Here is a 115,343-nt window from a genome sequence, read left to right as displayed (position 1 = left end):
AGCCTTTTCCCAACGCCCGTTTTCGTGCATAAATCCCTCCGCGACATTTCTTGAACTACCTTTTAAACGCTTGTTCGGGACTCTGGTTCGGAAATTGCTACTTTCATAGGGTCCTACGCTGTCCAGTAACAATAATTCTGCGCCACAAGCGCTCATATTGGTTTTTAGGGATTGAAGAATGAAAAAAGCATTGCTGACCCTTTCTGCACTGGCGTTGTGCATGGCAGCTGGCTCCACGCTGGCCAAGGAATACAAGGAATTGCGTTTTGGCGTTGACCCGTCTTATGCGCCGTTTGAATCGAAAGCGGCCGACGGCAACCTGGTGGGCTTCGACATTGATCTGGGGAACGCGATCTGCGCCGAGGTGAAGGTCAAGTGCAAATGGGTCGAAAGCGATTTCGACGGCATGATTCCGGGCCTGAAGGCCAATAAGTTCGACGGTGTGATCTCGTCGATGACCGTCACCCCGGCTCGCGAAAAAGTCATCGACTTCTCCGAGGAGCTGTTCTCCGGCCCAACCGCTTATGTGTTCAAGAAAGGTTCCGGCCTGAGCGAGGATGTCGCGTCGCTGAAGGGCAAGACCATCGGCTATGAGCAAGGCACTATCCAGGAAGCCTATGCCAAGGCGGTGCTGGACAAGGCCGGGGTCAAAACCCAGGCCTATCAGAACCAGGACCAGGTCTATTCCGACCTGATGTCCGGCCGCCTCGACGGGGCGATCCAGGACATGCTGCAAGCCGAACTGGGCTTTCTTAAGTCGCCAAAAGGCGTCGATTACGAAGTCAGCAAACCGGTCGACAGCGAACTGCTGCCCGCCAAAACTGCGATCGGTATCTCTAAAGGTAACAAAGACCTGAAGGCACTTTTGGATAAAGGTATCAAAGCGTTACACGACGATGGCACCTATGCCACCATTCAGAAGAAACACTTCGGCGATCTGAATCTGCACAGCGGCAAATAATGCCCGGCGCCCATTTCGCGATGGGCGCTTTTTTCATCCGATCAGGTTGCTGATTTATGTTCGAAAACCTACTACAAAACCTGGGGCTTTCAGCCTTCAGCCTCAAGGGCTTTGGTCCGTTGCTGATGGAAGGCACCTGGATGACCATCAAGTTATCGGTGTTGTCGCTGTTGGTGGCCGTGTTGCTGGGCTTGCTCGGTGCCAGTGCCAAGCTGTCAAAAGTCAAACTGGTGCGGATCCCGGCCCAGCTCTATACCACGCTGATTCGCGGCGTGCCGGACCTGGTGCTGATGCTGTTGATCTTCTACAGCCTGCAAACCTGGTTGACGACCTTTACCGACTTCATGGAATGGGAATACATCGAGATCAACCCGTTCAGCGCCGGGGTCATCACCCTGGGCTTCATTTATGGGGCGTATTTCACCGAAACCTTCCGTGGCGCGATTCTCGCGGTCCCACGAGGCCAGGTCGAAGCCGCCACCGCCTATGGCCTCAAACGCGGCCAGCGTTTCCGAATCGTGGTGTTCCCGCAAATGATGCGCTTCGCCCTGCCCGGTATCGGTAACAACTGGATGGTGATGCTCAAGGCGACCGCCCTGGTCTCGATCATCGGCCTGGCCGACCTGGTCAAGGCGGCCCAGGACGCCGGCAAAAGCACTTATCAACTGTTTTATTTCCTGGTGCTTGCCGCGCTGATTTACCTGCTGATCACCAGCGCCTCCAATTTCGTCCTGCGCTGGCTCGAACGCCGTTACGCCGCCGGTACCCGGGAGGCGGTGCGATGATCGAACTCTTGCAGGAATACTGGAGACCCTTTCTTTATACCGACGGCTACAACATCACCGGCCTGGCCATGACCATGTGGCTGCTCAGCGCCTCGATCTTCATCGGTTTCCTGGTGTCGATCCCGCTGTCCATCGCCCGGGTTTCACGCCGCGCCTACATTCGGTTGCCGGTGCAGTTCTACACCTACCTGTTCCGCGGCACGCCGCTGTATATCCAGCTGCTGATCTGCTACACCGGTATCTACAGTCTGGCGGCCGTGCGCGCCCAACCCGTGCTCGATGCGTTCTTTCGCGATGCCATGAACTGCACGATCCTGGCGTTCGCCCTGAACACCTGCGCCTACACCACGGAGATTTTTGCCGGGGCGATCCGCAGCATGGCCCATGGCGAGGTCGAAGCGGCCAAGGCCTACGGGCTGACAGGCTGGAAGCTGTATGCCTACGTGATCATGCCGTCGGCCCTGCGTCGCTCGTTGCCTTATTACAGCAACGAAGTGATTCTGATGCTGCACTCGACCACCGTGGCGTTCACCGCAACCATCCCGGATATCCTGAAAGTCGCGCGGGACGCCAACTCGGCGACCTTCCTGACCTTCCAGTCGTTCGGCATCGCCGCGCTGATCTACCTGACCGTCACCTTTGCGCTGGTCGGCCTGTTCCGCCTCGCCGAACGCCGATGGCTGGCCTTCCTCGGGCCATCCCACTAGGACTTTTCTGCTTCAGGAAACACAGAATGCGCCACCAGATTCATGACCTGCTGGCCCCGCTGCCGGGGACCGCACGACAGATTCACAGCTTCCACTTCGGCCCGCCGTCGGCCAAGGGCAAGATCTACATCCAGTCATCCCTGCACGCCGACGAAATGCCCGGCATGCTGGTGGCCTGGCACCTCAAGCAGCGCCTGGCAGAACTCGAGGCCGACGGCCGCCTGCGCAGCGAAATCGTGCTGGTGCCGGTGGCCAATCCGGTCGGCCTGGAACAGGTCCTGATGGATGTACCCTTGGGCCGCTACGAACTGGAGAGCGGGCAGAACTTCAACCGCTGGTTCGTCGATTTGAGCGAGGAGGTCGGCAATGCAATCGAAGGCCAACTCGGCGACGATCCGCAGCGCAACCTCGACCTGATCCGCGCCAGCCTGCGTGACGCGCTGGGCCGTCAGAGCGCTGCCACCCAACTGCAATCCCAGCGCCTGGTCCTGCAACGGCTGGCCTGCGATGCCGACATGGTGCTGGACCTGCATTGCGATTTCGAAGCGGTCGCCCATCTCTACACCACGCCTGAAGCCTGGCCGCAGGTCGAGCCGCTGGCCCGTTACATCGGTGCCGAAGCCAGCCTGCTGGCCACCGATTCCGGCGGCCAGTCGTTCGATGAGTGCTTCACCCTGCTCTGGTGGCAGCTCCAGGAACGCTTCGGCGAACACTTCGACATACCGCCGGGAAGCTTTTCGGTCACCGTCGAACTGCGCGGCCAGGGCGACGTCAATCACCCGCTGGCCAGCCTCGACTGCCAGGCACTGATCGACTACCTGACGCACTACGGCGCCATCATCGGCGAACCGGCGCCGCTGCCCGCGCTGCCCTACCCGGCCACGCCCCTGGCGGGTGTGGAACCGGTGGCAACCGCCGTCGGCGGATTGCTGGTATTCCTGGCGTTGCCGGGGCAATACCTGGAAGCCGGGCAACTGATCGCCGAAATCATCGACCCGATCAATGATCGCGTCACCCCCGTTCATTGCACCGCCGCCGGGCTGATGTACGCCCGCTCGCTGCGACGCATGGCCACTGCCGGGATGGTGATCGCGCATGTCGCGGGCATCGAAGCCTACCGCAGCGGCTACCTACTTTCGCCTTGAGGATGCATGCCCCATGTACAAACTGACCATCGAAGGCCTGCATAAAAGCTACGGCGATCATGAAGTCCTCAAAGGCGTTTCGCTCAAGGCCAATACCGGTGACGTCATCAGCCTGATCGGCGCCAGTGGCTCGGGCAAAAGCACCTTCCTGCGCTGCATCAACTTTCTCGAACAACCCAACGACGGCACCATGAGCCTCGATGGCCAGAATATCCGCATGATCAAGGACCGCCACGGCATCCATGTCGCCGATGCCGATGAACTGCAGCGGATCCGCACCCGCCTGGCCATGGTGTTCCAGCATTTCAACCTGTGGAGCCACATGACGGTGCTGGAGAACATCACCATGGCGCCGCGCCGGGTGTTGGGTTGTGACAAGAAAGAAGCCGAGGACCGCGCCCGACGCTACCTGGACAAGGTCGGCCTGGCGGCGCGGGTGGCTGATCAGTACCCGGCGTTCCTGTCCGGCGGGCAGCAGCAGCGGGTCGCCATCGCCCGCGCACTGGCCATGGAACCGGAAGTCATGCTGTTCGACGAACCGACCTCGGCGCTCGATCCGGAACTGGTCGGTGAAGTGCTCAAGGTGATCCAGGGCCTGGCCGAAGAAGGCCGGACCATGATCATGGTCACCCACGAAATGAGCTTCGCCCGCAAGGTATCGAGCCAGGTGCTGTTTCTGCACCAGGGGTTGGTCGAGGAGGAAGGCGCGCCGGACGCCGTGCTGGGCAATCCGAGAAGTGAACGCCTGAAGCAGTTCCTCAGCGGTAACTTGAAGTAGCGAGCTTGCTCGCGATGGTCGTTAGCGACAACGCGTGTTTACTGATTAAACGCGGCGCTTTTGGATCCATCGCGAGCAAGCTCGCTCCTACAATTTCCTTATCTGACTGGCATTACGGCAAGCCGGGCTCCTACAGGACCGCGTTGTGTCATTAAACCTTTCGCATGCCGGCGTGGTCACTGAAAGAAGACTTTCAGAGCGCACACCGCCGGCATGGGAACCTCCCCCGACTTCGCCAGACACTGGTTCACCGCGCGCGGCTGGAAGCCGTTCGTCTTTCAGAAACAGGTATGGGCAGCGATAAAAAAAGGCCAGTCCGGGTTGCTGCACGCCAGCACCGGCGCCGGTAAAACCTATGCCGTGTGGTTGGGGGCGCTCGATCGCTTCGCCCGTGCCACCCCTCCCGACGATAAACCGCGCAAACGCAAACCGGTCGCCGAGCCCTTGACGGTGCTGTGGATAACCCCCATGCGCGCCCTGGCCGCCGATACCGCCCGCGCGCTGGAAGCGCCGTTGCACGACTTGCAGATCCCCTGGAGCGTTGGCCTGCGCACCGGCGATACCAGCAGCAGCGAACGCGCACGGCAAAGTCGGCGCCTGCCCTCCGCACTGATCACCACCCCCGAAAGCCTGACCCTGATGCTGGCCCGCGCCGATGCGTTCACAGCACTGTCGACCTTGCGCATGGTGGTGGTCGACGAATGGCACGAATTGCTCGGCAACAAGCGTGGCGTGCAACTGCAACTGGCCCTCGCCCGGTTGCGCCGCTGGCATCCGGAGCTGATCGTCTGGGGCGTTTCCGCAACCCTGGGTAATCAGGCCCACGCCGAGCAGGTATTAATCCCACAGGGCGGTGGTATCAACGTTCAGGGGCAAACATCCAAGGCACTGCAGGTCGACACGTTGCTCCCGCCTGCCCTCGAGCGCTTTCCGTGGGCCGGGCACATTGGCTTGAAAATGTTGCCGGCGGTCGTGGCCGAGCTCGAATCCAGCCCCAGCAGCCTGGTGTTCACCAACACCCGTGCGCAATCGGAAATCTGGTTCCTGGCGCTGCTCGAGGCTCGCCCGGACTGGGCCGGCCTGATCGCCCTGCATCACGGCTCGCTGTCCCGGGACACCCGCGACTGGGTCGAACGAGCGCTCAAGGAAGGTCAGCTCAAAGCCGTGGTCTGCACCTCGAGCCTGGACCTGGGCGTGGACTTCCTGCCGGTCGAACGGGTCCTGCAAATCGGCTCGGCCAAAGGCGTGGCGCGGCTGATGCAGCGTGCGGGGCGTTCCGGCCACGCGCCGGGCCGGGTTTCGCGGGTGACGCTGGTGCCGACGCACAGCCTGGAATTGATCGAAGCCGCCGCGGCACAGGACGCGGTGGCGCAACGCCGGATCGAACCCCGCGAGTCGCCGCACAAGCCGCTGGATGTGCTGGTTCAACACCTGGTGAGCATGGCATTGGGCGGCGGGTTCCTGCCCGATGAGTTGTACGAAGAAGTGCGCGGCGCCTGGGCTTATCGTGATCTCACTCCGCAGGATTGGACCTGGGCCCTGGCGTTCGTACGCCACGGCGGGCTTTCTCTGACAGCCTATCCGGACTATCGCCGGGTCGAACCGGATGAGGACGGCGTCTGGCGCGTGCCGGATGCGCGCTTGGCCCGACGGCATCGCATGAGCATCGGCACCATCGTCAGCGACGCGAGCATCCAGCTGAAGTTCTGGAGCAAAGGCGGCGGTGGCAAACAGCTGGGCAGTGTCGAAGAAGGCTTTATCGCCAGGCTCAAGCCGGGTGACGGTTTTCTGTTTGCCGGACGCTTGCTGGAGCTGGTCCGGGTGGAAAACATGACGGCCTATGTCAAACGCAGTGCCACGAAAAAAGCCGCAGTGCCGCGCTGGAATGGAGGGCGCATGCCATTGTCCAGCGAGTTGGCGCACGCCGTGGTAGCGCGTTTCAGTGCAGCCGACCAGGGCACTTTCATCGGCCCGGAAATGCAGGCCCTGCGCCCGTTATTAGCGGTACAGAAACGCTGGTCCGGGCTGCCCACCGAGACGAGCCTGCTGGCCGAGGTGCTGAAATCCCGCGAAGGCTGGCACCTGTTCCTCTACCCGTTTGCCGGACGCCAGGTGCATTTGGGCCTGGCGAGCCTGCTGGCATGGCGGGTCAGTCAACGGCAGGCCGTCACCTTTTCGATTGCGGTCAACGACTACGGCCTGGAACTGCTCAGCGCCACTCGCGTCGATTGGTCGACGCAGCTGGATCCGCAACTGTTGAGCCCTGACTATCTGTTGAAGGACATTCTCGCCAGCCTGAATGCCGGTGAACTGGCGTTGCGCCGCTTTCGGGAAATCGCGCGCATCGCCGGGCTGGTGTTCGCCGGCTACCCCGGCGCGCCGAAAAGCACGCGCCAGGTTCAGGCGTCGAGCGGCTTGTTCTTTGAAGTGTTTAAACAGTACGACGCCGGGAATCTGCTGCTGGCTCAGGCCGGGGAAGAAGTCCTGCGGGAGGAACTGGATATTCGTCGCCTGGAACAGACCCTGGAGCGGCTCAATCGCCTGCAATTGGACCTGCATCCTGTCAAACGCCCTACTCCCCTCGGGTTTCCGCTGCTGGTGGAGCGGATGCGCGAAAGCATGAGCTCGGAAAAACTTGCCGACCGCATCAGACGCATGGTCAGCGATCTCGAGAAAACCGCCGAAACCGGGAAAGCCTGATGAGTACACCCTATCCGGTCCGCCTGGCCGGTGAAGACCTCTGGTTGCTGCCAGAAAAGGCTGTCTATTGGCCAGCCCAACAGGCGTTGTTGATCGCCGATGTGCATTTCGGCAAGGCCGCCGCTTATCGCAGCCTCGGCCAACCGGTGCCGCAGGGCACCACCGCCAGCAATATTGCGGTGTTGAACGGGTTACTGGCAGCCCTGCCCTGTCGACAGCTGATTTTTCTCGGGGATTTCCTGCACGGGCCCGGCTCCCACGCGAAAGCCACGCTAAGCGCTTTAGCCGAGTGGCGAGCGCAGCACAGCAACCTGCCCATGACGCTGATCCGCGGCAACCATGACAAGCGCGCCGGCGACCCGCCCGTTTCGCTGAATATTCGAGTGGTGCCCGAGCCTTTGCTGCTGGGACCGTTTGCCTTGCAGCACGAACCGACCCCGCATGGGAGTCGGCACGTGCTGGCCGGGCATGTACACCCCGTCTACCGATTGCACGGTCGAGGTCGACAAAGCTTGCGCCTGGCCTGTTTCAGGCTCGGTGACGAGATCAGCCTGTTACCTGCCTTCGGCGCGTTTACCGGGGGTTATCAGGTACAGCAGGATGACAGTGGCAGGATATTCGTCATCGGCGATAACGAAATCTGGCCCATCGGCCTGTAGGAGCGAGCTTGCTCGCGAAAAACCTGAGACCACCGCGGGGTGTCAGGCTTATCGAGTCATCGTTGACGACCATCGCGAGCAAGCTCGCTCCTACAGGGGGACGGGGTGTAATCAGGCAACTGGCGCGGGTGGCGGCTCATCCGGCAGGGTGGGCTCTCCCGGTTCCGTCGGTTGTTCGTTGGGGGTATCGGGATCGGGCTGACCGGGGATGCCCCCCGCCATGATTGGCGGGTGCGCCAACAAGGACCAGGCCAAGACGCCAACCTGATTGGGTTCAAGCCTTGCCAGTTCGGCACTTATTCGCGGATCGATCTTCATGGGACACTCCTGAGCAATGGCCTCGTCCGCTGTGCGCGAACCGGGCAGTACACCCAATAGAGTGTCTACCCGCCCAAGAATTCCCGCCAGCCGCCCGATGAAATGGATCAGGTGCGTGGCAAAGTGACGCCGCGCTGCCCCTGATACTTGCCGCCACGGTCCTTGTAGGAGACTTCGCACTCTTCGTCGGATTCGAAAAACAGCATCTGCGCCACGCCTTCATTGGCGTAGATTTTTGCCGGCAGCGTGGTGGTGTTGGAGAATTCCAGGGTTACATGGCCTTCCCACTCCGGCTCGAGCGGCGTCACGTTGACGATAATGCCGCAACGGGCGTAGGTGCTTTTACCCAGGCAGATGGTCAGCACGTTGCGGGGAATGCGGAAGAATTCCACGGTGCGCGCCAGGGCGAAGGAGTTCGGCGGGATGATGCACACGTCGCTCTTGACGTCGACGAAGCTCTTCTCATCGAAGTTCTTCGGATCGACGGTCGCCGAATTGATGTTGGTGAACACCTTGAATTCATCGGCGCAACGCACGTCGTAGCCGTAGCTCGACACACCGTAGGAAATCACTCGCTCGGCGCCTTCGCCACGCACCTGGCGCTCGACGAAAGGTTCGATCATGCCGTGCTCTTGCGCCATGCGGCGAATCCACTTGTCCGATTTGATGCTCATGGCGGGTGTCCTGAATAGCGAGGTGGAAAAATTCTGTCCGGCATCTTACCGGGCGCGCCGCCGGGTTCAAAGTCCGAGGTACGATTCTCGGCGCCAACCCCTTAATTTGCGGACCTTCGGCACAGAACAATGCACCGTCAGTCACGAAAACAAAGAAACCTTCGCAAGAAACATTGGCACGTTCCGGAAAAAGGGTTAAGGTGGCGCCACTGTGCTGCTTGTGTCACTGAGAATCTCTACACGATATGTTGAATTTCGATCCAACCATCTACAAGAATTTTTCCTGCTCTTTGCACTCAGTCTCGGCCAGGGTTCTTCCTGCGTCGCAGTTATCTTTGTTCAAGGAGTTACACCATGTCTAATCGCCAAACCGGTACCGTTAAGTGGTTCAACGATGAAAAAGGCTTCGGCTTCATCACTCCACAATCCGGTGACGACCTGTTCGTTCACTTCAAAGCTATCCAATCCGACGGCTTCAAAAGCCTGAAAGAAGGCCAACAGGTTTCTTTCATCGCTACCCGCGGTCAGAAAGGCATGCAAGCTGAAGAAGTTCAAGTTATCTAACTTGTACTTGCTTTAGTAAAAGGCCCCGCCCTCAAAAGCGGGGCTTTTTTGTGCCCGTATGTTTTTTGCCGGCACCAAAAAAGATCGCAGCTGCGGCAGCTCCTACAGGATATCCATCAATCCAACGTAGGAGCTGCCGCAGGCTGCGATCTTTTGACCTTCAGCGGTTACCAGGTAACGCCAAAACCAGCCGTATAACGCGTCTTGCTCAGGTCAGCCTCATCGCTACCCTTGATGATGTCCCTCTCGGCCTTCAGGTTCAGTGACGCCCAATCCGTCACCTTGTAACGCAACCCGACCTCGGCATCCAGCGCATAATCCGCCACGCTGCCCAGCGGCTTGCCCACCTCGCCATTGGTGAAGAACTCCACCTTCTTTGCGACCAGATAGCGGTTGTAGTCCCACTTCATGGCGACCGAGTAGAAGTTGTCCTTGCCGCCGTCGCTGTATTCGTAATCTGTGCGGTTGAGCAGCGAGCCCAGGGAGAATGCACCCAGCTCGTCATCCCAGAACTGATAACCGGGACCGGTACCGACAGTGCGCTGACGGGCAAGGTCTTCGACCTTGTCACGCTTGTACACCAGGCGGCCCTGCCAGAACCATTTGTCGGTCAGGAAGCGGTCGAGGGAGTACTCGCCGCGCCAGTTGTCCGTGGTGACCACGTCATCCTGGAATTCGCGGTTGTACTCGCCTTCTGCGGTGTGACGCCATCTGCCATGACGGGCACTGGTCTTGAAGTCGACGTCGTAGTCATCGGTATCGTTTTCTGCGCGCTGATAGTCCAGCGCCACATCGATATTGCCCTTCCACACCAGATCTTCGACCACCGGCTTGGGCTTGAGCATCTGCTGAATGCTGGCCAGCTCCACGGTCTTGGGACCGTCGCCGTTGGCAAGGGTCACCTTGCCGTCTTCCGCCGCATGCAGCGCCTTGGCCTTTTCGCCGGTGTAGGCATCCTGCTTGACCAGCAATTGCTGATCGCTTTCCAAAGTTTTGACTTGCTTCCAGTCGATCGGGACCGCACCGGCATACTCGGTCTGGATCAGCAGCTTGCCACCGTCGAACAAGGTGATCTTGCCGCTCAGTTTGTCACCGTTCTTCAACCAGACGGTGTCGGCAAGCAGGGGCGTGGAAGCCGTGAAGACAGCGAGGCACAGCAGGGTTCTGGACACCATAAGCAAAGACAGGCTCAAGATTGCGAAAAAAAGTCGGCATTATCCATAGGAATAAGACCCCAGCAAGCACTGACCCGACTATTTCTATTGAGTTCATTTCTCAATTGCAGATCCAGGCATTACTCTACAGACGGTAATGCGAATCCCCCCAGGAACTGCGGACGTGACCGACTCAACCGCTGAACATCAAAGCCCGGCGCAAATCCGACGCACGGCTCTCTACCTGACCTTGGCGCAAGTGCCCGCGGGCAAAGTGGTGAGTTACGGTCAACTCGCCGAACTGGCCGGACTGGGTCGCGCCGCCCGCTGGGTCGGCCGGACACTGAGCCAACTGCCCCCTGACAGCAAATTACCCTGGCACCGCGTGCTCGGTGCCGGCGGGCGCATCAGCCTGCCGGTGGGCAGTGTTTCAGGGGATGAACAGCGAGCGCGTTTGCGCATGGAAGGCATCAGTGTCCAGAACAATCGTGTTGATATTCAGCGCCATGGCTGGCGCCCGGTAGAGCACAGCGGTTAGAGTGCGCGCTTTGTTTCCGTAATTCTTGAGGCAGACTCCAGCCCATGCCCCGTAAAACCTGGCGCGCCGCGCTCGCCGCCTATGCCAGCCCTTCAACGCTTGTGCTGTTGTTGCTTGGTTTCGCCGCCGGCCTACCCTACATGCTGGTGTTTTCGACACTTTCAGTCTGGCTGCGTGAAGCCGGCGTGGCTCGCGAAACCATCGGCTATGCAAGCCTGATCGGTCTGGCCTACGCCTTTAAATGGGTCTGGTCGCCGTTGCTCGATCAATGGCGCCTGCCACTGCTCGGCAAGCTCGGTCGCCGTCGCTCCTGGCTGGTGCTCTCCCAGGCACTGGTGATCCTCGGCCTGATCGGGATGGGTTTCTGCGACCCGCAAAAACATTTGTCCTGGCTGATCGCTATCGCCGTGGTCGTCGCCTTCGCCTCCGCGACGCAAGACATCGCGGTTGACGCCTATCGCCTGGAAATCGCCGAAGACAGCCGCCAGGCAGCGCTGGCCGCCAGTTACATGTCCGGTTACCGGATCGCCGCGTTGCTGGCCACCGCTGGCGCGCTGTTCTTCGCCGAAGGCTTCGGCTCCACCGGCTTCAATTACCAGCATTCGGCCTGGGCCGGCACCTACATCCTGTTCGGCGCACTGATGATCCCGGCGCTGCTGACGTCCTTTTTCATGCGCGAACCGCCGGTGCCGCTGCGCACGCAACTGCAGGCCGGTCGCTACAGCTTTGTGCATCAACTGGCGTCGGTCTTCGTACTGATCGTGCTGCTGGTCTCCGTCCCGGCCTTGTTCACCCAGCTCTACAACACCGACTTCGCCAGCGTGCTGTTCCAGGACGAAAGCCTGCTCGACCTGCTGCTCGAAGACCGCGCATTCCTGCGGGCCATCCTCTACACCACCTTGACCGTGCTGTGCCTGTCGTCCGTGGGCCGCCGCGGCCTGGCGCCGGTGCTGACGCCGGTCAACGATTTCATTCTGCGGTACCGCTGGCAGGCGCTGCTGCTGCTCGGACTGATCGCCACCTACCGGATGTCCGATACGGTCATGGGCGTGATGGCCAACGTGTTCTACATCGACCAGGGTTTCACCAAGGATCAGATTGCCAGCGTCAGCAAAATCTTCGGCCTGATCATGACCCTGGTCGGCGCCGGCATGGGCGGCTTGCTGATCGTGCGCTTCGGCATCCTGCCGATCCTGTTCATCGGCGGGATCACGTCGGCCGGCACCAACCTGCTGTTCCTGATGCTCGCCGACATGGGCGCCAACCTGAACATGCTGATCGGCACCATCTCCCTCGACAACTTCAGCTCGGGCCTGGCAACTTCGGCCTTCGTCGCCTACCTGTCGAGCCTCACCAACCTCAAGTTCTCCGCCACCCAGTACGCGCTGCTCAGCTCGATCATGCTGTTGCTGCCACGCTTGATCGGCGGCTACTCAGGGGTGATGGTGGAGAAATACGGCTACCACGACTTCTTCCTGATTACCGCGCTCCTGGGTGTTCCGACGCTGGTGTTGATCGCCGTGCACTGGTACCAGGAGAACCGCCGCGCCGGTCCGACCCCGACACCGGAGCCGGTGCCGACCCAGGTCGCGGAAGAATCCTAGGCGCTTTACGTAGGAAGTTTCGCAAAGGGCGGGTCGATTCCCGCCCTTTGCCACCCCGCCGACCGCACGCCTGTACGCCAGAAGATCTCGCCCGTACAATGCTCCGTCATTTCTAGTCATCAGCAACCGACAACGGCCAACCATGCGCACCAGTCAATTTTTGCTCGCCACACAGAAAGAAACGCCTTCCGATGCGGTCGTGATCAGCCATCAGCTGATGCTGCGCGCCGGCATGATCCGCAAACTCGCCTCGGGCCTGTACACCTGGCTGCCGATGGGCTTGCGAGTGATGCGCAAGGTCGAAGCCATCGTTCGCGAAGAAATGAACGCCGCGGGCTCTCTTGAAGTGTTGATGCCGAGCACGCAACCGGCCGAGCTGTGGCAGGAATCCGGTCGCTGGGAAGAATACGGCCCGGAATTGCTGCGCTTCAAGGATCGCCACGGCCGCGACTTCTGCGCCGGCCCGACCCACGAAGAAGTCATCACCGACCTGATGCGCAACGAGTTGAGCAGCTACAAGCAGCTGCCGATCAACCTGTATCAGATCCAGACCAAATTCCGTGACGAAATCCGCCCACGCTTCGGTTTGATGCGCGGCCGCGAATTCATCATGAAGGACGCCTATTCCTTCCATGCCGACCAGCCTTCGCTGCAGGTCACTTACGACCGCATGTACCAGGCGTACTGCAACGTGTTCACCCGTCTGGGCCTGAAGTTCCGTGCGGTTGAAGCCGACAACGGCTCCATCGGCGGCGCCGGCTCCCACGAGTTCCACGTGCTGGCCGAATCCGGCGAAGACGATATCGTCTTCAGCAACGGTTCCGACTACGCGGCCAACATCGAGAAAGCCGAAGCCGTGCCCCGGGAAACGTCCCGTGCAGCCGCGACGCAAGAGCTGCGCCTGGTCGACACGCCGAACGCCAAGACCATCGCGCAACTGGTCGAAGGCTTCAACCTGCCAATCGAGAAGACTATCAAGACCCTGGTGGTTCACGCCGAAGAGCCAGGCAAGCTGATTGCCCTGATCATCCGCGGCGACCACGAGCTGAACGAAATCAAGGCCGCCAACCAGCCAGGCGTTGCCAGCCCGCTGGTGATGGCGTCCGAAGCCGAACTGCGCGACGCCATTGGCGCCGGTGCCGGCTCCCTCGGCCCGCTGAACCTGCCGCTGCCGATCATCATCGACCGTTCCGTCGAGCTGATGAGCGACTTCGGCATCGGCGCCAACATCGACGACAAGCACTACTTCGGCGTGAACTGGGAGCGTGATCTGCCGGTACCGACCGTGGCCGACCTGCGTAACGTCGTGGCCGGTGACCCAAGCGCGGATGGCAAGGGCACCCTGGAAATCAAGCGCGGCATCGAGGTCGGGCACATTTTCCAGCTGGGCAACAAATACAGCAAAGCGATGAAGTGCGAAGTGCTGGGCGAGAACGGCAAGCCGGTGACCCTGGAAATGGGCTGCTATGGCATTGGCGTGTCCCGCGTGGTGGCTGCGGCCATCGAACAGAACAACGATGCAAACGGCATTATCTGGAGCGACACCCTGGCCCCCTTCCAGGTCGCCCTGGTACCGCTGCGCTACGAAACCGAACAGGTTCGCGAAGCCACCGACAAGCTGTATGCAGAACTGACTGCCGCCGGCTTCGAAGTGCTGCTGGACGATCGCGACAAGAAAACCAGCCCGGGCATCAAGTTCGCGGACATGGAGCTGATCGGCATTCCGCACCGGATCGTGGTCAGTGACCGCGGCCTCGCCGATGGCAATCTGGAATACAAGAGCCGCACCGAGCCCGAGGCGCAAGCGCTGCCGGTCGCTGACGTGCTGTCTTTCCTCCAGGCCCGTATCCGCCGCTGACACCAGATAGAGAAGTCATGTTCAAGCGAAACACCTTAGGCCTCGGTGGTGCCGCCTTGTGCGGCACCCTGCTGGTCAGCGGCTGTGCCAATCACATGTCGCAACGCAGCGAGCACGAGGAACGTGTCGAGCGCAAATTGCTCGATCACAGCCTGCAGATCGATGTCGGCGAGCCCAAGGTGCTTGAGCTGCCGCAACGGCGGGTGAAAATCCACGAGCAGAAGACCTTCGAAGTCACCGAATTCGAAGTCACGCGCCACTATGATCGCTACACGCCGTACCAACCCTGGCGGGAGGTCTATGAGATTCCGCTGGGCGCGGTGGCGGTGGTGGGCGGTGTCGGCGCCAATGTGCTCAACGTGTTCGCCCTCGGCAACCTTCCGGACAGTGTGACCCGGGACTGGTTCAGCTACGGTTTCGCCGGGCTCAACCCGTTCATGAACGCGCAGTCCAATGGTCGTGCGCAGCAGAACCTGGCCGGCATCGACGAAGTCCAGCTGGACAAGCGCACCGAGTACTCGAGCCTGCCGTGGAGCGAGCGCCCGGTCGAGGTCAAGGCCGGCAAGGAAACCTTCCAGCTCAATACCGACAAAAACGGCATTTTGCGCGTGAACCTGCTGGACAGCCCGTTCGCCGAACATGACATCAACCATCTGAGCCGACTGCTGATCACTGTCGCGGACGCCCAGGACGACGTGCACTCCGACTCGTCCCTGGCGGTCAGCAGTGGCTTGCGCGGCAAACTGCTCGAAGCGCACGGGCTGATTTACGACGACCTCGAAGACGACGAAGTGAGCCAGTGGGTACACCGGGTCAAGCGTCTGTCGGAACTGGGCCTGGAAGAAGAAGCCACGGAGCTGGAGCAAAGCCTGATCGAACTGACCCGCAACGATCCGGAGCTGCAGACCGAATTCCTCAAGTCATTGACCCGGGATGCCGGGCGATTGGTGGCGGATCCGGGACCGAATTAAAAGCAAAAGCAAAAAGCTTCGCGAGCAAGCCCGCTCCCACAAGGGATTTGAGGCGGTCACAAATCATGTGTCTGCAGCAAATCCCTTGTGGGAGCGGGCTTGCTCCGGGCGGCGTTCCGAGGAAGGCGGCCTCACATTCATCACCCCATCAAAACTCTGCCACTACCGCTCAAACAACTCCATCTGCTCAAACCCACCGCGCAAATCCTCCAGCCTGACCCCAATCCCCAACAACCGCACCGGCTTCCCGCCGCGATTGAACGCCTGGGTCAGCAACAGCTGATAACTTCCCAGATCCCGACCTGCCCCGGCCTGCTCCAGCGTGGTCTGGGTAAAGTCATGGAATTTCACTTTGACGAACGGCTTGCCCGGCCGATAACTGCTGTCGATTCGCGCCATCCGTCCGGCCAGAGTCTCCAGCAGCTCGGGTAATTTATCCAGGCAGCTCACCAGATCTGGCAAATCCACGTCGTAGGTGTTTTCCACGCTGATCGACTGGCGACGACTGTCGTTGTGCACCAGACGGTCATCGATCCCACGGGCCAGGCTCCAGAGCCGCTCACCAAAGCTGCCGAATTCGCGCACCAGTGCCAACTTGTCCCATTCGCGCAAATGCGAGCAGTCGACGATACCCAGCCGGCCCAGCTTGTCGGCAGTGACCTTGCCCACCCCGTGCAACTTACTGACCGGCAGACCGCTGACAAAGTCCTCCACCTGATCCGGTGTAATGACGAACAAGCCGTTGGGTTTCTTCCAGTCGCTGGCGATCTTGGCAAGAAACTTGTTCGGTGCGACGCCGGCCGAGACGGTGATGTGCAACTGATTGGACACCCGTCGCCGGATGTCCTGGGCAATGCGTGTGGCGCTACCACCGAAATGCGCACTGTCCGACACATCGAGGTACGCCTCATCGAGGGAGAGCGGCTCGATCAAGTCGGTGTAATCGCGAAAGATCGAGTGAATTTCCTTGGACGCTTCTCTATAGGCGTCCATGCGCGGCTTGACGATGGTCAGGTCCGGGCACAGCTTCAAGGCATGCCCCGACGACATGGCCGAACGCACGCCGTACGCCCGCGCTTCATAATTGCAGGTAGCGATCACTCCCCGCCGATCGGCCGCCCCACCCACCGCCAGCGGTTTACCGGCCAGGCGCAGGTCGTCACGCATCTCGATGGCGGCGTAGAAACAGTCACAATCGACGTGAATGATTTTTCGCTGGGTCATATAAAAGCGGTATTCATGGGCTGGAAATGCGGTCAGGCCGTGTCGGACAGGCAGTATCTCACCGGCACCTGTATATAGCACCAGTACTCGGAATGTTCTTTTTCATACGTAGGAAAAGTATCGGATGAATTTAATGACTCAATCGAACCATTTCACCCAATAGAGCCGCAGGCCTTGCCACACCTGCCTCACAGACGTTAAGACCCACCCCCTTGGAGAGCTAAGCGATTGAACAGGAACAGGTTTTTTCAGGATTAGGCTTGACACCCGCGCCATCCTCTGTAGAATCCGACACACAGACGCGGGATGGAGCAGTCTGGTAGCTCGTCGGGCTCATAACCCGAAGGTCGTCGGTTCAAATCCGGCTCCCGCAACCAAACATCAAGAAAGGCTACTCGAAAGAGTGGCCTTTTTTGTGCGCGCCTGTTTTGTATGAGTGCAGCGCTTACCCATCGCCAGCCCAGGAAGATAAATCGTTCTGATTCCTGAACTTAGGTCTCCCCTGCGACGATTTGCGACTGATTTGCGCTTATTCGACCCGTTTCAGGATTAAAGGTTGACTCTGCGCCGTGCGCCTGTAAAGTGCCGCCACACAGACGCGGGATGGAGCAGTCTGGTAGCTCGTCGGGCTCATAACCCGAAGGTCGTCGGTTCAAATCCGGCTCCCGCAACCAAACACCAAGAAAGGCTACTCGAAAGAGTGGCCTTTTTTGTGCGCGCCTGTTTTGTACGGGGGCAGGCGCTTACCCATCGCAGTGCGGAAAGAGAAATCGTTCTGATTCCTGAACTTAGGTCTCCCCTGTCGCGGCTTGCCATTCATTTGCTCTTATTTGACCAGGTTCAGGATTAACGGTTGACACTCCGCCGTTCGCCTGTAGAATGCCGCCACACAGACGCGGGATGGAGCAGTCTGGTAGCTCGTCGGGCTCATAACCCGAAGGTCGTCGGTTCAAATCCGGCTCCCGCAACCAAACATCAAAAAAGGCTACTCGAAAGAGTGGCCTTTTTTGTATCTGTTGAAAAAATCCTTTCGCAACAATGACCTGCCATCAGCGAATGAGGCCCACTGTAGGCGCGAGCTTGCTCGCGATGGGCGTTAACGAACGGTGCTTACCGGTTAAAAACGGCGCTCTCGAGTCCATCGCGAGCAAGCTCGCTCCTACAATTTCCTGCGACCGCAGACAAAAACCTCTATGACTGACGATGTGCCGTCGCCGGATCCCGGTGAGAGGCATTAATATTTGTAATTATTTTTTCTACAGGGATTGGTAACTTGGCTGGATACCCCCATCCTGTCGCGCACAATCCAAGAGGTGATTGATGCGCGCCAACTCGTCTGATCCACAAGACACCGTCACAGCGACACAACCGATCAAGGCCGAGCGTCTGCGCTTGCTGGACCTGATCAGCAAATACCGCCAACCCCTGGGCCTGGCCGTCACTCTGCTGTTGTTCGCTATCGCGCTGATCGCCTGTCGCCACCTGCTGAGCGAACTCGATCTGTACGCGCTGCACGACTCGATTCTCGAAGTACCGCAACCGGCGCTGCTCGGCGCACTGGCTGCGACCTTGGTCGGCTTCATCATTTTGCTCGGCTACGAATGGTCCGCCAGCCGGTATGCCGGCGTGACACTGGCGCCGCGCATCCTCGCCCTGGGCGGGTTCACCGCATTCGCCATCGGCAATGCCATCGGTCTTTCGATGCTCTCGGGAGGCTCGGTCCGCTACCGTTTATATGCGCGTCATGGCCTGGGGGCTTCGGAAGTCGCCCACATGACGCTCTTTGCCAGCCTCTCGCTCGGGTGCGCCCTGCCCCCGCTCGCGCGCTCGCCACCCTCAGCGACCTGCCGGCCGCTTCCGTCGCCCTGGGCCTGTCCGAGCTAGTGCTGGGGGCGATCGCCGTCGCCGTACTGCTGCTTTTTACGGTGCTGGCGATCGGCATCTACCGCCGTCGCCTGCCGGAACAGCCTTACCCGGATAATCTGCTGGTCAAGGTCGGTCGCCGCACCTTGCGCCTGCCAGGGCGTCGCCTGACGTTCCTGCAATTGGTCATCACTGCCCTGGACGTGGCCGCCGCCGCGACGTGCTGTATCTATTGCTGCCCGAAGCCCCGCCCTTTGGCGCCTTCTTGCTGGTGTACCTGCTGGCCCTGGCGGCCGGGGTGCTCAGCCACGTGCCCGGCGGTGTCGGGGTGTTCGAGGCCATCCTGCTGGCCGCCTTCGCCGACAAGCTCGGTGCCGCGCCACTGGCTGCCGCGCTGCTGCTCTATCGCCTGATCTATGTGGTGCTGCCGTTGCTGGTGGCCTGTCTGCTGCTGCTGATCAACGAAGGCCAGCGTCTGTTTCAGACCCGCCAGACACTGCGCGCCGCATCCGGCCTGGCCGCACCGATCCTGGCGGTGCTGGTGTTTCTATCCGGCGTGGTGCTGCTGTTCTCCGGCGTGACCCCGGAAATCGATACGCGCCTGGAACACATCGGTTTTCTGATTCCGCATCGACTGGTCGACGCCTCGCACTTCGGCGCCAGCCTGGTCGGCGTGCTGTGCCTGCTGCTGGCCCAAGGTCTGCGCCGGCGCCTGTCGGCCGCGTGGATGCTGACCACCATTCTGTTGCTGGTGGGTGCCCTGCTCTCGCTGCTCAAGGGCTTCGACTGGGAGGAAGCCTGCCTGATGACCCTGACCGCGAGCCTGCTGGGGGTTTTCCGGCGCTCGTTCTATCGCCCCAGCCGCCTGACCGAACTGCCCTTTTCGCCACTGTATCTGGTGTCCAGCCTGTGCGTGCTCGGCGCGTCGATCTGGCTGCTGCTGTTCGCCTATCAGGACGTTCCCTACAGCCATCAACTCTGGTGGCAGTTCACCCTCGACGCCGATGCCCCCCGTGGCTTGCGTTCGCTGCTGGGTGCCGCCGTCCTGCTGCTGGTGGTGTCCCTGACCTGGCTGCTGCGCACCGCGCGCCCGGTGATCCATCTACCCACGCCCGATGAGCTGGATCGCGCGACCAAAATCCTCATGGCTTCCGCCCAACCGGATGGCGGCCTGGCCCTGACCGGTGACAAGGCGCTGCTGTTCCACCCTGACGACCAGGCGTTCCTGATGTACGCACGCCGTGGTCGCAGCCTGGTGGCCTTGTATGACCCGATCGGCCCGGCCCAGCAACGGGCCGAGATGATCTGGCAGTTCCGCGACCTGTGTGACCTTCACCACGCCCGCCCGGTGTTCTATCAGGTGCGCGCCGAGAACCTGCCGTACTACATGGACATCGGCCTGACGGCGATCAAGCTCGGCGAAGAAGCCCGGGTCGATCTGCAGCGCTTCGACCTCGAAGCCAAGGGCAAAGAGATGAAGGACCTGCGCTACACCTGGAACCGTGGCACCCGCGACGGCCTGTCGCTGGAGATCCATGAGCCGGGGCAAGCGCCGATGGATGAGCTCAAGGTGATCTCCGATGCCTGGCTGACCGGCAAGAACGTGCGCGAGAAGGGTTTCTCCCTCGGCCGTTTCAGCGATGCCTACCTCAAGCATTTCCGCATCGCGGTGATTCGGTTCGAAGGTCGCCCGGTGGCGTTCGCCAACCTGCTGGAGACCTTCGGCCATGACCTGGCCAGCCTCGACCTGATGCGCGCGCACCCGGAGGCCCCCAAGCTGACCATGGAGTTCATGATGGTCGGCCTGATCCAGCATTATAAAAATCATGGCTACGCGCGTTTCAGCCTGGGCATGGTGCCGTTGTCGGGGTTGCAACCCCGTCGCGGCGCACCGCTGACCCAGCGCCTGGGCTCGATGGTGTTCCGCCGTGGCGAGCAGCTCTACAACTTCCAAGGCTTGCGCCGCTTCAAAGACAAGTTCCAGCCTGACTGGGAACCCCGTTATATGGCCGTGCCCGCCGGACTCGATCCGCTGGTAGCCCTGGCCGACACTGCCGCCCTGATTGCGGGCGGCTTGACTGGATTGGTGAAACGCTGATGATTCAACGCTCCCTGCGGTACGTACTGAGCACACTGGTAGTGCTGGCCCTGGTCCTTGGCGGCGGTTATTGGTACCTCAAACGTCCGGCACCCGAACCCACCCTCGAACAGCTGGCACCCGCCGACGGTGCGGCGATGACTCGAGTCATCCCCGGCAACACACCGCGCGCCCAGGTGCTGGTGGCGGTCAACGCAGACCAGAAGCTCAGCGACAAACAACTGCTGACCCTCAGCCGCAGCGGCTCGGCGCAGATCGTCCAGGTGATCCTGCCCAAAGATTGCCTGCTGCAAAGTCGTGCCCTGCAATCCGGCCTGAGAGAACTCAAAGGCCCGGCGACGCTGGTCAGCGGCATCGGCCCAGGCGCCGTGCTCGCCTGGCGCTGGCTGTCCGAACAGAAGAACGACAAGGCCCAGGCCGTGTCGGTGGACCTGGCCCTGGAAAAACCCGGTTGCACGCATCTGCTGCCGAAAAGCGCCTCCCACGGTCACTGGCTGGTGGCCTGGAACGACAATCCGGATGACACCAGCGCCGGCTTCGTGCGCGATCAGCCGAACGCCGAAACCAGCATCAGCGACTACGACATCAACCTGCCGCAAGTGCTGAACAACGAACTGCGCAAGTTCCTGGTCGGTGGCGACAAAGCCGCTGGCGGCCTGCAGATCCCGGTGGTCGAAGTGCCGGCCGGCCAAGCCCGGGACACGGTCACCCTGTTCCTGTCCGGCGACGGCGGCTGGCGCGACCTGGACCGCGACGTGGCGGGCGAGATGGCCAAGATCGGCTATCCGGTGGTCGGCATCGATACCCTGCGCTACTACTGGCAGCACAAGAGCCCTGAGCAAAGCGCGCTGGACCTGGCCGAACTGATGCAGCATTACCGGCAGAAATGGGGCACCAAACGCTTCATCCTCACGGGTTACTCGTTCGGCGCCGACGTCCTCCCGGCGATCTACAACCGCCTGGAGCCCGCGGAGCAACAACGGGTCGACGCCATTATCCTGCTGGCCTTCGCCCGTACCGGCAGCTTCGAAATCGAAGTCGAAGGCTGGCTCGGCAACGCTGGCAAGGAAGCCGCCACCGGCCCGGAAATGGCCAAGCTGCCGGCGGAGAAAGTGGTGTGCATCTACGGGGAAGAAGAAGTCGACGAGAGCGGCTGTACCGACAAGACGGCCGTGGGTGAGGCGATGAAGCTGCCTGGCGGGCATCACTTTGATGAGAACTACCCGGCTTTGGCCCAGCGGTTGGTGGATGTGATCGAGAAGCGCCAGGCGAAGGAAACGGCGCTGTAGGAGCAAGCTTGCTCGCGATGGACGTCAACGATAGCGCATTCATCCTGGATGAACGTGTTGCTTTCGAGTCCTTCGCGAGCAAGCTCGCTCCTATAGGTGATCAGGCGCCCCGCCCACAAAAAAGCCCCCGCTGCCTTCACGGCAACGGGGGCTTTTTGATGGGGCTTACATTTCCACCTGGGTACCCAACTCAATCACCCGGTTCAATGGCAGATTGAAGAACCGCAAATTCCCGTTGGCATTCTGCAACATGAAGGCGAACAGCGCCTCGCGCCAGCGGGCCATGCCTTCGAGCTTGGAGGCGATGACCGTCTCTCGGCTGAGGAAGTAGGTGGTGCGCATCGGGCTGAAGTCCAGGTCATCGAGATGACACAGTTTCAGCGCCTGCGGCACGTCCGGCTCATCGATGAAACCAAAGTGCAGGATCACCCGGAAGAAGCCTTCGCCGTGGGATTCGACCTCGAAGCGCCGCGTCGGCGGTACCCGCGGAATGTCTTCGTAGACCACCGTCAGCAGCACCACTTGCTCGTGCAACACCTGGTTATGCAGCAGGTTGTGCAGCAACGCGTGGGGCACGGCGTCCGGGCGGGCGGTGAGGAACACCGCAGTGCCCTGGACGCGATGCGGTGGTTGGACGGCGATGCTGCTGATGAAGATCGGCAGCGGCAATCCGCCCTCGTCGATTCGGTCGACCAGCAGTTGCTTGCCGCGCTTCCAGGTGGTCATCAGCACGAACAGCACGATACCGGCGATCACCGGGAACGCCCCGCCCTGCACGATTTTCGGCACGTTGGCGGCGAAGTACAGACCGTCCACCAACAGGAAGCCGAGCAACACCGGGACGGCGAGGACCGGTGGCCATTTCCACAGCAACAGCATCACTGCCGAGACCAGGATAGTGGTCATCAGCATGGTGCCGGTCACCGCCACCCCGTAGGCCGAGGCCAGGGCGCCGGAGGATTCGAAACCCAGCACCAACAGGATTACGCCGACCATCAGCGACCAGTTCACCGCGCCGATGTAGATCTGGCCCTGTTCGGCACTGGAGGTGTGCTGAATGTGCATGCGCGGAATGTAGCCGAGCTGGATCGCCTGGCGGGTCAGGGAGAACGCCCCGGAGATCACTGCCTGGGAAGCGATGACCGTCGCCATGGTCGACAGGCCGACCAGCGGAATCAAGGCCCAGCTTGGCGCCAGCAGGTAGAACGGATTGCGCGCGGCTTCCGGATCACCGAGCAGCAGCGCGCCCTGGCCGAAGTAGTTCAGAACCAGCGCCGGCAACACCAGGATGAACCACGCCCGCGCAATCGGCTTGCGACCGAAGTGGCCCATGTCGGCGTACAGCGCTTCGGCACCGGTCAACGCCAGCACCACCGCGCCAAGGATCGCCACGCCCATGCCGGGATGCACGATGAAGAAACGCACGCCCCACACCGGGTTCATCGCCCACAACACTTCCGGGTGCTGCAGGATGCCGTAGACGCCCAGCGCCCCGAGCACGACAAACCAGGTGACCATGATCGGCCCGAACAGAATGCCGATCCGCGCGGTGCCGTGACGCTGAATCAGGAACAGCGCCACCAGCACGATCAACGACAGCGGCACCACCCAATGATCGATCCCCTCGAACGCCAGTCCCAGCCCTTCAATGGCCGAGAGCACGGAAATCGCCGGCGTGATCATGCTGTCGCCATAAAACAGCGCAGCACCGATCAGCCCGCACACCACCAGCAGGGTACGCAACCTGGGATGCCCGGCCGCCGCCCGCCGGGCCAGGGCGGTAAGGGCCATGATCCCGCCTTCGCCCTGGTTATCGGCGCGCAGGACAAACATCATGTACTTGATCGAGACGACCCAGATCAGCGACCAGAAGATCAGCGCCAGAATCCCCAGCACCCCGTCATGGTTGACGGGCACGCCATAGCCACCGGAAAACACTTCTTTAAGGGTGTACAGCGGGCTTGTGCCGATATCGCCATACACCACCCCGACCGCCGCGACCAGCATGCCGATCGGCTTGGCCGCCGAATGCTCGGAACCCGCCGCCTGACTACTTGCCTGACCCATCCACCACTCCTACACCCAGATCCGGACTTCTTTGAAAGAAGCACTATGCTTTGCCGTGCAGCATGCGCTGTTTTACTTGTTGTTACAGACGTTTTATTGACTGTAGAAATCGGTAAAGCGTAACGGCGCGAAGCATAGCGCAGCACTCGTCGTATTTCCCCGTATAAAGCTGGTCAAGTGCGCCTCTCATCGCTAGAATTGCGCACTTTTTGATCAGAGACGCGATAAAGCGTCCGTCTGTCGCCTTGCCGATCACGGCTGGAGGCGTCACAAATACCGAGGTTAGACATGTCCACCACTCCTGCGCCGGCCAATCCAAAGGTTGGCTTCGTATCCCTGGGTTGCCCCAAAGCACTGGTCGATTCCGAGCGCATCCTTACCCAGCTGCGCATGGAAGGCTATGACGTCGTGTCCACCTATCAGGACGCCGACGTCGTGGTGGTCAACACCTGCGGCTTCATCGATTCGGCCAAGGCCGAGTCCCTGGAAGTGATCGGCGAAGCCATCAAGGAAAACGGCAAGGTCATCGTGACCGGCTGCATGGGCGTCGAAGAAGGCAACATTCGCAAGGTGCATCCGAGCGTGCTGGCCGTGACCGGCCCGCAACAGTACGAGCAAGTGGTCAACGCCGTGCACGACGCCGTGCCGCCGCGCCAGGATCACAACCCGCTGATCGACCTGGTGCCGCCGCAGGGGATCAAGCTGACCCCGCGTCACTACGCCTACCTGAAGATTTCCGAAGGCTGCAACCACAGCTGCAGCTTCTGCATCATCCCGTCGATGCGCGGCAAACTGGTCAGCCGTCCGGTCGGTGACGTGCTCGACGAAGCCCAGCGCCTGGTCAAGGCCGGGGTCAAGGAGCTGTTGGTGATCTCGCAAGACACCAGCGCCTACGGCGTCGACGTGAAGTACCGCACCGGGTTCTGGAACGGCGCGCCGGTGAAAACCCGCATGACCGAACTCTGCGAAGCCCTGAGCAGCCTCGGTGTCTGGGTGCGCCTGCACTACGTTTACCCGTACCCGCACGTCGACGAGCTGATCCCGCTGATGGCCGCCGGCAAGATCCTGCCGTACCTGGACATCCCGTTCCAGCACGCCAGCCCGAAAGTCCTGAAAGCCATGAAACGCCCGGCCTTCGAAGACAAGACCCTGGCCCGCATCAAGAACTGGCGCGTGATCTGCCCGGACCTGATCATCCGGTCGACCTTCATCGTCGGCTTCCCTGGCGAAACCGAAGAAGATTTCCAGTACCTGCTGAACTGGCTGACCGAAGCCCAACTCGACCGTGTCGGCTGCTTCCAGTACTCGCCGGTCGAAGGCGCACCGGCCAACCTGCTGGACGCGGCCATCGTGCCGGACGACGTCAAGCAAGACCGCTGGGACCGCTTCATGGCGCACCAGCAGGCCATCAGTTCGGCGCGCCTGCAAATGCGCGTCGGCCGTGAAATCGAGGTGCTGGTCGATGAAGTCGACGAGCAAGGCGCGGTCGGCCGCTGCTTCTTCGACGCCCCGGAAATCGACGGTAACGTGTTCATCGACAACGGCAGCAACCTGAAACCAGGCGATAAAGTCTGGTGCAAAGTGACTGACGCCGACGAATACGACCTGTGGGCTGAACAGATCTAAACGCAATAAATACGAAAAGCCCTGCTCTCTTGACGAGATGCGGGGCTTTTTTACGTCTATCGTTTTGTGGGAGAAAGGACTCGCACGATCAACTGCCAAAAGGGGCATTCGGCCATGCGCCAACATTCGGTCGTCCAAACGCCGAAACAGAGCGACTACAAAGAACTGACGCAGGTGTGGGAAGCCTCGGTGCGCGCCACCCACGACTTTCTGCCCGACAGTTACATCGAACTGCTGAAGAACCTGGTGCTGACCCGCTACCTCGATGCGGTCATGCTCATCTGCACCAAAGACTCACGCCAGCGCATCACCGGGTTTGCCGGGGTCGCGGCGGGCAAGATCGAAATGCTCTTCATCGACCCGGCGCACCGCGGCCAGGGGCTGGGCAAGCAGTTGTTGCGGTATGCCCTGGAGCACCTGAATGCCAACGAACTGGATGTCAACGAACAGAACCCGCAAGCCCTGGGGTTCTATTTCAAACAGGGCTTCGAGGTGATCGGCCGTTCGGAAGTCGATGGCATGGGCCAGCCGTATCCGCTGTTGCATATGCGCCTGCGTCAGGCACAGCAATTGAAACGCAATGCCTGACACAACACAAAACCCTGTAGGAGCTGGCTTGCCAGCGAAGGCGGCCTCAAGCCATACAGCGCTTATGAGGACGCCTTCGCCGGCAAGCCGGCTCCTACAAGGTCCCTTCGCTGCGGTGCGGTGATCCGCCAAGCCACACACAAAAAGCTGTACGGTGCAAATCGAGCCGGGCTTAACCGGCGCCAGGCAGGTACAATGCCCACCCCTTTTTTGTTACGGCCCTGTCATGACTGACCCGATTCGACTCTCCAAACGCCTCATCGAACTCGTCGGCTGTTCCCGTCGGGAGGCTGAGCTGTTCATCGAGGGCGGCTGGGTCACCGTGGACGGTGAAGTCATCGACGAGCCGCAGTTCAAGGTCGACACCCAGAAAGTCGAGCTCGATCCAGAAGCGAAAGCCACTGCGCCCGAGCCGGTGACCATCCTGTTCAACGTTCCGGCGGGCATGGATGCGGACACGGCCCTGGCGACCATCAGCGCCGAGACCCTGAGCGAAGAACACCGCTTCAGCAAACGCCCGCTCAAGGGCCACTTCCTGCGCCTGACCGCCAGTACCGACCTGCAGGCCAACGCCAGCGGTTTGCTGGTGTTCACCCAGGACTGGAAGATCCTGCGCAAGCTCACCGCCGACTCCGCCAAGATCGAGCAAGAGTATGTGGTCGAGGTTGAAGGCGACATGGTGGCGCACGGCCTCAATCGCCTGAACCACGGCCTGACTTACAAGGGCAAGGAATTGCCGCCGGTCAAAGCCAGCTGGCAGAACGAAAACCGCCTGCGTTTTGCGATGAAGAACCCACAACCGGGGGTGATCGCCCTGTTCTGCCAGGCCGTCGGCCTGAAGGTCGTCGCCATCCGCCGCATCCGCATTGGCGGTGTATCCATTGGCAAAGTACCCTTGGGGCAATGGCGCTACCTGACCGGCAAAGAGAAGTTCTGAGACTGCTCACGCCGCCACACATTCTGGCGCCGCTGCTTATGCGGCGCCCACTGCCGATTATCAGGATTGCACACCATGATTCATAACGACGTACTGCGCAGCGTGCGCTACATGCTCGACATCAGCGACAAGAAAGTCATCGAGATCATCAAGCTCGGCGGCATGGACGTGACCCTGCCAGACCTGCTGACGTACCTCGACAAGAAAGAAGAAGACGAAGAAGGCTTCGTCCGCTGCCCGGACGACGTCATGGCGCATTTTCTCGATGGCCTGGTGATCTTCAAGCGCGGCAAGGACGAAAGCCGTCCGCCGCAGCCGATCGAAACGCCGGTGACCAACAACATCATCCTGAAGAAACTGCGCGTAGCCTTCGAACTGAAGGAAGACGACATGCACGCGATCCTCAAGGCCTCCGAATTCCCGGTGTCCAAGCCGGAGCTGAGCGCGCTGTTCCGCAAGTTCGGCCACACCAACTACCGTGCGTGCGGCGACCAATTGCTGCGCAACTTCCTCAAGGGCCTGACCCTGCGCGTGCGCGTGTAGGAACCGGCTTGCTGGCGATGGCGATCACACCATCGCCACCGACCCAGCGGTGGCTCGGGTTATCATGCCCACCCTCATTCCCCTTCGACCCCAACCCATGACCTACAGCGTTTCCCCCATCGGCTTCGTGCGCTCCTGTTTCAAGGAGAAGTTCGCCATTCCGCGCCAGCCGCAACTGGCCCCCGCCGCTCGCGGCGTGCTGGAACTGGTGGCACCGTTCGATCAGGGTGACGCGGTGCAGGGCCTGGAGCAGGTCAGCCACGTCTGGCTATTGTTCCTGTTTCATCAGGCCCTGGAAGAAAAGCCCCGCCTGAAAGTCCGCCCGCCTCGCCTCGGCGGCAACAAGTCCATGGGGGTATTTGCCACCCGTGCGACCCATCGGCCCAATGGCATCGGGCAATCCGTGGTGAAGCTGGACAAGGTCGAAGCCGGTCGCCTGTGGATATCCGGCATCGACTTGCTCGACGGCACGCCGATCCTCGACATCAAACCTTACGTGCCGTACGCCGATATCATCGATACGGCGTCCAACAGCATCGCCAGCGCTGCGCCGCAGATGATTCCCGTGCAGTGGACGGCTTCAGCATTGCAACAGGCGCACGGGCACGCTCAGCGCCTTGGCGAGCCCTTGGTGGAGCTGATCGAGCAATGCCTGGCGCAGGATCCGCGCCCGGCTTACCAGACGCCTGCGCCAGAGCGGGAATATGGGGCGCAGTTGTGGGATGTGGACGTGCGGTGGCATTACCCCGAGGCGGGCCTGATCCGCGTCCTTGAAGTCATTCCCGTGCGTCGGCCATAAAAAAGCCCGCATGACCTTCTCAGGTCATGCGGGCTTTCTGTAGGAGCTGGCTTGCCAGCGAAGGTCTTGAATGCGCCGCGTTTACCCGGTAAACACGCGTTATCGTTAACGACCTTCGCTGGCAAGCCAGCTCCTACTCAAGTGACCTGCGGTCACTTTTCGACGAAGGCACGCTCGATCAGGTAGTCACCCGGCTCGCGCATCCGCGGCGAGACTTTCAGGCCGAAGCTGTTCAACACTTCGCTGGTCTCGTCGAGCATGCTCGGGCTGCCGCACAACATGGCGCGATCGTCCTGCGGGTTGATCGGTGGCAGGCCGATATCGCTGAACAGCTTGCCGCTGCGCATCAGGTCGGTCAGGCGACCTTCGTTCTCGAACGGCTCACGGGTCACGGTCGGGTAGTAGATCAACTTGTCACGCAGGGCGTCGCCGAAGAACTCGTTCTGCGGCAGGTGCTCGGTGATGAATTCGCGATAGGCGACTTCGTTGACGTAACGCACGCCGTGGCACAGGATCACTTTTTCGAAACGCTCGTAGGTTTCCGGGTCCTGGATGACGCTCATGAACGGCGCCAGGCCGGTACCGGTGCTGAGCAGGTACAAATGTTTGCCAGGCTTCAAGTCGTCCAGCACCAGCGTGCCGGTAGGCTTCTTGCTGATGATGATCTCGTCGCCTTCCTTCAGGTGCTGCAACTGGGAAGTCAGCGGGCCATCAGGCACCTTGATGCTGAAGAACTCCAGATGCTCTTCCCAGTTCGGGCTGGCAATCGAGTAAGCACGCATAAGCGGGCGGCCGTTGGGCTGTTGCAGGCCGATCATCACGAACTGACCGTTCTCGAAGCGCAGGCCCGGATCGCGGGTGCACTTGAAGCTGAACAGAGTGTCGTTCCAGTGGTGAACACTGAGGACACGCTCGTGGTTCATGTTGCTCATGTACGTGGGACTCCTGGAGATTTGTCTGCGCGCGCTCTGCGCCTGCTCTGAAAAAAAGAGCTGCTGTGCGCAATTGCATCGCATTCTAATGGCAGCCACAATATCTGTTAACTGGATTATTAAGATAAGGGTTATCGGTTATATCGATATGCGATTTACTCTCCGTCAACTTCAAGTATTCGTCGCCGTCGCCCAGCAGGAAAGCGTATCCCGCGCGGCGGGTCTGCTCAACCTCTCGCAATCGGCGGCGAGCACCTCGATCACCGAGCTCGAGCGCCAATGCAGCTGCCAGCTGTTCGACCGCGCAGGCAAACGGCTGGCCCTCAACGCCCTCGGCAAACAGCTGTTGCCGCAAGCGGTGGCACTGCTCGATCAGGCCAAGGAAATCGAAGACCTGCTCAACGGCAAGTCCGGTTTTGGCTCCCTGGCGGTCGGCGCGACCCTCACCATCGGCAATTACCTGGCCACCCTGCTGATCGGCAGCTTCATGCAGCGTCATCCGGAAAGCCAGGTGAAGCTGCATGTGCAGAACACCGCCAACATTGTGCAGCAGGTTGCCCACTATGAAATTGATCTGGGTCTGATCGAAGGCGACTGCAGTCATCCGGACATCGAAGTGCAGAGCTGGGTCGAGGATGAGCTGGTGGTGTTCTGCGCGCCCCAGCATCCACTGGCCAAGCGGGGCACGGCGACCATGGATGAGCTGAGCCACGAGGCCTGGATCCTGCGGGAGCAAGGCTCGGGCACACGGCTGACGTTTGACCAGGCCATGCGTCACCACCGTAGCGGACTGAATATTCGCCTGGAACTGGAACACACCGAAGCGATCAAGCGCGCAGTGGAATCAGGGTTGGGGATTGGCTGCATTTCGCGGCTGGCACTGCGCGATGCCTTCCGCCGCGGCAGCCTGGTACCGGTGGAAACCCCGGACCTGGACCTGGCGCGGCAGTTCTATTTCATCTGGCACAAACAGAAATACCAGACCTCGGCGATGCGCGAATTCCTCGACCTGTGCCGCGCATTCACCGCAGGGGTTCAGCGCAGCGACGAGATCGTGCTGCCCACCATCGCTTAAAGCAGGATCACCGCCCACACCAAGGCGATCATGGTCAACGCCACCAACTGCGCGGCGCTGCCCATGTCTTTGGCATTCTTCGACAGCGGATGCAGCTCAAGGGAAATGCGGTCAATGGCCGCCTCCACTGCCGAATTGAGCAATTCGACAATCAAAGCCAACAGACAGACGGCAATGAGCAGCGCCTGCTCGACACGGCTGACGTTCAGGAAGAACGAAATCGGGATCAGGATGACATTGAGCAGAACCAGTTGCCGAAAGGCCGCTTCACCGGTGAAGGCTGCGCGCAGGCCATCGAACGAGTAACCGGAGGCGTTGAGGATACGTTTGAGGCCGGTCTGGCCTTTGAAAGGTGACATAGAGTAGGCAACTGACTGAAAAGAAGTGGGAAAGCTAGACCAAGCCCGGTCAAAAAAGCGTGAACGGTCAGGCTTTAGTGGCTCGAAATTGACTCGAGTTGTTGCAGAAGCAATGCCGCCTGGGTCCGGGTCCGCACATTCAGCTTACGGAAAATCGCCGTGACGTGGGCCTTGATCGTCGCTTCCGAGACGCTCAGCTCGTAGGCGATCTGCTTGTTCAGCAAACCTTCGCAGACCATGGTCAACACCCGAAACTGCTGCGGTGTCAGACTGGCAAGTCCGGCGCTGGCAGCCTTGGCTTCAGCGGAAACGCTCACGTCTTCGAACGCCTGGGGTGGCCAGAAGACGTCGCCATCGAGTACCGCTCGCACCGCTTTTTGAATGACGCTCAGGTCGCTCGACTTGGGAATGAAACCGCTGGCCCCGAATTCACGGGACTTCACCATGATCGATGCTTCTTCCTGGGCGGAGACCATGACCACCGGAATCTGCGGATACTGACCCCGCAATAGCACCAGCCCGGAAAATCCGTAGGCCCCCGGCATATTCAGGTCCAGCAGCACCAGATCCCAATCGGCCTTTTCGTCCAGACGGGTTTCAAGTTCGGCAATGCTCGCCACTTCCACCAGCCGGACCTCCGGACCGAGGCCGAGGGTCAACGCTTGATGCAGGGCGCTACGGAAAAGAGGATGGTCATCGGCAATCAGGATTTCGTATGTGGCCATTTTTAAAATGATCCTGTTTTTCAAACGAGGTGCAGCCACGGAGCTGCATCGACAGGGCACGTTCAACGCCAATTACATAGCTGTTCACGCAGCTATTCGCGCAAAGAAAAACGGCGTATCAAACCTGGCCGCGCCCTGATCGGCGCCAAGCATGCCCAGCGAAGCCGGGGTGGTCAAGCGACGTAGCCCGTCCAGTCGCTTGCAGTATGGACGACGCTCAGCACGTCACCGCAGCCGCGTTCTGCACGAAGGGCATCAGCTCGACGTGTGCCGGTGTCGCAACGTTCATCTCCAGCTGATGTTTCGCATCGAGGTAATGCTGACTGAACACATCGAAATAAGCGTCCAGTGCCGACGCAGCCTCGACATCGCCCGCCAGATCGAGACACAGCGCCGCCACTTCCGCCGTGCACAGGTGCTCGCTGCGGGTCGAGCGTCGCAGCCGGTACCGGGAGAGTTTTTCGGGTAGCAGGCTCAGGATCGGAAGCGCATCGAAATAGGGGCTTTTGCGGAAAATCTTCCGGGCTTCGGTCCAGGTTGCATCCAGCAGGATGAACAACGGCCGCCGGCTGCTATCAGCCTTGACACCATGGGTCACTCGCTCAGGCTCGACGTACTCGCCCGGGAACACCAGATAGGGTTGCCATTGCGGATCGGACAGCAGCTGCAACAGTTGCTGGTCGACTTCGGTCCGTGACCAAATGAACGCATGGTTGTCCCGCACCACATCGGCGATCAGCCACCCGGTATTACTGGGCTTGAACACTTCCTTGCCGGTCATGATCAGGCACACCCCGGAGCGAGTCTCGACCTGCGGACGCCAGGCACACAGGCAGTGGCTCTCGATCACACGGCAGGCACGGCAACGCGGGGCTCGCCAGCCACGAGCCTGGATCGGCCTGATGCCTTCATCTTCGCGCTGGTCGCGCAGGCGCGCGACAGCATTCAACGCAAAAGGCTTGAGTGCATGGCTCATCGCAGGCAACACCGGAAGGGGTAGGAAATCGACACGAAAATACTCGGCAAGACAGGAAGTGCCCGCAGTTTATCAGACCGGCCGGCGCAAGCCTGTACCGTCCAGGCCACCTCCCCTATAATTCGCCGCCACTGAACGCACAGTCATGTGGCTGGTCGAACCACCAGTCACTGAACCAGGAGAGTTTCATGCTGCGCCTTATCGTTCCTACCGCCGCCATTTTGCTGGCGTCGTCCTTCAACGCTCAGGCTGCTTCCTTGAAAGACATGGAACTGAGCAAAATGCTGCAAAACGTTGCCGCTCAAAGCAGCGTCGGCACTCCACGAGCGATCAACGAAGACATTCTCGATCAGGGCTATACCGTTGAAGGTAAAGAGTTGATCAACCACCTCAGCGTCCAGAGCAGCCACGCCGACAAAATGCGCGCCGACCCGAAAGCGGTGTATTTCCAGCTCGGCTCCACCGTCTGCAACAACCCGGGCTTTCGCAAGCTGATGGCCAAGGGCGCAATCATGCGTTACGAGTTCACCGAGGTGAAGACCAACCGTCCGGTCGCGAGCGAGCGCTTCCAGGAATCGGATTGCCCGAAAGCTGCACCCGCGAAGAAAAAGTAATCATTGGGAATTGGCGCGCCGCTGCTCATCCTCGGCGCGCAGTTCTGCCAACAGCGCCTGCAAGTAGCAAGAGCGTCGCTCGGCAGCCTCAAGACGCCGGCAACACTCCTCCTCGAGACTCAAATGGTGATTCTCGGCCGATGACTTCAGCAATCGATACAGTTGCGTATCGATTTCGATTTCCAGAATGACTCTCGTCATTGCTTCCGGCTCCCTGCGCCTCGCCCTGCGTGAGCGATAAAATCCTTCAACCGCTTGTGTCGTGCGTCCAGCCATTGACGCAAAGTTGTCATGTCACACCTGTCTCTTAGTAAATCAGAGTGATGCACAGTCAGCTTTGCGTTCAGACGAGCGGTGAAATCACCTTGCAAACCGTCAATAAGCGGTTGCCAGGAAAGACTTTGCGGCGCAATGATCAAGTCAGCGCAAATCCTCGCGAGGGTCTAGAGTCATAGTGTGCAGAAGGAGAAGCTGAATGCCTTACCAACCGAATGACCTCCTGAGCCGTCATTTTGAAGAAAGCGGCCACGACCTCACCAGCAAGGTCGAAGAACAACTCAACCTGGTTTCACCCAACAGCCCGAACATCCCCATTTACCGCGACATGATCCTGACCGTGCTACGCATGGCCCAGGAAGATCACAACCGCTGGAATGCCAAGATTACCCTGCAAGCCTTGCGCGAACTGGAACATGCCTTCCGGGTGCTGGAACAGTTCAAGGGACGACGCAAAGTCACGGTTTTCGGCTCGGCCCGAACGCCGATAGAACATCCGCTGTATGGCTTGGCCCGAGAGCTCGGCGCGGCGCTGGCGCGCTCGGACCTGATGGTCATCACCGGCGCCGGTGGCGGCATCATGGCGGCGGCCCACGAAGGTGCCGGCCTGGAACATAGCCTGGGGTTCAACATCACCCTGCCCTTCGAGCAGCATGCCAACCCCACCGTCAATGGCACGACCAATCTGCTGCCCTTCCACTTCTTCTTCACCCGCAAACTGTTCTTCGTCAAGGAAGCCGATGCGCTGGTCCTGTGCCCCGGCGGTTTCGGTACGCTGGATGAAGCGCTGGAAGTACTGACCCTGATCCAGACCGGCAAGAGCCCGCTGGTACCGGTGGTGCTGCTGGATGCGCCGGGCGGCAAGTTCTGGCAAGGCGCACTGGACTTCATTCACCAGCAACTGGAGGAGAATCGCTACATCCTGCCCACCGACATGAAGCTGTTGAGCCTGGTCTATAGCGCCGAAGAGGCGGTGGAGCAGATCAATCAGTTCTACCGCAACTTCCACTCAAGCCGCTGGCTCAAACATCAGTTCGTGATCCGCATGAACCACAAGCTCAGCGACGACGCGCTCGAACACATGCAAGGCGCATTCGCCGACCTGTGCCTGAGCGATCACTTCCACCAGCATGCCTACAGCGGCGAGGAGCACGACGAACCGCAGTTCAGCCACCTGGCGCGACTGGCCTTCACGTTCAATGCCCGTGATCATGGACGCCTGCGGGAACTGGTGGACTACATCAACCTGCCGGAAAACTGGGCGCAGTCAAAACCCCAGGCGCAACAGCGCACGCGGGAACCATCAAAAGTTACGTGAGCCAAAAAAAACGGCCCGCTATCGAAATAGCGAGCCGTTTTATTCAATCGTCCATCCCTCGGCCGCTGAACAAGCGGCTGATCATCTCCATGGAATATCCCCGATAACTCAGGAACCGGCCTTGTTTGGCGCGCTCCCTGGCGTCTATGGGTAAATGTCCGGAGAATTTGCGCCGCCAGGTATCTTCCAGTTGTTCCTGCCAGTTGATACCGCTCTCGCGTAACGCAAGTTCGATGTCAGTACGTTGCAGTCCGCGCTGGCTCAACTCTTCGCGAATACGCAAAGGGCCATAACCGGAACGGGAACGGTAGGAAACGAAACTTTCCAGGTAACGGGATTCGGACAACAGGCCCTCTTCCGTCAAGCGGTCGAGTGCGGTGTCGATCATTTCAGGAAGAGCGCCGCGCTGACGCAGTTTACGCGTCAGCTCGACTCGACCATGCTCGCGTCGCGCGAGCAGGTCCATTGCGGTTCGCCGCACTGCGACGAGTGTATCGAGTACAGCAGTCATCGGATCAATCAGACGTCCACTTCTACCAGGTCATCCGCTTTCTCTTTGGCCGGCGAAGCTTTGACGTCCGGTGCTGGAGACAGCAATTTGTCGCGCAATTGCTTCTCGAGGGTCGCGGCGATGTCCGGGTTTTCTGCCAGGTACTTGGCCGAGTTGGCTTTACCCTGACCGATCTTGGTGCCGTTGTACGCATACCAGGCACCGGACTTCTCGACGAAACCGTGCAGCACACCCAGGTCGATCATCTCACCGTTGAGGTAGATGCCCTTGCCATAGAGAATCTGGAACTCGGCCTGACGGAACGGCGAAGCCACCTTGTTCTTCACGACCTTGACGCGGGTCTCGCTACCAACGACTTCATCACCTTCTTTCACCGCGCCAGTGCGACGGATGTCCAGACGAACCGAGGCGTAGAACTTCAGCGCGTTACCACCGGTAGTGGTTTCCGGGCTGCCGAACATCACACCGATTTTCATGCGGATCTGGTTGATGAAGATAACCAGGCAGTTGGCGTTCTTGATGTTACCGGTGATTTTACGCAGAGCCTGGGACATCAGACGGGCTTGCAGGCCCACGTGCATGTCACCCATTTCGCCTTCGATTTCAGCCTTTGGCACCAATGCCGCCACGGAGTCGACGATGATCACGTCAACCGCGTTGGAACGCACCAGCATGTCGGTGATTTCCAGGGCCTGCTCGCCGGTGTCCGGCTGGGAAACCAGCAGGTCGTCGACGTTGACGCCCAGCTTGCCGGCATATTCAGGGTCGAGGGCGTGTTCGGCGTCGACGAATGCGCAGGTCGCGCCGGCTTTTTGAGCCTGGGCGATCACCGACAGTGTCAGCGTGGTTTTACCCGAGGATTCAGGGCCGTAGATTTCAACGATACGGCCTTTTGGCAGACCGCCAATGCCGAGCGCGATGTCCAGCCCCAGAGAGCCAGTGGAGATAGCCGGGATCGCCTGACGGTCCTGATCGCCCATACGCATTACGGCACCCTTGCCGAATTGACGTTCGATCTGACCCAGGGCCGCAGCCAAGGCTTTCTTCTTGTTGTCGTCCATTAAAGTCCTCACGTAATCAATAAGGCCTGACGGCCAACACCTGTATAAGTAGCCAGTATTATTCCACAGCGCTTGAGGATCGCCTACCCCTGATTTGAGATTTCTCCAGCTGCATGGCGCAGTAGCCCCTCTAGCGCGGCCTTCACCGTTTGTCGGCGAACTTCGTCGCGGTTGCCGGGGAAGTGCTGCACCTCGCTGAATACCCGCTCGCCGACGCCCCAGGCCAGCCACACCGTGCCCACCGGCTTGCTGGGCGACCCGCCATCGGGCCCGGCGACGCCACTGACCGCCACGGCAAAATACGCGCGGCTTTTTTCCTGCGCGCCCCGCACCATCGCCTCGACCACCTCGCGACTGACCGCCCCAACCGTCGCAAACAACTGCGCAGGGACATTCAATTGCTCGATTTTCTGGCGGTTGGAGTAAGTGACATAACCCGCCTCGAACCACGCCGAGCTGCCGGGAATGCGGGTAATGGCCTCGCAAATCCCGCCACCGGTACAGGACTCGGCGGCCGTGACGTGGGTATTGAGAACCTGCAGGCGCCTGCCAAGTTCAGCGGCCAGTTGGGTGATTTCTTTCACGGTCCTCTCCTGAAAGGCTGAATGGGACTACCGTACACGAGCGGATCGCGCTTGCAAGGCACGGCATCGATCAAGATGTTAACGGCCAAAGATGACGCCGGCTCGCTCTCGGCCATCCATTGGCGGGGCTTAATGATCTGGGCGCTATTTTTGTCGGGCTTTCATGCCTGCGTCGGGTGGACCGCCCATGTTAACCTTGCGCCCATCGCGGAAAAGCCGGGCCGACGCCCCTCCTTTGCCCTACACCTTTCAACGAATTTGCCTGATTATCCGATGAATAAAGCGCTCTCCGATCTGTCCTCCCACACGCCAATGATGCAGCAGTACTGGCGCCTGAAAAACCAGCACCCCGACCAGCTGATGTTCTACCGCATGGGCGACTTCTACGAGATCTTCTATGAAGACGCGAAGAAGGCCGCCAAATTGCTGGACATTACCCTGACCGCCCGTGGGCAGTCGGCCGGTCAGGCGATTCCGATGTGTGGGATTCCTTACCACGCCGCGGAAGGTTATCTGGCGAAACTGGTTAAGCTCGGCGAGTCGGTGGTGATTTGCGAGCAGGTCGGCGACCCGGCTACCAGTAAAGGACCGGTGGATCGCCAGGTGGTGCGGATCATCACCCCGGGCACCGTGAGTGACGAGGCGCTGCTGGATGAGCGTCGGGACAACCTGATCGCTGCGGTGCTGGGTGACGAGCGCCTGTTCGGTCTGGCCGTGCTGGATATCACCAGCGGCAATTTCACGGTGCTGGAAATCAAGGGTTGGGAAAACCTGCTCGCCGAACTGGAGCGGGTCAATCCGGTGGAGCTGATGATCCCGGATGACTGGCCGAAAGATTTGCCTGCGGAGAAACGTCGCGGGGTTCGTCGCCGTGCGCCGTGGGATTTCGAGCGTGACTCGGCGCTGAAAAGCCTCTGCCAACAATTCTCGACCCAGGACCTGAAAGGTTTCGGCTGCGAAAACCTGACGCTGGCCATCGGCGCTGCCGGCTGCTTGCTCAGCTATGCCAAGGAAACCCAGCGCACCGCCCTGCCCCACTTGCGCAGCCTGCGTCATGAGCGCCTGGACGACACCGTCGTGCTGGACGGCGCGAGCCGGCGCAACCTGGAACTGGACACCAACCTGGCCGGCGGTCGCGATAACACCCTGCAATCGGTAGTCGACCGTTGCCAGACCGCGATGGGCAGCCGCTTGCTGACCCGCTGGCTGAACCGCCCGCTGCGCGATCTGACGGTATTGCTGGCGCGCCAGACGTCGATCACCTGCCTGCTCGACGGCTACCGCTTCGAGAAACTGCAACCGCAGCTCAAGGAAATCGGGGACATCGAGCGGATCCTGGCGCGGATCGGTCTGCGCAATGCCCGTCCTCGCGACCTGGCTCGCCTGCGCGACGCACTCGGTGCACTGCCAGCACTGCAAATGGCGATGAGCGAACTTGAAGCGCCACACATCATTCAACTGGCCGGGACCACCAGCACCTATCCGGAACTGGCGGCCCTGCTGGCAAAAGCCATCGTCGACAACCCGCCCGCGGTCATTCGAGACGGCGGCGTGTTGAAAACCGGCTACGACAGCGAACTCGACGACCTGCAATCGCTCAGCGAAAACGCCGGGCAGTTCCTGATCGATCTCGAAGCGCGCGAGAAGGCCCGCACCGGCCTGTCGCACCTGAAGGTCGGCTACAACCGTGTCCACGGTTACTTCATCGAATTGCCGAGCAAACAGGCCGAATCGGCGCCCGCGGATTACATCCGCCGTCAGACGCTCAAAGGTGCCGAGCGCTTCATCACGCCGGAACTGAAGGCGTTCGAAGACAAGGCGCTGTCGGCCAAGAGCCGCGCCCTGGCCCGCGAGAAGATGCTCTACGAAGCACTGCTCGAAGACCTGATCGCCCAACTGCCGCCTCTGCAAGACACCGCCGCCGCCCTGGCCGAGCTGGACGTGCTGAGCAACCTGGCCGAGCGTGCACTGAACCTGGACCTGAACTGCCCGCGTTTCGTCGACGAGCCCTGCATGCGCATCAGCCAGGGTCGTCACCCGGTGGTCGAGCAAGTGTTGACCACGCCGTTCGTGGCCAACGACCTGAGCCTCGACGACAATACGCGCATGCTGGTGATCACCGGCCCGAACATGGGCGGTAAATCGACCTACATGCGGCAGACCGCCTTGATTGTGCTGCTGGCGCACATTGGCAGCTTCGTGCCGGCAGCCAGCTGCGAATTGTCGCTGGTGGACCGGATCTTTACCCGGATCGGTTCCAGCGATGACCTGGCGGGCGGCCGTTCGACCTTCATGGTCGAGATGAGCGAAACCGCCAACATCCTGCACAATGCCACCGAGCGCAGCCTGGTGCTGATGGACGAAGTCGGTCGCGGCACCAGCACCTTCGACGGCCTGTCCCTGGCCTGGGCCGCCGCCGAACGCCTGGCGCACCTGCGTGCCTACACGCTGTTCGCCACCCACTATTTCGAGCTGACAGTGTTGCCGGACGCCCAGCCGCTGGTGGCCAACGTGCACCTCAATGCCACCGAGCACAACGAGCGAATCGTGTTCCTGCATCACGTGCTGCCGGGGCCTGCCAGCCAAAGCTACGGCCTGGCGGTTGCGCAATTGGCCGGTGTGCCGAGCGAAGTGATCGTGCGGGCTCGCGAGCATCTGGGCCGACTGGAGGCCACTGCCCTGCCTCATGAAACGCCGAAGCCCGCCAAGGGCAAACCGGCCGTGCCGCAGCAGAGCGACATGTTCGCCAGCCTGCCGCATCCGGTGCTGGACGAACTGGCCAAACTCGACCTGGATGACATGACCCCGCGTCGTGCACTCGAAATGCTCTATGCACTAAAGACACGGGTCTAACGCACTTGCCTGCAAGCTGTTAGAATCTCGCGCGGTTTGGGATGCTGCTGGCTAATAGCCTGGCCAGCAGACTATCGCTCCCGAACCTGGCGACCCCAACGTGAAGGGGCTCCGCTGCCGCCGCCTGAGGAGAAATCTAGAAATGACCTTCGTCGTCACCGACAACTGCATCAAGTGCAAGTACACCGACTGCGTAGAAGTCTGTCCGGTGGACTGCTTTTACGAAGGCCCGAACTTCCTGGTGATTCACCCGGATGAGTGCATCGACTGCGCACTGTGCGAACCTGAATGCCCTGCCGTGGCCATCTTCTCCGAAGATGAAGTCCCGGAAGATATGCAGCAGTTCATTCAGCTGAACGTTGAGCTGGCCGAAATCTGGCCCAACATCACCGAGAAGAAAGAATCGATGCCCGACGCCGAAGAGTGGGATGGCGTCAAAGGCAAGATCAAAGACCTCGAACGCTGATTGCTCCCGCGTTCTCGAAAAGGCCCCTTGCGGGCCTTTTTGCTTTTCTGCAGGCAAAAAAAGGGGCGGTTTGACCCGCCCACATTTTTTTCCCTAGTCCCTGTATTCCTTTTCATCGTCCTGATGAATCGCGTCCTGCGATGTCCTTTCCCCTCATCCTTGAAGGGCGTGTCTGTCCGTTGACACAACCTGAATACTAGAGCGTTCCCGGCCGGGAGCAAGCGGTCACAAACGCCAGAATGCGCTGTCATATGCTCGTAACTTAATAAAATAAGTCTATGAATCAACCGGATAAGAAATCCGTGGGCGGAGAACGGAAGACTGCCACACTGTAAAAATAACGAACACTTACAACAGGGTAAGCAAAGACTTACAGCACGAGACTACAAAGCTGAGGTGATGTCGCAGACCAGGCAAAACCCGTCTGGTAGATAACAAAAAGCCCCGAACCAGTCGGGGCTTTTGTTGCATGCCTGGCAACTACTTATTATTGGAACAGCGACTCGCTCGACAGGCCATTCTTCTCGAGAATCTCTCGAAGACGTTTCAGGCCTTCAACCTGAATCTGTCTGACCCGCTCCCGGGTCAGGCCAATTTCCAGACCTACATCTTCAAGCGTACTGCTCTCGTGCCCGCGCAGGCCGAAGCGGCGGATGACCACCTCGCGTTGCTTGTCGGTCAGTTCCGAGAGCCATTGATCGATGCTCTGGGACAGGTCGTCATCCTGCAACAGTTCGCATGGATCGGTTGGGCGGTCATCGGTAAGGGTGTCCAGCAGGGTTTTGTCCGAATCCGGGCCCAGCGAGACGTCGACCGAAGATACCCGCTCGTTGAGGCCGAGCATGCGCTTGACCTCTGCCACTGGTTTTTCCAGCAGGTTGGCGATTTCTTCGGGTGAGGGTTCATGATCGAGCTTTTGCGTCAGTTCCCGTGCAGCCCGCAGGTAGACGTTAAGCTCCTTGACCACATGGATCGGCAACCGGATGGTCCGGGTCTGATTCATGATTGCGCGCTCGATGGTCTGACGAATCCACCAGGTTGCGTAGGTCGAAAAGCGGAAGCCACGTTCAGGGTCGAACTTCTCTACCGCCCGGATCAGTCCGAGGTTGCCCTCTTCGATCAAGTCCAGCAGCGACAGGCCACGATTGACGTAACGCCGGGCGATTTTCACCACCAGCCTCAGGTTACTTTCAATCATGCGTTTGCGACCGGCAGGATCTCCACTTTGCGACAATCGCGCAAAATGAACTTCTTCTTCGGGAGATAACAGAGGGGAAAAACCAATCTCATTGAGATACAACTGCGTGGCATCGAGCGCACGCGTGTAATCAATGTACTTGTGTTGCTTTAACGAGGCGGAGTGTTTGGATTTGGCACGAACGGAAGGTAGAGCAGCCCCTTCATCATTCGACATCGAATCCGTGTCGATGCCGGTCTCCATAAGGAGAACCTCATCGTCGATGTCAAACTCCGGCACTTCTTTACTGAGAGCCATTGTTATAGTCCTTTGGTGAGTTCGACCCCAAGCTCTAGCGGCGCCTTTATCCTTGGCAACGCTGAAGCCTGTCCCCTCTACGTGACGGAACAGGCTGGATAGCGATCAACGCCGCGGCAGGAATTGCAGCGGATCTACAGGTTTACCTTGTCGGCGAATCTCAAAGTGCAGTTTCACCCGGTCTGTACCCGTTGACCCCATTTCGGCAATTGTCTGTCCGACCTTGACCTGCTGCCCCTCCTGAACCAACAGCCTGCGGTTATGTCCGTAGGCACTGACGTAGGTATCGCTGTGTTTGATGATGACTAATTCGCCGTAGCCCCTTAAGCCACTCCCGGCGTACACCACCGTCCCATCAGACGCAGCTAAAACAGGCTGTCCCAAATCCCCGGCGATATCAATTCCTTTATTCAAACTCCCGTTTGAAGAGAATTTACCAATAAGAATGCCATTAGATGGCCACCCCCAGCCGGTCGGGGCGGGACCCGCCGCGGGCATCGGAGCGGCTGCAGGTTTGTTCGCGACGGACGGTACAACCACCGCTGTACTGGTAGTCGCACCGTTGGCAGGACGTCGGAAGACCGTGGTTCTACTCGACGACGAAGGCGTTGAACTGGCCGAACTGACCACGGTGGTCGGCGTTGAACCGGTGCGACCATCGAAGCGAATCGTCTGCCCCGGATGGATCGTATAAGGCGCAGGAATGTTATTGCGTGCAGCCAGCGCCTTGTAGTCCCAACCGTAGCGAAAGGCGATGGAGAACAGAGTGTCCTTGGGGCGGACGACGTATTGACCCGTCGTCACTGCCGGACGCTGCGCGACGGAATTGTTGCGATCGATGACGCGCACGTCGCTCGACTTGTTGCTGGAACAACCAACCAGCAAGGTGCTCAAGACGAGGCCAGTCACCAGGCGCTGAAAGCTCGTTATACCCATTCGGTGCGCAATGACTGTGAGACTCACCCGCCGCTCCCTTTGTGGTGGCTGAAAATGTGGATTGCCGTGTTACGGCACGAAATGTCGCAAGTATAACGGGCCGTGCAGGCTTTACCTTTAATGACGCAGGCACACGTTTGCTACCTGACGATAAATCCCGTTAATGGATCGTTGCCGCTGTAAGACAGGGGCAATCGAAGAGAATTCAGCGCGCCGAAACAAATGCTCAGGCCAGAGGCCCGTTGAGCAATGGAACGAAGCGCACAGAGCCGAGAACGCGTCTGGAAAAACCCTGTTCTTCGCGAATGATCAACATCAATTGTTGAACCTCACCGGACCCGACCGGGATCACCAATCGCCCCCCCGGCGCCAACTGATCGAGCAACGCCTGAGGCACTTCGGTCGCCACTGCGGTAACAATAATACCGTTGTACGGCGCCAGCGCCGGCCAGCCCTCCCAGCCATCGCCCCAGCGAAACACCACGTTGCGCAAGTTGAGCTCGACCAGACGCTCCTTGGCCCGGTCCTGCAGCACCTTGATGCGCTCGACCGAAAACACCCGTTCAACCAGTTGCGACAGGATCGCGGTCTGATAACCCGACCCCGTGCCTATCTCCATGACCTTGTCCAGAGGACCTGCCTCCAGCAGCAGCTCGCTCATGCGCGCGACCATGTAAGGCTGGGAGATGGTCTGGTTGTTCCCGATCGGCAACGCCGTGTCTTCATAGGCACGGTGGGCCAGCGCCTCGTCGACGAACAGGTGACGCGGTGTACGGCGAATCACCTCCAGCACCTTGGCGTTGGAGATGCCTTCTTCATACAAACGCTGAATCAGGCGTTCACGGGTGCGTTGCGAGGTCATCCCGATGCCGCGATGCATAGGGTCTTGTTCACGAGCCATCAGCGCAGCCCCTCCAGCCAGCCATCCAGACTTCTGAAGGCATCATTGAAGGTGCGATCCAGTTGCAGTGGAGTGATTGAAACATAGCCTTGCATGACCGCATGGAAGTCGGTGCCCGGGCCGCCATCTTCGGCGTCCCCCGCCGCGGCGATCCAGTAACCGGATTTGCCCCGCGGATCGACCACCTTCAACGGTGCTGCAGCGCGTGCGCGATGGCCGAGGCGAGTCAGTTGGATTCCGCGGATGTGGTCCAGCGGCAAATTTGGAATGTTCACGTTCAGCACCGTGCGCGGTGGCAGTTCGAGGTCCGCGTGAGCCTCTACCAGTTTGCGCGCAAAATAAGCGGCGGTGGAAAGGTTCTCCACTTGCCGTGAGACCAACGAAAAGGCGAACGAAGGACGTTCCAGGAAGCGTCCTTCCAGGGCTGCGGCTACGGTGCCGGAATACAGCACGTCGTCCCCCAGATTGGCGCCCAGGTTGATCCCGGAAACCACCATGTCCGGGGCTTGCTCCAGCAAACCGTTGAGCCCCAGGTGTACGCAATCGGTGGGCGTGCCGTTAAGGCTGATAAAGCCGTTGGCCAGGGTTTGCGGGTGCAACGGACGGTCGAGCGTCAGCGAACTGCTGGCGCCGCTCTTGTCCTGGTCCGGGGCGATAACCACGCATTCGGTGTAATCCGCCAGCGCAGCATAAAGCGCGGCGAGACCGGGTGCGGCTACCCCATCGTCGTTAGAAATCAGAATACGCATGGGCTGTCCGTCTGCCCCACCGGCACCAGATCGACGAGTTCGCGCACCAATACGGTGGCGAAGCATCCGGCCGGCAGGATGAATTCCAGTTGCAGAATGTCAGGCTCGGGATAATGCCACGTCAACCCACCAATGGGCAGCCGCAGGATGCGACGTTCGTGGCTCATTCCGGCGTTAATCAACCAATCGCGAAGATCCGCCTCGCGTGCGGCGATTGCCTGCTCCAGTTCATGGACAGCGCCCGAGGCCGGCGAGTCACCTTCGCCCCACTGCGGACCGGTCGGGTGCAGGTCGAGAATCGCCAGGCGCGGGTCGCTGCACTCGGCAACGCCTGCGGGAAAGAAGCTGCGGCTGTCGGTGAACGCCAGCAAATCGCCGACCTGGGCGCGCTGCCAGGTGCCATCGGCGACACGCGCCGCCAACACTTGGTTAAACAAAAAACTACGGGCCGTCGAAAGCAGGCGCGAACGCACGTTGCGCTGCTCCGGCAACGCCTTGCGCGCGGCCCAGGCGCGGGCATCGACCACGTTGCCGCCGTCAAACCCGAAGCGCTGGGCGCCGAAATAATTGGGAATACCTTGTTTGGCGATCAGCTGCAGACGCTCTTCGATCGCCGCCTTGTCGCCCGTGAACTGCGTCAGGCGCAAGGTGAAGCCGTTGGCCGAGTGGGCACCGCGTTGCAGCTTGCGTTTGTGCCGGCCGGTCTTGAGGATTTTCAACGTGTCGTTTTCTGCCAGCGACAAATCCGGATCGGCCTTGCCCGGCAGCTGTACGCTGAACCACTGACGCGTCAGCGCCTGACGATCCTTGAGGCCCGCATAGCTGACGGTGCGCAAGGGCACACCCGCTGCCTTGGCGATCCGCCGTGCCGCTTCCTCGGTATTCAGCCCGCGCTTCTCGACCCAGATCCACAGGTGCTCGCCGTCGCCACTGAGGGGGATATCGAGGACTTCATCGACCTGAAAATCTTCCGCCGTCGCTTTCAGTACGGCGCTGCCGAGGGCTTCACCGTAGGCCCGCGGACCGAGCAATTGCAGGTCGTTCATGCGCGCATCAACAAGGCAACGGAATGCACGGCGATGCCTTCTTCGCGACCGACGAAGCCGAGCTTTTCGGTGGTGGTGGCTTTTACGTTCACTTGATCCAACTCAACTTGAAGATCCGCGGCAATCAGCGCGCGCATCGATTCGATATGCGGGGCCATTTTCGGCGCCTGGGCGACGATGGTGTTATCGACGTTCCCGACTTTCCAGCCCTTGGCGTGGATCAGTGCAACGACATGGCGCAACAGCACGCGGCTGTCGGCGCCCTTGAATGTCGGGTCGGTGTCCGGGAAATGCTTGCCGATGTCGCCCAACGCGGCAGCGCCCAGCAAGGCATCGCTCAAGGCGTGCAGCAGGACGTCACCGTCGGAATGAGCGAGCAGCCCGAAGCCGTGTGCAATCCGCACGCCGCCCAGAGTAATGAAATCGCCTTCAGCGAAACGGTGCACATCATAGCCGTGGCCAATACGCATAAAAAAACGCCCCGATTTTTGTCAGGGCGTGATTCTACCTGCATTAGCAGCTTAGAGCGCGCGCGTGATGTTGCAGATGGTCGTCGATGAAGCTGGCGATGAAGAAATAACTATGGTCGTAGCCCGGCTGCAGTCGCAGCGTCAGCGGATGACCCGCCAGTTTGGTGGCCTGTTGCAGGGCTTCCGGCTTGAGCTGGGTGGCGAGGAAATCGTCGCGATCACCTTGGTCGACCAGCAGCGGCAATTTCTCATCAGCCTCGGCGATCAATGCACAGGCATCCCATTCGCGCCATTTCGAGCGGTCTTCGCCCAGGTAACGAGAGAAGGCCTTTTGCCCCCAAGGACAATCCATCGGATTGTTGATCGGCGAGAACGCCGACACCGACTGATAACGTCCCGGATTGCGCAAGGCGCAGACCAGCGCGCCGTGGCCGCCCATGGAGTGCCCGCTGATGCCGCGCTTGTCCGATGCAGGGAAATGGGCTTCGACCAATGCGGGCAATTCCTGCACGACATAGTCATGCATCCGATAGTGCCGCGACCAGGGTTCCTGGGTGGCATTCAGATAGAACCCGGCGCCGAGACCGAAGTCCCAGGCGCCCTCCGGATCACCCGGAACATCAGGGCCGCGAGGACTGGTGTCCGGTGCCACGATGATCAGCCCCAGCTCGGCGGCCATGCGCATGGCGCCGGCCTTGTGCATGAAGTTTTCGTCGGTGCACGTCAGGCCGGACAACCAGTACAGCACCGGCAGTTTGCCGCCCTGCTCCGCTTGCGGCGGCAGGTACACGGCAAACACCATGTCGCAGCCGAGCACCTCGGAGCGGTGTTTATAGCGTTTGTGCCAGCCGCCGAAGCTTTTCTGGCAGGAGATATTTTCCAGGTTCATGTCCGACCTCAGAAATGGATGACGGAACGGATGCTCTTGCCTTCGTGCATCAGGTCAAACGCCTTGTTGATATCTTCCAGGCCCATGGTGTGGGTGATGAACGTATCCAGCGGAATTTCGCCGGTCTCGGCCATTTCGACGTAGCTCGGCAATTCGGTACGGCCGCGCACTCCGCCGAATGCCGAACCGCGCCAGACGCGGCCGGTGACCAGCTGGAATGGACGAGTGGAGATTTCCTGGCCGGCACCGGCCACGCCGATGATCCACCGACTCGCCCCAACCCTTGTGGCAGCACTCGAGTGCCGCGCGCATCAATTGCACATTGCCGATGCACTCGAAGGAAAAGTCGACGCCGCCATCGGTCATGTCGACGATGACTTCCTGGATCGGCCGGTCGAAGTCTTTCGGGTTCACGCAATCGGTTGCACCCAGCTGTTTGGCGATCTCGAATTTGGCCGGGTTGATGTCGATCGCGATGATGCGCGCGGCCTTGGCTTTGACCGCGCCGATGATCGCCGACAGACCGATGCCGCCGAGACCGAAAATGGCGACGGTGTCACCAGGTTTTACTTTGGCCGTATTGAGGACTGCGCCGATGCCGGTGGTGACACCGCAGCCCAGCAGGCAGACTTTTTCCAGTGGCGCTTCTTTAGGAATCCTGGCGACAGAGATTTCCGGCAGCACGGTGTACTCGGAGAAGGTCGAGGTACCCATGTAGTGGAAAATTGGCTGGCCCTTGTAGGAAAAGCGCGAGGTGCCATCCGGCATCAGGCCTTTGCCTTGGGTGGCGCGAATGGCCTGGCAGAGGTTGGTCTTGCCCGACAGGCAGAATTTGCACTGGCGGCATTCCGGGGTGTACAGCGGGATCACGTGATCGCCGACCGCCACGGAGGTCACGCCCTCGCCGATCGCTTCAACCACCGCGCCACCTTCGTGACCGAGGATCGACGGGAAGATGCCTTCCGGGTCAGCGCCGGACAGCGTGTAGGCATCGGTATGGCAGACACCGGAAGCCACCACGCGCAGCAAGACTTCACCGGCCTTGGGCATGGCGACATCGACTTCGACGATCTCGAGGGGTTTCTTCGCCTCGAAGGCTACGGCTGCGCGCGACTTGATCATGTGCATTCTCCAGTGAATAAAAACAAGACAGTGAGTGTAATACAGCGCTCCACGGTGAATAATCCGGACAAAAGCAAAACATTATTGCCATACAGGGATAATCCTTGATGTCCGAAAACCGCTGGGAAGGGATCGACGAGTTTGTAGCGGTCGCCGAGTGCGGCCAATTCACCGCTGCTGCCGAACGTCTCGGGGTTTCGTCCTCCCATGTCAGTCGACAAATCGTACGCCTCGAAGAGCGCCTTCAGACGCGGCTGCTTTATCGCAGCACCCGTCGCGTCACCCTGACTGAAGCCGGGCAGACGTTTCTACAACATTGCCAACGATTACAGGATGGCCGGGAAGAAGCCTTGCGAGCGGTCGGCGACCTGACCAGCGAACCCAAAGGCATGCTGCGCATGACGTGCGCCGTGGCTTATGGCGAACGCTTCATCGTGCCGCTGGTGACCCGCTTCATGGGGCTCTATCCGCAGCTGCGGATCGACATCGAACTGAGCAACCGCCAACTGGACCTGGTGCACGAGGGCCTGGACCTGGCGATCCGTCTTGGCCGCTTGCAGGACTCACGGCTGGTGGCGGCACGCCTGGCACCACGGCGCATGTACTTGTGCGCATCACCGTCCTACCTGGAACGCTATGGTCGCCCGCACAGTCTGTCGGAACTGAGCCGGCATAATTGCCTCATCGGCAGTTCGGACATTTGGCAACTGGAACAGAACGGACGGGAATTTTCCCAGCGGGTACAGGGAAACTGGCGCTGCAACAGTGGGCAAGCGGTGCTGGATGCGGCGTTACAAGGTGTCGGGTTGTGTCAGTTGCCGGATTATTACGTGTTGGAGCATTTGAACAGCGGTGCGTTGATTTCGTTGCTGGAAGCGCATCAGCCGCCGAATACCGCGGTGTGGGCGCTTTATCCACAGCAGCGACATCTGTCGCCGAAGGTGCGCAAGTTGGTGGACTTTTTGAAGGAGGGGTTGGCCGAGCGGCCGGAGTATCGCAGCTAGCGAATCCATTGCTGTGTCACCAAGATCCTGATTGCTTGGGCCACCGCATTCGCGAGCAAGCCCGCTCCAACAGTTGACCGAGTTCTATCAGAAGAATGCGATCGAGTGTGGGAGCGGCGGTGCGACGATTCGACTTGCTCGCGAAAGCGGTCTGACAGACACCACAGCAGTCAGCGGCGGTTAGCCCATCGCTGGCGCAACCATTCAAGGTCTTCGGGCCGAGTGACTTTCAGGTTGTCGGACCGACCTTCTATCAAACGTGGCGCCAGGCCTGCCCACTCCATCGCCGAAGCCTCATCGGTGACGACCGCATCCGCCACCAGACTGTCGGCCAATGCCCGATGCAATGCCCCCAGGCGAAACATCTGTGGCGTATAAGCCTGCCAGATCACACTGCGGTCCACGGTTTCGACAACACGGCCCTGCTTGTCGACCCGCTTGAGGGTATCGCGTGCTGGCACCGCCAGCAGACCGCCCACCGGGTCGTCCGCCAACTCGCTGAGCAACTTGTCCAGATCATCACGGCTCAGATTCGGTCGCGCGGCATCGTGGACCAGCACCCAATCTTCATCGTCAGCGCCCTGGGCATGCAAATGCAGCAGCGCATTGAGTACCGACCCGGAACGCTCGGCACCGCCCTCAACCCGCTGAATACGCGAATCGCCAGCACACGCCAGGTTCGGCCAATAAGGATCATCGACAGCAAGACTGACCACCAGGCCCTTCAGGCAAGGATGATCAAGGAAACAGCCAAGGCTGTGTTCGAGAATAGTGCGCCCGCCCAGTTGCAAATATTGCTTGGGACGGTCCGCGGCCATACGGGCACCGACGCCCGCGGCAGGAATCACGGCCCAGAAGGCCGGTAACGAAGGGTTCATTGAGCCAGCTGGTAAAGGGTTTCACCATCCTTGACCATGCCCAGCTCATGACGAGCCCGCTCTTCAACGGTCTCCATGCCCTTTTTCAACTCACTGACTTCAGCGTCCATCACCCGATTGCGCTCAAGCAGGCCCTCGTTCTCAGCGTGTTGATCTGCGATCTGCTGAGTCAGTTCGGCCACTTGCGCCAGGCTGCCATTACCCACCCACAGGCGGTATTGCAGGCCAGCCAGCAGCAGGAGCAAGACGAGGAACAACCAATTGGGACTGCGCATCGAATATCAGGTATCCAGTGAAAAAAGACAGCCATGCCAACACTTTGAAGCTGCTGATAGCACGAAGCCTGGAAGAACCAGGCTTGTGCTGTTAAGGCATCAGATTAGTGGCAAAAACGTCGCTGTAGCGATTTTTCCGACACAATCCGGTGTCTTTTTACCAGTTAACGATTAACCGCGGAATTCGCTGCGACCGTTGTACTTGGCTTTGCCATTCAACTGCTCTTCGATACGCAGCAGTTGGTTGTACTTGGAAACACGGTCGGAACGGCACAGGGAACCGGTCTTGATCTGGCCAGCCGAGGTGCCCACGGCCAGGTCGGCGATGGTCGAATCTTCGGTTTCGCCGGAGCGGTGCGAGATCACGGCGGTGTAACCAGCGGCCTTGGCCATCTGGATGGCTTCCAGGGTTTCGGTCAGGGTGCCGATCTGGTTGAACTTGATCAGGATCGAGTTGGCGATGTTTTTATCGATGCCTTCTTTCAGGATCTTGGTGTTGGTCACGAACAGGTCGTCGCCTACCAGTTGGACTTTCTCGCCGATCTTGTCGGTGAGGATTTTCCAGCCAGCCCAGTCGGACTCGTCCAGGCCATCTTCGATCGAGATGATCGGATAACGCTCGGTCAGGCCTTTGAGGTAGTCGGCGAAACCTTCAGCGGTGAACACCTGGCCTTCGCCGGACAGGTTGTACTTGCCGTCTTCGTAGAATTCGCTGGCCGCGCAGTCCAGGGCCAGGGTCACGTCGGTGCCCAGTTTGTAACCGGCGTTGGCCACGGCTTCGGAGATCACTTTCAAAGCGTCTTCGTTGGAAGCCAGGTTCGGTGCGAAACCACCTTCGTCACCCACGGCAGTGCTCAGGCCACGGGCCTTCAGTACGGCTTTGAGGTGATGGAAAATCTCGGTGCCCATGCGCAGGCCTTCCGAGAAAGACTTGGCGCCAACCGGCTGAACCATGAATTCCTGGATGTCGACGTTGTTGTCGGCGTGCTCGCCACCGTTGATGATGTTCATCATCGGAACCGGCATCGAGTAGACACCCGGGGTGCCGTTCAGGTTGGCAATGTGAGCGTACAGCGGCAGGTCCTGATCCTGTGCTGCTGCCTTGGCCGCAGCCAGGGAAACGGCGAGGATCGCGTTGGCGCCCAGGGAACCTTTGTTTTCAGTACCGTCGAGCTTGATCATCGCGTGATCCAGCGCTTTCTGGTCGCTTGGGTCTGTGCCTTTCAACAGGTCGCGGATCGGACCGTTGATGTTGGCGACGGCTTTGAGTACGCCCTTGCCCAGGTAACGGCTCTTGTCGCCATCACGCAGCTCGAGCGCTTCACGCGAGCCAGTGGAAGCACCGGACGGCGCGCAAGCACTGCCGATGATGCCGTTATCGAGAAGCACGTCCGCTTCCACGGTGGGGTTGCCACGGGAGTCGAGAACTTCACGACCTTTGATGTCGACGATTTTTGCCATTGTTGTAAACACTCCAAAGTTGACGAAAACGCTCTGTACCGCTCGATTTATAACGTGTGGCTCACTTTGTAGGAGCCGGCTTGCTGGCGAAGGCGGTCTCGAAATTCCCGCAAGGCTTGAGGGCCTCTTCGCTGGCAAGCCAGCTCCTACAAGTTCGGGTTTGCCGATATTACGCGGTTTCTACGACAGGAAAACTCTTCACCAGGTCGTCCAACGCTTTGAGCTGGGCCAGGAATGGCTCCAGTTTGTCCAGACGCAAGGCGCAAGGGCCGTCGCATTTGGCGTTGTCCGGATCAGGGTGGGCTTCGAGGAACAAACCGGCCAGCGACTGGCTGATCCCGGCTTTCGCCAGATCGAGCACCTGGGCGCGGCGACCACCGGCAGAATCGGAGCGAGCACCCGGCATCTGCAACGCGTGGGTCACGTCGAAGAACACCGGGTATTCGAACTGCTTCATGATGCCGAAGCCGAGCATGTCGACGACCAGGTTGTTGTAGCCGAAGCTCGAACCGCGTTCGCAGAGGATCAACTGATCGTTACCCGCTTCCACGCATTTGCTCAGGATGTGTTTCATTTCCTGAGGCGCGAGGAACTGGGCTTTCTTGATGTTGATCACCGCACCGGTCTTGGCCATCGCGACCACCAGGTCGGTCTGGCGCGACAAAAAGGCCGGCAGCTGGATGATGTCGCAGACTTCAGCAACGACCGCGGCCTGTTCGGGCTCGTGGACGTCGGTGATGATCGGCACGCCGAAGGCTTGCTTGATGTCCTGGAAAATCCGCATGCCCTCTTCCAGGCCAGGGCCACGGTAAGAGGTCACGGAGGAACGGTTGGCCTTGTCGAAGCTGGCCTTGAACACGTAAGGGATACCGAGTTTTTCGGTGACCTTCACGTATTCTTCGCAGACCTGCATCGCCATGTCGCGGCTTTCCAGCACGTTCATGCCACCGAAAAGCACCATTGGCTTGTCGTTGGCAATCTCGATATCGCCTACACGGATGATCTTCTGCGCCATTGGATTTACGCCTTCTTCTGGTGTTGAACCAAAGCTGCTTTAACGAAACCGCTGAACAACGGGTGACCGTCGCGTGGCGTCGAAGTGAACTCCGGGTGGAACTGGCAAGCGACGAACCACGGATGATCCGGGGCTTCGACCACTTCAACCAACGCGCCATCACCGGAACGACCGGAGATTTTCAGGCCGGCTTCGATCAGTTGCGGCAGCAGGTTGTTGTTCACTTCATAGCGATGACGGTGACGCTCGACGATCACGTCCTTGGCATAGCAGTCGTGTACCAGGGAGCCGGTTTCGAGCAGGCAATCCTGGGCGCCGAGACGCATGGTGCCGCCCAGGTCGGACGCTTCGGTGCGGACTTCAACAGCGCCGGTGGCATCTTCCCACTCGGTGATCAATCCCACGACCGGATGGCCGCTGGCACGATCGAACTCGGTGGAGTTCGCGTCTTTCCAGCCCAGCACGTTACGCGCGAACTCGATGACGGCCACTTGCATGCCCAGGCAGATGCCCAGGTACGGCACCTTGTTTTCGCGAGCGAATTGAACGGCAGTGATCTTGCCTTCCACGCCACGCAGACCGAAACCACCCGGTACGAGGATCGCGTCGACACCTTCCAGCAGCGCAGTGCCCTGGTTTTCGATGTCTTCGGAGTCGATGTAGCGCAGGTTGACCTTGGTGCGGTTGCTGATGCCGGCGTGACTCATCGCTTCGATCAGCGACTTGTAGGCGTCCAGCAGCTCCATGTACTTGCCGACCATGGCGATGGTGACTTCGTGCTCGGGGTTGAGCTTGGCGTCGACCACGGCTTCCCACTCGGACAGATCGGCGCCGCCACATTGCAGGCCGAAACGCTCGACGACGAAATCATCCAGGCCCTGGGCGTGCAGGATGCCCGGGATCTTGTAGATGGTGTCGGCGTCTTCCAGCGCGATCACCGCACGTTCTTCAACGTTGGTGAACTGCGCGATCTTGCGGCGCGAGGACAGGTCGATCGGGTGATCGGAACGGCACACCAGCACGTCTGGCTGCAGGCCGATGGAACGCAGTTCCTTGACCGAGTGCTGGGTTGGCTTGGTTTTGGTCTCGCCGGCGGTGGCGATGTACGGCACCAGCGTCAGGTGCATCAGCATCGCGCGCTTGGCGCCGACTTCGAAACGCAATTGACGGATCGCTTCGAGGAACGGTTGCGATTCGATGTCACCCACGGTGCCACCGATCTCGACCATGGCCACGTCGGCATCGCCGGCGCCCTTGATGATCCGGCGCTTGATTTCGTCGGTGATGTGCGGGATCACCTGGATGGTGGCGCCCAGGTAATCACCACGGCGCTCTTTGCGCAGGACGTGTTCGTAGACACGGCCGGTGGTGAAGTTGTTGTTCTGGGTCATGGTCGTGCGGATGAACCGCTCGTAGTGGCCCAGGTCCAGGTCGGTCTCGGCGCCGTCGTGGGTGACGAACACTTCACCGTGCTGGAACGGGCTCATGGTGCCCGGGTCAACGTTGATGTACGGGTCCAGCTTCAGCATGGTGACCTTAAGTCCCCGCGCCTCCAGGATGGCCGCCAATGAAGCCGATGCAATGCCTTTCCCCAATGAAGAAACAACACCGCCCGTGACGAATATGTAGCGCGTCATGAAAAACCCTAGAAGTCTGCGTTAAAGCGGTCCGAGCCGCCGGGGAAAGCGAAGGAAGGCCGAAGCCCCCGATCACCTGCATCAATCACAGTGCATCTTTCAAAAAAACCGCCGCGTTGGGACAGACCGGAAGGTGGAACACCGGTACGTTGCTCGCTACACATTTTTTGGAATCGCCCAGCAAAGACTGCTTGGTAATCGGCAACTCCTGCAATTCAGGCGAATCCACAGAAGTTGTATCAAGAAGGGAGCGTAGTCTACCGGAAAGCCCCTTTCAGCTCAAACCTTGATCGCAGGTGGCGGCTGCCAATGTAAATTCCAGCCATCCTGCGCGCTGCCGTTCAAGCCCCGCAGGTTCGCCACCGCCAGCAATTGCTCGCCCTGGTACAGCAGCGGCAATCTGCCACGGGCGAAGTTCGGGACCCCGCGTTCATTGAGCAAACGCTTCAGATCACGGTGCCCGCGACCCGGCAGATTCATCACTTCACCGCCTTCACGATAGCGGATATGCAGCGGGCCAGCGGGGATTTGACCGGCGAGTGTCAGTACGCCATTGCCCGGCAACGCCAGTGATCGCGAGGCATCAGGCCATTCTTCAGCGGCGGAAGAAGTGCGCAACCAGTGGCCGGACAACCACCATATCCGCCCACCTGCCCGATGGAGTTCGCCGTCCGCCAATCGCCAGCTCGGACGCGCATCGCCGGAAGCATCGCGCAAATCCTCCCAACCCGACCAATGGTCGCTGTCCGGCAGCCGCGTCAGCGCCGCGAGCCAGTGACTCAGTGCATTTCGCTGGCGAGCAGCGGAGAGTGTTGCCAGCGACGCCAGCTCCAGAGACGGCAAACCCAGCCAGTCGAACTCACTGACCGTGCTCGCGCCGGCCAGATCGATTTGCGCCAGCTCATCGAGCAATGCCTGCGCTTCACTCAGATGCGCGGCGCTGCGGGCCATGGTCGCCACCGCTTGCGGCCAGCGCTCGGTCAATACCGGGAACACCTGATGACGCAGGTAATTGCGCGAGAATTGCCGGTCCTGATTCGAGGGGTCTTCAATCCAGCCGAGCGCGTGCGCGGTCGCATAGGCTTCCAAATCCGCACGCGTGACATCGAGCAGGGGCCGCAACAGATGCCCTTTACCCAGCGGTCGCTGGCGCGGCATCGCCGAAAGCCCCCTCACTCCGGCTCCCCGCATTAGCCGAAACAACAGGGTTTCCGCTTGATCGTCACGGTGCTGGCCAGTCAGCAGCACTTCATTGGCCTGAGTCGCCTCGATGAACGCACCGTACCGCGCCTCCCGGGCGGCTCGCTCCAGGCTGGCGCCGGGTTGAACCTGGACGCGAATCACCGCCAGCGGCACTCCCAGCGCATCACAGACCGCCTGACAATGCGCCGGCCACGCATCGGCCGCAGCCTGAAGGCCGTGATGGACATGGATAGCGCTTAGCGCGGGCAGGGATTCGGTTTTTGCGAGGTGGGCAAGCAGGTGCAGCAGGACGGTGGAATCGAGGCCACCGGAGAAGGCGATGCGCCAGGTGGTGGCGTTGCGCCAGGGCTTGAGGTTCAGCAGGAGCCTGGCTGGCAGATCAATCATGGGCTGGCTCATATCGATCACTTTGCACAAATCAAATGTGGGAGCGGGCTTGCTCGCGAAAGCGGTGCAACATTCAACACATCGGTTGACTGTTACACCGCTTTCGCGAGCAAGCCCGCTCCCACAGTGGTTTTGCGTCGCTGGAAGAGACCAGGTCAGATCAGAGACCGTAGCTCATCAGGCGCTCGTAACGGCGGGCCAGCAGCGCTTCGTTATCGAACTTCTTCAGCATCGACAGTTGCGAGCTCAGCTCGGCACGGATCGAGGCTGCCGCCTTGGCTGGATCACGGTGTGCGCCACCCAACGGCTCGCCGATCACCTTGTCGACGATGCCCAGGCCCTTGAGGCGATCGGCGGTGATGCCCATGGCTTCAGCGGCATCCGGGGCTTTTTCCGCGGTTTTCCACAGAATCGAGGCGCAACCTTCCGGCGAAATCACCGCGTAGGTCGAGTACTGCAGCATGTTCAACTGATCGCACACGCCAATCGCCAGCGCGCCACCGGAACCACCCTCACCGATCACGGTGGCGATGATTGGGGTTTTCAGGCGCGCCATGACGCGCAGGTTCCAGGCGATCGCTTCGCTCTGGTTGCGCTCTTCGGCGTCGATGCCCGGGTAGGCGCCCGGCGTATCGATGAAGGTCAGGATCGGCATTTTGAAGCGTTCGGCCATTTCCATCAGGCGGCACGCCTTGCGGTAGCCTTCGGGGCGCGGCATGCCGAAGTTGCGGCGAACTTTCTCGCGCACTTCCCGGCCTTTCTGGTGGCCTATGATCATCACCGGCTGGTCGTCCAGACGGGCAATGCCACCCACGATCGCCGCGTCGTCGGAGAAGTGACGGTCGCCGTGCAGTTCGTCGAACTCGGTGAAGATGTGTTCGATGTAGTCCAGGGTATACGGACGTTTCGGGTGACGCGCCAGGCGTGCGATCTGCCAGCTGGTCAGCTTGGCGAAGATGTCTTCGGTCAGCGTGCTGCTCTTGTCCTGCAGGCGGGAGATCTCATCGCCGATATTCAGCGAATTGTCATTACCGACCAAGCGCAACTCTTCGATCTTGGCTTGCAGGTCGGCGATCGGCTGTTCGAAATCTAGAAAATTCGGGTTCATAGGCGTCCGTCTTGGGTCGACCTCCAAGGGAACTTGGGCCGGCCGGTTGTCTATTCGCGCCCTACCTTAAGGGACAGGCGCGTTCAGGTCGAGATTAAAAAATTCGGTCGAGATCAGGCCACGCTCTTGATGGAGAAGAATGAGGCCTGACCGTCAACGGTATTGGAGGAAGACGTTGTCTCGCCCGAACTGGTCACGCAGGGCTTGAATCAAGGCGTCCGCCGGGTCGATCCGCCAGGTCTCGCCGAACTGCAGCAAGGCCTTCGCATCGGGACTGGTGTATTCCATGGTGATCGGGCACGCACCGCGGTGACGCTTGAACAGCTCCCCCAGCCAGCGCAGCTGATCGCCCTTGAGGTCCTTGGTCTGCAGCTTCAGGCGCAGGCTTTCGGCCAGGTTGGTGCGCGCATCTTCCATGCTCATCACCCGCTTGACCCGCAGGCGCAGGCCACCGGAAAAGTCGTCGTTGCTCACTTCGCCTTCGACCACCACCATCGCGTCGGTCTGCAACAGCGACTGTGCGGAATGGAACGCGTCGGCAAACAACGAGGCTTCGATCCGGCCAGAGCGGTCGTCAAGGGTAATGAACCCCATCTTGTCGCCCTTTTTGTTCTTCATCACGCGCAGGGCGATGATCATGCCCGCGACCGTCTGGGTATCCCGGGCCGGTTTCAGGTCGATGATGCGCTGACGGGCGAAACGGCGGATCTCGCCTTCGTACTCGTCGATCGGGTGACCGGTCAGGTACAGGCCCAAGGTATCTTTCTCGCCTTTGAGGCGTTCCTTGAGGGTCAATTCCTTGGCCTTGCGGTGATTGACGTAGACATCGGCGTCTTCTTCGACGAACAGGCCGCCAAACAGATCGACGTGACCGCTGTCTTTGGTACGCGCGGTTTGTTCGGCCGCCTTGATCGCCCCTTCCATGGCGTTCAGCAAGACCGCCCGGTTACGGTCGATATTGGCCTGATAGGCTTTCTGCTCGTCATGGAAGTAAGGACCGAGACGATCCAGCGCACCGCTGCGGATCAACCCGTCCAAGGTGCGTTTGTTGATGCGCTTGAGATCGACACGGGCGCAGAAGTCGAACAGGTCCTTGAACGGACCCGCCTGGCGCGCCTCGGTGATCGCTTCCACCGGACCTTCACCCACCCCCTTGATCGCGCCGAGGCCGTAGATAATCCGGCCTTCGTCGTTCACCGTGAACTTGAACTCCGAGGTATTCACATCCGGCGCGTCGAGGCGCAGCTTCATGGTGCGAATTTCTTCGATCAAGGTCACGACCTTGTCGGTGTTGTGCATATCCGCCGACAGCACCGCGGCCATGAACGGTGCCGGGTAGTGGGTCTTCAGCCACGCGGTCTGGTACGACACCAGGCCGTAAGCAGCGGAGTGGGATTTGTTGAAGCCGTAACCGGCGAATTTTTCCACCAGGTCGAAAATGTTACCGGCCAGGTCCGGGTCGATGTTGTTAGCGGTGCAACCTTCAATGAAACCGCCGCGCTGCTTGGCCATTTCTTCGGGCTTTTTCTTGCCCATGGCCCGACGCAGCATGTCCGCACCGCCGAGGGTGTAACCGGCCATGACCTGGGCAATCTGCATCACCTGTTCCTGATACAGGATGATGCCGTAAGTCGGTGCCAACACCGGCTTGAGGCCTTCGTACTGGTAGTCCGAGTGCGGGTACGCCAGTTCGGCGCGACCGTGCTTACGGTTAATGAAGTCATCCACCATGCCCGATTGCAGAGGGCCCGGACGAAACAGGGCCACCAGTGCGATCAAGTCTTCCAGGCAGTCGGGCTTGAGCTTTTTGATCAGCTCCTTCATGCCGCGCGACTCGAGCTGGAACACCGCGGTGGTTTCAGCCTTTTGCAGCAGTTGGTAGGTCGGTTTGTCATCCAGCGGGATGAACGCGATGTCCAGCGGCGGCTCATCGACCTTGGCGCGCTCGCGGTTGATGGTTTTCAGCGCCCAGTCGATGACCGTCAGGGTTCGCAGACCGAGGAAGTCGAACTTCACCAGGCCGGCGGCTTCAACGTCATCCTTGTCGAACTGGGTCACCAGGCCGTCACCCGCCTCATCGCAATAAATCGGCGAGAAGTCAGTCAGCTTGGTCGGCGCGATCACCACACCACCGGCGTGCTTGCCGACGTTACGCACAACGCCTTCCAGCTTGCGCGCCATTTCCCAGATTTCCGCGGCTTCTTCATCGACCTTGATGAAGTCGCGGAGGATTTCTTCCTGTTCGTAGGCCTTTTCCAGGGTCATGCCGACTTCGAACGGAATCATCTTCGACAGACGATCCGCCAGGCCGTAGGACTTGCCCTGCACCCGCGCCACGTCACGGACCACAGCCTTGGCCGCCATGGAACCGAACGTGATGATCTGGCTCACCGCATTACGGCCGTATTTCTCGGCCACGTAGTCGATCACACGGTCACGGCCATCCATGCAGAAGTCGACGTCGAAGTCGGGCATGGAGACCCGTTCCGGGTTAAGGAAACGTTCGAACAGCAGGTCATATTCCAGCGGATCGAGGTCGGTGATCTTCTGTACATAGGCCACCAGCGACCCGGCACCCGACCCACGGCCTGGGCCGACTGGCACGCCGTTGCTCTTGGCCCACTGGATAAAGTCCATCACGATCAGGAAGTAACCGGGGAAGCCCATCTGGATAATGATATCCAGCTCGAAATTCAACCGGTCGACATAGACCTGACGCTTGGCTTCGTAATCTTCGGTGGTGTCCCTGGGCAGCAGAACGCTGAGGCGATCTTCCAGGCCATCGAACGAAACCTTGCGGAAATACTCGTCGATGGTCATGCCATCGGGAATCGGGAAGTTGGGCAGGAAGTGCTTGCCCAGTTTCACTTCGATATTGCAGCGCTTGGCGATCTCGACGGTGTTCGCCAATGCCTCGGGAATGTCGCTGAACAGCTCAGCCATTTCCTCGGCGCTTTTGAGGTATTGCTGGTCACTGTAATTCTTGGAACGTCGTGGATCGTCGAGGGCGCGACCTTCACCGATGCAGACACGGGTTTCGTGAGCGGCGAAGTCTTCCTGCTTGATGAAGCGCACGTCGTTGGTCGCCACCAGTGGCGCTCCGATCTTCTCGGCCAGGGCCACGGCGCCGTGCAGTTGTTCTTCATCGTTGGGACGATGGGTGCGCTGGATTTCCAGGTAGAAGCGATCCGGGAAGACCGTCATCCATTCGCGCGCCAGGTTTTCCGCTTCAGCCGGGTTGCCACTGAGCATGGCCAGGCCGATCTCGCCCTCTTTCGCCGCCGACAGCATGATCAAGCCTTCGCTGGCTTCGGCCACCCACTCGCGCTCGATGATGATCGAGCCATTGCGCTGGCCGTCGATGAAGCCGCGGGAGATCAGTTCGGTCAGGTTGCGATAGCCCACGGCATTCATCGCCAACAGGCTGATCCGGCTCAAGGCGTTATCCGGATCCTTGTTCGACAGCCACAGGTCGGCGCCGCAGATCGGCTTGATCCCCGCACCCATGGCCGCTTTATAGAATTTGACCAGGGAACACATGTTGTTCTGGTCGGTGACCGCTACGGCGGGCATGTTCATGCCGACCAGGGTCTTGACCAGCGGTTTGATCCGCACCAGACCGTCGACCAGGGAATATTCAGTGTGCAGGCGTAGGTGAACGAATGAAGCCGGCATAGTGATCCTGCGTATGTTCATAAAAACAACAAGGCCCGGATTGTACCGGGCCTTGGCGAAAACATCAGCCTGCGACTAGCCCACGATCAGGTGTGCCCGCGCTTCGTAAGCCAGGCGGACCGGGGCGAACGAACGCCGGTGAATCGGCGTCGGCCCCAGGCGGGCCAGGGCTTCCAGATGAACGGGAGTCGGGTAGCCTTTGTGGCCGCCGATGCCGTACCCCGGGTACACCAATTCGAAAGCAGCCATTTCACGGTCGCGACTGACCTTGGCCAGGATCGATGCCGCGGCGATGGCCGGTACCAGGGCGTCACCCTGTATCACCGCTTCGGCGCGCATCGACAGTTTCGGGCAGCGGTTGCCGTCGATCATCGCCAGTCTTGGCGTGATGTGCAGGCCCTCGACGGCGCGCTGCATGGCCAGCATGGTGGCGTGGAGGATGTTCAACTGGTCGATTTCTTCGACTTCGGCGCGAGCGATGCACCAGCTCAGGGCTTTTTCGCAGATTTCGTCATACAGCTTTTCGCGACGGGCCTCGGTCAGCTTCTTCGAGTCGTTCAGACCGAGAATCGGCCGGCTCGGATCGAGGATCACCGCTGCGGTCACCACGGCGCCACAGAGCGGGCCACGGCCGACTTCGTCGACACCGGCAACCAATGCTTCGACTTCAGCGACCAAGTTGAAATCCAGCCCCATTTGCATGCTTGTTTTTTTCATTGTACTTGACCGATCAGGTTCAGCACTGCATCCGCAGCCTGGTTGGAGGCATCCAGACGAAGGGTCCGGTGTATCTGGTCAAAACCGCGGGTCTGCTCTTCACCACCCTCGATCAGCGGCGACAGGGTCTGGGCCAGCGCTTCGACCGTCGCCTCGTCCTGCAGTAGCTCGGGCACCAGCAGGCGCTGGGCCAGCAGGTTCGGCAAGGACACGTATGGGCTTTTCACCATGCGTTTGAGAATCCAGAACGTCAGTGGCGCCAGGCGATACGCAACCACCATCGGCCGCTTGTACAACAAGGCTTCAAGCGTCGCTGTACCCGAGGCGATCAGCACCGCATCGCAGGCCGCCAGGGCCAGATGGGATTTGCCGTCGAGCAAGGTCAGCGGCAGGTCCCGACCGGCCAGCAACTCCTCGAGCTGCTTGCGCCGCTCGGGGCTGGCGCAAGGCACGACGAACCGCACGCCAGGGCGCAGGGCCCGCAGACGCTGGGCGGTATCGAGGAACAACGCACCCAGGCGCCCTACCTCGCCACCGCGACTGCCGGGCATCAATGCGACCAGCGGTCCGTCCGGCAAGCCGAGTTCGGCACGAGCGGCGGCGCGATCGGCTTCGAGCGGAATCGCATCGGCCAGGGAGTGCCCGACAAACCGCACCGGCACGCCCTTCTCTTCATAGAATTTCGCTTCGAACGGGAACAGCGTCAGCATCAGGTCGCAGCCTTCACGGATCTTCAGCACCCGTTTCTGCCGCCAGGCCCAGACCGACGGGCTGACGTAATGCACGGTCTTGATCCCGGCCTGACGCAATTTGAGTTCGATCGTGAGGTTGAAGTCCGGGGCATCGATGCCGATGAACACGTCCGGCTTCTCGGCGATCAGGTCCGCAACCAGTTTCTTGCGGCGCTTGAGCAACTCCCGCAAGCGACCCAGCACTTCCACCAGGCCCATCACGGAAAGACGCTCCATGGGGAAATACGAGGTCAGGCCTTCGGCCTGCATCAATGGGCCACCGACTCCGATGAACTCCACCGTTGGATGCCGAGCCTTGAGCGCGCGCATCAGACCGGCGCCCAGAATGTCGCCGGAAGCCTCACCGGCTACCAGCGCTATACGCAGATTAGCCATGATTATCGAGTGATGCCGCGGGTCGAAGACTGGATGGAATCACGGAACACCGCGACTTCAGGAAACTGCGCCGAAGGTTCGGTCAGCTCGGCGAGCGCCTGTTCAACCGTCAGGCCCTGGCGGTAAACCACCTTGTAGGCACGACGCAACGCGTGGATCGCGTCTTCGCTGAACCCGCGACGGCGCATGCCTTCGAAGTTCATGCTGCGCGCTTCGGCCGGGTTGCCGAACACCGTGACGTACGCGGGTACGTCCTTGCCGATGGCGGTACCCATGCCGGAAAAGCTGTGGGCGCCGATGTGGCAATACTGGTGGACCAGGGTAAAGCCGGACAGGATCGCCCAGTCCTCGACGTGCACATGGCCTGCCAGCGCAGTGTTGTTGACCAGAATGCAGTGGTTGCCGATGACGCTGTCGTGGCCGATGTGGGCATAGGCCATGATCAGGTTGTGATCACCCAGGGTCGTTTCCGAACGGTCCTGGACGGTGCCGCGGTGAATCGTCACCCCTTCACGGATGACGTTGTGGTCACCGATGACCAGGCGAGTCTCTTCACCCTTGTATTTCAGATCGGGCGTGTCCTCGCCTACCGAAGAAAACTGGTAGATGCGATTATGCTTACCGATTCGGGTCGGACCCTTGAGAATCACATGCGGCCCGATCACTGTCCCCTCGCCGATTTCCACACCTGCGCCGATGATCGACCAGGGGCCGACCTCGACGTCGTCGGCCAGGATGGCCGCCGGATCGATGATTGCGCGAGGGTCAATCAAACTCATAGTTTGCGTTCCGCGCAGATGATTTCAGCGGAGCAGACTGGCTTGCCATCGACCGAAGCCTGGCACTCGAACTTCCAGATCTGGCGCTTGCAGCTCAGGAACTTGGCTTCAAGGATCAACTGATCGCCCGGCAGGACCGGCTGGCGGAAGCGCAGCTTGTCGGAGCCGACGAAGTAATAGAGGGTGCCGTCGGCCGGTTTCACGTCGAGCATTTTGAAACCAAGGATCCCGGCAGCCTGAGCCATTGCTTCAATGATCAACACGCCCGGCATGATCGGATGCGCAGGGAAGTGACCATTGAAGAACGGCTCGTTGATGCTGACATTCTTGTAGGCGCGAATGCGCTTGCCTTCCACATCCAGATCCACCACCCGGTCCACCAGCAGGAACGGGTAACGGTGAGGCAGGTATTCGCGAATCTCGTTGATGTCCATCATTTCGGGGGGAAGCCTATGTAAAGATTGGTAACGCGCGACTGACGCGCATTCCTCTAGCAAATCAAGGAGGCCGACTAGCGGCTGTGCACACTTGATATGGAAATGGTATCAGCCATCTGATGAAGCATTATCGTCAGGGGTCACTTCCCCTACTCGCTTTTCCAGCTGTCGCAGCCGTCGCGCGATGTCATCGAGCTGACGCAGGCGTGCCGCGCTTTTGCGCCATTCGGCAGCCGGCTGCATGGCCGTACCGGAAGAATAGGAACCCGGCTCGGTAATCGAGTGGGTCACCATGGTCATCCCGGTGATGAAAACGTTGTCGCAGATTTCGATATGCCCCACCAGCCCGACGCCACCGGCGAGCATGCAATGCTTGCCGATTTTGCTGCTGCCGGAGATCCCCACGCACGCTGCCATGGCGGTGTGATCACCAATCTGGACGTTGTGGGCGATCTGAATCTGATTGTCGAGCTTGACGCCATTGCCGATGACAGTATCGGCCAATGCACCGCGATCGACAGCGGTATTCACGCCGATCTCTACATCATCGCCGACCAGCACTCCACCGACCTGGGCGATTTTCTGCCAGACACCTTTCTCGTTGGCGAAACCGAAACCTTCACCACCAAGCACGGCACCGGACTGGATCACCACCCGCTTGCCGATGCGCACGTCGTGATACAGCGTGACGCGCGGGGGCCAGCCAACCACCCTCGCCAATCTCGCTGCGGGCACCGACAAAGCAATGGGCGCCGACGGTCACGCCAGCGGCAATGCGGGCTGCGCTTTCGATCACGGCAAAGGCCCCGATGCTCGCCGCCGGATCGACCACCGCATCCGCCGCCACGACCGCCGTCGGGTGAACCCCGGCTAGCGCTTTGGGCTTGGGATCGAACAGGTGGGAAATACGGGCGTAGGCCAGGTACGGATCGGCCACCACCAGTGCATCACCGACGAAACCTTCCGCGTCAGCGGCCTTCAGCAACACGGCTGCGGCCCGGCTGTCAGCCAGGTATTTGCGGTATTGAGGATTTGCCAGAAAGCTCAACTGAGCTGGGCCAGCCTCTTGCAAAGTGGCTAGCCCAGTAATTTCCTTCTCCGCGTCGCCACGCAGGGTGGCGTCGAGGAACTCGGCCAACTGGCCGAGTTTTATGGTCGCTGTCATGGATTACTTCAGCTGATTCATGCGCTCGATAACCTGGCGAGTGATGTCGTACTGAGGCTTGACATCAATCACTGCGCCACGCTCGAAGACCAGGTCAAAAGCACCTTTCTTGATGACTTCTTCCACAGCGCTGTCCAGTTTCGGCTTGAGCTGCTTCAGCATTTCACGGTCGGCAACAGCCTTGGCTTCGTTCAGCTCCTTGGACTGGAACTGGAAGTCACGGGCCTTTTGCTTGAACTCGAGTTCCAGGCGCTCACGCTCGCCTTGCTGCATCTTGTCGCCGCCCGCCATCAGACGATCCTGGATGCCCTTGGCACTGCTTTCCAGGGTCTTGAGCTTGGACAGCTGAGGACCGAATTTTTTCTCCGCATCCACGGCGTATTTCTTGGCCGCGTCGGATTCCAGCAGCGCCATCTGATAGTTCAGAACGGCGATTTTCATGTCGGCAAAAGCCGGACCTGCTACCAGTACGGTCGCCAGGAGAACCAATTGAGTCAACTTACGCACGATGCACTCCTACAAAATCCATTGTCGTTATCTTGGGTCAGACGCTTAGAACGTCTGGCCGAGGGAGAATTGGAACACTTGAGTCTCAGCGTCATCCGGTTTCTTGACCGGCATGGCCAACGCGAAGCTCAGAGGACCCAGTGCGGTGACCCAGGTCACGCCGACACCGACGGAACTGGCCATGTTGCTCAGACTGATATCGTTGCACTTGGTATTGGACGACGAACCGTTTGCGTTGGTGGTGTCTTCGCATTTCGAGTCGAAGACGTTACCCACATCCCAGAATACCGACGTACGCAGGGAACGTTGATCCTTGACGAACGGCAGCGGGAACAGAAGCTCCACACCGCCCTGGATCAGGACGTTGCCACCAAACGGCAGCGGATCCTGGTCCGGATCGGCCAATGTACCCGGGTTTGTACCACGGCTAGGCGTACTGCGTGGACCCAACGTACTGTCCTTGAAGCCACGCACCGAGTTGAAACCACCAGCATAGTAGTTTTCATAGAATGGCAAGCCATCGGTCGAACCGTAACCGTCGCCATAACCCAATTCGGTGTGCAGGCGCATGGTGTAGTTCTCGCTCAATGGCTGGAACAGCTGGCCACGGTAATCGAGCTTGAAGAACGACAGGTCGCTGCCAGGGGTGGTGGTTTCCAGCACCAGGCTCTGGGAACGGCCACGGGTAGCGAGTACGCCCTTGTTCAGGGTGGATTCGGACCAGCCGGCCGAGGCCTTGAAGTTCAGGTAGTTGTCGCCTTCCTTGTTCACGAAGTCGAAGATCTCGTCAACGGTGTAGACGCCCGTCTTGATCTTGTCTTGTTGCGCCGTCAGGCCGAAGGTCAGGCGCGACGTTTCGCTGATCGGGTAGCCGACGCTCACGCCAGCACCCAAGCTGTCAACGGCGTAGCTGGCAACGTCGACGTCGAGATCGTCGTAGTCAGTGGTGCGATAGAACGCGTTGTAACCCAGGCTCACGCCATCGGCAGTCCAGTACGGGTCGACATAACCGAAGTTATAACGGCTCTGGTATTCGCTGCGGGTCAAACCGACGCTGACCTTGTTACCGGTCCCCAGGAAGTTGTTCTGGGTGATCGAACCACCGAGGATCAGACCGGCGCTCTGGGCGAAACCGACACTGGCGGTAATCGAACCGGAAGCCTGTTCTTCAACGCTGTAGTTCACATCGACCTGGTCGTCGACGCCCGGCACGGCCGGCGTTTCGACGTTGACTTCCTTGAAGAAGCCCAGGCGCTCAAGACGGGTCTTGGATTGGTCGATCAGGTAGGTCGAAGCCCAGCCGCCTTCCATCTGACGCATTTCGCGGCGCAGCACTTCGTCTTCCGACTTGGTGTTGCCACGGAAGTTGATACGGTTGACGTAGGCGCGCTTGCCCGGATCGACGGCGAACGTGATGTCTACCGTGTGGTCGTCTTCGTGAGGCTGAGGCACGCCGTTGACGTTGGCGAAGGTGTAACCCTCGTTACCGAGGCGGCGGGTGATCAGTTCCGAGGTGGTGGTCATCAGCTTGCGCGAGAACACCTGGCCTTTCTGCACCAGCAACAGGGATTTGATCTGGTCTTCAGGGACTTTCAGGTCGCCGCTCAGCTTGACGTCACGAACGGTGTACTTCTCGCCTTCGTTGACGTTGACGGTGATATAGACGTGTTTCTTGTCCGGGGTGATGGACACCTGGGTCGAAGCGATATCCATGTTGATATAGCCACGGTCCAGGTAGTAGGAACGCAGGCGCTCGAGGTCACCGGACAGTTTTTCACGAGCGTACTTGTCGTCGTTCTTGAAGAACGACAACCAGTTGCTGGTCTTGAGTTCGAACAGGTCGATCAGGTCTTCGTCGGCGAAGACCGTGTTACCCACCACGTTGATGTGCTGGATAGCGGCGACGGTGCCTTCGTTGATGTTGACCTTCAGCGCAACGCGGTTACGCGGCTGCGGCACCACTTCGGTGTCGACAGTGGCCGAGTAGCGACCCTGAGCGACGTACTGGCGCTGCAGTTCGTTACGCACACCTTCGAGGGTGGCGCGCTGGAAGATCTCGCCTTCGGCCAGACCGGATTGTTTGAGGCCCTTCATCAGGTCTTCAGTGGAGATCGCTTTGTTGCCCTCGATCTCGATACTGGCGACCGAGGGGCGCTCGACGACCGTGATGACCAGGACGTTGCCGTCGCGACCCAACTGGATATCCTGAAAGAAACCGGTTTTGAACAGCGCACGAGTGGATTCCACCAGGCGACGATCGTCCGCCTTTTCACCGACGTTCAACGGCAAGGCACCAAAGACACTCCCCGCGGAGACCCGCTGGAGGCCATTGACGCGAATATCAGAGATGGTGAAGGACTCGGCGTGAACTTCGGCGATCATCAATACGGTGAGAACCGCAGTTAGCAGCAGACGTTTCATGAAGTCCTTTCTTATTCCAACTGGCAATAAACAAACTGCCGCAAAATGCGGCAGATTCGCAATTCAGCGAAGCGTTACAGTCGACCCAGATCATTGACCAGAGCAAGCAACATCACCCCGACCACCAAACTGATACCGATCTGTATCCCCCAACCCTGCACCCGATCCGACAAGGGGCGACCACGCACCCACTCGATCAGATAAAACAACAGATGCCCCCCATCCAGTACAGGAATGGGCAACAAATTCAGAACCCCCAGGCTAATACTCAGATAAGCAAGGAAATTCAGGAAATCAGCGACACCCGACTGGGCAGAAGCGCCCGCCACTTTAGCAATGGTTATCGGTCCACTCAAGTTTTTTACCGAGAGCTCGCCGAACAACATTTTCTTCAGCGAATCGAGGGTCAGCACACTCATGGTCCAGGTGCGTCGAGCACCCTCCCCGATCGCTGCCACGGGACCGTAACTGACCTCGCGAATCATCTCCGGCGGCCAGTCGACTGCCTTCACCCCCGCCCCCAGATAACCACTGGGCGCCTTCTTCTCACCACGCGCGGCCAGCGTCACCGGGATGTCGAGTTGAGCCGCGTCGCGCTCGATGCGCAGGATGATTTTGCTATCGGGGCGCAGGCGGACGGTATCGACCACCTGCTGCCAGTCGTCCAATGCCTTGCCATCCAGGGCGATCAATCGATCGCCGGTCTTCAGGCCGGCAGCCTGGGCCGGGCCTTTTGGATCGAGTTCGGCCAGCACCGGTGGCAGGGCCGGACGCCAGGGGCGAATGCCCAGCGAGCGAATCGGGTCCGGTTCATCGGCACCCTTGAGCCATTTGTCCAGCACCAGCTCACGAGGCGATTCGGCCGTGGAGCCCTGATCGCGAACCAGCAACTGCAGGGCACCGCTTTCACCCAGACGACGCACCAGCTGCAGATTCACCGCCGCCCAGCCGGACGTGGGCTCGCCATCGATGGCAATGATTTCCTGACCGGCGCTCAGGCCGGCCTTGGCGGCGATACTGCCGGACTCGACGGCACCGATGACCGGTCGCACCTGCTCGCTGCCAAGCATCGCGAGCACCCAGAAAAAGACCATCGCCAGCAGAAAGTTGGCAATCGGGCCGGCCGCGACGATAGCGATGCGTTGACGGACCGATTTGCGATTGAAGGATTGCTCGATCTGCTCGACAGGCACTTCGCCTTCGCGCTCGTCGAGCATCTTCACATAGCCGCCCAGCGGGATGGCGGCGATCACGAATTCGGTGCCTTGCTTGTCGTGCCAGCGCAGCAATGGCATGCCGAAGCCCACGGAAAAGCGCAGCACTTTGACCCCACAGCGACGCGCGACCCAGAAATGGCCGAATTCGTGGAAGGTGACCAGCACGCCCAGCGCTACCAGGGTGCCGACAATCATATAGAGCGCGCTCATCTACTTTCTCCGCAATCCTGTTCGTTGCTGCATGGGCCAACGTATTGCAGCACTTACCGCCCGTGACGACTCAACCATTGCCCGGCCAGCACACGGGCCTTGGTGTCCGCCGTAAACACCGCGTCGAGATCGTCCACCGCAACCACCGGCTCGAGATTCAACACTTCCTCGATGATACTCGCGATTTCCGGGTAACGAACCCGTCCATCGAGAAAGGCCGCGACCGCCACTTCATTCGCCGCATTGAGCATGGCCGGCGCACTGTTACCCGCTTCGGCCGCCTGACGCGCAAGGCGCAGGCAAGGGAAGCGATGTTCATCGGGTGCCTGGAAATCCAGACGCGCGATGGCAAACAGATCCAGCGGCGGCACGCCCGAGTCGATCCGCTCCGGCCAGGCCAGCGCATTGGCGATGGGCGTACGCATGTCCGGATTGCCCAGCTGGGCCAATACCGAACCGTCGATGTAATCGACCAGCGAATGAATCACGCTCTGCGGGTGAATCACCACCTCGACCTGGGATGGCTTGGCATCGAACAGCCAGCAGGCCTCGATCAATTCGAGCCCCTTGTTCATCATGCTGGCCGAATCCACCGAGATCTTGCGCCCCATGGACCAGTTCGGATGGGCACACGCCTGATCGGGGGTGACATGCACCAACTCAGCCATAGGTGTCTGTCGGAACGGACCACCCGAAGCTGTCAGCAAAATCCGACGCACGCCGACGGCCCCCAGGCCACGGGCAAAATCCCCTGGCATGCACTGGAAAATCGCGTTGTGCTCACTGTCGATCGGCAACAGCACCGAACCGCTTTTACGCACGGCCTGCATGAACAGCGCGCCGGACATCACCAGCGCTTCTTTGTTGGCCAGGAGGATTTTCTTGCCGGCTTCGACGGCCGCCAGGGTCGGACGCAAGCCCGCCGCACCGACGATAGCGGCCATCACGGCATCCACTTCAGGATCGGCCGCCACCTGGCACAACCCCTCCTCCCCCACCAGCACACGGGTCGACAGGCCCGCCGCGTGCAAGTCGTCCTGCAAGCCTCGGGCAGCGCTCGCCTCGGGCACCACGGCAAACCGCGGCGCATGACGCACGCATAGCGCCCGCAGCTCACTCAGGCGGGTGAAGCCGCTCAAGGCGAACACCTGATAACGCTCAGGATGACGCGCAATGACGTCGAGCGTGCTCAAACCGATCGAACCGGTCGCCCCCAGTACGGTAATCTGCTGTGGGCGGCTCACGGTGCGGCCATCCACAGCAATACGGCAAACACTGGAATCGCCGCCGTAAGACTGTCGATGCGATCGAGCACCCCGCCGTGACCCGGCAGCAGGTTGCTGCTGTCCTTGATCCCGGATTGACGCTTGAACATGCTTTCGGTGAGGTCACCCACCACCGAGATAAACACGATCACGGCGGCGCAGATCAGACCGATCAGCATCTGGGCGACACTCCAGTCGCGAACGATCCCGACGATTGCCGTGATCACCAGGCTCGCCGCCAACCCGCCATACACGCCTTCCCAGCTTTTGCCGGGACTGACCTGGGGGGCCAGCTTGCGCTTGCCGAACGCTCGACCGGAAAAGTAAGCCCCGATATCGGCGCCCCAGACCAGCACCATCACCGCCATGATCAGCCAGTTACCCAGGGGCTCCTGCTTGATCTGGACCAGACCTTGCCAGGCCGGCAACAAAATCAGCAGACCGATCACCAGCTTGCAGGCAGCGCTGGCCCAATGTTCGCTGGAGCGCGGGTAAGTCAGGACCAGCCAGGTCGCAACCCCCCACCAGAGCACCGAAGCGCCCAACACCCACGGTGCCAGCCCGGGCAGGATATGCATGATAAACAGCATCAATGCGACCACCGCCGCATAGGCGACGCGGATCGGCTGCTCGGTGAAGCCCGCCAGGCGTGCCCATTCCCAGGCTCCGAGGGTCACGACCAGCCCGATGAACAGGGCAAAACCGCTGCCTTCAAGCAGGAAAAACCCGCACAACGCAATCGGTAGCAGGATCAGTGCGGTGATGATTCGTTGTTTAAGCATTAAACCCGGGCTCCAGCCTCGACCTGCTCGCTCGTTTTACCGAAGCGGCGCTGGCGAGAAGCGTAATCGGCCAGCGCGTTACGCATGGCATCGTGTTTGAAGTCCGGCCAGAACAGGTCGGAGAAGTACAACTCGGCGTAAGCCAGTTGCCACAGCAGGAAGTTACTGATGCGATGCTCGCCACCGGTACGGATGCACAAGTCCGGCAACGGCAGGTCACCGGTGACCAGACAGGTTTGCAACAGTTCCGGGGTAATGTCTTCCGGCTGCAGATGCCCGGCCTGAACTTCCCGCGCCAGACGTTGCGCGGCTTGCGCGATATCCCACTGACCGCCGTAGTTGGCGGCGATCTGCAGGATGAAGCGATTGGCGCCCACCGTCATGGCCTCGGCCTCACGCATGGCAGCCTGCAACTCTGGGTGAAAACGCGAACGGTCGCCAATGATGCGCAAACTGATGTTGTTCTCGTTCAGGCGCTTGGCTTCACGCCGCAGCGCCCTGAAGAACAGGTCCATCAAGGCACTGACCTCGGCGGCCGGACGCTGCCAGTTCTCACTGGAGAAGGCAAACAGCGTCAATACCTCGACCTTGGCCTCGGCACAGACCTCGATCACTGCCCGAACGGCATCCACCCCCGCTTTATGACCGGCGACACCCGGCATAAAGCGTTTTTTCGCCCAGCGATTATTACCATCCATGATGATCGCGACATGGCGCGGCACCGCGGTCGGCGCACTCTGCTTGATCTTATCCATGACAACGCGACCCTTATACGGCCATCAGGTCTTTTTCTTTCTGCGCCAGATTCGCGTCGATTTCAGCCACGTACTTTTTGGTCAGATCATCGATCTCGCCAGTGGCGCGACGCTCTTCGTCTTCGCTGATTTCTTTTTCCTTGACCAGATCCTTGAGCTGGCTATTCGCATCACGACGGATGTTGCGCACGGCAACACGAGCGTCTTCAGCGACATCGCGCGCCTGCTTGGTGAAGCCCTTGCGGGTTTCTTCGGTCAGGGCCGGCATGGAGATCAGCAGCAACTCACCCAGGTTGGTCGGGTTGAGGTTCAGACCTGCGCTACCGATGGCTTTGTCGACAGCACCCAGCATGTTGCGCTCAAAGGCAACGACTTGCAGGGTACGGGCGTCCTTGACGGTGATGTTCGCCACTTGCTTGATCGGGGTGTCGGAACCGTAATACGGCACCATCACGCCTTCAAGAATGCTTGGGTGCGCCTGGCCGGTACGAATACGGCCGAAGTTGTGCGCCAGCGATTCCACGGATTTTTTCATGCGCTCTTGAGCGTCTTTCTTGATTTCGTTGATCATTGTTGGCCTTCCTCGATCAGGGTCCCTTCAGCGCCGCCATGCACGATGTTCAGCAGGGCGCCGGGCTTGTTCATGTTAAATACGCGCAACGGCATCTTGTGGTCGCGGCACAGGCAAATGGCCGTCAGGTCCATCACGCCCAGCTTGCGATCCAGCACTTCATCGTACGTCAGATGATCGAACTTCTCGGCATGCGGGTCCTTGAATGGGTCCGCAGTGTAGACGCCATCGACCTTGGTTGCCTTGAGCACCACATCGGCATCGATTTCGATTGCACGCAGGCAGGCTGCCGAATCCGTGGTGAAGAACGGGTTACCCGTACCCGCCGCGAAAATCACAACCTCCTTGGCGTTCAGGTGGCGCATGGCTTTGCGGCGATCATAGTGATCGGTCACACCAACCATGGAAATGGCCGACATCACGATGGCGGAGATATTGGCACGCTCCAGCGCATCACGCATGGCCAAGGCATTCATCACAGTGGCCAGCATGCCCATGTGGTCGCCAGTGACCCGATCCATGCCGGCCGCGCTCAGCGCCGCACCGCGGAACAGGTTACCACCACCGATCACCAGACCGACCTGAACACCGATGCCGACCAGCTGGCCGACTTCCAGCGCCATGCGATCCAGAACTTTCGGATCGATCCCGAACTCTTCCGAGCCCATCAGGGCCTCGCCGCTAAGCTTGAGTAGAATGCGTTTATAGCGAGCCTGATAACCACTGCCCTGCTGAGCCATTGCGAATCTCTCCTGCGGCGTATTTTAAAAAATTCTTTGCCCGCTGTTTACAGCCGGCGTTCACTCTAGCGTGACGCTGCTTCAGCGCCATCGGAACATGGCTTTGTAAGCCAGTTCCAGGGGGAAACCAATTAAAATTGGGTACCCCATCTGAAAAGAGGCTGCGCGCGTGAGCGGGCAGCCTCTTCAGGGCGACAGTTGAGGACTGTCTTATTGCTTGGCGGCGGCCAGCTGGGCAGCAACTTCTTCAGCGAAGTTGTCGACCGGCTTCTCGATGCCTTCGCCTACTTTGAAGTAGGTGAAAGAAACGATTTCGGCACCGGCTTTCTTCGCCAGTTCACCAACCTTGATTTCAGGGTTCTTGACGAACGCCTGCTCAACCAGGCTCGCTTCAGCCAGGAACTTGCTGATACGGCCTTTGACCATGTTTTCAACGATGTTTTCTGGCTTGCCAGCGATCTTGTCGGCGTTCAGGGTCAGGAACACGCCCTTCTCACGCTCGACCGCTTCAGCGGAAACTTCCGATGGCAGCAGGAATTCAGGGTTGGTGGCTGCTACGTGCATAGCGATGTCCTTGGCCAGCTCAACGCTGCCGCCCTTCAGAACAACCGCAACACCGATCTTGTTGCCGTGCAGGTAGCCACCGACAACATCACCTTCAACGCGTGCCAGGCGACGGATGTTGACGTTTTCGCCAACCTTGCCGACCAGAACCAGACGATCGGCTTCTTGAGCTTCGATCAGCGGAGCGACATCGGTCAGCTTGTCAGCAAACGCTTTTTCAACGCTTGCAGCAACAAATGCCTTGAAGTCGTCCTGCAGAGCCAGGAAGTCGGTCTGCGAGTTCACTTCCAGCAGAACGGCGGATTTACCGTCTTCTTTAAGAGCGATCGCGCCTTCAGCGGCAACGTTGCCAGCTTTTTTGGCAGCCTTGATGGCGCCGGAAGCACGCATGTCATCAATGGCTTTTTCGATGTCGCCGCCGGCCTTGGTCAAGGCCTTTTTGCAATCCATCATGCCTTCGCCGGTACGCTCACGCAGTTCTTTGACCAACGCTGCAGTAATCTCTGCCATTTCAAAATCCTCTTGGATAGGTTTTCAACCATTCCACCCGATCAAACGGGCGATCAATTCTTCCCGAATCTCCGTTGTAGGCCGCTGCACGTTACAGTCGCTATGTTGCGCTGCCACATGTGGGCGCCGACAAACGGTTTTCGAGGTGGCAAAAAGGGGGCCAAGCCCCCTTTTTGCTTACTGAGTCAACGCCAAGGCGTCAATTACTCAGCTGCAGCTGCCGGAGCTTCTTCAACGAACTGCTCGGTACCGCCAGCAACGTGGTTGCGACCACGGATGACTGCGTCAGCCATCGAACCCATGTACAGCTGGATAGCGCGGATTGCGTCATCGTTGCCTGGGATGATGTAGTCAACGCCTTCCGGGCTGCTGTTGGTATCGACTACGCCGATAACCGGGATGCCCAGCTTGTTGGCTTCGGTGATCGCGATGCGCTCGTGATCAACGTCGATAACGAACAGAGCGTCTGGCAGACCGCCCATGTCCTTGATACCACCCAGGGAACGATCGAGCTTCTCAAGATCGCGAGTGCGCATCAGCGCTTCTTTCTTGGTCAGCTTGGCGAAAGTACCGTCTTCGGCTTGCACTTCAAGGTCACGCAGACGCTTGATGGAAGCACGGATGGTTTTGAAGTTGGTCAGCATGCCGCCCAACCAGCGGTGATCGACGTACGGCGAACCGCAACGTGCTGCTTCTTCAGCAACGATCTTGCCAGCGGAACGCTTGGTGCCGACGAACAGAATCTTGTTTTTGCCCTGGGCCAGACGCTCTACGAAAGTCAGAGCTTCGTTGAACATTGGCAGGGTTTTTTCAAGGTTGATGATGTGGATCTTGTTACGCGCGCCGAAAATGTATTTACCCATTTTCGGGTTCCAGTAACGGGTCTGGTGACCGAAGTGCACACCGGCCTTCAGCATATCGCGCATGTTGACTTGGGACATGATAGTTCCTTAATAAGTCGGGTTTGGCCTCCACGTATCCCAATGACCAACCAGCAGCATTACGCTTCAGGCACCCAGGTCATCGTGTCGACACGTGTGTGGATTTAGGCTTCCCAGGGGATCCCCGGAAAGCGGCGCATTTTATACCACAAGGCGCAAAAAAACGGAACCCGGATTCTGAATTCCTGACCGAGGCTTTTCTGGCGCACCCTGCAATTCGCCAGGAATGCACCCTGCTATAAGAGAGAAGCGACGCACAGAGGCTCAGATTTGCCCTGTTCGTCTGATAGAATCGGGTTTTTCAGGGCCGCGGCATCGATCGCGCAATGCCCATTTTGTTTTAGCAAGCGCCATCGAGCGCAGAGAGAGCCTGTATGACCGTCACCCTCAAAACCCCGGAGGACATCGCCAAAATGCGTGTCGCCGGCAAACTGGCCGCCGATGTGCTGGAAATGATTGCCGAACATGTCAAACCGGGCATCACCACCGAAGAGCTGGACCGCATCTGCCACGACTACATCGTCAACGAGCAGAAGGCCATCCCTGCCCCGCTCAATTACAAGGGCTACCCGAAGTCGATCTGCACCTCGATCAACCACGTGGTCTGCCACGGCATCCCCAACGAAAAACCGTTGAAGGATGGCGACACCCTGAACATCGACGTCACCGTGATCAAGGATGGCTTTCACGGCGATACCAGCCGCATGTTCCACGTCGGCACCGTGCCGGTCTGGGCCGAGCGCCTGTCGCAGGTGACCCAGGAATGCATGTACAAGGCCATCGAAATCGTCAAGCCCGGCTGCCGCCTGGGCGACATCGGTGAAATCATCCAGAAACACGCTGAAAAGAATGGTTTCTCGGTGGTCCGCGAGTTCTGTGGCCACGGCATCGGCAAGGTCTTCCATGAAGAACCGCAGATCCTGCACTACGGCCGTGCCGGCACCGGCATGGAACTCAAGGCTGGCATGACCTTCACCATCGAGCCGATGATCAACCAGGGCAAGGCCGACACCAAGGTGCTGGGCGACGGCTGGACCGCGATCACCAAGGACCGCAAGCTGTCGGCGCAGTGGGAACACACCTTGCTGGTGACCGAAACCGGTTACGAAATCTTCACCTTGCGCGCCGACGACACCATCCCGCGCGTTTCGGCCTGATCCAGAGCGCGCAGGTCCCAGCCTTTTATAGACAGGAAAGCCAATCGATGCCGCAGGTGGATCCAGAACTCTTCGACCGAGGCCAGTTCCAGGCGGAACTGGCCCTGAAGGCAAGCCCGATCGCGGCCTTCAAGAAGGCGATCCGCCAGGCCCGCGAGGTGCTCGACGGGCGCTTTCGCGGCGGCCGGGAGATTCGCCGGCTGATCGAGGATCGCGCCTGGTTCGTCGATAACATCCTGCAAAAGGCCTGGGAACAGTTCGACTGGAGCGAAGACGCCGACATCGCGCTGGTCGCGGTCGGCGGCTACGGTCGTGGTGAGCTGCACCCCTTTTCCGATATCGACCTGCTGATCCTGCTGGACAGCGCCGATCATGAGATTTTCCGGGATTCCATCGAGCGTTTTCTGACGCTGCTGTGGGACATCGGCCTGGAAGTCGGTCAGAGCGTGCGCTCGGTCGACGAGTGTGCCATTGAGGCCCGCGCCGACCTGACGGTCGTCACCAACCTGATGGAAAGCCGCACCATTTGCGGCCCCGAGCGCCTGCGCCAGCGCATGCTGGACGTTACCAGCACCGCGCACATGTGGCCGAGCAAAGACTTCTTCCTGGCCAAGCGCGCCGAGCAAAAGGCCCGGCACCACAAGTACAACGACACCGAATACAACCTGGAACCCAACGTCAAAGGTTCGCCCGGCGGCCTGCGGGACATCCAGACCATCCTGTGGGTGGCCCGTCGCGAATACGGCACCCTGAACCTGCGGGCGCTGGCCGGGGAAGGTTTCCTGGTCGAGAGCGAAAATGCCCTGCTGGCCTCCTCCCAGGAATTCCTGTGGAAGGTTCGTTACGCGTTGCACATGCTCGCCGGCCGCTCCGAAGACCGCTTGCTGTTCGATCACCAGCGCACCATTGCCGGGCTGCTGGGCTTCCAGGGCGATGACGCCAAGCAAGCCATCGAAAACTTCATGCAGCAGTATTACCGGGTGGTCATGAGCATTGCCCAGCTCAGCGACCTGATCATCCAGCACTTCGAAGAAGTCATTCTCGCGCCGCAAGACCAGACGCCGCCGCAACCGATCAACTCGCGATTCCAGCTGCACGACGGTTATATCGAGGCGCGCAACGACAACGTATTCCGTCGTACGCCTTTCGCCATGCTCGAAATCTTCGTGCTGATGGCGCAGCAACCGGAAATCAAGGGCGTACGCGCCGACACCATTCGCCTGCTGCGCGAACACCGGCACCTGATCGACGACGATTTTCGCAACGACATTCGCAACACCAGCCTGTTCATCGAACTGTTCAAGTGCAAGATCGGCATCCATCGCAACCTGCGCCGGATGAACCGCTACGGCATCCTCGGCCGCTATCTGCCGGAGTTCGGATTCATTGTCGGGCAGATGCAGCACGACCTGTTTCACATCTATACGGTCGACGCCCACACCCTGAACCTGATCAAGCACCTGCGTAAGTTGCAGTACACCCAGGTGTCGGAAAAATTCCCGTTGGCCAGCAAGCTCATGGGCAAGCTGCCCAAGCCGGAGCTGATCTACCTGGCCGGGCTGTACCACGACATCGGCAAGGGCCGGCATGGCGACCATTCGGAAATCGGCGCGGTGGATGCCGAAGCCTTTTGCCAGCGCCATCAGCTGCCGGCCTGGGACAGCCGCCTGATCGTCTGGCTGGTGCAGAATCATCTGGTGATGTCGACCACCGCCCAGCGCAAGGATTTGTCCGACCCGCAGGTGATCCACGATTTCGCGCAGACCGTCGGCGACGAAACCCACCTCGATTATCTGTATGTACTGACCGTCGCCGACATCAACGCAACCAACCCGACGCTATGGAACTCCTGGCGCGCCAGCCTGTTGCGCCAGCTCTACACCGAGACCAAGCGGGCCTTGCGCCGTGGCCTGGAAAACCCGGTGGACCGCGAAGAACAGATCCGCCAGACCCAGAGCGCCGCCCTGGACATCCTGGTGCGCGGCGGCACCGATCCGGACGACGTCGAGCAACTCTGGTCGCAACTGGGCGACGACTACTTCCTGCGGCACACCGCCGGCGATGTGGCCTGGCACAGTGATGCGATCCTCCAGCAGCCGGCCGACGGCGGGCCACTGGTGCTGATCAAGGAAACCACCCAGCGCGAGTTCGAGGGCGGCACGCAGATCTTCATCTACGCCCCGGACCAGCACGACTTCTTCGCCGTGACCGTGGCCGCGATGGACCAGCTCAACCTGAACATCCACGACGCCCGGGTCATCACCTCCAGCAGCCAGTTCACCCTCGACACCTACATCGTGCTCGATACCGACGGCGACTCGATCGGCGATAATCCGGCGCGAGTCAAACAGATCCGTGACGGCCTGACCGAAGCCCTGCGCAATCCGGACGACTACCCGACCATCATTCAGCGTCGGGTGCCGCGCCAGCTCAAGCATTTCGCGTTTGCGCCGCAGGTGACGATCCACAACGACGCCCAGCGTCCGGTCACCGTGCTGGAGCTCAGCGCCCCGGATCGCCCGGGCTTGCTCGCTCGGATCGGCACGATATTCCTGGAATTCGACCTGTCGCTGCAGAACGCCAAGATCGCCACCCTGGGCGAGCGCGTGGAGGACGTGTTCTTCATCACCGATGCGAACAACCAGCCGTTGTCCGACCCGTTGCTGTGCAGCCGTTTGCAGGATGCGATCGTCGAACAGCTGACGGTCAACCAGGAATCCGAAATCAAACTGTCGCGCTTGAGTATCTGAATCAACAAATTGCCTGCCCACTGTGTAGGCGCTGGCTTGCCGGCGAAGACGTCCGCTCAGGCGATGAATGTGTCGACTGACCCACCGCTTCGCTGGCAAGCCAGCTCCTACAGGGGGTTTGCCCAAACCGAACGAGATCTACCGATGAACAACGCTCTGAACCAGTTGCAGCCCTACCCGTTCGAGAAGCTCCGCGCCCTGCTCGGCAGCGTCACGCCAAACCCTGACAAGCGCCCTGTCGCGCTGTCCATCGGCGAGCCGAAGCACCGTTCGCCGAGCTTTGTCGCCGAAGCCCTGGCCAGCAACCTGGATCAAATGGCCGTCTACCCGACCACCCTGGGCATCCCCGCCCTGCGTGAGGCCATCGCGGCCTGGTGCGAGCGCCGCTTCGGCGTCCCGAGCGGCTGGCTCGACCCGGCGCGCAACGTGCTACCGGTCAATGGCACCCGTGAAGCGCTGTTTGCCTTCACCCAGACCGTGGTCAACCGTGGCGACGACGCCCTGGTGGTCAGCCCGAATCCTTTCTATCAGATCTACGAAGGCGCGGCGTTCCTCGCCGGGGCCAAGCCGCACTACTTGCCGTGCCTGGATGAAAACGGCTTCAACCCGGATTTCGATGCCGTCTCCCCGGACATCTGGAAACGTTGCCAGATCCTGTTCCTGTGCTCGCCGGGCAACCCCACCGGTGCGCTGATTCCGGTCGAGACCCTGAAAAAACTGATCGCCCTGGCCGACGAACACGACTTCGTGATCGCCGCGGACGAGTGCTACAGCGAACTGTACTTCGACGAACAGACCCCGCCGGCCGGTCTGCTCAGCGCCTGTGTGGAACTGGGCCGCAAGGATTTCAAGCGTTGCGTGGTGTTCCACAGCCTGTCCAAGCGCTCCAACCTGCCGGGCCTGCGTTCGGGCTTCGTCGCCGGTGACGCCGACATTCTCAAGGGCTTCCTGCTGTATCGCACCTACCACGGCTGCGCGATGCCGGTTCAGACCCAACTGGCCAGCGTCGCCGCCTGGAATGATGAAGTGCATGTGCGCGCCAACCGCGCGCTGTATCGCGAGAAATATGACGCGGTACTTGAGATCCTCAGCCCGGTGATGGATGTACAGCGCCCGGACGGCGGCTTCTATTTGTGGCCGAACGTTGCAGGCGATGACGAGGCATTCTGCCGTGATCTGTTCGTTGAAGAACACGTGACCGTGGTGCCGGGTTCCTATCTGTCCCGCGACGTCGAGGGGACCAATCCGGGTGCCGGACGAGTGCGCATGGCGCTGGTTGCGCCGCTGGCCGAATGTGTTGAAGCCGCAGAGCGGATCCGCGCCTTTATCCAGCGCCGGTAAGAAAGAAGCCTGCCCTACCGAATACGCTCCTACAAAATCCAGGGGTCATTTCACCTGGCCGAGGTTGGCTTCGCTCAAGTCCAGGTCAGCCAGCACCTCCCGCAATACGTCATCGCCAATCTGGTGCTGACGGCTCAGGCTATACAGTTCAAGGCGTTGCGCCCGCAGCGCCTTCAAGCGTAGCCGCCGCTCAAGCAAATCCATCTGAAACGCCAGCGCCTGGGCTTCCGCCGAATCGTTGAACGCCTCCAGCTGATGCCGATACTCGGACATGATCCGCGCCTTGAGTTCTACCGCCAGCGCGGCCTGCGCCGCATCCTGGGGATTGGCTTCTTCGGCTTCGAGCGCATGGATGGCGGCCTCGGCAGTTTTGCGCCAGGCGTCGCGCACTTCATTGCGACGCTTGTCGTCCGGGCTTTTCTCGATACCGCGCAGCAACAGCGGCAAAGCGATACACGCCGCAATCAGCGACAGCAAGATCACCCCGGCCGCGATGAAAATCAGTAGATCCCGCTCAGGAAAGGCCTCGGCCCCCATCAACAGCGGCACAGACATCACACCCGCCAGCGTCACCGCACCGCGCACGCCGCCAACCGTCAGCAACCAGCACGAGCGCGCCGTCGGCACCTGGGTCATTGCACCCTTGCCGCGCCAGCGTCGTAGCAGAACCGACAAGCGCCAGATGCTCTGCACCCAGATAAACCGCAACACCAGCAGCACCAGGAAAATCGCCACCACGTCCAGGCAGCGGTAGAGCAATGTCGGCCACAACGAGGTTTCATGGCTGGCCACAGCCTTGATGATGTCCGGCAATTGAAGGCCCAGTAGCAGGAAGATCAGGCCATTGAAGGCAAACTCCAGCAACGACCAGACGCTGCGATTGAGCAGGCGGGTACTGGTCTGGCGCGGCAGCAGATCGAGCCAGCTCTGCATCATCCCCGCCGCCACCGCCGACAGGATGCCCGATGCACCCAGTCGCTCGGCCAGCACATACGCCGCAAACGGCAGCAGCAACATGAACACCACGTGCGTCGCCGGGTCATCCCAGCCACGGGCGATCATCCAGGACCGCAAGCGCCCCACCAGCCAGCTCAGCGCCACCCCGACCGCCAGGCCGCCGACCGCGACCAGGACAAAGGTCACACTGGCGTTGGCCAGCGAGAACACGCCCGTCACCGCCGCCGCCAAGGCAAACTTGAAGGTCACAAGGCCCGAGGCATCGTTCATCAGCGCTTCGCCCTGCAGCATATGCATCAGGGGCGTCGGCAAGCGGTTCTGGGCAATCGCCGACACCGCCACGGCATCCGTCGGCGACAACACCGCCGCCAGGGCAAACGCCACCGGCAGCGGAACACTCGGCAATAACCAATGAATGAAATAGCCGGCACCGACCACGGTGAACAGCACCAGGCCGACGGCCAGGGTCAGGATCGGTCCGCGCAAACGCCACAACTCTCGCTTGGGCATGCGCCAACCGTCGGAAAACAGCAGCGGCGGCAGGAACAGAAAAAGAAACAATTCGGGATCCAGCGCCACATGCAGCCCGAGGGTCGGCCAGGCCAACAAGGCACCCGCGGCGATTTGCACCAGTGGCAACGGTAACGGAATCACCCGTCCGACAAGGCGTGAAACGCTGACCAGCATCAACAGGATCAGGACGGTGTAGGCGGTTTGCATAAAGCGTGGTTCCCGAAAAATCGACAGTATTGAAGTGGCATATTAGCTGCTTGGTCGGATCCCTGACCCTTGTACCTATGTAGCACCGGGTTCACGAAGCAGCGTATTCCCTTGTGGGAGCGAGCTTGCGCGCGATTGCGGCATAACATTCAGCATCTATGTCGACAGGCCCTCCGCTATCGCGAGCAAGCTCGCTCCCACAGGGTTTGCGCTTCCATGGCATAATCCTCCACCTTTAATTTCCAGCACCTGCAAAGGGGGCAATTCCTTGACCGTTTCAAGTAAAACGTTGCACCTTTTCGGCATCAAAGCCTGCGACACCATGAAAAAGGCGCGCACCTGGCTTGATGAACACGCTGTCAGCTATGACTTCCATGATTACAAAACGGCCGGAATCGACCGTGAACACCTGACCCAATGGTGCGACGAGCACGGCTGGCAAGTGGTGTTGAACCGTGCAGGCACGACCTTTCGCAAGCTCGACGACGAACGCAAAGCCGATCTCGACCAGCGCAAAGCCATCGAACTGATGCTCGCACAACCTTCGATGATCAAGCGCCCGGTGCTCGATCTCGGTGACCGAACCCTGATTGGCTTCAAGCCAGATATCTACGCGGCAGCACTCAAGTAAGGCAGCCCGTTCAATTTTGTTAGAGGTATTTACATGTCCACTACCCTGTTCAGCCTGGCCTTTGGTGTCGGCACTCAAAACCGTCAAGGCGCATGGCTGGAAGTGTTTTACGCGCAGCCACTGCTCAACCCGTCGGCCGAACTGGTCGCCGCCGTTGCGCCCATTCTGGGCTACACCGAAGGCAACCAGGCCATCACCTTCACCCTCGCTCAGGCTTCGCAACTGGCCGACGCGCTCAAAGGCGTCGACGCTGTCCAGGCCGCCCTGCTCACCCGTCTGGCCGAAAGCCACAAGCCGCTGGTCGCCACCGTTCTGGCCGAAGATGCGCCACTGTCTTCCACGCCTGAGGCTTATCTCAAGCTGCACTTGCTGTCCCATCGCCTGGTCAAGCCGCACGGTTTGAACCTCACCGGGATTTTCCCGTTGCTGCCGAACGTGGCGTGGACCAGCCAGGGCGCCATCGACCTGGCCGAACTGGCCGAGCGTCAACTGGAAGCCCGCCTGCGTGGCGAGCTGCTGGAAGTGTTCTCGGTGGACAAGTTCCCGAAAATGACCGACTACGTGGTTCCGGCCGGTGTGCGGATCGCTGATGCGGCACGTCTGCGCCTGGGCGCCTATGTCGGCGAAGGCACCACCGTGATGCACGAAGGTTTCGTCAACTTCAACGCCGGCACCGAAGGCCCGGGCATGATCGAAGGCCGTGTTTCCGCGGGCGTATTCGTCGGCAAGGGCTCGGACCTGGGCGGCGGTTGCTCGACCATGGGCACCCTGTCGGGCGGCGGTAACATCGTGATCAAGGTCGGCGAAGGCTGCCTGATCGGCGCCAACGCCGGTATCGGTATTCCGTTGGGCGACCGCAACACCGTTGAATCGGGCCTGTACATCACCGCCGGGACCAAGGTGGCTTTGCTGGACGAGCACAACGCGCTGGTTAAAGTGGTGAAAGCCCGTGAACTGGCCGGCCAATCGGACCTGCTGTTCCGCCGCAATTCGCAGACCGGTGCCGTGGAATGCAAAACCCACAAATCGGCCATCGAACTGAACGAAGCGCTGCACGCTCACAACTAAGCAGCGCTGCTGGCAGCGTCACACGATCACCTCTGTAGGAGCGAGCTCGCTCGCGATGGACGTTAACGATAACGCGCGGCACCAGCCAGCACGTGTCGTCCATGGGTTTTTCGCGAGCAAGCTCGCTCCTACACAGGGTCAGGCGTACCCCCGCCCATGTTTATCAGGGCCGAACACCATGATGATTCCCTCTCCCTGGCGCGCCGATTTTCCGGCCATCGCCGCATTGCAACGGCAAGACCAGACCTATCTGGACAACGCCGCCACCACGCAAAAACCCCAAGCCCTGCTGGATGCCCTGGCGCATTACTACGCCAACGGCGCGGCCAACGTGCATCGGGCGCAACACTTGCCCGGCGCCCACGCCACCCAGGCGTTCGAGGACAGCCGCCGCAAGGTTGCCCAATGGCTCAATGCCGGCGATTGCGGGCAGATCATCTTTACCCACGGCGCGACGTCCGCGCTGAATCTCCTGGCCTATGGCCTGGAACACCTGTTCAATCCGGGCGATGAAATCGTCATCAGCGCCCTGGAGCATCACGCCAATCTGCTGCCGTGGCAGCAACTGGCCCACCGTCGCGACCTGAAGCTGGTGATCCTGCCGCTAGATGCCAGTGGCTTGATTGATCTTGATGCCGCTGCGCAGTTGATCAATCCACGAACTCGCCTGGTGGCAGTCAGCCAGCTGTCCAACGTGCTTGGCGCCTGGCAGCCGTTGCCCGCGTTGTTGGCAATCGCCCAGGCACATGACGCATTGACCGTGGTCGATGGCGCCCAGGGCGTCGTTCATGGTCGACATGACGTACAAGCGCTGGGTTGCGACTTCTATGTGTTTTCCAGCCATAAGCTCTATGGCCCCGAGGGCCTCGGCGTGCTGTTCGGGCGTGATAAAGCGCTGGAGCAACTGCGCCACTGGCAGTTTGGCGGTGAAATGGTGATGGAGGCCAATTATCACGACGCCCGCTTTCGTCCGGCGCCACTGGGTTTTGAAGCCGGTACTCCGCCGATTGCCAGTGTGATCGGCCTGGGGGCGACCCTCGATTACCTGGCCGGGCTCGATCAGGAAGCCGTGTCCGCCCACGAAGCCGCGTTGCATGACTATTTGCTCAAAGGCCTTGAAGCGCGCACTGGCATCCGCCTGCTGGGCAAGCCGCAGTTGGCGCTGGTCAGTTTTGTGGTCGAGGGTGTGCATAACTCCGACCTGGCCCATCTGCTGACGGAACAAGGGATTGCCGTGCGTGCGGGCCATCACTGTGCAATGCCGCTGTTGAAAAGCTTTGAACTGGCCGGGGCGATTCGGGTGTCGTTGGCGCTGTACAACGACTCCGAAGACCTGGAGCGGTTCTTTGACGCGCTGGATCAGGCGCTGGAGTTGTTGCGGTGAACTTGCCGGCCGATGCGGTTGCCGCGCTCGAAACCTTCCAGGCTGCCGCCGGATGGGAACAGCGGGCGCGGCTGCTGATGCAGTGGGGCGACCGTCTGCCTGCGTTGAGCGATGTGGATAAGGTTGATGCCAATCGGGTGCACGGCTGTGAAAGTCAGGTGTGGCTGGTGGGCGCGTTGCAGGATGGTCATTGGCAGTTCGCCGCGAGCAGCGATGCGCGGTTGATTCGCGGGTTGGTGGCGTTGTTGCTGGCACGGGTCAATGGGTTGTCCGCGGCTGAGTTGCGGCAGGTGGATTTGCCGGAGTGGTTCAGTCAGTTGGGGCTGAGCCGCCAGCTGTCGTCGTCGCGCAGTAATGGCCTGAACGCCGTGCTCCAGCGGATGAATGAGTTGGCGGGCTAATCGCCTTCGCGAGCAAGCCCGCTTCCACATTGGATTTGTGGCGCACCTGGATTTTGTGACCGACACCGATCAAATGTGGGAGCGGGCTTGCTCCGGGCGGCGTTCCGACGAAGAGGCCATCAGCCACAACAGTTAAACTTCAGGCTTAACGCGATCCGCCGGCCGCCGCACCCCAGCCACAATCTTATCCACAGCCTTGGTCGCCGCGACCATGCCGAACGTCGCCGTCACCATCATCACCGCGCCAAACCCGCCGGCGCAGTCCAGCTTCACGCCATCGCCGACAAAACTCTTCTGCAAGCAAATGCTGCCGTCCGGTTTCGGGTAGCGCAGCTGTTCGGTGGAAAACACGCAGGGCACGCTGTAATGACGGGTCACGGTGCGGGAGAAGTTGTAATCGCGGCGCAGGGTCGAGCGTACTTTCGACGCCAGCGGGTCATTGAACGTGCGGTTCAGGTCGCACACCTGGATCAGCGTCGGGTCGATCTGCCCGCCCGCGCCGCCGGTGGTGATGATTTGGATCTTGCGCCGCTTGCACCAGGCGATCAGCGCAGCCTTGGCGTTCACACTGTCGATGCAGTCGATCACGCAGTCGATGTTCGGCGTGATGTACTCGGCCATGGTCTCGCGGGTGACGAAATCCGCCACCGCGTGCACCGTGCAGTCCGGGTTGATCCCGCGCAGGCGCTCGGCCATCACCTCGACCTTGGGCTTGCCGACCGTGCTGTCCAGCGCATGCAGCTGACGATTGGCGTTGCTGACACAGACATCGTCCAGGTCGAACAGCGAAATTTCGCCCACGCCACACCGGGCAACGGCTTCCGCCGCCCAGGAGCCGACGCCGCCGACACCGACGATCGCCACATGGGCCGCGCGCAAGCGCTCCAGGCCCTCGATGCCATACAACCGGGCGATGCCAGCAAACCGCGGATCTTCTGTACTCATGACCATTACCCCAAAAACCGGCGCGCATTATAGGGCCGAAGTCGGCCAAGAGCATCTTTGGGCTATGAACGGCGTCTTGATTTCTTCATTCAGGCTACACAGAACCAGGAATCAACCTACGAAGGGCAACGAAAGAACTTAAGCCGAGTTGGATTGCCAAACGTAGGGCATTTCCCTGTCAGCTGTACGCTCAGGCGATGCCCGGTGTAGGATGCGCGCCCCTTGGCGCTCGCCGACCGGTCCTTAGTTCCACTGCCTTTGGAACCCGAAATAGCTATGTCATCGCGTAAATTTGGACTCAATCTGGTGGTGGTGCTCGCCATCGCTGCCTTGTTTACCGGCTTCTGGGCGCTGATCAATCGCCCGGTTACCGCCCCCAACTGGCCCGAACAGATCTCCGGGTTTTCATACTCGCCGTTCCAGCAAGGCCAGTACCCGCAGAAAGAGCAGTACCCGACCGACGATGAAATGCGTCGCGATCTGGAGATCCTGAGCAAGCTGACGGACAACATCCGTACGTACTCGGTCGATGGCACCCTGGGAAACATTCCCAAACTGGCAGAAGAATTCGGCCTGAGGGTCACCCTCGGCATCTGGATCAGCCCGGACGAGGAGCGTAACGAGCGCGAGATCACGCGTGCGATCGAAATCGCCAACAGCTCGCGCAGCGTGGTCCGGGTGGTTGTAGGCAACGAGGCGATCTTCCGTAAGGAAATTACCGCCCCGGAGCTCAGCATTATCCTCGATCGCGTGCGCGCGGCGGTGAAAGTGCCGGTGACCACCTCCGAGCAGTGGCACGTCTGGGAAGAAAACCCCAGCCTGGCCAAGCACGTCGACCTGATCGCCGCGCACGTCCTGCCTTATTGGGAGCATGTGCCGATGGAACAGGCCGGGCAGTTCGTGCTCGACCGCGCCCGCGACCTGAAAAAAATGTTCCCGAAAAAACCGCTGTTGCTGTCGGAAGTCGGCTGGCCGAGCAACGGCCGTATGCGCGGCGGCGCCGATGCGTCACCGGCAGACCAGGCGATTTACCTGCGTACACTGGTCAACAAGCTCAACCGCCAGGGTTTCAACTACTTCGTCATCGAAGCGTTTGACCAGCCCTGGAAGGCCAGCGATGAAGGCTCGGTAGGCGCTTATTGGGGTGTGTTCAACGCCGCACGCCAGCAGAAATTCAACTTCGACGGCCCGGTCGTCGCAATTCCGCAATGGCGGGTGCTGGCTGTCGGCTCGGTGGTATTGGCCCTGCTGTCCCTGACCCTGTTGATGATCGACGGCTCGGCCCTGCGCCAACGCGGTCGTACCTTCCTGACCTTCATCGCGTTCCTCTGCGGTTCGGTACTGGTGTGGATCGGTTACGACTACAGCCTGCAATACAGCACCTGGTTCAGCCTGACGGTGGGTTTCCTGCTCGGCCTCGGCGCGCTCGGGGTGTTTATCGTGCTGCTGACCGAGGCCCACGAACTGGCCGAAGCGGTCTGGACCCACAAGCGTCGGCGCGAATTCCTGCCGGTGGTGGGGGATTCGGACTACCGACCGAAAGTGTCGATTCACGTCCCTTGCTACAACGAGCCGCCGGAGATGGTCAAACAGACCCTCAACGCCCTGGCCAACCTCGATTACCCGGACTTCGAAGTCCTGATCATCGACAACAACACCAAGGACCCGGCGGTCTGGGAACCGGTGCGCGATTACTGCGAAACCCTCGGCCCGCGCTTCAAGTTCTTCCATGTCGCGCCGCTGGCCGGTTTCAAGGGCGGCGCGCTCAATTACCTGATTCCGCACACCGCCAAGGATGCCGAAGTGATTGCGGTGATCGACTCGGACTACTGCGTCGATCCGAACTGGCTCAAGCACATGGTGCCGCACTTCGCCGATCCGAAAATCGCCGTGGTGCAGTCGCCACAGGATTACCGCGACCAGAACGAAAGCACCTTCAAGAAGCTCTGCTACGCGGAATACAAAGGTTTCTTCCACATCGGCATGGTCACTCGCAACGACCGTGACGCGATCATCCAGCACGGCACCATGACCATGACCCGGCGCTCGGTGCTCGAGGAGCTCGGCTGGGCCGACTGGTGCATCTGTGAAGACGCCGAGCTGGGCCTGCGCGTGTTCGAAAAAGGCCTGTCGGCGGCGTATTACCACACCAGCTACGGCAAAGGCCTGATGCCCGATACCTTTATCGACTTCAAGAAACAGCGATTCCGCTGGGCCTATGGCGCGATTCAGATCATCAAGCGTCACACCGCCAGCCTGTTGCGCGGCAAGGACACCGAACTGACCCGTGGCCAGCGTTACCACTTCCTCGCGGGCTGGTTGCCGTGGGTGGCGGACGGCATGAACATCTTCTTCACCGTCGGTGCGCTGTTGTGGTCGGCGGCGATGATCATCGTGCCGCAACGGGTCGATCCGCCATTGTTGATTTTCGCGATCCCGCCATTGGCGCTGTTTGTGTTCAAGGTCGGCAAGATCATCTTCCTCTACCGTCGTGCGGTGGGGGTCAACCTCAAGGATGCCTTCTGCGCGGCACTGGCCGGGCTGGCGTTGTCGCACACCATCGCCAAGGCTGTGTTGTACGGCTTCTTCACCAGCAGCATTCCGTTCTTCCGCACCCCGAAAAACGCCGATAACCACGGTTTCTGGGTGGCCATCTCCGAGGCGCGGGAAGAAGTGTTCATCATGCTGCTGTTGTGGGGTGCGGCGCTGGGGATCTTCCTGGTGAACGGCATGCCGAGCAACGACATGCGCTTCTGGGTGACCATGCTGCTGGTGCAGTCGCTGCCCTACCTGGCGGCGCTGATCATGGCGTTCCTGTCTTCGCTGCCGAAACCTTCGGTCGAAGCCGAGCCGCTACCAGCGGTCTAAATCGCTGCGGATGCACTAAACGGCGGCCAATGGCTGCCGTTTTGCTTTAAGATAATCGCCATTTTGCAGGCCTTGGCGGGACTCGGTTTAACGGCCGAACTCAATACCTGTGGGAGCGGGCTTGCTCGCGAAGGCGTCATCACTGACGTAAAAGCTTCGCGAGCAAGCCCGCTCCCACATTAAGACCGCGCCCATATTCAAGTTTTCCGGAGTTTTCCATGACGGCCCACGCCGACCTTTCGCCGACCCTTCAACTCGCCATCGACCTGATCCGCCGTCCATCCGTGACGCCGGTCGACGCTGATTGCCAGAAGCAGATGATGCAGCGCCTGGGCGATGCCGGTTTTGCGCTGGAACCGATGCGCATCGAAGATGTGGATAACTTCTGGGCGACCCACGGCAAACACGACGGCCCGGTGCTGTGCTTCGCCGGCCACACCGATGTCGTGCCGACCGGCCCGGTCACCGCCTGGCAGATCGACCCGTTCACGCGCTGATCGACGAACACGGCATGCTCTGCGGCCGTGGCGCGGCGGACATGAAAGGCAGCCTCGCCGCCATGACGGTGGCAGCCGAGCGTTTCGTCGCCGACTACCCGGATCACAAGGGCAAGGTCGCGTTCCTGATCACCAGCGACGAAGAAGGCCCGGCCCATCACGGCACCAAGGCGGTGATCGAACGCCTCGCCGCCCGCAAGGAACGCCTGGACTGGTGCATCGTCGGCGAACCGTCGAGCACCACGTTGGTCGGTGACGTAGTCAAAAACGGTCGTCGCGGCTCCCTCGGCGCCAAATTGACCGTACGCGGAGTGCAGGGTCACGTCGCGTATCCCCACCTGGCGAAGAACCCGATCCACCTCGCCGCACCGGCGCTGGCCGAACTGGCCGCCGAGCACTGGGACCACGGCAACGACTTCTTCCCGCCGACCAGCTTCCAGATCTCCAACGTCAATTCCGGCACCGGCGCGACCAACGTGATCCCCGGTGACCTGGTGGCCGTGTTCAACTTCCGCTTCTCCACCGAGTCGACCGTCGAAGGCCTGCAAAAGCGCGTTGCCGACCTCCTCGACAAGCATGGCCTGGACTGGCACATCGACTGGGCGCTGTCCGGCCTGCCGTTCCTGACCGAGCCGGGTGCGTTACTGGATGCCGTCGCGTCGAGCATCAAGGACGTCACCGGTCGCGCCACCAAAGCCTCTACCAGTGGTGGCACGTCCGACGGACGTTTCATTGCGACCATGGGCACGCAAGTGGTTGAACTGGGCCCGGTCAACGCGACGATCCATCAGGTCAACGAGCGCGTGCTGGCCGCCGACCTCGACGTGCTGACCGACATCTACTACCAGACCCTGATCAAGTTGCTCGCCTGATGCTGGCCTGCCCGATCTGCAGCGAACCGCTGAACGCGGTGGACAACGGCGTGGCCTGCCCCGCCGGGCATCGATTCGACCGCGCACGCCAGGGTTACCTGAACCTGTTGCCGGTGCAGCACAAAAACAGCCGCGACCCCGGGGATAACCTGGCAATGGTCGAAGCCCGCCGCGACTTCTTGAATGCCGGCCATTACGCGCCGGTGGCCAAGCGTCTGGCGGAGCTGGCTGCCGGGTATGCGCCGCAGCGCTGGCTGGACATCGGCTGTGGCGAGGGGTACTACACCGCGCAAATTGCCGAGGCCTTGCCGAACGCCGATGGTTACGCGCTGGACATCTCCCGCGAAGCGGTCAAACGTGCCTGCAAACGCAATCCGCAACTGACCTGGTTGATCGCCAGCATGGCGCGGGTGCCATTGGCGTCCGGCAGTTGCCAGTTCCTCGCGAGCGTTTTCAGCCCGCTGGACTGGGAAGAAGCCAAACGCCTGCTCAGCCCTGGCGGCGGCTTGATGAAAGTCGGGCCGACTCGCGGCCATCTGATGGAATTGCGCGAAAGCCTCTACGACGAAGTCCGTGAGTACACCGACGACAAGCATCTGGCCCTGGTGCCGGAAGGCATGACGCTGCAACACAGTGAGACCCTGGAATTCAAACTGACCCTGGAAAAGGGTCAGGACCGCGCGAACCTGCTCGCCATGACGCCCCACGGCTGGCGCGCCAGTGCTGAACGCCGGGCGGCGGTCATTGAGCAAGTGGAGCCTTTCGAGGTCACTGTTTCGATGCGCTACGATTACTTCGTACTTCAATAATTTTGGGTCTCGAGCAACAGCTCGAGGCCGGCTAAATCCGCGAATGGATTTTTCAGACCGCAGTGAGGACATCCATGCGCCAACCCGATATCGAGATTTACCTGAAAGACGCCGACGTCGACTACAAAGCCGTCGCAGACTGGCTTAGCGAGGCGTTGGGCCAGTGCAGTGAATGGGTCAAGAAAGGTCAGACCTACAAGTGCAAGGCCGGCAATGTACCGGTGACCTGGCTGCCGAAAGCCGTGGGCAAGTGGAACAGCCTGTTCCTGGACAGCGACCAGACCCCGTGGGAAGACGACATCGCCTGCGCCCGCGCAGCCTTCGCCGCGCTGAACGTCGAAGTGCGTTGCGCGCCGGGGACGTGGGTCGAAGAAGAAGGTGAAGAAACGGCGGACCGCTGGATGCGCATCAGCGCCGACGGTGAAGAAGAAATCACCTGGAAAACCGCCTAACCCGCAACACAGCAAACCTGTAGGAGCCGGCTTGCTGGCGAACCTGGCGACGCGGTATGCCTGACACACCGCGTTCGCTGGCAAGTCAGCTCCTACAGGGTTTTGGGTGATCTGAAGAGTGGATTACAACCCCACCACATCCTCAGCCTGCAAGCCCTTCTCGCCGGTCACCACCGCATATTCCACCTGCTGACCTTCCGCCAGCGAACGGTGCCCCTCCCCGCGGATCGCGCGGTAGTGCACGAACACGTCCACCCCGTCCTCGCGCTGGATGAAGCCATAACCCTTGGCGTCGTTGAACCACTTCACATTGCCGGTTTCGCGCGTAGCCATGAATCGGTACCCCCTTGTTTTTATTGTTGAGCGGCGAGTATATGACAGTCACGAAATCTCTCAACTCAACTTTACTTAGCCGCTTTTTTGCCGATTTTCGACGAATACGGCACACTATCGGCCGCCCGAGCATTTGCTCGGTTTCACCCACTCACGCAGAAGTCGTATGACCCGTTCCCCGCTCCGTCGTCTTGTGTTTGGCACCCTGCGCCGACTGTTGTACCTCTGGGTTCGCTCGGAGACGATCAACCAATCGTCGCTCACCCTCAACCTCGACCGCAGCCGTCCGGTGTTCTACGTCCTGCAAAATCCTTCGCTGACCGACCTCGCCGTGGTCGACACCGAGTGCCGCAAGGCCGGTTTGCCGCGCCCGGTGCTGCCGGTCTCGGTGGGCAATCTTGCGGAACCCGCCGCGTTCTTCTACCTGACACCAGCGCCCGACTGGCTTGGACGTCAGGACAAACGCGGGGCGCCACCGACCTTGACCCGTCTGGTCAGCGCGCTGAGCCAGAACGCCGTCGAAGACGCGCAAATCATTCCGGTCAGCGTGTTCTGGGGTCAGTCGCCGGACAGCGAATCGAGCCCGTGGAAACTGCTGTTCGCCGACAGCTGGGCGGTCACCGGGCGCCTGCGCCGGTTGCTCAGCATCATCGTGCTCGGGCGCAAGACCCGCGTGCAGTTTTCGGCGCCGATCAACTTGCGCGAGCTGATCGATCACCACAAGGGCCACGAGCGCACTGTGCGCATGGCCCAGCGGATTCTGCGGGTGCATTTCCGCAACCTCAAAGCGGCGGTCATCGGCCCGGACATCTCCCACCGGCGCAACCTGGTCAAGGGTCTGCTCAATCAGCCACTGGTCAAGCAAGCGATCCTCGACGAAGCCGAGCGCGAGAACATCTCCCCGGAGAAAGCCAAGGCCCAGGCCCTGCGCTACGGCAACGAGATCGCCTCGGACTACACCTACACCGCGATCCGCTTCCTGGAAGTGGTGCTGAGCTGGTTCTGGAACAAGATCTACGACGGGATCAAGGTCAACCACATCGAAGGCGTGCAGAACGTCGCCCAGGGTCACGAAGTGATCTACGTGCCGTGCCATCGCAGCCACATCGACTACCTGCTGCTGTCCTATCTGCTGTTCCGCAACGGCCTGACCCCGCCGCACATCGCCGCCGGGATCAACCTCAACATGCCGCTGATCGGCGGCCTGTTGCGGCGCGGCGGTGCATTCTTCATGCGCCGCACCTTCAAGGGCAACCCGCTGTACACCTCGGTGTTCAACGAATACCTGCACACCCTGTTCACCAAAGGCTTCCCGGTCGAGTATTTCGTCGAGGGCGGTCGCTCGCGCACCGGACGCATGTTGCAGCCAAAAACCGGGATGCTCGCGATCACCCTGCGCAGCTTCCTGCGTTCGTCGCGGATGCCGATCGTGTTCATCCCGGTGTACATCGGTTACGAGCGCGTGCTGGAAGGCCGAACCTATCTCGGCGAACTGCGTGGCGCGAGCAAGAAGAAAGAATCGATCTTCGACATTTTCAACGTCATCGGTGCGCTCAAGCAGCGTTTCGGCCAGGTGGCGGTGAACTTCGGCGAGCCAATCAAACTGGCGCAATTCCTCGACAGCGAACAGCCGGATTGGCGCCAGCAGGAACTAGGCCCGCAGTTCAAACCCGCCTGGCTCAACGCAACCACCCACCGTCTCGGTCAGAAAGTCGCGCAGCATCTGAACGAAGCCGCGGCGATCAACCCCGTCAACCTGGTGGCCCTGGCGCTGCTGTCCACCAGCCGCCTGGCCCTGGATGATCGCGCCATGGCGCGGGTACTCGACCTGTACCTGGCGCTGCTGCGCAAAGTCCCGTACTCGCCGCACACTACCCTGCCGGAAGGTGACGGCCGGGCGCTGATCGAGCATGTGAAAGACATGAACCTGTTGTCCGAGCAGAGCGATGCCCTGGGCAAGATTCTATACCTGGACGAGCAGAACGCCGTCCTGATGACCTACTACCGCAACAACGTGCTGCACATCTTCGCCCTGCCATCATTGCTGGCGAGCTTCTTCCAGAGCGCGTCGCGCATGAGCCGCGAGCAGATCCTGCGCTATAGCCGCGCGTTGTATCCGTACCTGCAAGCGGAGCTGTTCATTCGCTGGCCGCTGGAAGAACTGGATGCGGTAATCGATCAGTGGCTCGAGGCGTTCGTCGAACAAGGTCTGCTGCGCTTGGAGAACGACGTCTACCTGCGTCCGGCACCGAGCTCACGGCATTTCGTGCTGCTGACCCTGCTGTCGAAAAGCATCGCCCAGACCCTGCAACGCTTCTACATGACCGTGTCCCTGCTGCTCAACAGCGGCCAGAACAGCATCACTGCCGAAGAACTGGAAGACCTGTGCACGGTCATGGCCCAGCGCCTGTCGATCCTGCATGGCCTGAACGCCCCGGAATTCTTCGACAAGAGCCTGTTCCGCCACTTCATCCAGACCCTGCTCGACCTCGACGTGCTCAAGCGCGATGAAGCCGGCAAGCTGGGCTATCACGAACTGCTCGGTGAGCTGGCCGAAGGCGCAGCAAAAAGGGTGTTGCCGGCGGAAATTCGTTTATCGATCCGGCAGGTCGCGCTGCATCGCAGTGAAGATGCGGCGGATCAGGTCGCGGACCCGGCAAAGACCGACTAAATTCCCACAGGCGTCATCTTCTTCTGGCGCCTTAAATACGGAGATTTACGATGAAAAAACTTTCTCTATTGGCCATCGCCACCTTGCTGGGTGCCTGTCAGTTGATACAACCTGCCGCTAAACCCAGCCTCGAAGGCGAAGTATATTACCTGCAACGCATCGCCCTGCCGCCGAACGCCACCTTGAGCGTCAGCCTGCAGGACGTGTCCCTGGCCGACGCCCCCGCCGTAGTCCTCGACGAACAGAAAGGCCCGGTCAAAGGCCAGGTGCCGCTGCCGTTTCAACTGAGCTACGATCCGGCCCAGGTCCAACCCGGCCATCAATATTCGGTCAGCGCGCGGATCGAGGTGGATGGCAAACTGATGTATACCACCACCACTCAACACGCCGTACAGCTTGATGGCAGCGACCCGCAATCGCTGAAAGTCCGCGTCCACGCCGTCCGCTAATTTTTTCGAACAAGGAAGCCACCATGCTCCGCCCTACCCTTCGTCTCGCCGGCCTGTGCGCAGGTTTGATGTTCTGCGCCAGCGCCCTGGCGCTGTCGCTCAGCGACCTGTCGCAAAAGGACGCCACCGGCGGCCTGAAAGATGCCCTGACCCAGGGCGCTCAACTGGCCGTGAAGCAGCTGGGCACGCCTGGCGGCTTCAGCAACAACCCGGAGGTGAAAATCGAATTGCCGGGCAACCTGGGCAAGGTCGCCAGCAAAATGAAACAGTTCGGCATGGGCGCCCAGGTCGATCAACTGGAAACCAGCATGAACAAGGCGGCGGAAACCGCCGTCACCCAGGCCCAGCCGATCCTGGTGGACGCGGTGAAGAAGATGAGCGTGGAGGATGCCAAAGGGATTCTCAGCGGCGGCAATGACTCGGCCACGCAGTACCTGAGCAAAACCAGTCGCGAACAGATCCGCGCCAAGTTCCTGCCGATCGTCAAGCAAGCCACCGACCAGGTTGGCCTGGCCAAGCAGTACAACTCGTTCGCGGGCCAGGCTGCAACGCTGGGTGTAGTGGATGCGAAAAATGCCAACATCGAAAGCTATGTAACCGAGCAGGCATTGAACGGTTTGTTCGAGATGATCGGCAAACAGGAAGAAACCATTCGCCAGAACCCGGCAGCTGCGGCGACCAGCCTGGCGAAAAAAGTCTTCGGTACGCTCTAGGCTTCAGCACAAAACACCTGTAGGAGCGAGCTTGCTCGCGATGGGCTCCAGAACGGCGCGTTCATCCAGACAGCCCGCGTCATCGTTGCCGTCCATCGCGAGCAAGCTCGCTCCCACAGCTGACCGGGTATATCTGCAAGAGGTTGGTCGGCAGTCAGCCCGCCTTCATCGGAACACCGCCCGGAGCACGCGCTCACGCAATGATTCAGGGCGTCGATGCCGCCCGCAGAAAGAACACCCACTCCCGTCCCATCTTCCTCTTCTCGAACACCTTCAGCGCCACCAACCCGTTCAAGGTCGCCGACGCGGTGTTGTAGGAACAACCCAGATTCTCCTTCACATTGACCGCCGTGAACTCCTTGGCCATGCCACTCTTGGCCACTTGGTACACGGTTCGCTGTTTCTCGGTGAGCTGGTCGAAAAAGCCTGACGCCATTAGCCATCGATCAAAGGTGTCGGCATAGGCCAGGCTCTTCCGATAAGCCTCGGTAAAACTGCTGACAGCCCGCAGGATGACCGAGCACTGGAAATCGATGAAATAGGTCAGGTCCAGATCGTCGGCTTCGGTATTCAGATACGAGCGCCCGTACTTCACCGGCGCGTTGCGCAACAAAATGCTGATCGCGATGTAGCGAAAGGCCGAGAAGTCATTCTTGAACATGAACCAGTAAAACAAAGCGCGCGCGACCCGGCCGTTACCATCGCGAAAAGGATGTTCATAGCCCAGTGCAAAATGCAGGGCGATGCCTTTGATCAACGGATGAAGGTAATCCGCGTGATCGGGATCGTTGTGAGACTGATTGATCCACTTCGCCAACATCTGCAATCGTAAAGCCAGCCCCGCTGCCGGGGGTGGCGCATGGACGGTGTTGCCTTCGCCATCCTGCACCACCACGTCATCGTTATCCCTGAAATCCCCCGGCGAATATTGCGCGTCATCAATGCCTTCCACACCGACGCGATGCATCGCTGTGATCAGCTCGAGACTCAAGGGTTCATAACGCTGCTCCCAGGCGAAGTTCATCATCTTGTAATTGCCGATCACCATGCGCTCATCCGGCGTACGCGGCAGGCGCTTGCGCTTGAGCATGTCTTTGGCCACCCGCGTGGTGGTTGCCGCGCCTTCAAGCTGGCTGCTGCTGATGGCTTCGTCTTCAATCAAATCGTTGAGCAGATAACTGAAGTGCGCGTGCTCACCGATCTGGCTGGTCATGTATTCCAGCGCGGCAGTGGTCGCTTGTCGGTCGACGATGGACATCGCCTTTTGCGCCAGTGGCGTCAGCACACACTTGCCCCACTGGATCGGCTCGCCCAAGGGCAGAAGGCTTGAGTACTGGGCAGTCCGGGCTTTCTTGACCAGAGCCCAGCACAGCTTCGAATCCAGCCCCGGCGGCCAGCGGTAGCGCAATTCATCGAACGGAAGGTAACGCCCCTGATCGTCCATCGGCATAAGCAGGGCGAGGTAGTCCGAGAGACGTTCCTTGTGGGGCGAACGCGCCAACAGGTCGAAAATCGGGTCGGACTTGCCCTTCAGAATGGGTGGCTTTTTCACTGGCGCTGTCTCAAAAACTCATGAAACTGAGTCTTGAGTACAGCATTTTGCTCTCCACATCTCAATATCAGACAAGTCTGAGATAGGTGTAGGAGCAAATGCTCGCTCGCGATGATCACGACTCGGTCAGCCTGATCGGACGACGCTCATTCACAAAAAGCCCGCTGGCCTTCACAGGTTCAGCGGGCTTTTTGGTTGTGCTACTGCTGCGGATCGAGATGATCCAGCACGCGATTCACGGACAGCTCTGCCAGCACAATCATCTACTGGATGCCCAGCACCAGATTGCACGTCGGGCCGGTCAGGGAGGATGACAACTCGGTGGCCATCACGTTGGCTGAGGCAAGGGTTTCACAGGCGTGGACCAGGAGGGTTTCGGAATTGACGTCAGGGCGGATAGTGAAAATCGGGTTGGGACGGTGAGCGGGTCTGGCCAGTTTTTCGGTTTCTGGATCGGGGGGATTTGGGCTGTGTTTGATCATTTTGTAGCTCCTAACGAACGTTGGAGCGGCCAGCATCACTTGCAGATGATGGGTGGCAGCTGTATGCGGGTCTGCAAGACCGAGTCGTTAGGCAACCTCGGCAGACCCGAAGATCTCCCGCACACAGCCACCATAAATCGGTGGACGCTAAATGAAGCGCCACGATTATAGGTGCGCCTGTAGGCGCCTAACAAACTATCGGCGGGCTTGCAGTCCCGGTCGCTGAATCGGCAGCGACAATCAAAGGCTAGAGATCGGGCTTCCGACGGACAACCTGAAAATCTTGTGGGAAAGTTCTGAGCATGTGATCGAGCGATAAACATAGTCGATTTTGAGGCCGCCTTCGCTGGCAAGCCAGCTCCTACAAGGGTTCTGGGTACATTCGTAAAATCAGGTTGGCTGTCAGGCCGTCTTCGCGGGTAAGCCTCGCTCCTACAGGGGTTTCGTGTACATCCGCAAAATCAGTGCGGCGGGCAAGCCTCAATGCCGGTCAGGAAATTGTAGGAGCGAGCTTGCTCGCGATGGACTCAAGAGCGCCGCGTTTAACCAGTAAACACGCGTTATCGTTAACGACCATCGCGAGCAAGCTCGCTCCTACAGGGGACCGGGTACACCGACGCTCTTCACCACTCATCAGGCCGAGCGTTAGCTCGCCTGCAGCTTTTGATCTTGATCCACCCGCCCCTTCGGGAGGCTGAGTGGAGGTGTTCATCCGGGGAGTGGCGCGTAGCGCCGTTCGACGCAGTCGAACACGCTGCATGTAGGTCGTCGCGAAGCAGACCGGAGGGCAGTGTCCCCGGATGGACACCGGAGCGAAGGAACGCCGAGCCTTAGCGAGGGGCCGGACGCCGGGGCGAGCCTTTTTTGGGTACTTTTTTGGCGTTTGAAAAAAGTGCCTCGCCGTAAGGGCGAAACCATAGGCGGCCGTTACCGCAGCAACGGATATGTACTCCGCCAACAAGAACCTGGTCGGCCCGAAGGCCGCCAAGGTCAAAAGATCATACCGACTCGTTCTTGATTCGGAACCAGGCGGCGTAGAGCGCAGGAAGAAACAGCAACGTCAACGCAGTGGCCACAATCAACCCCCCCATGATCGCCACCGCCATCGGCCCGAAAAACACACTGCGCGACAGCGGAATCATCGCCAGCACCGCCGCGAGCGCCGTCAACACGATCGGCCGGAACCGACGCACCGTAGCTTCGATAATCGCCTGCCAAGGCTTGAGCCCGGCCGCGATATCCTGCTCGATCTGATCCACCAGAATCACCGAGTTACGCATGATCATCCCGGACAAGGCGATAGTCCCGAGCATGGCCACAAAACCAAACGGCTGACGAAACACCATCAGGAACAAAGTCACCCCGATCAACCCCAATGGCGCAGTGAGAAACACCATCACCGTGCGCGAGAAACTGCGCAATTGCAGCATCAGCAAGGTCAGCACCACCACAATGAACAACGGCACCCCGGCCTTCACCGAATTCTGTCCCCGGGCCGAATCTTCCACGGTGCCACCGACGTCCAGCAGATAGCCGTCCGGCAATTCGGCGCGAATCGGATCGAGGGTCGGCATGATCTGTTGCACCAGGGTCGCCGGCTGCTCCTTGCCATAGATGTCGGCGCGGACCGTCACGTTGGGCAAGCGGTTGCGGTGCCAGATGATGCCTTCTTCAAAGCCGTATTCCAGGGTCGCGATCTGCGACAGCGCCACGCTGGGACCGTTGTCGGTCGGCACCGCCAGGCTGGGCAGCAACGACAGCTCGGTGCGTTCGTGCACGGTGCCGCGCAGCAGGATCTCGATCAACTCGTTGTCTTCACGGTACTGGCTGACGCTGGAACCGGTCAGGGAGCTTTGCAGGAACCTCGACAGGTTCGCCGTGCTCACGCCAAGCGCCCGGGCGCGGTCCTGATCGACGTTCAGGTACACGACTTTGCTCGGCTCTTCCCAATCGAGGTGGACGTTGACCACGTGCGGGTTCTCGCGAACCTTGGCCGCGACTTTGCGCGCCAGCGCACGGACTTCCTCGATGTGCTCGCCGGTGACCCGGAACTGCACCGGATAGCCGACCGGCGGGCCGTTCTCCAGCCGCGTGACCCGCGAGCGCAGGGCCGGGAATTGTTCGTTGAGGGTGTCGATCAGCCAGGTTCGCAGGGGCTCACGGTCCTCGATGGTCTTGGCCAGGACGACAAACTGGGCGAAGCTCGCCGCCGGCAGTTGCTGATCCAGCGGCAGGTAAAAGCGCGGCGAACCGGTGCCGACGTAGGCCACGTAATTGTCGATACCGACGTGATCCTTCAGCAACGCTTCAAGACGCTTGACCTCGTCGGCGGTGTTGCTCAGGGAAGCGCCTTCGGCCAGTTTCAGGTCGACCATCAACTCAAGACGCCCGGACGCCGGGAAAAACTGCTGTGGAACAAAGCGGAACAGCACGATGGAGCCGATGAACAACACCACGGTCAGCAGGATCACCGTCTTGCGCCAGCGCACACACCACTCCACCAGGCGCCGGACCCGTTGATAGAACGGCGTACCGTAGGGGTCGGTCTGGCCGCCGGCGGTCCCGTGCTTGGCCGCATGAATTTTCGCCAGGTCCGGCAGGAGTTTTTCCCCCAGGTAGGGCACGAACACCACAGCGGCAATCCACGAAGCCAGCAACGCAATGGTCACCACCTGGAAAATCGAGCGGGTGTATTCGCCGGTACCCGATTGCGCAGTGGCAATCGGCAGGAAGCCGGCCGCGGTGATCAGCGTGCCGGTGAGCATCGGGAACGCGGTACTGGTCCAGGCATAGCTGGCGGCCTTGATCCGGTCGAAGCCCTGCTCCATTTTGATCGCCATCATTTCCACGGCGATGATCGCGTCATCCACCAGCAACCCCAGGGCCAGCACCAGCGCGCCGAGGGAGATCTTGTGCAGGCCGATGCCGAGGTAATACATGCAGGCGAAGGTCATGGCCAACACCAGCGGAATCGCCAGGGCGACCACCATGCCGGTGCGCACGCCGAGGGAGAAGAAGCTCACCAACAGCACGATGGCCAGGGCTTCCACCAGCACTTGAACGAACTCGCCGACCCCGGTTTTCACCGCCGCCGGCTGGTCGGAAACCTTGCGCAGTTGCATGCCGGCCGGAAGGTTTTTCTGGATCCTGGCGAACTCGACTTCCAGCGCCTTGCCCAGCACCAGAATGTCGCCACCCTCTTTCATGGCCACGGCCAGACCGATGGCATCTTCGGCCATGAAGCGCATGCGCGGCGCGGGAGGATCGTTGAAACCACGGCGCACGTTCGCGACATCGGCAATGCGGAACGTGCGATCGCCTACGCGGATCGGGAAGTTCTTGATCTCGTCGACGCTCTGGAAATTCCCCGAAACCCGTAGCTGCAAGCGCTCGCTGGAAGTTTCGAAGAAGCCGGCGGTGGACACCGCGTTCTGCTCCTCGAGCGCTTGCTGCACTGCCGCCAGGGGCAGGCCGAGGGTGGCGAGCTTGACGTTGGAGAGCTCGATCCAGATCTTCTCGTCCTGCAGCCCGAGCAGATCGACCTTGCCCACGTCCTTGACCCGTTGCAGCTGGATCTGGATGCGGTCGGCGTAATCCTTGAGCACCGCGTAGTCGAAGCCCTCACCGGTCAGGGCGTAGATATTGCCGAATGTCGTGCCGAACTCGTCGTTGAAGAACGGCCCCTGAACCCCCGGTGGCAGGGTGTGGCGAATATCGCTGGTCTTCTTGCGGACCTGGTACCAGAGCTGGGGAATGTCCACCGAATGCATGGAGTCCCGGGCAATGAACGTCACCTGGGATTCGCCGGGGCGCGAGAACGACACGATGCGCTCGTACTCGCCGGTTTCCATCAGCTTCTTTTCGATGCGTTCGGTGACCTGGCGCGACACTTCCTGCGCCGTCGCCCCTGGCCAGAGAGTACGGATCACCATGGCCTTGAAGGTGAACGGCGGGTCTTCGCTTTGGCCGAGCTTGGTGTAGGACAGTGCTCCCACGACCGCCAGCAACAGCATCAGGAACAGCACGATCTGGCGATTACGCAGCGCCCATGCGGACAGATTGAAACCCATCGGGATTACTCCTTGTCCGCCAGATTGACCACACGGTTGGCGCGATCCACGGGGCGCACCTGCTGCCCTTCAAGCAGCACATGGACACCGGCCGCCACCACCCAGTCACTGGCGTTCAAGCCTTCAAGCACCGGCACGGTCTTCTCGCCGAAGGCACCGACCCGCACCGGGGTTTTCTTCAAGGTGTTGTTGGCGCTGACGACCCAGACGTAGGTCGCGCCGTTTTCCGCGGTCAGCGCCGAAAGCGGCACGGACAGCGTCACCACGTCGGCGGCCTGCACGAACACCCGGGCACTCTGGCCGAGTTCGGCGGGAACCTTGCCTTCAGTGAATGAGATGCGCGCGGCGAAGGTGCGCGATTTCGGATCGGCCGCCGGGGATAACTCGCGGATGCGCCCGGCGAAACGTTGATCGGGTTGGGTCCAGAGCTCCACCGACACCGGCTGGCCGACCTTGAACCGGCCGAAACTCTGCTCCGGCAGGCTGATCGACACTTCGCGCTCGCCATCGGTGGCCAGGGTAAACACGGTTTGCCCCGCCGCCACGACTTGCCCGACTTCCACCGCACGCTTGGCCACCACGCCGTCCTGAGGCGCGCGCAGCACCGCGTAGCTGGCCTGGTTGGTCGAGACGTTGAACTCGGCCTTGATCTGCTTCAGGCGGGCTTCACCGGAGCGGAACAGGTTTTCCGCATTGTCGTACTGCGAACGACTGACCATCTGCCGGTCCATCAGGGTCTTGTAGCGATCGCGCTCGGCGCGCACCAGGTTCAGATTGGCTTCGGCAGCGGCGACCTGGGCGCGGGTGGCTTCCAGTTGCAGGCGCACGTCCTGGGGATCGAGCTCCGCCAGCGGTTGGTCAGCCTTGACCCGCTGTCCTTCCTCGACCAGTCGTCGGCTGACTTTGCCGCCAATGCGAAAGGCCAGCTCCGGCTCGAAGCGCGCCCGGACTTCACCGGGAAAGCTTTCCAGCGCCCGGCCCGACGGCTCTGGTTGCACCACCATGGCCGGTTTGACGGTGACTTGAGGCGCCTCTTCATGACCGCACGCAGACAATAAAAACGCCAGACTGACCGGCAATGCGAGGGGCAAGGCATAGCGGAACATGGTGAAGGACCTTTCGCTAATGGTGCTTGGAATAATTATACTGACCAGTATGTTATTAATAGCAAACTCACCAGTCCAGTATTAAAGCGAAGAATGCCAAACAATCTTTCAGCCCCCAACGGTCCGGGCCGCCCCAAGGATCTGGCCAAGCGCCAGGCGATCCTCGAAGCGGCGAAAATCCTGTTTCTGAGCAATGGTTACGCCAACACCAGCATGGACGCCGTGGCGGCCGAGGCCGGGGTGTCGAAACTGACGGTCTACAGCCATTTCAACGACAAGGAGAGGCTGTTCTCCGCCGCGGTGATGGCCAAGTGTGAAGAGCAATTGCCAACGCCGTTTTTCGAGTTGCCGGAAGGCATCGCCGTGGAAACAGTGCTGCTGAACATCGCGCGCGGCTTTCATCAGCTGATCAACAGCGACGAATCGGTGAACCTGCACCGGTTGATGATGACCCTGGGCAGCCAGGACCCGAAACTCTCGCAGATTTTCTTCGAGGCCGGGCCGGAGCGCATGCTGCACGGGATGGAAAGATTGCTGAGCAAGGTCGATCAGAGCGGCGCGCTGAGCATCGACAAACCGCGCCACGCAGCAGAGCATTTTTTCTGCTTGCTCAAGGGTGCGGGGAATTTCAGGCTGCTTTATGGCTGTGGCGAGCCGCTGACCGGGGACGCGGCCGAGAGCCATGTGCGGGAAGTGGTGGGGTTGTTTATGCGGGCTTATCGGCGGGAAGCTGTCTGATAGTTTTTGGGTGTCTGGTCCGGCGCTTCGCGAGTCAGCCCGCTCCCACATTGGATCTGCGGTGAACACCTATTTTGTGAACGGCAGAGATCAACTGTGGGAGCGGGCTTGCTCGCGAAGGAGGCGACGCGGTCTCAGGGCTTAAGCGCTTTCTTCGGGTAAATGTCATACCGACTGGATTTCCCATCCAGCGCATGACTCGGCTTCGGCCCCGCAATGCACGGCGCCTTGCGCGGGCGCTTGACCACCACCCGGTGGCTGGCCAGCGCCAACGCCGCTTCAAGCAGCGCCGGTGCGTCGGGGTCATCCCCCACCAACGGCCGGAACAGACGCATTTCCTTCTTCACCAGCGCGGTTTTCTCCCGATGGGGAAACATCGGGTCGAGGTAGATCACCTGCGGCGGCTCACCTTCCCAGTTGCGCATCACTTCGATCGAATTGCCCTTGAGCAATCTCATCCGCGCCACGATCGGCGCCACGTCGAAATCTTCCGCGCCACGGGCCAGGCCATCTTCAAGCAAGGCGCCGATCAACGGCTGACGCACGATCAGGATCATCTCGCAGCCCAGGCTCGCCAGCACGAACGCGTCCTTGCCCAACCCGGCCGTGGCATCCAGCACCCGCGGACGCACGCCTTGGGCGATGCCCACCGCCTTGGCGATCATCTGCCCCGTGCCGCCACCGAATAACCGACGGTGGGCCGCGCCGCCCTCGACAAAGTCCACCCGCACGGGCCCGGCGCATCGGCACCCAGTTGTTGCAGCTGCAAACCCTGCTCGCCCACCTGCAAGGCAAACTCAGCATCCGCCACCTGCATCGGCAAGCCCAGGCGATCGGCCCATTGCTCGGCCTGTGGCTGAAAGGCCGGGGTCGAAGCCTCGACGTGAATGCGGCAGACCGCAGGTTGCTCAATCATGGGAACACGCTCAAAAAATTAATGATCGGCAAAAACGGCCGATAACAACACTATCGAGCATTTTGCCAGAGCTGAGCGTCGACCGAGAAAAATGTCAGACTTTCAACCCTCCATTACCGGCTTTATCTCGCCCTACGGCGATTACAGCCGGCAAAATACCCAGGCACTGAGCGGTGTCAGTCACCTGTGGCAGGATTTTTTTGCCCGGGCGCTGGCCGATCATTCGGGTGAGGCGCTGCCCGAATCGCTCAACTTTCCAGCGGTCGATCTCGACAGCCCGGTCGAACCCACGGTGGGCAGCGATCTGCTGGCGCACATCGTTGCCCAGCGCGACTGTGAAGTGAAGGACAACGAAGTACGCCCGCCCGAGCCCTTGTTCCTGCCGATTGCGGAGTTCGAAACGGACCTGGCGGACAAACCCTCCCCACCGTTCCCGGAGGAGGCCATCATCGCTCAGCAGCAACAGCAGGACTTCGAAAGCGCCTGGGTGCGCCCCATCGTGCTGACCGCAGGCCAGCCCGTGCCGCAAGCCGGCCCGGCACCCCAACCGCGTGCACTGCACTTGCCGATCGCCGAGTTCGAACTCCATCTGCTGGACAAGCCCTTCCCGCCGTTCTCGGCCGAAGAGCTGATGGAACAACAGCAACGCTTCGATTTCGATACCGGCTGGGCGCGCCCGATCGTGCTGCAGAACCTGCGTATCGCCGCCTGAGTCTCAGCGACAGACCTGCCACGGCCCGACATCCAGGTGAAAGTGATCGCGATGGGCGGCGTTGTAGTCCGGGCTCAATACCCCACTGAACAGGTCGCAGGCACCATCGCGCACCTGGCGCAGAAACCGTGCGTCCTGATTATCCTTCGGCCAATCCTTGAGCACATTGACGGCGCGGCCGTCGGCCAGGCGGAAACCGGCGATATCGAGCGCATTGGCGCCGGCGTGCTGGCTGCGCCTGCCGTTCTCGCGACCGTAGACGTTGCGGCAGGCAAAGCTGCCGAGATGCTCGACGCGGGTCACAGGCTGGCCATAGACCGCCTGGGCGGCGGGTTGCAGCGCGTGATGTTCGAACAGGGCGAAGGACACCGCCAACCGACAACTGGCGAGGAAACTGCTGCTCAGGGCCACTGCGCCGCCTTGCACGCGCCAGGTGTTGAGCAACGGGCAGGTCGCGCCTGGGCTGTCGGCCTGGCGCGACACACGTAATCCGGAGCTGCCCAGGACCTGATCGCACAGCTGCGGATCATCACGCAGTCGCATCAGCTTGTAGCCCGTCAGGAAATTGGGTTGGGCCTTCACGTCCAGCGGCGCCCAAGGGTTCCATGGCGGCGGCAGCGAGATCCAGCCACGCCAGACACTCACCGCCGCCGTGCCGATGATCAACACCAGCACCAACATCACCTGCAGCGCCCGCATCGTCAGCCTTTGAACAATTGATTGGCCTGCTGGAACGGCATGGAGCGCGAGGTGAAGCCGAAGGTGCCCGACTGCCGGATCTCTTGCGCGGCACGAAAGAACTCGCCATACGCCGCCAGGGCCAGTGCCGAACCCACGCTGATCCGCTTGACGCCCATCTCGCTCAATTGCTCGACGGTCAGCTTGAGCCCGCCGGACATCAACACGTTGACCGGTTTGGGCGCTACCGCCCGCACCACCGCCAACACCTCTTCAGCGCTGCGCAGGCCCGGCGCATACAGCACGTCGGCGCCGGCTTCGGCAAACGCCTGCAAGCGGCGAATCGTTTCGTCCAGATCGGGGATGCCATGCAGGAAGTTTTCCGCCCGGGCCGTCAGCGTGAACGGGAAAGGCAGGCTGCGGGCGGCCGCGACCGCGGCTTCGATACGGGCGACTGCATGGTCGAAGCAGTAGATCGGGCCGTCTTCGCGTCCCGTGGCATCTTCGATCGAGCCGCCGACCGCGCCTGCTGCGGCGGCCCGCAAGATACTTTGCGCGCATTCGGCAGGATCGTCGGCGAAGCCGTTTTCCAGATCGACCGCGACCGGCAGATCGGTGGCCGCGACTATCGCCTGGACGTTCGCCAGGGTCTGCTCCAGGGTCAGCCCACCATCGGGACGGCCCTGGGAAAAGGCATAACCGGCGCTGGTGGTCGCCAGAGCCTCGAAACCAAGGCTGGCGAGCATGATCGCCGAACCGGCGTCCCACGGGTTGGGAATCACAAAAGCGCCGTCGCGTTCATGCAGGGCTCTGAACGCCTGGGCTCGAAGGGTTTGCGCATCCATTGGCAGGCTCCCGGGAAGAGGAAAAATCCGCTTCAGAGCAGGCCAAGTTGCTCCGCGGCGGGCTCTCTGTATAGCTCAGGCAGCGGCGACAGGCCAGGCATTCGCAGCATCAGCTGTGCGTGGAAGCGTTGAGCAAGCCTGGCGGCCAGCAGATTGTCGGCGGTGTGCAGGAAAATATACGGCGTGCGGCCTTCTTCGATCCACAGGGCGATTTTCTCGACCCAGGGCACCAGGAACGGGTCGTTGGCTTCCAGTTGCGGATGGCCGATGAAACGCACCTGCGGAAATTGGGTAAATGCCGCCGGACGGGGTGGAACCCGGGGTTTTTTCGACTGGGCGTGGAGCACTGACGGATCAGTCGAGGTGCAGCTGAACAGCGCACGCGGATCGAGGCAGATGCGCTCGACGCCGCGATCCAGCAGCAGGCGATTGAGCCGGCGCTCGTCATCGCCCTTGGCGAAGAACGCGTCATGCCGCACTTCGACTGCCAGGGGTCGGTCCACGGCATCGATAAAACCGGCCAGCTCCGCCAGCCGTTGCGGCGTGAAGCTTTTCGACAGTTGCAGCCACAGCGGCGAAACCCGCTCACCCAAGGGGCTGAGCAATTGCAGGAAGGTTTCGGCAGCCGTCAGTTGTTCCCGCAGGTCGCCGCTGTGACTGATGTCGCCGGGAAACTTGGCGGTAAAGCGAAAGTGCCGCGGCATGCTGTCGGCCCAACGCTGCACGGTGGCGGCAGAGGGGCTGGCGTAGAAGGTCGTATTGCCTTCCACGGCGTTGAACACCTGGGAATAGAGGTTCAGAAATTCGGCGGGCTTGGCGTCTTGCGGATACAGGTAGTCGCGCCAGGCGTTTTCACTCCAGGACGGGCAGCCGAGGTAGTAAGGCAGCCCCATCAGATGTACAGGTCGAGACCCAGCACATCCGCATCCCAATCGACAAAACCGGCGGTGCTCAGGTAGCTGGCCAAGGCCATGGATACGGTTTTGCTCATGGCGCGGTGGTAAACCATGTCTTGCTGACGGGCAGGTAGATTGCTCAAGCGTTGCGCTGAGGCTTTGGCGGCGCGGGCGGCCAGTTGCTCTTCGGACGGAAATTCCAGCTCGCCGTCGATATCGACGGATTCGTCCTCCACTACGCGGCCTTTGCGAGGCTGGCGCTTGATGGGGTAGGACTGGGAGGAAAGGCCGTCTATACGCATGATTGCGGGGCTCGGTATTGATAATGGCAGTTTAGTGGCGCACAAGCCACTGCGCAAACAGCCGAATGATCACTAGAACACAGAAACGACGAAAGGTTTGACAGTGCGAGCAAAAAACGACGATTGGCTGTGTTGCTTATACCGCTTTCGCGAGCAAGCCCGCTCCCACAGGTTCTGGGGAGTTCTACGATGCTGTGCTCGACGCAAAACTTGTGGGAGCGGGCTTGCTCGCGAAAGGACCAACCCGGTTCAAAGAATTAACGGGCCTTGGGCGTCGCCACTTTATCGCGCAAATACACCGGCTGCGCCTCATCCGCCACAATCGCCTCACCCCGTTCCCAGGCAAATCGCGCCAGGGTCAGCAAGTCTTCAGCATGCGGCAGCATGCCCGCATCCTGCCCGGTCAAACTGACCGCGATGCGCTCGGCATATCCCCAACCGGTGCCTGCACCGAACCAGTCACCGCTGGCATCGGCCGGCAACGCTGCCGCTTCCGGCGGCAACACCGCCTCATTGCCGACCAGGCGCATCTCCCCTGCCGTCTCGCGGTAGCAGCCCCAATACACCTCATCCATCCGCGCATCGATGGCCGCTGCGACTTGGCTGACGCCGTGTTCGCGATACGCTCGCTGTGCCAGCACCGCCAGGTTCGACACCGGCAATACCGGGCGCTCCAGTGCAAACGCCAGCCCCTGTACCACGCCGATGGCGATCCGCACGCCGGTAAAAGCCCCCGGCCCGCGACCGAAGGCGATCGCATCGACCGCTTGCAAGGTCGTCCCGGCCTCGGCCAGCAATTGCTGAATCATCGGCAACAGCTTCTGCGCATGCAGGCGCGGGATCACCTCGTAATGGCTCGTGACCTTGCCGTCATGCAGCAAGGCAACGGAGCAGGCTTCAGTCGCGGTGTCCAGGGCCAGCAAGGTGCTCATCGATGTTTCCGTAAGAGAGGTCAGAAAAAGTGCGCCAGTATAAACAACTACGGCCCGCAAGCGGGCCGTAGAAGATCAGGCAATGTTCAGCTCAGCGCTTCAAGCACCTTGCCGGTGATCGCTTCAACCGAACCAACACCTTCGATGTGGCTGTACTTCGGTTTGCCTTGAGCGGTGGACAGCTCTTGGTAAAACTTCACCAGAGGCTCGGTCTGGGCGTGGTAGACCGACAGGCGGTGACGCACGGTTTCTTCGGTGTCGTCTTTGCGCTGCACCAACTCTTCACCGGTGGTGTCGTCTTTACCGGCAACTTTCGGCGGGTTGTAGACGATGTGGTACACGCGGCCGCTGGCCTCGTGAACACGACGGCCAGCGATACGCTGAACGATGTCTTCGTCTTTAACGTCGATTTCCATCACGTGATCCAGCTCTACACCAGCTTTCACCAGGGCTTCAGCCTGAGGAATAGTGCGCGGGAAACCGTCGAACAGGAAACCGTTGGCGCAATCGGCCTGGCTGATACGTTCCTTGACCAGATTGATGATCAGGTCATCGGAAACCAGACCACCGCTGTCCATGACGCTCTTGGCGATCAGGCCCAGCTCGGTGCCGGCCTTGACCGCGGCACGCAGCATGTCGCCAGTGGAGATTTGCGGAATGCCGAATTTCTCGGTGATGAACTTTGCCTGAGTACCTTTACCGGCCCCGGGAGCTCCCAGCAGAATGACGCGCATCGATGTGCTCCTCAATTTTTTATATAAATAACGTCAGATTCGCCTCGTGGGGCCAACCTCAAAAAAAGGATCGTGACCGCCCAAACGGCCAGAGGCTGATCAAGATACACAGCAGGCCCTGACCACACAAGCCGCCGAAAGTCGGAGAAACCCGCGCCTGATGTGACCTGTGCGACGGGGTACCCCAAGTCGCAACCCCATCATTAACTGTCGCCTGGCAGCACTTTTCACGCCTGCGCCAGCAGGCACCCGATGCCCGCATCGGGTGCCTGGACCCACGGCAAAAACCTTAGCCGGTATTGCGCAATCCGGCGGCAATCCCCGCCACAGACACCAGCAGCGCCTGTTCTACCGGGCTGCCCTGCTCCACCTCCTGTTGCCTGGAGCGCGCCAATAATTCGGCCTGCAATAGATGAAGCGGGTCGAGGTAGGTGTTGCGCAAGCGGATGAATTCAAGGGTGGCTGGGCTATGTGCCAGTAGCTGAGACTGACCGGTCAGCCCCAGGACCACCGCGCAGGCCTGCGACAATAGGTCGCGTAAATGCGCGCCCAAAGGCAGCAGATTCGGTTCGACCAGCCGCTCATCATAGGACCGGGCGATATCGCTGTCGGCCTTGGCCAGGACCATTTCCAGCATATCGATGCGGGTACGGAAGAACGGCCACTGCTCGCGCATCTGCCCCAGCAGCTCGCCTTCGCCGCGTTCCAGCGCCTTGCTCAGGGCGGCTTCCCAGCCGAGCCAGGCCGGCAGCATCAGGCGTGTCTGGGTCCAGCCGAAGATCCACGGGATCGCCCGCAGGCTTTCGATCCCGCCCGCGCGGCGCTTGGCCGGACGGCTGCCCAACGGCAAGCGTCCCAGTTCCTGTTCCGGCGTGGACTGGCGGAAATACTCGACGAACTGCGGATTTTCCCGCACCACGGCGCGGTAGGCGCTGACGCCATCGGCGGCCAATTCGTCCATCAAGTGCCGCCACTCGGGTGTGGGCGGTGGCGGCGGCAGCAAGGTCGCTTCCAGCACGGCGGCCAGGTACAGATTGAGATTCTGCTCGGCGATGTCCGGCAAGCCGAACTTGAAACGGATCATTTCCCCCTGCTCAGTGGTGCGGAAACGCCCCGCCACCGAGCCCGGCGGCTGCGACAGGATGGCCGCGTGGGCCGGACCGCCACCACGGCCAACGGTGCCACCGCGACCGTGGAACAACAGCAGCTCCACTTGTTGCTCACGGCAGATGTCGACCAGCCGCTCCTGCGCCCGATACTGCGCCCAGGCCGCCGCGGTGGTGCCGGCGTCCTTGGCCGAGTCGGAATAACCGATCATCACTTCCTGCGGCCCCTGCAGGCGCGCGCGATAGCCCGGCAGCAGCAACAGTTGCTCAATCACCGGACCGGCGTTATCGAGGTCGGCCAGGGTTTCGAACAGCGGCACCACGCGCATGGGCCGCAACACGCCGGACTCCTTGAGCAGCAGTTGCACAGCCAGCACGTCGGAAGCGGCTCCAGCCATGGAAATCACATAGGAGCCAAGTGAAGCCGCCGGTGCCAAGGCGATTTCCCGGCAGGTCGCCAGCACTTCTGCAGTGTCGGCGGACGGCTTGAAATACGCAGGCAGCAATGGCCGACGGTTGTTCAGTTCACGCATCAGGAAGGCGATGCGCTCTTCCTCGTTCCAGTCTTCGTAGCGACCAAGACCGAGGTAATCGGTGATTTCAGTCATCGCCGCCGAGTGTCGGGACGAATCCTGGCGCACGTCCAGGCGCACCAGGAACAGGCCGAAGGTCACGGCCCGGCGCAGGCAATCGAGCAACGGGCCGTCGGCGATCACCCCCATGCCGCACTCGTGCAGCGACTGGTAACACAGCTCCAGCGGATCGAGCAGGTCGCGGTTGTTTTGCAACACATTCGCTGGCGCCGGCGTGGCCGCGGTCAAGGACGCGTGCGCCCAGTTACGGGTGGCGCGCAGGCGCTCGCGCAGTTGTTTGAGCACGGCGCGATAAGGTTCGGCGCTGTCCCCGGCCTTGGCTTTGAGGGCATCGCTGGCTTGCTGCATCGACAATTCGGCCGCCAGATGATCGACATCGCGCACGTACAAATCAGCCGCCATCCAGCGCGCCAGCAGCAGGACCTCACGGGTCACGGCAGCGGTCACGTTGGGGTTGCCGTCCCGGTCGCCGCCCATCCACGAGGCAAAGCGAATCGGCGCGGCCTCCAGCGGGAGGTGCAGGCCAGTGGCGTCATGCAGGGCTTTATCAGCCTTGCGCAAATAATTGGGGATCGCCTGCCACAACGAGTGCTCGATCACCGCGAAGCCCCACTTCGCCTCATCCACCGGCGTCGGTCGGGTGCGGCGAATCTCTTCGGTGTGCCAGGCTTCGGCGATCAGGCGTTGCAACTTCGTGTGGATCTGCTCGCGCTCGGCGCTGGTCAGGTCGCGATGGTCCTGGGCAGCCAGTTGCGCGGCGATGGCGTCGTATTTCTGGATCAGCGTGCGCCGTGCCACTTCGGTCGGGTGAGCCGTGAGGACCAGTTCGATCTCCAGCCGGCCCAGTTGCCGCGCCAGGGATTCCGCGCCATGCCCTTCGGCGCGCAGGCGTGCCAGCAGCTCCGGCAGCACCCGCGCTTCGAACGGTGCCGGCTGCGATTCTTCGCGGCGGTGGATCAGCTGATATTGCTCGGCGATATTGGCCAGGTTGAGAAACTGGTTGAACGCCCGCGCAACCGGCAGCAACTCGTCTTCACTCAGTTGGTTGAGGCTGGCGCTCAGCTCGGCATCCATCGACCCGCGACGGTCGGCCTTGGCGCCCTTGCGGATCTGCTCGATCTTGTCGAGAAAACCGTCCCCATACTGTTCACGAATGGTGTTGCCCAACAGCTCACCCAACAGGTGAACGTCCTCGCGCAAGCGTGCATCGATATCGGTCATCAGCAGTTCTCCAGCGATAAATCCGGGCGGCTAAGATCTTTAAGAGTGCCGCTCCAGACCGGTTCTTACAAGCAAGACGACGAAGGGACTTTAAACCTTTGCCGTTATAGCTAATCTGAAGAGTAAGCCGTACAACGGCCGCCGCCGGCCAATGCTGGCACTCTCCCTGCCTGCCACGAGCAGGCGCGCACTGAGGTCTTTATGAAAATCCGCGAGCTAGCCCAGCACTGGGAAGAAAACGCCAAGGGTCGCCTGACCGACACCGGCTACAAGATTCATCTGGATGTGGAGGCTGCCGCGCGGCTGGCTGCGATCGTCGAGATGTACCCCAAACGGCATCCCGAAGAACTGCTCGGCGAACTGATCGGCGCCGCCCTGGAAGAGCTCGAGAAAAGCTTCCCCTACGTGAAGGGCTCGACCGTCGTGGCTACCGATGAAGAAGGTGATCCGCTGTACGAAGATGTGGGGCCGACGCCGCGTTTTCTCGCGTTGTCCCGTCGGCATTTGCAAGACTTGTCGAGTGCTGGCGACAAACCGAAACATTGATCTGCACCTGATCCCTGTAGGAGCGAGCTTGCTTGCGATGGTCTCAAAGGCGACGCGTTCATTCAGAATAAACGCGTCATCGTTAACGTCCATCGCGAGCAAGCTCGCGCCTACAAATGCGTGTTCCCGATCCGAAACCGGTCGGGGATACCGCTGCGCATCGCCAAAGTTCCCGTCGCAGAGCCTTGTCCGCTCGGTCAATATTTTTTCGGGCGATGGGCCATCTTCTCTGAACTTTTGAAAAACGCCTCGGGTCACACCCAGTAACCACGCTTGGGACGGCCGTGTCAGAACACCCCGGAAATTGTCGGTTGCGGCTCCTTGCCCAGGATGGATTTTTAAGTTTTTCAGGAGTTATACCAATGGAGTTGAAGACCATGAAGACCCGAACTGCCCAATCCCCGTCGACCCGCCTGCGCGGTCTGAAACTGGCGGCACTGGCCATCGGCAGCAGCCTGGTCCTGGCCGGTTGTGCCGGTAACCCGCCTAGCGAACAATTCGCTGTGACCCAATCCGCCGTGAATGGCGCCGTCAGCGCCGGCGGTACCGAATTCGCCGCCGTGGAAATGAAGTCCGCCCAGGACAAGCTCAAGCAAGCTGAAATCGCCATGCACGACAAGAAGTATGACGAGGCGAAGATTCTCGCCGAACAGGCCGAGTGGGACGCTCGCGTAGCTGAGCGCAAAGCCCAGGCGATGAAAGCCGAACAGGCTGTGAAGGACTCTCAGAAAGGGGTTCAGGAACTGCGTCAGGAAAGTCAGCGCACCGTGCAATAAGCGGCGCGGCACGACGTACTTCTTACTCGACTAAAAGGACGAAACCATTATGCGTAAACAATTGATGATCCCTGCCCTGCTGGCGGCAAGTGTTGCACTGGCTGCCTGCTCTACGCCGCCCAACGCGAACCTGGAACAGGCCCGCACCAACTACAGCGGCCTGCAGGCGACCCGCAAGCCAGTAAAGTCGCGGCGCTGGAAACCAAGGACGCCAGCGATTACCTGGACAAGGCCGACAAAGCCTACATGGACAAGGAAAACCAGGCCAAAGTCGATCAGCTTGCCTATTTGGCCAACCAGCGAGTTGAAGTGGCGAAGCAGACCATCGCCCTGCGCACCGCTGAAGCCAATCTGAAGAACGCTTCCGCTCAACGTGCCCAGGCCCGCCTGGATGCCCGCGACCAGCAGATCAAGCAGCTGCAGGACAGCCTGAACGCCAAGCAGACCGATCGCGGCACCCTGGTGACTTTCGGCGACGTGCTGTTCGCCACCGATCGGGCTGACCTGAAATCCAGCGGTCTGGTCAACATCAACAAACTGGCGCAGTTCCTCCAGGAAAACCCGGACCGCAAGGTGATTGTCGAAGGTTATACCGACAGCACCGGTACGGCTTCGCACAACCAGTCCCTGTCCGAGCGCCGCGCCGGTTCCGTGCGCATGGCGTTGGTGAAGATGGGCGTTGATCCAGCGCGCATCGTGGCCCAGGGTTATGGCAAGGAATACCCGGTTGCTGAAAACGGCAGCGTTTCGGGTCGTGCAATGAATCGTCGGGTGGAAGTGACCATTTCCAACGACAACCAGCCGGTGATCCCGCGTTCGGCGATCAGCTCGAACTGAGTTGAACCTGCTGTAATACAAAAGCCCCGCCTGATCCGATCAGGCGGGGCTTTTTTTGCTGGCGATCACTCAACCCTGTGGGAGCGGGCTTGCTCGCGAAAGCGATTTAACATTCAAAATGTAT

General features: G+C 60.4%; 96 protein-coding genes, 3 tRNA genes and 8 pseudogenes. 48 read left to right on the top strand and 59 right to left on the bottom strand.

Annotated elements, in window-relative coordinates; translation table 11 throughout:
* Positions 1-178: 178 nt before the first annotated feature.
* The 7 genes from BZ163_RS23760 (at position 179) to pdeM (ending at position 7,735) form a co-directional block, all read left to right on the top strand.
* Positions 179-961 (top strand): transporter substrate-binding domain-containing protein, encoded by a 783-nt coding sequence (locus BZ163_RS23760; RefSeq protein WP_128872831.1) that lies wholly within the window; start codon positions 179-181, stop codon positions 959-961.
* 56 nt (positions 962-1,017) lie between these two features.
* On the top strand, positions 1,018-1,746 hold the full coding sequence (locus BZ163_RS23755; protein WP_128872830.1) for an ABC transporter permease: 729 nt from the start codon (positions 1,018-1,020) through the stop codon (positions 1,744-1,746).
* On the top strand, positions 1,743-2,453 hold the full coding sequence (locus tag BZ163_RS23750) for an ABC transporter permease (protein WP_128872829.1): 711 nt from the start codon (positions 1,743-1,745) through the stop codon (positions 2,451-2,453). The genes BZ163_RS23755 and BZ163_RS23750 overlap by 4 nt, the downstream gene beginning before the upstream one ends.
* A gap of 26 nt (positions 2,454-2,479) precedes the next feature.
* Positions 2,480-3,598, top strand: coding sequence for a succinylglutamate desuccinylase/aspartoacylase family protein (locus tag BZ163_RS23745; RefSeq protein ID WP_128872828.1), 1,119 nt, complete (start codon positions 2,480-2,482; stop codon positions 3,596-3,598).
* Between the two features lie 13 nt (positions 3,599-3,611).
* Complete coding sequence (locus tag BZ163_RS23740) at positions 3,612-4,376, top strand: ABC transporter ATP-binding protein (protein WP_128872827.1); 765 nt, start codon at positions 3,612-3,614, stop codon at positions 4,374-4,376.
* A gap of 213 nt (positions 4,377-4,589) precedes the next feature.
* Positions 4,590-7,076, top strand: coding sequence for a ligase-associated DNA damage response DEXH box helicase (locus BZ163_RS23735; RefSeq protein WP_128872826.1), 2,487 nt, complete (start codon positions 4,590-4,592; stop codon positions 7,074-7,076).
* On the top strand, positions 7,076-7,735 hold the full coding sequence (gene pdeM, locus BZ163_RS23730) for a ligase-associated DNA damage response endonuclease PdeM (protein ID WP_128872825.1): 660 nt from the start codon (positions 7,076-7,078) through the stop codon (positions 7,733-7,735). Before BZ163_RS23735 ends, pdeM begins: the two co-directional genes overlap by 1 nt.
* Positions 7,736-7,846: 111 nt before the next feature.
* On the opposite strand, the gene BZ163_RS23725 is transcribed toward pdeM, so the two are convergent.
* Complete coding sequence (locus tag BZ163_RS23725) at positions 7,847-8,053, bottom strand: hypothetical protein (protein WP_128872824.1); 207 nt, start codon at positions 8,051-8,053, stop codon at positions 7,847-7,849.
* 107 nt (positions 8,054-8,160) lie between these two features.
* A complete protein-coding gene (dcd, locus tag BZ163_RS23720) occupies positions 8,161-8,727 on the bottom strand; it encodes a dCTP deaminase (RefSeq protein WP_028622498.1) in 567 nt (188 codons plus the stop codon).
* A gap of 354 nt (positions 8,728-9,081) precedes the next feature.
* Between dcd and BZ163_RS23715 the strand changes: the two genes are divergently transcribed.
* Positions 9,082-9,291 (top strand): cold-shock protein, encoded by a 210-nt coding sequence (locus BZ163_RS23715; RefSeq protein WP_002554837.1) that lies wholly within the window; start codon positions 9,082-9,084, stop codon positions 9,289-9,291.
* A 167-nt stretch (positions 9,292-9,458) separates the two neighbouring features.
* Here the strand turns inward: BZ163_RS23715 and BZ163_RS23710 are convergent, their stop codons facing one another.
* Positions 9,459-10,466: a DUF481 domain-containing protein gene (locus BZ163_RS23710; RefSeq protein ID WP_128872823.1), complete on the bottom strand. Its 1,008-nt coding sequence runs from the start codon at positions 10,464-10,466 to the stop codon at positions 9,459-9,461.
* 163 nt (positions 10,467-10,629) lie between these two features.
* Between BZ163_RS23710 and BZ163_RS23705 the strand changes: the two genes are divergently transcribed.
* The 4 genes from BZ163_RS23705 to BZ163_RS23690 all read left to right on the top strand — a co-directional run bounded on the left by BZ163_RS23705 (position 10,630) and on the right by BZ163_RS23690 (position 15,416).
* On the top strand, positions 10,630-10,983 hold the full coding sequence (locus tag BZ163_RS23705) for an MGMT family protein (protein ID WP_128872822.1): 354 nt from the start codon (positions 10,630-10,632) through the stop codon (positions 10,981-10,983).
* Between the two features lie 44 nt (positions 10,984-11,027).
* Positions 11,028-12,587 carry an AmpG family muropeptide MFS transporter gene (locus BZ163_RS23700; RefSeq protein ID WP_128872821.1) on the top strand — a complete coding sequence of 520 codons (1,560 nt, stop codon included), beginning with the start codon at positions 11,028-11,030 and terminating at the stop codon, positions 12,585-12,587.
* Between the two features lie 142 nt (positions 12,588-12,729).
* A complete protein-coding gene (locus BZ163_RS23695) occupies positions 12,730-14,445 on the top strand; it encodes a proline--tRNA ligase (RefSeq protein WP_128872820.1) in 1,716 nt (571 codons plus the stop codon).
* A 17-nt stretch (positions 14,446-14,462) separates the two neighbouring features.
* Positions 14,463-15,416, top strand: a complete 954-nt coding sequence (locus tag BZ163_RS23690) for a hypothetical protein (RefSeq protein ID WP_128872819.1) — start codon at positions 14,463-14,465, stop codon at positions 15,414-15,416.
* 162 nt (positions 15,417-15,578) lie between these two features.
* Here the strand turns inward: BZ163_RS23690 and dinB are convergent, their stop codons facing one another.
* Positions 15,579-16,640, bottom strand: coding sequence for a DNA polymerase IV (gene dinB, locus BZ163_RS23685; RefSeq protein WP_128872818.1), 1,062 nt, complete (start codon positions 16,638-16,640; stop codon positions 15,579-15,581).
* Between the two features lie 300 nt (positions 16,641-16,940).
* Between dinB and BZ163_RS23680 the strand changes: the two genes are divergently transcribed.
* The 5 genes and pseudogenes from BZ163_RS23680 (at position 16,941) to BZ163_RS23660 (ending at position 21,890) form a co-directional block, all read left to right on the top strand.
* Positions 16,941-17,017: transfer RNA gene (locus BZ163_RS23680), tRNA-Met, on the top strand.
* 220 nt (positions 17,018-17,237) lie between these two features.
* Positions 17,238-17,314, top strand: a tRNA-Met gene (locus tag BZ163_RS23675).
* Positions 17,315-17,534: 220 nt separating this feature from the next.
* Positions 17,535-17,611: transfer RNA gene (locus tag BZ163_RS23670), tRNA-Met, on the top strand.
* Positions 17,612-17,960: 349 nt separating this feature from the next.
* A pseudogene (gene mprF, locus BZ163_RS23665) lies at positions 17,961-20,601 on the top strand (bifunctional lysylphosphatidylglycerol flippase/synthetase MprF).
* Positions 20,601-21,890, top strand: coding sequence for a virulence factor family protein (locus BZ163_RS23660; RefSeq protein ID WP_128872817.1), 1,290 nt, complete (start codon positions 20,601-20,603; stop codon positions 21,888-21,890). Before mprF ends, BZ163_RS23660 begins: the two are co-directional and overlap by 1 nt.
* 165 nt (positions 21,891-22,055) lie before the next feature.
* Here BZ163_RS23660 and BZ163_RS23655 read toward each other — a convergent pair whose 3' ends face one another.
* Positions 22,056-23,957 carry a potassium transporter Kup gene (locus BZ163_RS23655; RefSeq protein WP_128872816.1) on the bottom strand — a complete coding sequence of 634 codons (1,902 nt, stop codon included), beginning with the start codon at positions 23,955-23,957 and terminating at the stop codon, positions 22,056-22,058.
* 288 nt (positions 23,958-24,245) lie between these two features.
* Between BZ163_RS23655 and rimO the strand changes: the two genes are divergently transcribed.
* From rimO to tsaA, 5 genes are all read left to right on the top strand, one after another.
* Positions 24,246-25,583 (top strand): 30S ribosomal protein S12 methylthiotransferase RimO, encoded by a 1,338-nt coding sequence (rimO, locus tag BZ163_RS23645; RefSeq protein WP_128872814.1) that lies wholly within the window; start codon positions 24,246-24,248, stop codon positions 25,581-25,583.
* A 114-nt stretch (positions 25,584-25,697) separates the two neighbouring features.
* Positions 25,698-26,171: an acetyltransferase gene (locus BZ163_RS23640; RefSeq protein ID WP_128872813.1), complete on the top strand. Its 474-nt coding sequence runs from the start codon at positions 25,698-25,700 to the stop codon at positions 26,169-26,171.
* 226 nt (positions 26,172-26,397) lie between these two features.
* On the top strand, positions 26,398-27,108 hold the full coding sequence (locus BZ163_RS23635) for an rRNA pseudouridine synthase (protein ID WP_128872812.1): 711 nt from the start codon (positions 26,398-26,400) through the stop codon (positions 27,106-27,108).
* Between the two features lie 75 nt (positions 27,109-27,183).
* Entirely contained in the window at positions 27,184-27,651 is a 468-nt protein-coding gene (locus tag BZ163_RS23630; RefSeq protein WP_128872811.1) for a DUF1456 family protein, read from the top strand.
* A gap of 97 nt (positions 27,652-27,748) precedes the next feature.
* Positions 27,749-28,450 (top strand): tRNA (N6-threonylcarbamoyladenosine(37)-N6)-methyltransferase TrmO, encoded by a 702-nt coding sequence (gene tsaA, locus BZ163_RS23625; protein ID WP_128872810.1) that lies wholly within the window; start codon positions 27,749-27,751, stop codon positions 28,448-28,450.
* Positions 28,451-28,602: 152 nt separating this feature from the next.
* On the opposite strand, the gene fpr is transcribed toward tsaA, so the two are convergent.
* Positions 28,603-29,382: a ferredoxin-NADP reductase gene (fpr, locus tag BZ163_RS23615; protein ID WP_008054100.1), complete on the bottom strand. Its 780-nt coding sequence runs from the start codon at positions 29,380-29,382 to the stop codon at positions 28,603-28,605.
* Positions 29,383-29,530: 148 nt separating this feature from the next.
* Between fpr and BZ163_RS23610 the strand changes: the two genes are divergently transcribed.
* Positions 29,531-30,457: a LysR family transcriptional regulator gene (locus tag BZ163_RS23610; RefSeq protein ID WP_128872808.1), complete on the top strand. Its 927-nt coding sequence runs from the start codon at positions 29,531-29,533 to the stop codon at positions 30,455-30,457.
* On the opposite strand, the gene BZ163_RS23605 is transcribed toward BZ163_RS23610, so the two are convergent.
* Positions 30,454-30,816, bottom strand: coding sequence for a diacylglycerol kinase (locus BZ163_RS23605; protein ID WP_064676136.1), 363 nt, complete (start codon positions 30,814-30,816; stop codon positions 30,454-30,456). The two genes, BZ163_RS23610 and BZ163_RS23605, sit on opposite strands and share 4 nt — an antisense overlap.
* A gap of 74 nt (positions 30,817-30,890) precedes the next feature.
* A complete protein-coding gene (erdR, locus tag BZ163_RS23600) occupies positions 30,891-31,541 on the bottom strand; it encodes a response regulator transcription factor ErdR (protein ID WP_128872807.1) in 651 nt (216 codons plus the stop codon).
* Here erdR and BZ163_RS34940 point away from each other — a divergent pair.
* Positions 31,534-31,680, top strand: a complete 147-nt coding sequence (locus BZ163_RS34940) for a hypothetical protein (protein WP_161599949.1) — start codon at positions 31,534-31,536, stop codon at positions 31,678-31,680. The two genes, erdR and BZ163_RS34940, sit on opposite strands and share 8 nt — an antisense overlap.
* 78 nt (positions 31,681-31,758) lie before the next feature.
* On the opposite strand, the gene BZ163_RS23595 is transcribed toward BZ163_RS34940, so the two are convergent.
* Complete coding sequence (locus BZ163_RS23595; RefSeq protein WP_128872806.1) at positions 31,759-32,517, bottom strand: tRNA-uridine aminocarboxypropyltransferase; 759 nt, start codon at positions 32,515-32,517, stop codon at positions 31,759-31,761.
* Positions 32,518-32,705: 188 nt separating this feature from the next.
* On the opposite strand from BZ163_RS23595, the gene BZ163_RS23590 reads away from it, so the two are divergent.
* Positions 32,706-33,131 (top strand): quorum-sensing-regulated virulence factor family protein, encoded by a 426-nt coding sequence (locus tag BZ163_RS23590; RefSeq protein ID WP_128872805.1) that lies wholly within the window; start codon positions 32,706-32,708, stop codon positions 33,129-33,131.
* Here the strand turns inward: BZ163_RS23590 and BZ163_RS23585 are convergent, their stop codons facing one another.
* Positions 33,132-33,332, bottom strand: coding sequence for a hypothetical protein (locus tag BZ163_RS23585; RefSeq protein WP_064676132.1), 201 nt, complete (start codon positions 33,330-33,332; stop codon positions 33,132-33,134).
* A gap of 274 nt (positions 33,333-33,606) precedes the next feature.
* Here BZ163_RS23585 and BZ163_RS23580 point away from each other — a divergent pair, with 274 nt between their 5' ends.
* Positions 33,607-34,725 carry a TIGR00730 family Rossman fold protein gene (locus tag BZ163_RS23580; RefSeq protein WP_128872804.1) on the top strand — a complete coding sequence of 373 codons (1,119 nt, stop codon included), beginning with the start codon at positions 33,607-33,609 and terminating at the stop codon, positions 34,723-34,725.
* Between the two features lie 43 nt (positions 34,726-34,768).
* Here the strand turns inward: BZ163_RS23580 and recX are convergent, their stop codons facing one another.
* The 3 genes from recX to BZ163_RS23565 all read right to left on the bottom strand — a co-directional run bounded on the left by recX (position 34,769) and on the right by BZ163_RS23565 (position 36,881).
* A complete protein-coding gene (gene recX, locus BZ163_RS23575; RefSeq protein WP_046046277.1) occupies positions 34,769-35,236 on the bottom strand; it encodes a recombination regulator RecX in 468 nt (155 codons plus the stop codon).
* An 8-nt stretch (positions 35,237-35,244) separates the two neighbouring features.
* On the bottom strand, positions 35,245-36,297 hold the full coding sequence (recA, locus tag BZ163_RS23570) for a recombinase RecA (RefSeq protein ID WP_128872803.1): 1,053 nt from the start codon (positions 36,295-36,297) through the stop codon (positions 35,245-35,247).
* 83 nt (positions 36,298-36,380) lie between these two features.
* Positions 36,381-36,881: a CinA family protein gene (locus BZ163_RS23565; RefSeq protein ID WP_128872802.1), complete on the bottom strand. Its 501-nt coding sequence runs from the start codon at positions 36,879-36,881 to the stop codon at positions 36,381-36,383.
* Between the two features lie 273 nt (positions 36,882-37,154).
* On the opposite strand from BZ163_RS23565, the gene mutS reads away from it, so the two are divergent.
* Both mutS and fdxA read left to right on the top strand, forming a co-directional pair.
* Positions 37,155-39,734, top strand: coding sequence for a DNA mismatch repair protein MutS (gene mutS / locus BZ163_RS23560; protein WP_128872801.1), 2,580 nt, complete (start codon positions 37,155-37,157; stop codon positions 39,732-39,734).
* Between the two features lie 142 nt (positions 39,735-39,876).
* The gene (gene fdxA / locus BZ163_RS23555; protein WP_128872800.1) at positions 39,877-40,200 is read left to right on the top strand and encodes a ferredoxin FdxA; all 324 of its coding nucleotides are present in this window, start codon (positions 39,877-39,879) and stop codon (positions 40,198-40,200) included.
* 487 nt (positions 40,201-40,687) lie between these two features.
* Here fdxA and rpoS read toward each other — a convergent pair whose 3' ends face one another.
* The 8 genes and pseudogenes from rpoS to BZ163_RS23515 form a co-directional block, all read right to left on the bottom strand.
* Entirely contained in the window at positions 40,688-41,695 is a 1,008-nt protein-coding gene (gene rpoS / locus BZ163_RS23550) for an RNA polymerase sigma factor RpoS (RefSeq protein WP_128872799.1), read from the bottom strand.
* 105 nt (positions 41,696-41,800) lie between these two features.
* Positions 41,801-42,658: a peptidoglycan DD-metalloendopeptidase family protein gene (locus BZ163_RS23545; protein WP_128872798.1), complete on the bottom strand. Its 858-nt coding sequence runs from the start codon at positions 42,656-42,658 to the stop codon at positions 41,801-41,803.
* A 199-nt stretch (positions 42,659-42,857) separates the two neighbouring features.
* Positions 42,858-43,493, bottom strand: coding sequence for a protein-L-isoaspartate(D-aspartate) O-methyltransferase (locus BZ163_RS23540; RefSeq protein WP_178110502.1), 636 nt, complete (start codon positions 43,491-43,493; stop codon positions 42,858-42,860).
* 38 nt (positions 43,494-43,531) lie between these two features.
* Positions 43,532-44,281, bottom strand: coding sequence for a 5'/3'-nucleotidase SurE (gene surE / locus BZ163_RS23535; RefSeq protein WP_128872796.1), 750 nt, complete (start codon positions 44,279-44,281; stop codon positions 43,532-43,534).
* Positions 44,269-45,327: a tRNA pseudouridine(13) synthase TruD gene (gene truD, locus BZ163_RS23530; protein WP_128872795.1), complete on the bottom strand. Its 1,059-nt coding sequence runs from the start codon at positions 45,325-45,327 to the stop codon at positions 44,269-44,271. The genes surE and truD overlap by 13 nt, the downstream gene beginning before the upstream one ends.
* Positions 45,324-45,797 carry a 2-C-methyl-D-erythritol 2,4-cyclodiphosphate synthase gene (ispF, locus tag BZ163_RS23525; RefSeq protein ID WP_128872794.1) on the bottom strand — a complete coding sequence of 158 codons (474 nt, stop codon included), beginning with the start codon at positions 45,795-45,797 and terminating at the stop codon, positions 45,324-45,326. The genes truD and ispF overlap by 4 nt, the downstream gene beginning before the upstream one ends.
* A 43-nt stretch (positions 45,798-45,840) precedes the next feature.
* Entirely contained in the window at positions 45,841-46,686 is an 846-nt protein-coding gene (fghA, locus tag BZ163_RS23520; protein WP_128872793.1) for an S-formylglutathione hydrolase, read from the bottom strand.
* An 8-nt stretch (positions 46,687-46,694) separates the two neighbouring features.
* A pseudogene (locus BZ163_RS23515) lies at positions 46,695-47,808 on the bottom strand (S-(hydroxymethyl)glutathione dehydrogenase/class III alcohol dehydrogenase).
* 107 nt (positions 47,809-47,915) lie between these two features.
* On the opposite strand from BZ163_RS23515, the gene BZ163_RS23510 reads away from it, so the two are divergent.
* Complete coding sequence (locus BZ163_RS23510; protein ID WP_128872792.1) at positions 47,916-48,812, top strand: LysR substrate-binding domain-containing protein; 897 nt, start codon at positions 47,916-47,918, stop codon at positions 48,810-48,812.
* A 170-nt stretch (positions 48,813-48,982) separates the two neighbouring features.
* Here BZ163_RS23510 and ispD read toward each other — a convergent pair whose 3' ends face one another.
* The 23 genes and pseudogenes from ispD to rpsB all read right to left on the bottom strand — a co-directional run bounded on the left by ispD (position 48,983) and on the right by rpsB (position 75,159).
* Entirely contained in the window at positions 48,983-49,690 is a 708-nt protein-coding gene (gene ispD, locus BZ163_RS23505) for a 2-C-methyl-D-erythritol 4-phosphate cytidylyltransferase (RefSeq protein WP_128872791.1), read from the bottom strand.
* Entirely contained in the window at positions 49,687-49,965 is a 279-nt protein-coding gene (ftsB, locus tag BZ163_RS23500) for a cell division protein FtsB (protein WP_008028992.1), read from the bottom strand. Before ftsB ends, ispD begins: the two co-directional genes overlap by 4 nt.
* A gap of 171 nt (positions 49,966-50,136) precedes the next feature.
* Entirely contained in the window at positions 50,137-51,426 is a 1,290-nt protein-coding gene (gene eno / locus BZ163_RS23495) for a phosphopyruvate hydratase (RefSeq protein WP_128872790.1), read from the bottom strand.
* Positions 51,427-51,595: 169 nt separating this feature from the next.
* The gene (gene kdsA, locus BZ163_RS23490) at positions 51,596-52,441 is read right to left on the bottom strand and encodes a 3-deoxy-8-phosphooctulonate synthase (RefSeq protein WP_128872789.1); all 846 of its coding nucleotides are present in this window, start codon (positions 52,439-52,441) and stop codon (positions 51,596-51,598) included.
* A gap of 5 nt (positions 52,442-52,446) precedes the next feature.
* The gene (locus tag BZ163_RS23485; protein WP_128872788.1) at positions 52,447-54,078 is read right to left on the bottom strand and encodes a CTP synthase; all 1,632 of its coding nucleotides are present in this window, start codon (positions 54,076-54,078) and stop codon (positions 52,447-52,449) included.
* A gap of 274 nt (positions 54,079-54,352) precedes the next feature.
* Positions 54,353-55,680 (bottom strand): annotated as a pseudogene (tilS, locus tag BZ163_RS23480) (tRNA lysidine(34) synthetase TilS).
* 148 nt (positions 55,681-55,828) lie between these two features.
* The gene (locus BZ163_RS23475; protein WP_128872787.1) at positions 55,829-56,776 is read right to left on the bottom strand and encodes an acetyl-CoA carboxylase carboxyltransferase subunit alpha; all 948 of its coding nucleotides are present in this window, start codon (positions 56,774-56,776) and stop codon (positions 55,829-55,831) included.
* Between the two features lie 153 nt (positions 56,777-56,929).
* Positions 56,930-60,451 carry a DNA polymerase III subunit alpha gene (gene dnaE / locus BZ163_RS23470; protein WP_128872786.1) on the bottom strand — a complete coding sequence of 1,174 codons (3,522 nt, stop codon included), beginning with the start codon at positions 60,449-60,451 and terminating at the stop codon, positions 56,930-56,932.
* 75 nt (positions 60,452-60,526) lie between these two features.
* Positions 60,527-61,153: a ribonuclease HII gene (gene rnhB, locus BZ163_RS23465; protein ID WP_128872841.1), complete on the bottom strand. Its 627-nt coding sequence runs from the start codon at positions 61,151-61,153 to the stop codon at positions 60,527-60,529.
* 11 nt (positions 61,154-61,164) lie between these two features.
* Positions 61,165-62,295, bottom strand: a complete 1,131-nt coding sequence (gene lpxB / locus BZ163_RS23460; protein WP_128872785.1) for a lipid-A-disaccharide synthase — start codon at positions 62,293-62,295, stop codon at positions 61,165-61,167.
* A 2-nt stretch (positions 62,296-62,297) separates the two neighbouring features.
* Positions 62,298-63,074 (bottom strand): acyl-ACP--UDP-N-acetylglucosamine O-acyltransferase, encoded by a 777-nt coding sequence (gene lpxA / locus BZ163_RS23455; RefSeq protein ID WP_128872784.1) that lies wholly within the window; start codon positions 63,072-63,074, stop codon positions 62,298-62,300.
* A complete protein-coding gene (gene fabZ, locus BZ163_RS23450) occupies positions 63,071-63,511 on the bottom strand; it encodes a 3-hydroxyacyl-ACP dehydratase FabZ (protein WP_007907157.1) in 441 nt (146 codons plus the stop codon). Before fabZ ends, lpxA begins: the two co-directional genes overlap by 4 nt.
* A gap of 108 nt (positions 63,512-63,619) precedes the next feature.
* Positions 63,620-64,676: pseudogene (gene lpxD, locus BZ163_RS23445) on the bottom strand (UDP-3-O-(3-hydroxymyristoyl)glucosamine N-acyltransferase).
* A 3-nt stretch (positions 64,677-64,679) separates the two neighbouring features.
* The gene (locus BZ163_RS23440; protein ID WP_010462812.1) at positions 64,680-65,183 is read right to left on the bottom strand and encodes an OmpH family outer membrane protein; all 504 of its coding nucleotides are present in this window, start codon (positions 65,181-65,183) and stop codon (positions 64,680-64,682) included.
* A gap of 45 nt (positions 65,184-65,228) precedes the next feature.
* Positions 65,229-67,604: an outer membrane protein assembly factor BamA gene (gene bamA, locus BZ163_RS23435; protein WP_128872783.1), complete on the bottom strand. Its 2,376-nt coding sequence runs from the start codon at positions 67,602-67,604 to the stop codon at positions 65,229-65,231.
* A 74-nt stretch (positions 67,605-67,678) separates the two neighbouring features.
* Complete coding sequence (gene rseP, locus BZ163_RS23430; protein WP_128872782.1) at positions 67,679-69,031, bottom strand: sigma E protease regulator RseP; 1,353 nt, start codon at positions 69,029-69,031, stop codon at positions 67,679-67,681.
* A gap of 53 nt (positions 69,032-69,084) precedes the next feature.
* Positions 69,085-70,275, bottom strand: a complete 1,191-nt coding sequence (gene ispC, locus BZ163_RS23425; protein WP_128872781.1) for a 1-deoxy-D-xylulose-5-phosphate reductoisomerase — start codon at positions 70,273-70,275, stop codon at positions 69,085-69,087.
* Positions 70,272-71,078: a phosphatidate cytidylyltransferase gene (locus tag BZ163_RS23420; protein ID WP_128872780.1), complete on the bottom strand. Its 807-nt coding sequence runs from the start codon at positions 71,076-71,078 to the stop codon at positions 70,272-70,274. Before BZ163_RS23420 ends, ispC begins: the two co-directional genes overlap by 4 nt.
* A complete protein-coding gene (uppS, locus tag BZ163_RS23415) occupies positions 71,078-71,833 on the bottom strand; it encodes a polyprenyl diphosphate synthase (protein ID WP_128872779.1) in 756 nt (251 codons plus the stop codon). Before uppS ends, BZ163_RS23420 begins: the two co-directional genes overlap by 1 nt.
* A 13-nt stretch (positions 71,834-71,846) precedes the next feature.
* Complete coding sequence (frr, locus tag BZ163_RS23410) at positions 71,847-72,404, bottom strand: ribosome recycling factor (RefSeq protein ID WP_007907979.1); 558 nt, start codon at positions 72,402-72,404, stop codon at positions 71,847-71,849.
* On the bottom strand, positions 72,401-73,144 hold the full coding sequence (gene pyrH, locus BZ163_RS23405) for a UMP kinase (RefSeq protein ID WP_003172271.1): 744 nt from the start codon (positions 73,142-73,144) through the stop codon (positions 72,401-72,403). Before pyrH ends, frr begins: the two co-directional genes overlap by 4 nt.
* Before the next feature lie 210 nt (positions 73,145-73,354).
* The gene (gene tsf / locus BZ163_RS23400) at positions 73,355-74,218 is read right to left on the bottom strand and encodes a translation elongation factor Ts (protein ID WP_128872778.1); all 864 of its coding nucleotides are present in this window, start codon (positions 74,216-74,218) and stop codon (positions 73,355-73,357) included.
* Between the two features lie 203 nt (positions 74,219-74,421).
* Complete coding sequence (gene rpsB / locus BZ163_RS23395; RefSeq protein WP_007907989.1) at positions 74,422-75,159, bottom strand: 30S ribosomal protein S2; 738 nt, start codon at positions 75,157-75,159, stop codon at positions 74,422-74,424.
* Positions 75,160-75,533: 374 nt separating this feature from the next.
* Here rpsB and map point away from each other — a divergent pair, with 374 nt between their 5' ends.
* From map to dapC, 3 genes are all read left to right on the top strand, one after another.
* Positions 75,534-76,316, top strand: coding sequence for a type I methionyl aminopeptidase (gene map / locus BZ163_RS23390; protein WP_128872777.1), 783 nt, complete (start codon positions 75,534-75,536; stop codon positions 76,314-76,316).
* 47 nt (positions 76,317-76,363) lie between these two features.
* Positions 76,364-79,066, top strand: coding sequence for a [protein-PII] uridylyltransferase (locus BZ163_RS23385; protein WP_128872776.1), 2,703 nt, complete (start codon positions 76,364-76,366; stop codon positions 79,064-79,066).
* Positions 79,067-79,210: 144 nt separating this feature from the next.
* Positions 79,211-80,407: a succinyldiaminopimelate transaminase gene (gene dapC / locus BZ163_RS23380; protein ID WP_128872775.1), complete on the top strand. Its 1,197-nt coding sequence runs from the start codon at positions 79,211-79,213 to the stop codon at positions 80,405-80,407.
* A 45-nt stretch (positions 80,408-80,452) separates the two neighbouring features.
* On the opposite strand, the gene BZ163_RS23375 is transcribed toward dapC, so the two are convergent.
* Positions 80,453-82,084, bottom strand: coding sequence for a Na+/H+ antiporter (locus tag BZ163_RS23375; RefSeq protein WP_128872774.1), 1,632 nt, complete (start codon positions 82,082-82,084; stop codon positions 80,453-80,455).
* A gap of 268 nt (positions 82,085-82,352) precedes the next feature.
* Between BZ163_RS23375 and BZ163_RS23370 the strand changes: the two genes are divergently transcribed.
* The 4 genes from BZ163_RS23370 (at position 82,353) to BZ163_RS23355 (ending at position 85,568) form a co-directional block, all read left to right on the top strand.
* On the top strand, positions 82,353-82,715 hold the full coding sequence (locus BZ163_RS23370) for an ArsC family reductase (protein WP_064676097.1): 363 nt from the start codon (positions 82,353-82,355) through the stop codon (positions 82,713-82,715).
* 33 nt (positions 82,716-82,748) lie between these two features.
* The gene (gene dapD / locus BZ163_RS23365; RefSeq protein ID WP_128872773.1) at positions 82,749-83,783 is read left to right on the top strand and encodes a 2,3,4,5-tetrahydropyridine-2,6-dicarboxylate N-succinyltransferase; all 1,035 of its coding nucleotides are present in this window, start codon (positions 82,749-82,751) and stop codon (positions 83,781-83,783) included.
* Between the two features lie 178 nt (positions 83,784-83,961).
* Positions 83,962-85,167, top strand: a complete 1,206-nt coding sequence (locus BZ163_RS23360) for an aminotransferase class V-fold PLP-dependent enzyme (RefSeq protein ID WP_128872772.1) — start codon at positions 83,962-83,964, stop codon at positions 85,165-85,167.
* On the top strand, positions 85,164-85,568 hold the full coding sequence (locus BZ163_RS23355; RefSeq protein ID WP_128872771.1) for a SufE family protein: 405 nt from the start codon (positions 85,164-85,166) through the stop codon (positions 85,566-85,568). Before BZ163_RS23360 ends, BZ163_RS23355 begins: the two co-directional genes overlap by 4 nt.
* A gap of 132 nt (positions 85,569-85,700) precedes the next feature.
* On the opposite strand, the gene tcdA is transcribed toward BZ163_RS23355, so the two are convergent.
* Positions 85,701-86,513, bottom strand: a complete 813-nt coding sequence (tcdA, locus tag BZ163_RS23350) for a tRNA cyclic N6-threonylcarbamoyladenosine(37) synthase TcdA (protein WP_168187397.1) — start codon at positions 86,511-86,513, stop codon at positions 85,701-85,703.
* 276 nt (positions 86,514-86,789) lie between these two features.
* Here tcdA and BZ163_RS23345 point away from each other — a divergent pair, with 276 nt between their 5' ends.
* The 4 genes and pseudogenes from BZ163_RS23345 to BZ163_RS23330 all read left to right on the top strand — a co-directional run bounded on the left by BZ163_RS23345 (position 86,790) and on the right by BZ163_RS23330 (position 92,011).
* Complete coding sequence (locus BZ163_RS23345; RefSeq protein ID WP_128872770.1) at positions 86,790-89,381, top strand: glycosyltransferase; 2,592 nt, start codon at positions 86,790-86,792, stop codon at positions 89,379-89,381.
* A 218-nt stretch (positions 89,382-89,599) separates the two neighbouring features.
* Positions 89,600-90,750 (top strand): annotated as a pseudogene (dapE, locus tag BZ163_RS23340) (succinyl-diaminopimelate desuccinylase).
* The gene (locus BZ163_RS23335) at positions 90,750-91,559 is read left to right on the top strand and encodes a putative RNA methyltransferase (RefSeq protein WP_128872769.1); all 810 of its coding nucleotides are present in this window, start codon (positions 90,750-90,752) and stop codon (positions 91,557-91,559) included. The pseudogene dapE and the gene BZ163_RS23335 overlap by 1 nt, the downstream one beginning before the upstream one ends.
* A 74-nt stretch (positions 91,560-91,633) precedes the next feature.
* A complete protein-coding gene (locus tag BZ163_RS23330; RefSeq protein ID WP_128872768.1) occupies positions 91,634-92,011 on the top strand; it encodes a hypothetical protein in 378 nt (125 codons plus the stop codon).
* Positions 92,012-92,134: 123 nt separating this feature from the next.
* Here BZ163_RS23330 and BZ163_RS23325 read toward each other — a convergent pair whose 3' ends face one another.
* On the bottom strand, positions 92,135-92,344 hold the full coding sequence (locus tag BZ163_RS23325; protein ID WP_010462862.1) for a cold-shock protein: 210 nt from the start codon (positions 92,342-92,344) through the stop codon (positions 92,135-92,137).
* A 166-nt stretch (positions 92,345-92,510) separates the two neighbouring features.
* Here BZ163_RS23325 and plsB point away from each other — a divergent pair, with 166 nt between their 5' ends.
* The 3 genes from plsB to BZ163_RS23310 are packed head-to-tail and all read left to right on the top strand — an operon-like array spanning position 92,511 to position 96,177.
* The gene (plsB, locus tag BZ163_RS23320; protein WP_128872767.1) at positions 92,511-95,015 is read left to right on the top strand and encodes a glycerol-3-phosphate 1-O-acyltransferase PlsB; all 2,505 of its coding nucleotides are present in this window, start codon (positions 92,511-92,513) and stop codon (positions 95,013-95,015) included.
* 50 nt (positions 95,016-95,065) lie between these two features.
* A complete protein-coding gene (locus BZ163_RS23315; protein WP_128872766.1) occupies positions 95,066-95,464 on the top strand; it encodes a YbaY family lipoprotein in 399 nt (132 codons plus the stop codon).
* A gap of 23 nt (positions 95,465-95,487) precedes the next feature.
* Positions 95,488-96,177 carry a DUF4197 domain-containing protein gene (locus BZ163_RS23310; RefSeq protein ID WP_128872765.1) on the top strand — a complete coding sequence of 230 codons (690 nt, stop codon included), beginning with the start codon at positions 95,488-95,490 and terminating at the stop codon, positions 96,175-96,177.
* A 205-nt stretch (positions 96,178-96,382) separates the two neighbouring features.
* On the opposite strand, the gene BZ163_RS23305 is transcribed toward BZ163_RS23310, so the two are convergent.
* From BZ163_RS23305 to BZ163_RS23285, 4 genes and pseudogenes are all read right to left on the bottom strand, one after another.
* Complete coding sequence (locus tag BZ163_RS23305) at positions 96,383-97,729, bottom strand: Fic family protein (protein WP_128872764.1); 1,347 nt, start codon at positions 97,727-97,729, stop codon at positions 96,383-96,385.
* A 200-nt stretch (positions 97,730-97,929) separates the two neighbouring features.
* A pseudogene (locus tag BZ163_RS23300) lies at positions 97,930-98,211 on the bottom strand (DUF6124 family protein).
* A 998-nt stretch (positions 98,212-99,209) separates the two neighbouring features.
* Positions 99,210-102,281: an efflux RND transporter permease subunit gene (locus BZ163_RS23290; protein WP_128872763.1), complete on the bottom strand. Its 3,072-nt coding sequence runs from the start codon at positions 102,279-102,281 to the stop codon at positions 99,210-99,212.
* 5 nt (positions 102,282-102,286) lie between these two features.
* The gene (locus BZ163_RS23285) at positions 102,287-103,387 is read right to left on the bottom strand and encodes an efflux RND transporter periplasmic adaptor subunit (RefSeq protein ID WP_128872762.1); all 1,101 of its coding nucleotides are present in this window, start codon (positions 103,385-103,387) and stop codon (positions 102,287-102,289) included.
* A gap of 93 nt (positions 103,388-103,480) precedes the next feature.
* Between BZ163_RS23285 and BZ163_RS23280 the strand changes: the two genes are divergently transcribed.
* On the top strand, positions 103,481-104,125 hold the full coding sequence (locus tag BZ163_RS23280) for a TetR/AcrR family transcriptional regulator (protein ID WP_128872761.1): 645 nt from the start codon (positions 103,481-103,483) through the stop codon (positions 104,123-104,125).
* Positions 104,126-104,259: 134 nt separating this feature from the next.
* Here the strand turns inward: BZ163_RS23280 and BZ163_RS23275 are convergent.
* Positions 104,260-105,041: pseudogene (locus BZ163_RS23275) on the bottom strand (class I SAM-dependent methyltransferase).
* A 91-nt stretch (positions 105,042-105,132) separates the two neighbouring features.
* On the opposite strand from BZ163_RS23275, the gene BZ163_RS23270 reads away from it, so the two are divergent.
* Positions 105,133-105,753, top strand: a complete 621-nt coding sequence (locus BZ163_RS23270) for an energy transducer TonB (RefSeq protein ID WP_128872760.1) — start codon at positions 105,133-105,135, stop codon at positions 105,751-105,753.
* A gap of 3 nt (positions 105,754-105,756) precedes the next feature.
* On the opposite strand, the gene BZ163_RS23265 is transcribed toward BZ163_RS23270, so the two are convergent.
* From BZ163_RS23265 to ppc, 7 genes are all read right to left on the bottom strand, one after another.
* The gene (locus BZ163_RS23265) at positions 105,757-106,452 is read right to left on the bottom strand and encodes an extensin family protein (protein ID WP_128872759.1); all 696 of its coding nucleotides are present in this window, start codon (positions 106,450-106,452) and stop codon (positions 105,757-105,759) included.
* A gap of 2 nt (positions 106,453-106,454) precedes the next feature.
* Entirely contained in the window at positions 106,455-107,276 is an 822-nt protein-coding gene (locus tag BZ163_RS23260) for an oxaloacetate decarboxylase (protein WP_128872758.1), read from the bottom strand.
* A gap of 32 nt (positions 107,277-107,308) precedes the next feature.
* A complete protein-coding gene (locus tag BZ163_RS23255; protein WP_128872757.1) occupies positions 107,309-108,169 on the bottom strand; it encodes a DUF72 domain-containing protein in 861 nt (286 codons plus the stop codon).
* The gene (locus BZ163_RS23250) at positions 108,169-108,474 is read right to left on the bottom strand and encodes a hypothetical protein (protein ID WP_128872756.1); all 306 of its coding nucleotides are present in this window, start codon (positions 108,472-108,474) and stop codon (positions 108,169-108,171) included. Before BZ163_RS23250 ends, BZ163_RS23255 begins: the two co-directional genes overlap by 1 nt.
* A gap of 257 nt (positions 108,475-108,731) precedes the next feature.
* The gene (gene tsaB / locus BZ163_RS23245) at positions 108,732-109,406 is read right to left on the bottom strand and encodes a tRNA (adenosine(37)-N6)-threonylcarbamoyltransferase complex dimerization subunit type 1 TsaB (protein ID WP_128872755.1); all 675 of its coding nucleotides are present in this window, start codon (positions 109,404-109,406) and stop codon (positions 108,732-108,734) included.
* Positions 109,407-109,492: 86 nt separating this feature from the next.
* Positions 109,493-110,140, bottom strand: coding sequence for an adenylate kinase (gene adk, locus BZ163_RS23240; protein ID WP_128872754.1), 648 nt, complete (start codon positions 110,138-110,140; stop codon positions 109,493-109,495).
* Between the two features lie 289 nt (positions 110,141-110,429).
* Positions 110,430-113,060, bottom strand: coding sequence for a phosphoenolpyruvate carboxylase (ppc, locus tag BZ163_RS23235; protein WP_128872753.1), 2,631 nt, complete (start codon positions 113,058-113,060; stop codon positions 110,430-110,432).
* Between the two features lie 201 nt (positions 113,061-113,261).
* Here ppc and BZ163_RS23230 point away from each other — a divergent pair, with 201 nt between their 5' ends.
* The 3 genes and pseudogenes from BZ163_RS23230 to BZ163_RS23220 all read left to right on the top strand — a co-directional run bounded on the left by BZ163_RS23230 (position 113,262) and on the right by BZ163_RS23220 (position 115,219).
* Positions 113,262-113,606, top strand: coding sequence for a pilin assembly protein (locus BZ163_RS23230; RefSeq protein ID WP_128872752.1), 345 nt, complete (start codon positions 113,262-113,264; stop codon positions 113,604-113,606).
* A 362-nt stretch (positions 113,607-113,968) separates the two neighbouring features.
* Positions 113,969-114,382, top strand: a complete 414-nt coding sequence (locus tag BZ163_RS23225) for a DUF4398 domain-containing protein (protein ID WP_128872751.1) — start codon at positions 113,969-113,971, stop codon at positions 114,380-114,382.
* Positions 114,383-114,431: 49 nt separating this feature from the next.
* A pseudogene (locus BZ163_RS23220) lies at positions 114,432-115,219 on the top strand (OmpA family protein).
* The last annotated feature ends 124 nt before the right edge of the window (positions 115,220-115,343 follow it).

This window comes from Pseudomonas sp. VI4.1, from assembly GCF_002029345.1.
GTDB lineage: Bacteria > Pseudomonadota > Gammaproteobacteria > Pseudomonadales > Pseudomonadaceae > Aquipseudomonas.
This window is presented reverse-complemented; position numbering and strand designations above follow the sequence as displayed.

Coding starts and splice junctions, on each gene's coding strand:
- bamA (WP_128872783.1), bottom strand. CDS start 67,604: ATGAAACGTCTGCTGCTAACTGCGGTTCTCACCGTATTGATGATCGCC.
- BZ163_RS23725 (WP_128872824.1), bottom strand. CDS start 8,053: ATGAAGATCGATCCGCGAATAAGTGCCGAACTGGCAAGGCTTGAACCC.
- BZ163_RS23360 (WP_128872772.1), top strand. CDS start 83,962: ATGATGATTCCCTCTCCCTGGCGCGCCGATTTTCCGGCCATCGCCGCA.
- BZ163_RS23710 (WP_128872823.1), bottom strand. CDS start 10,466: ATGGTGTCCAGAACCCTGCTGTGCCTCGCTGTCTTCACGGCTTCCACG.
- ftsB (WP_008028992.1), bottom strand. CDS start 49,965: ATGCGCAGTCCCAATTGGTTGTTCCTCGTCTTGCTCCTGCTGCTGGCT.
- map (WP_128872777.1), top strand. CDS start 75,534: ATGACCGTCACCCTCAAAACCCCGGAGGACATCGCCAAAATGCGTGTC.
- pdeM (WP_128872825.1), top strand. CDS start 7,076: ATGAGTACACCCTATCCGGTCCGCCTGGCCGGTGAAGACCTCTGGTTG.
- dinB (WP_128872818.1), bottom strand. CDS start 16,640: ATGACCCAGCGAAAAATCATTCACGTCGATTGTGACTGTTTCTACGCC.
- BZ163_RS23485 (WP_128872788.1), bottom strand. CDS start 54,078: ATGACGCGCTACATATTCGTCACGGGCGGTGTTGTTTCTTCATTGGGG.
- dapC (WP_128872775.1), top strand. CDS start 79,211: ATGAACAACGCTCTGAACCAGTTGCAGCCCTACCCGTTCGAGAAGCTC.
- BZ163_RS23420 (WP_128872780.1), bottom strand. CDS start 71,078: ATGCTTAAACAACGAATCATCACCGCACTGATCCTGCTACCGATTGCG.
- erdR (WP_128872807.1), bottom strand. CDS start 31,541: ATGGCCACATACGAAATCCTGATTGCCGATGACCATCCTCTTTTCCGT.
- BZ163_RS23635 (WP_128872812.1), top strand. CDS start 26,398: ATGACTGACCCGATTCGACTCTCCAAACGCCTCATCGAACTCGTCGGC.
- BZ163_RS23285 (WP_128872762.1), bottom strand. CDS start 103,387: ATGTTCCGCTATGCCTTGCCCCTCGCATTGCCGGTCAGTCTGGCGTTT.
- fpr (WP_008054100.1), bottom strand. CDS start 29,382: ATGAGCAACATGAACCACGAGCGTGTCCTCAGTGTTCACCACTGGAAC.
- BZ163_RS23270 (WP_128872760.1), top strand. CDS start 105,133: ATGTCAGACTTTCAACCCTCCATTACCGGCTTTATCTCGCCCTACGGC.
- BZ163_RS23690 (WP_128872819.1), top strand. CDS start 14,463: ATGTTCAAGCGAAACACCTTAGGCCTCGGTGGTGCCGCCTTGTGCGGC.
- BZ163_RS23695 (WP_128872820.1), top strand. CDS start 12,730: ATGCGCACCAGTCAATTTTTGCTCGCCACACAGAAAGAAACGCCTTCC.
- BZ163_RS23660 (WP_128872817.1), top strand. CDS start 20,601: ATGATTCAACGCTCCCTGCGGTACGTACTGAGCACACTGGTAGTGCTG.
- kdsA (WP_128872789.1), bottom strand. CDS start 52,441: ATGGCGCAGAAGATCATCCGTGTAGGCGATATCGAGATTGCCAACGAC.
- rnhB (WP_128872841.1), bottom strand. CDS start 61,153: ATGCAAATGGGGCTGGATTTCAACTTGGTCGCTGAAGTCGAAGCATTG.
- BZ163_RS23475 (WP_128872787.1), bottom strand. CDS start 56,776: ATGAACCCGAATTTTCTAGATTTCGAACAGCCGATCGCCGACCTGCAA.
- BZ163_RS23740 (WP_128872827.1), top strand. CDS start 3,612: ATGTACAAACTGACCATCGAAGGCCTGCATAAAAGCTACGGCGATCAT.
- BZ163_RS23250 (WP_128872756.1), bottom strand. CDS start 108,474: ATGCGTATAGACGGCCTTTCCTCCCAGTCCTACCCCATCAAGCGCCAG.
- BZ163_RS23330 (WP_128872768.1), top strand. CDS start 91,634: ATGCGCCAACCCGATATCGAGATTTACCTGAAAGACGCCGACGTCGAC.
- BZ163_RS23260 (WP_128872758.1), bottom strand. CDS start 107,276: ATGGATGCGCAAACCCTTCGAGCCCAGGCGTTCAGAGCCCTGCATGAA.
- BZ163_RS23735 (WP_128872826.1), top strand. CDS start 4,590: ATGGGAACCTCCCCCGACTTCGCCAGACACTGGTTCACCGCGCGCGGC.
- dapD (WP_128872773.1), top strand. CDS start 82,749: ATGTCCACTACCCTGTTCAGCCTGGCCTTTGGTGTCGGCACTCAAAAC.
- BZ163_RS23345 (WP_128872770.1), top strand. CDS start 86,790: ATGTCATCGCGTAAATTTGGACTCAATCTGGTGGTGGTGCTCGCCATC.
- dcd (WP_028622498.1), bottom strand. CDS start 8,727: ATGAGCATCAAATCGGACAAGTGGATTCGCCGCATGGCGCAAGAGCAC.
- BZ163_RS23540 (WP_178110502.1), bottom strand. CDS start 43,493: ATGACCTCGCAACGCACCCGTGAACGCCTGATTCAGCGTTTGTATGAA.
- BZ163_RS23605 (WP_064676136.1), bottom strand. CDS start 30,816: ATGTCACCTTTCAAAGGCCAGACCGGCCTCAAACGTATCCTCAACGCC.
- BZ163_RS23590 (WP_128872805.1), top strand. CDS start 32,706: ATGCTGCGCCTTATCGTTCCTACCGCCGCCATTTTGCTGGCGTCGTCC.
- BZ163_RS23655 (WP_128872816.1), bottom strand. CDS start 23,957: ATGGGTCAGGCAAGTAGTCAGGCGGCGGGTTCCGAGCATTCGGCGGCC.
- BZ163_RS23585 (WP_064676132.1), bottom strand. CDS start 33,332: ATGACGAGAGTCATTCTGGAAATCGAAATCGATACGCAACTGTATCGA.
- BZ163_RS23375 (WP_128872774.1), bottom strand. CDS start 82,084: ATGCAAACCGCCTACACCGTCCTGATCCTGTTGATGCTGGTCAGCGTT.
- ppc (WP_128872753.1), bottom strand. CDS start 113,060: ATGACCGATATCGATGCACGCTTGCGCGAGGACGTTCACCTGTTGGGT.
- BZ163_RS23385 (WP_128872776.1), top strand. CDS start 76,364: ATGCCGCAGGTGGATCCAGAACTCTTCGACCGAGGCCAGTTCCAGGCG.
- recX (WP_046046277.1), bottom strand. CDS start 35,236: ATGACTGCTGTACTCGATACACTCGTCGCAGTGCGGCGAACCGCAATG.
- tsf (WP_128872778.1), bottom strand. CDS start 74,218: ATGGCAGAGATTACTGCAGCGTTGGTCAAAGAACTGCGTGAGCGTACC.
- BZ163_RS23290 (WP_128872763.1), bottom strand. CDS start 102,281: ATGGGTTTCAATCTGTCCGCATGGGCGCTGCGTAATCGCCAGATCGTG.
- BZ163_RS23225 (WP_128872751.1), top strand. CDS start 113,969: ATGGAGTTGAAGACCATGAAGACCCGAACTGCCCAATCCCCGTCGACC.
- BZ163_RS23760 (WP_128872831.1), top strand. CDS start 179: ATGAAAAAAGCATTGCTGACCCTTTCTGCACTGGCGTTGTGCATGGCA.
- BZ163_RS23265 (WP_128872759.1), bottom strand. CDS start 106,452: ATGCGGGCGCTGCAGGTGATGTTGGTGCTGGTGTTGATCATCGGCACG.
- fdxA (WP_128872800.1), top strand. CDS start 39,877: ATGACCTTCGTCGTCACCGACAACTGCATCAAGTGCAAGTACACCGAC.
- tsaB (WP_128872755.1), bottom strand. CDS start 109,406: ATGAGCACCTTGCTGGCCCTGGACACCGCGACTGAAGCCTGCTCCGTT.
- lpxB (WP_128872785.1), bottom strand. CDS start 62,295: ATGGCTAATCTGCGTATAGCGCTGGTAGCCGGTGAGGCTTCCGGCGAC.
- rpsB (WP_007907989.1), bottom strand. CDS start 75,159: ATGTCCCAAGTCAACATGCGCGATATGCTGAAGGCCGGTGTGCACTTC.
- tsaA (WP_128872810.1), top strand. CDS start 27,749: ATGACCTACAGCGTTTCCCCCATCGGCTTCGTGCGCTCCTGTTTCAAG.
- surE (WP_128872796.1), bottom strand. CDS start 44,281: ATGCGTATTCTGATTTCTAACGACGATGGGGTAGCCGCACCCGGTCTC.
- lpxA (WP_128872784.1), bottom strand. CDS start 63,074: ATGAGTTTGATTGACCCTCGCGCAATCATCGATCCGGCGGCCATCCTG.
- BZ163_RS23640 (WP_128872813.1), top strand. CDS start 25,698: ATGCGCCAACATTCGGTCGTCCAAACGCCGAAACAGAGCGACTACAAA.
- BZ163_RS23280 (WP_128872761.1), top strand. CDS start 103,481: ATGCCAAACAATCTTTCAGCCCCCAACGGTCCGGGCCGCCCCAAGGAT.
- fghA (WP_128872793.1), bottom strand. CDS start 46,686: ATGAACCTGGAAAATATCTCCTGCCAGAAAAGCTTCGGCGGCTGGCAC.
- BZ163_RS23745 (WP_128872828.1), top strand. CDS start 2,480: ATGCGCCACCAGATTCATGACCTGCTGGCCCCGCTGCCGGGGACCGCA.
- BZ163_RS23700 (WP_128872821.1), top strand. CDS start 11,028: ATGCCCCGTAAAACCTGGCGCGCCGCGCTCGCCGCCTATGCCAGCCCT.
- BZ163_RS23630 (WP_128872811.1), top strand. CDS start 27,184: ATGATTCATAACGACGTACTGCGCAGCGTGCGCTACATGCTCGACATC.
- plsB (WP_128872767.1), top strand. CDS start 92,511: ATGACCCGTTCCCCGCTCCGTCGTCTTGTGTTTGGCACCCTGCGCCGA.
- BZ163_RS23595 (WP_128872806.1), bottom strand. CDS start 32,517: ATGAGCCATGCACTCAAGCCTTTTGCGTTGAATGCTGTCGCGCGCCTG.
- BZ163_RS23310 (WP_128872765.1), top strand. CDS start 95,488: ATGCTCCGCCCTACCCTTCGTCTCGCCGGCCTGTGCGCAGGTTTGATG.
- BZ163_RS23610 (WP_128872808.1), top strand. CDS start 29,531: ATGCGATTTACTCTCCGTCAACTTCAAGTATTCGTCGCCGTCGCCCAG.
- mutS (WP_128872801.1), top strand. CDS start 37,155: ATGAATAAAGCGCTCTCCGATCTGTCCTCCCACACGCCAATGATGCAG.
- BZ163_RS23325 (WP_010462862.1), bottom strand. CDS start 92,344: ATGGCTACGCGCGAAACCGGCAATGTGAAGTGGTTCAACGACGCCAAG.
- BZ163_RS23580 (WP_128872804.1), top strand. CDS start 33,607: ATGCCTTACCAACCGAATGACCTCCTGAGCCGTCATTTTGAAGAAAGC.
- eno (WP_128872790.1), bottom strand. CDS start 51,426: ATGGCAAAAATCGTCGACATCAAAGGTCGTGAAGTTCTCGACTCCCGT.
- pyrH (WP_003172271.1), bottom strand. CDS start 73,144: ATGGCTCAGCAGGGCAGTGGTTATCAGGCTCGCTATAAACGCATTCTA.
- ispD (WP_128872791.1), bottom strand. CDS start 49,690: ATGAACCCTTCGTTACCGGCCTTCTGGGCCGTGATTCCTGCCGCGGGC.
- ispF (WP_128872794.1), bottom strand. CDS start 45,797: ATGCGTATTGGCCACGGCTATGATGTGCACCGTTTCGCTGAAGGCGAT.
- recA (WP_128872803.1), bottom strand. CDS start 36,297: ATGGACGACAACAAGAAGAAAGCCTTGGCTGCGGCCCTGGGTCAGATC.
- rpoS (WP_128872799.1), bottom strand. CDS start 41,695: ATGGCTCTCAGTAAAGAAGTGCCGGAGTTTGACATCGACGATGAGGTT.
- rimO (WP_128872814.1), top strand. CDS start 24,246: ATGTCCACCACTCCTGCGCCGGCCAATCCAAAGGTTGGCTTCGTATCC.
- BZ163_RS23750 (WP_128872829.1), top strand. CDS start 1,743: ATGATCGAACTCTTGCAGGAATACTGGAGACCCTTTCTTTATACCGAC.
- BZ163_RS23230 (WP_128872752.1), top strand. CDS start 113,262: ATGAAAATCCGCGAGCTAGCCCAGCACTGGGAAGAAAACGCCAAGGGT.
- rseP (WP_128872782.1), bottom strand. CDS start 69,031: ATGAGCGCGCTCTATATGATTGTCGGCACCCTGGTAGCGCTGGGCGTG.
- BZ163_RS23255 (WP_128872757.1), bottom strand. CDS start 108,169: ATGGGGCTGCCTTACTACCTCGGCTGCCCGTCCTGGAGTGAAAACGCC.
- BZ163_RS23315 (WP_128872766.1), top strand. CDS start 95,066: ATGAAAAAACTTTCTCTATTGGCCATCGCCACCTTGCTGGGTGCCTGT.
- BZ163_RS23755 (WP_128872830.1), top strand. CDS start 1,018: ATGTTCGAAAACCTACTACAAAACCTGGGGCTTTCAGCCTTCAGCCTC.
- BZ163_RS23510 (WP_128872792.1), top strand. CDS start 47,916: ATGTCCGAAAACCGCTGGGAAGGGATCGACGAGTTTGTAGCGGTCGCC.
- dnaE (WP_128872786.1), bottom strand. CDS start 60,451: ATGCCGGCTTCATTCGTTCACCTACGCCTGCACACTGAATATTCCCTG.
- BZ163_RS23715 (WP_002554837.1), top strand. CDS start 9,082: ATGTCTAATCGCCAAACCGGTACCGTTAAGTGGTTCAACGATGAAAAA.
- frr (WP_007907979.1), bottom strand. CDS start 72,404: ATGATCAACGAAATCAAGAAAGACGCTCAAGAGCGCATGAAAAAATCC.
- uppS (WP_128872779.1), bottom strand. CDS start 71,833: ATGGATAAGATCAAGCAGAGTGCGCCGACCGCGGTGCCGCGCCATGTC.
- fabZ (WP_007907157.1), bottom strand. CDS start 63,511: ATGATGGACATCAACGAGATTCGCGAATACCTGCCTCACCGTTACCCG.
- truD (WP_128872795.1), bottom strand. CDS start 45,327: ATGAACGACCTGCAATTGCTCGGTCCGCGGGCCTACGGTGAAGCCCTC.
- tcdA (WP_168187397.1), bottom strand. CDS start 86,513: ATGAGTACAGAAGATCCGCGGTTTGCTGGCATCGCCCGGTTGTATGGC.
- adk (WP_128872754.1), bottom strand. CDS start 110,140: ATGCGCGTCATTCTGCTGGGAGCTCCCGGGGCCGGTAAAGGTACTCAG.
- BZ163_RS23335 (WP_128872769.1), top strand. CDS start 90,750: ATGCTGGCCTGCCCGATCTGCAGCGAACCGCTGAACGCGGTGGACAAC.